At 71.5% G+C, this 87454-nt stretch carries 77 protein-coding genes and 5 pseudogenes; 40 read left to right on the top strand and 42 right to left on the bottom strand.

Annotated features, from left to right (window positions below):
* Nucleotides 1–671, top strand: a pseudogene (locus H8R17_RS10520) (Tn3 family transposase); the annotation flags it as partial.
* 59 nt (nt 672–730) lie between these two features.
* On the opposite strand, the gene H8R17_RS10515 reads toward H8R17_RS10520, so the two are convergent.
* The 5 genes from H8R17_RS10515 to H8R17_RS10495 all read right to left on the bottom strand — a co-directional run bounded on the left by H8R17_RS10515 (nt 731) and on the right by H8R17_RS10495 (nt 8175).
* Nucleotides 731–1156: a hypothetical protein gene (locus H8R17_RS10515; protein WP_187822874.1), complete on the bottom strand. Its 426-nt coding sequence runs from the start codon at nt 1154–1156 to the stop codon at nt 731–733.
* Complete coding sequence (locus H8R17_RS46570) at nt 1153–3306, bottom strand: hypothetical protein (RefSeq protein ID WP_262505164.1); 2154 nt, start codon at nt 3304–3306, stop codon at nt 1153–1155. The genes H8R17_RS10515 and H8R17_RS46570 overlap by 4 nt, the downstream gene beginning before the upstream one ends.
* The gene (locus H8R17_RS10505; protein WP_187822873.1) at nt 3303–5189 is read right to left on the bottom strand and encodes a hypothetical protein; all 1887 of its coding nucleotides are present in this window, start codon (nt 5187–5189) and stop codon (nt 3303–3305) included. Before H8R17_RS10505 ends, H8R17_RS46570 begins: the two co-directional genes overlap by 4 nt.
* On the bottom strand, nt 5186–6718 hold the full coding sequence (locus H8R17_RS45645) for an integrase (protein ID WP_223124858.1): 1533 nt from the start codon (nt 6716–6718) through the stop codon (nt 5186–5188). The genes H8R17_RS10505 and H8R17_RS45645 overlap by 4 nt, the downstream gene beginning before the upstream one ends.
* 215 nt (nt 6719–6933) lie before the next feature.
* Nucleotides 6934–8175, bottom strand: a complete 1242-nt coding sequence (locus tag H8R17_RS10495; protein ID WP_187822872.1) for an MFS transporter — start codon at nt 8173–8175, stop codon at nt 6934–6936.
* A 141-nt stretch (nt 8176–8316) separates the two neighbouring features.
* Here H8R17_RS10495 and H8R17_RS10490 point away from each other — a divergent pair, with 141 nt between their 5' ends.
* Complete coding sequence (locus H8R17_RS10490) at nt 8317–9252, top strand: LysR family transcriptional regulator (RefSeq protein WP_187822871.1); 936 nt, start codon at nt 8317–8319, stop codon at nt 9250–9252.
* A 43-nt stretch (nt 9253–9295) separates the two neighbouring features.
* Here H8R17_RS10490 and H8R17_RS10485 read toward each other — a convergent pair whose 3' ends face one another.
* On the bottom strand, nt 9296–10270 hold the full coding sequence (locus tag H8R17_RS10485; RefSeq protein WP_187822870.1) for a tyrosine-type recombinase/integrase: 975 nt from the start codon (nt 10268–10270) through the stop codon (nt 9296–9298).
* A 275-nt stretch (nt 10271–10545) separates the two neighbouring features.
* Here H8R17_RS10485 and H8R17_RS10480 point away from each other — a divergent pair, with 275 nt between their 5' ends.
* The gene (locus tag H8R17_RS10480) at nt 10546–11178 is read left to right on the top strand and encodes an N-acetyltransferase (RefSeq protein WP_187822869.1); all 633 of its coding nucleotides are present in this window, start codon (nt 10546–10548) and stop codon (nt 11176–11178) included.
* Here the strand turns inward: H8R17_RS10480 and H8R17_RS10475 are convergent, their stop codons facing one another.
* Nucleotides 11179–11775 carry a TetR/AcrR family transcriptional regulator gene (locus tag H8R17_RS10475; RefSeq protein ID WP_187822868.1) on the bottom strand — a complete coding sequence of 199 codons (597 nt, stop codon included), beginning with the start codon at nt 11773–11775 and terminating at the stop codon, nt 11179–11181.
* Nucleotides 11776–11887: 112 nt separating this feature from the next.
* On the opposite strand from H8R17_RS10475, the gene H8R17_RS10470 reads away from it, so the two are divergent.
* The 4 genes and pseudogenes from H8R17_RS10470 to H8R17_RS10455 all read left to right on the top strand — a co-directional run bounded on the left by H8R17_RS10470 (nt 11888) and on the right by H8R17_RS10455 (nt 13961).
* Nucleotides 11888–12472, top strand: coding sequence for a dihydrofolate reductase family protein (locus H8R17_RS10470; protein ID WP_187822867.1), 585 nt, complete (start codon nt 11888–11890; stop codon nt 12470–12472).
* 331 nt (nt 12473–12803) lie between these two features.
* Nucleotides 12804–13217, top strand: coding sequence for a YciI family protein (locus tag H8R17_RS10465; protein WP_187822866.1), 414 nt, complete (start codon nt 12804–12806; stop codon nt 13215–13217).
* Nucleotides 13218–13236: 19 nt separating this feature from the next.
* Nucleotides 13237–13658, top strand: a pseudogene (locus H8R17_RS10460) (RNA polymerase sigma factor); the annotation flags it as partial.
* A gap of 39 nt (nt 13659–13697) precedes the next feature.
* On the top strand, nt 13698–13961 hold the full coding sequence (locus H8R17_RS10455) for a hypothetical protein (RefSeq protein WP_187822887.1): 264 nt from the start codon (nt 13698–13700) through the stop codon (nt 13959–13961).
* A gap of 35 nt (nt 13962–13996) precedes the next feature.
* Here the strand turns inward: H8R17_RS10455 and H8R17_RS10450 are convergent, their stop codons facing one another.
* Nucleotides 13997–14737, bottom strand: coding sequence for a VOC family protein (locus H8R17_RS10450; RefSeq protein ID WP_187822865.1), 741 nt, complete (start codon nt 14735–14737; stop codon nt 13997–13999).
* A 126-nt stretch (nt 14738–14863) separates the two neighbouring features.
* Here H8R17_RS10450 and H8R17_RS10445 point away from each other — a divergent pair, with 126 nt between their 5' ends.
* From H8R17_RS10445 to ppk2, 3 genes are all read left to right on the top strand, one after another.
* Nucleotides 14864–16018, top strand: a complete 1155-nt coding sequence (locus H8R17_RS10445; protein ID WP_187822864.1) for an inorganic phosphate transporter — start codon at nt 14864–14866, stop codon at nt 16016–16018.
* 72 nt (nt 16019–16090) lie between these two features.
* The gene (locus H8R17_RS10440; RefSeq protein ID WP_187822863.1) at nt 16091–16321 is read left to right on the top strand and encodes a hypothetical protein; all 231 of its coding nucleotides are present in this window, start codon (nt 16091–16093) and stop codon (nt 16319–16321) included.
* Nucleotides 16322–16341: 20 nt separating this feature from the next.
* The gene (gene ppk2 / locus H8R17_RS10435) at nt 16342–17256 is read left to right on the top strand and encodes a polyphosphate kinase 2 (protein WP_187822862.1); all 915 of its coding nucleotides are present in this window, start codon (nt 16342–16344) and stop codon (nt 17254–17256) included.
* A gap of 1 nt (nt 17257) precedes the next feature.
* Here the strand turns inward: ppk2 and H8R17_RS10430 are convergent, their stop codons facing one another.
* Nucleotides 17258–17881, bottom strand: a complete 624-nt coding sequence (locus H8R17_RS10430) for a LysE family translocator (protein ID WP_187822861.1) — start codon at nt 17879–17881, stop codon at nt 17258–17260.
* 107 nt (nt 17882–17988) lie between these two features.
* On the opposite strand from H8R17_RS10430, the gene H8R17_RS10425 reads away from it, so the two are divergent.
* Nucleotides 17989–18492, top strand: coding sequence for a GNAT family N-acetyltransferase (locus H8R17_RS10425; RefSeq protein WP_187822860.1), 504 nt, complete (start codon nt 17989–17991; stop codon nt 18490–18492).
* A gap of 189 nt (nt 18493–18681) precedes the next feature.
* On the opposite strand, the gene H8R17_RS10420 is transcribed toward H8R17_RS10425, so the two are convergent.
* Entirely contained in the window at nt 18682–18933 is a 252-nt protein-coding gene (locus H8R17_RS10420; protein WP_262505161.1) for a hypothetical protein, read from the bottom strand.
* 5 nt (nt 18934–18938) lie between these two features.
* Between H8R17_RS10420 and H8R17_RS46560 the strand changes: the two genes are divergently transcribed.
* Complete coding sequence (locus tag H8R17_RS46560; RefSeq protein WP_262505160.1) at nt 18939–19061, top strand: hypothetical protein; 123 nt, start codon at nt 18939–18941, stop codon at nt 19059–19061.
* Nucleotides 19062–19480: 419 nt separating this feature from the next.
* Here the strand turns inward: H8R17_RS46560 and sodN are convergent, their stop codons facing one another.
* Nucleotides 19481–19876 carry a superoxide dismutase, Ni gene (sodN, locus tag H8R17_RS10410; protein ID WP_187822859.1) on the bottom strand — a complete coding sequence of 132 codons (396 nt, stop codon included), beginning with the start codon at nt 19874–19876 and terminating at the stop codon, nt 19481–19483.
* A gap of 145 nt (nt 19877–20021) precedes the next feature.
* Here sodN and sodX point away from each other — a divergent pair, with 145 nt between their 5' ends.
* Entirely contained in the window at nt 20022–20465 is a 444-nt protein-coding gene (gene sodX / locus H8R17_RS10405) for a nickel-type superoxide dismutase maturation protease (protein ID WP_187822858.1), read from the top strand.
* Here the strand turns inward: sodX and H8R17_RS10400 are convergent.
* Nucleotides 20360–20998 (bottom strand): ABATE domain-containing protein, encoded by a 639-nt coding sequence (locus H8R17_RS10400; RefSeq protein WP_187822857.1) that lies wholly within the window; start codon nt 20996–20998, stop codon nt 20360–20362. The two genes, sodX and H8R17_RS10400, sit on opposite strands and share 106 nt — an antisense overlap.
* A gap of 101 nt (nt 20999–21099) precedes the next feature.
* On the opposite strand from H8R17_RS10400, the gene H8R17_RS10395 reads away from it, so the two are divergent.
* Nucleotides 21100–21873, top strand: a complete 774-nt coding sequence (locus H8R17_RS10395) for a trans-aconitate 2-methyltransferase (RefSeq protein ID WP_187822856.1) — start codon at nt 21100–21102, stop codon at nt 21871–21873.
* A gap of 51 nt (nt 21874–21924) precedes the next feature.
* A complete protein-coding gene (locus H8R17_RS10390; protein ID WP_187822886.1) occupies nt 21925–22062 on the top strand; it encodes a hypothetical protein in 138 nt (45 codons plus the stop codon).
* A gap of 76 nt (nt 22063–22138) precedes the next feature.
* Here H8R17_RS10390 and H8R17_RS10385 read toward each other — a convergent pair whose 3' ends face one another.
* Genes H8R17_RS10385 through H8R17_RS10375 form a run of 3 tightly spaced genes read right to left on the bottom strand, consistent with a single transcriptional unit; the run spans nt 22139 to nt 24850 of the window.
* Nucleotides 22139–22936 carry an amino acid ABC transporter ATP-binding protein gene (locus H8R17_RS10385; protein ID WP_316959368.1) on the bottom strand — a complete coding sequence of 266 codons (798 nt, stop codon included), beginning with the start codon at nt 22934–22936 and terminating at the stop codon, nt 22139–22141.
* Nucleotides 22933–23859, bottom strand: a complete 927-nt coding sequence (locus H8R17_RS10380; protein WP_187822855.1) for an amino acid ABC transporter permease — start codon at nt 23857–23859, stop codon at nt 22933–22935. Before H8R17_RS10380 ends, H8R17_RS10385 begins: the two co-directional genes overlap by 4 nt.
* A gap of 28 nt (nt 23860–23887) precedes the next feature.
* A complete protein-coding gene (locus tag H8R17_RS10375; RefSeq protein ID WP_187822854.1) occupies nt 23888–24850 on the bottom strand; it encodes an ABC transporter substrate-binding protein in 963 nt (320 codons plus the stop codon).
* Between the two features lie 665 nt (nt 24851–25515).
* On the opposite strand from H8R17_RS10375, the gene H8R17_RS10370 reads away from it, so the two are divergent.
* The 4 genes and pseudogenes from H8R17_RS10370 (at nt 25516) to H8R17_RS10355 (ending at nt 28855) form a co-directional block, all read left to right on the top strand.
* The gene (locus H8R17_RS10370) at nt 25516–26748 is read left to right on the top strand and encodes an NADP-dependent malic enzyme (protein ID WP_187822853.1); all 1233 of its coding nucleotides are present in this window, start codon (nt 25516–25518) and stop codon (nt 26746–26748) included.
* A 254-nt stretch (nt 26749–27002) separates the two neighbouring features.
* Nucleotides 27003–27968, top strand: a complete 966-nt coding sequence (locus H8R17_RS10365; RefSeq protein ID WP_187822852.1) for a zinc-binding dehydrogenase — start codon at nt 27003–27005, stop codon at nt 27966–27968.
* Between the two features lie 100 nt (nt 27969–28068).
* On the top strand, nt 28069–28278 hold the full coding sequence (locus H8R17_RS10360) for a helix-turn-helix domain-containing protein (RefSeq protein WP_187822851.1): 210 nt from the start codon (nt 28069–28071) through the stop codon (nt 28276–28278).
* A pseudogene (locus tag H8R17_RS10355) lies at nt 28278–28855 on the top strand (Clp protease N-terminal domain-containing protein). The gene H8R17_RS10360 and the pseudogene H8R17_RS10355 overlap by 1 nt, the downstream one beginning before the upstream one ends.
* A gap of 518 nt (nt 28856–29373) precedes the next feature.
* Here H8R17_RS10355 and H8R17_RS10350 read toward each other — a convergent pair.
* Nucleotides 29374–30432, bottom strand: a complete 1059-nt coding sequence (locus H8R17_RS10350; protein ID WP_187822850.1) for a PadR family transcriptional regulator — start codon at nt 30430–30432, stop codon at nt 29374–29376.
* Nucleotide 30433: 1 nt separating this feature from the next.
* The gene (locus tag H8R17_RS10345) at nt 30434–31387 is read right to left on the bottom strand and encodes a DUF4097 family beta strand repeat-containing protein (RefSeq protein ID WP_187822849.1); all 954 of its coding nucleotides are present in this window, start codon (nt 31385–31387) and stop codon (nt 30434–30436) included.
* Between the two features lie 132 nt (nt 31388–31519).
* Here H8R17_RS10345 and H8R17_RS10340 point away from each other — a divergent pair, with 132 nt between their 5' ends.
* From H8R17_RS10340 to fxsT, 9 genes are all read left to right on the top strand, one after another.
* Nucleotides 31520–32398, top strand: coding sequence for a hypothetical protein (locus tag H8R17_RS10340; RefSeq protein WP_187822848.1), 879 nt, complete (start codon nt 31520–31522; stop codon nt 32396–32398).
* Nucleotides 32399–32736: 338 nt separating this feature from the next.
* On the top strand, nt 32737–32916 hold the full coding sequence (locus tag H8R17_RS10335; RefSeq protein ID WP_028420339.1) for a DUF6104 family protein: 180 nt from the start codon (nt 32737–32739) through the stop codon (nt 32914–32916).
* Between the two features lie 131 nt (nt 32917–33047).
* A complete protein-coding gene (locus H8R17_RS10330) occupies nt 33048–33458 on the top strand; it encodes a CU044_2847 family protein (RefSeq protein WP_316959367.1) in 411 nt (136 codons plus the stop codon).
* Complete coding sequence (locus H8R17_RS10325) at nt 33455–35524, top strand: trypsin-like peptidase domain-containing protein (protein WP_187822847.1); 2070 nt, start codon at nt 33455–33457, stop codon at nt 35522–35524. Before H8R17_RS10330 ends, H8R17_RS10325 begins: the two co-directional genes overlap by 4 nt.
* 156 nt (nt 35525–35680) lie before the next feature.
* On the top strand, nt 35681–36691 hold the full coding sequence (locus H8R17_RS10320) for a MoxR family ATPase (RefSeq protein ID WP_187822846.1): 1011 nt from the start codon (nt 35681–35683) through the stop codon (nt 36689–36691).
* A 7-nt stretch (nt 36692–36698) separates the two neighbouring features.
* Nucleotides 36699–40031, top strand: a complete 3333-nt coding sequence (locus H8R17_RS10315; protein WP_187822845.1) for a tetratricopeptide repeat protein — start codon at nt 36699–36701, stop codon at nt 40029–40031.
* Between the two features lie 361 nt (nt 40032–40392).
* A complete protein-coding gene (locus H8R17_RS10310) occupies nt 40393–41676 on the top strand; it encodes an aKG-HExxH-type peptide beta-hydroxylase (protein WP_316959366.1) in 1284 nt (427 codons plus the stop codon).
* 81 nt (nt 41677–41757) lie between these two features.
* Nucleotides 41758–42960: a TIR domain-containing protein gene (locus H8R17_RS48620; protein ID WP_316959365.1), complete on the top strand. Its 1203-nt coding sequence runs from the start codon at nt 41758–41760 to the stop codon at nt 42958–42960.
* 21 nt (nt 42961–42981) lie between these two features.
* A complete protein-coding gene (gene fxsT / locus H8R17_RS48615; RefSeq protein ID WP_316959370.1) occupies nt 42982–44763 on the top strand; it encodes an FxSxx-COOH system tetratricopeptide repeat protein in 1782 nt (593 codons plus the stop codon).
* A gap of 376 nt (nt 44764–45139) precedes the next feature.
* Here fxsT and H8R17_RS10300 read toward each other — a convergent pair whose 3' ends face one another.
* The 4 genes from H8R17_RS10300 to H8R17_RS10285 all read right to left on the bottom strand — a co-directional run bounded on the left by H8R17_RS10300 (nt 45140) and on the right by H8R17_RS10285 (nt 51921).
* The gene (locus tag H8R17_RS10300) at nt 45140–48952 is read right to left on the bottom strand and encodes a multifunctional oxoglutarate decarboxylase/oxoglutarate dehydrogenase thiamine pyrophosphate-binding subunit/dihydrolipoyllysine-residue succinyltransferase subunit (protein ID WP_187822844.1); all 3813 of its coding nucleotides are present in this window, start codon (nt 48950–48952) and stop codon (nt 45140–45142) included.
* A gap of 280 nt (nt 48953–49232) precedes the next feature.
* The gene (locus H8R17_RS10295) at nt 49233–50339 is read right to left on the bottom strand and encodes a cell wall metabolism sensor histidine kinase WalK (RefSeq protein WP_187822843.1); all 1107 of its coding nucleotides are present in this window, start codon (nt 50337–50339) and stop codon (nt 49233–49235) included.
* Nucleotides 50336–51076 carry a response regulator transcription factor gene (locus tag H8R17_RS10290; protein ID WP_187822842.1) on the bottom strand — a complete coding sequence of 247 codons (741 nt, stop codon included), beginning with the start codon at nt 51074–51076 and terminating at the stop codon, nt 50336–50338. Before H8R17_RS10290 ends, H8R17_RS10295 begins: the two co-directional genes overlap by 4 nt.
* Before the next feature lie 137 nt (nt 51077–51213).
* Complete coding sequence (locus tag H8R17_RS10285) at nt 51214–51921, bottom strand: spermidine synthase (protein WP_187822841.1); 708 nt, start codon at nt 51919–51921, stop codon at nt 51214–51216.
* An 89-nt stretch (nt 51922–52010) separates the two neighbouring features.
* On the opposite strand from H8R17_RS10285, the gene H8R17_RS10280 reads away from it, so the two are divergent.
* Nucleotides 52011–53057, top strand: coding sequence for a rhomboid-like protein (locus H8R17_RS10280; RefSeq protein ID WP_399476521.1), 1047 nt, complete (start codon nt 52011–52013; stop codon nt 53055–53057).
* A 102-nt stretch (nt 53058–53159) separates the two neighbouring features.
* Here the strand turns inward: H8R17_RS10280 and H8R17_RS10275 are convergent, their stop codons facing one another.
* Nucleotides 53160–53651, bottom strand: coding sequence for a MarR family winged helix-turn-helix transcriptional regulator (locus tag H8R17_RS10275; protein ID WP_187822879.1), 492 nt, complete (start codon nt 53649–53651; stop codon nt 53160–53162).
* Between the two features lie 195 nt (nt 53652–53846).
* A complete protein-coding gene (lon, locus tag H8R17_RS10270; protein ID WP_187822839.1) occupies nt 53847–56270 on the bottom strand; it encodes an endopeptidase La in 2424 nt (807 codons plus the stop codon).
* Between the two features lie 148 nt (nt 56271–56418).
* Here lon and H8R17_RS10265 point away from each other — a divergent pair, with 148 nt between their 5' ends.
* On the top strand, nt 56419–57603 hold the full coding sequence (locus tag H8R17_RS10265) for a MalY/PatB family protein (protein WP_187822838.1): 1185 nt from the start codon (nt 56419–56421) through the stop codon (nt 57601–57603).
* Between the two features lie 24 nt (nt 57604–57627).
* On the opposite strand, the gene H8R17_RS10260 is transcribed toward H8R17_RS10265, so the two are convergent.
* Together H8R17_RS10260 and H8R17_RS10255 are read right to left on the bottom strand one after the other, a co-directional pair.
* Entirely contained in the window at nt 57628–58719 is a 1092-nt protein-coding gene (locus H8R17_RS10260) for a methyltransferase domain-containing protein (RefSeq protein WP_187822837.1), read from the bottom strand.
* A gap of 131 nt (nt 58720–58850) precedes the next feature.
* A complete protein-coding gene (locus H8R17_RS10255; RefSeq protein ID WP_187822836.1) occupies nt 58851–59639 on the bottom strand; it encodes a protein phosphatase 2C domain-containing protein in 789 nt (262 codons plus the stop codon).
* Between the two features lie 364 nt (nt 59640–60003).
* Between H8R17_RS10255 and H8R17_RS10250 the strand changes: the two genes are divergently transcribed.
* The 5 genes from H8R17_RS10250 to H8R17_RS10230 are packed head-to-tail and all read left to right on the top strand — an operon-like array spanning nt 60004 to nt 65601.
* On the top strand, nt 60004–62751 hold the full coding sequence (locus tag H8R17_RS10250) for a nitrate- and nitrite sensing domain-containing protein (protein ID WP_187822835.1): 2748 nt from the start codon (nt 60004–60006) through the stop codon (nt 62749–62751).
* Nucleotides 62748–63257, top strand: a complete 510-nt coding sequence (locus H8R17_RS10245; protein WP_187822834.1) for a roadblock/LC7 domain-containing protein — start codon at nt 62748–62750, stop codon at nt 63255–63257. The genes H8R17_RS10250 and H8R17_RS10245 overlap by 4 nt, the downstream gene beginning before the upstream one ends.
* Complete coding sequence (locus tag H8R17_RS10240) at nt 63254–63673, top strand: DUF742 domain-containing protein (protein ID WP_187822833.1); 420 nt, start codon at nt 63254–63256, stop codon at nt 63671–63673. The genes H8R17_RS10245 and H8R17_RS10240 overlap by 4 nt, the downstream gene beginning before the upstream one ends.
* Nucleotides 63654–64304, top strand: a complete 651-nt coding sequence (locus tag H8R17_RS10235; protein ID WP_187822832.1) for an ATP/GTP-binding protein — start codon at nt 63654–63656, stop codon at nt 64302–64304. The genes H8R17_RS10240 and H8R17_RS10235 overlap by 20 nt, the downstream gene beginning before the upstream one ends.
* Nucleotides 64305–64347: 43 nt before the next feature.
* A complete protein-coding gene (locus tag H8R17_RS10230) occupies nt 64348–65601 on the top strand; it encodes a styrene monooxygenase/indole monooxygenase family protein (protein WP_187822831.1) in 1254 nt (417 codons plus the stop codon).
* A 240-nt stretch (nt 65602–65841) separates the two neighbouring features.
* Here H8R17_RS10230 and H8R17_RS10225 read toward each other — a convergent pair whose 3' ends face one another.
* The 5 genes from H8R17_RS10225 to H8R17_RS10205 form a co-directional block, all read right to left on the bottom strand.
* A complete protein-coding gene (locus H8R17_RS10225) occupies nt 65842–67122 on the bottom strand; it encodes an extracellular solute-binding protein (RefSeq protein ID WP_187822830.1) in 1281 nt (426 codons plus the stop codon).
* Entirely contained in the window at nt 67119–68177 is a 1059-nt protein-coding gene (locus H8R17_RS10220) for a hypothetical protein (protein ID WP_187822829.1), read from the bottom strand. Before H8R17_RS10220 ends, H8R17_RS10225 begins: the two co-directional genes overlap by 4 nt.
* The gene (locus H8R17_RS10215) at nt 68174–69571 is read right to left on the bottom strand and encodes a hypothetical protein (protein WP_187822828.1); all 1398 of its coding nucleotides are present in this window, start codon (nt 69569–69571) and stop codon (nt 68174–68176) included. Before H8R17_RS10215 ends, H8R17_RS10220 begins: the two co-directional genes overlap by 4 nt.
* Before the next feature lie 79 nt (nt 69572–69650).
* Nucleotides 69651–71957: a tetratricopeptide repeat protein gene (locus H8R17_RS10210; RefSeq protein WP_187822827.1), complete on the bottom strand. Its 2307-nt coding sequence runs from the start codon at nt 71955–71957 to the stop codon at nt 69651–69653.
* A gap of 37 nt (nt 71958–71994) precedes the next feature.
* Nucleotides 71995–73320, bottom strand: a complete 1326-nt coding sequence (locus H8R17_RS10205) for a serine protease (protein WP_187822826.1) — start codon at nt 73318–73320, stop codon at nt 71995–71997.
* A 90-nt stretch (nt 73321–73410) separates the two neighbouring features.
* Between H8R17_RS10205 and H8R17_RS45640 the strand changes: the two genes are divergently transcribed.
* A complete protein-coding gene (locus H8R17_RS45640) occupies nt 73411–73707 on the top strand; it encodes a trypco2 family protein (RefSeq protein WP_223124856.1) in 297 nt (98 codons plus the stop codon).
* Here H8R17_RS45640 and H8R17_RS10200 read toward each other — a convergent pair.
* From H8R17_RS10200 to H8R17_RS10185, 4 genes and pseudogenes are all read right to left on the bottom strand, one after another.
* Nucleotides 73655–74758, bottom strand: coding sequence for an NlpC/P60 family protein (locus H8R17_RS10200; protein WP_187822825.1), 1104 nt, complete (start codon nt 74756–74758; stop codon nt 73655–73657). The genes H8R17_RS45640 and H8R17_RS10200 overlap by 53 nt on opposite strands.
* Before the next feature lie 102 nt (nt 74759–74860).
* Nucleotides 74861–75160 (bottom strand): hypothetical protein, encoded by a 300-nt coding sequence (locus tag H8R17_RS10195; protein ID WP_316959364.1) that lies wholly within the window; start codon nt 75158–75160, stop codon nt 74861–74863.
* Nucleotides 75161–75170: 10 nt separating this feature from the next.
* Nucleotides 75171–75818 carry a TetR/AcrR family transcriptional regulator gene (locus H8R17_RS10190; RefSeq protein ID WP_187822823.1) on the bottom strand — a complete coding sequence of 216 codons (648 nt, stop codon included), beginning with the start codon at nt 75816–75818 and terminating at the stop codon, nt 75171–75173.
* Between the two features lie 156 nt (nt 75819–75974).
* A pseudogene (locus H8R17_RS10185) lies at nt 75975–76241 on the bottom strand (hypothetical protein); the annotation flags it as partial.
* Nucleotides 76242–76591: 350 nt separating this feature from the next.
* On the opposite strand from H8R17_RS10185, the gene H8R17_RS10180 reads away from it, so the two are divergent.
* A complete protein-coding gene (locus H8R17_RS10180; RefSeq protein WP_187822822.1) occupies nt 76592–77197 on the top strand; it encodes a Uma2 family endonuclease in 606 nt (201 codons plus the stop codon).
* Here H8R17_RS10180 and H8R17_RS10175 read toward each other — a convergent pair.
* From H8R17_RS10175 to H8R17_RS10150, 6 genes are all read right to left on the bottom strand, one after another.
* Nucleotides 77194–77709 carry a DUF3291 domain-containing protein gene (locus tag H8R17_RS10175; RefSeq protein ID WP_187822821.1) on the bottom strand — a complete coding sequence of 172 codons (516 nt, stop codon included), beginning with the start codon at nt 77707–77709 and terminating at the stop codon, nt 77194–77196. The genes H8R17_RS10180 and H8R17_RS10175 overlap by 4 nt on opposite strands.
* A 104-nt stretch (nt 77710–77813) precedes the next feature.
* The gene (locus H8R17_RS10170; protein WP_187822820.1) at nt 77814–79289 is read right to left on the bottom strand and encodes a penicillin-binding transpeptidase domain-containing protein; all 1476 of its coding nucleotides are present in this window, start codon (nt 79287–79289) and stop codon (nt 77814–77816) included.
* A gap of 5 nt (nt 79290–79294) precedes the next feature.
* Nucleotides 79295–80656, bottom strand: coding sequence for an FtsW/RodA/SpoVE family cell cycle protein (locus tag H8R17_RS10165; RefSeq protein ID WP_187822819.1), 1362 nt, complete (start codon nt 80654–80656; stop codon nt 79295–79297).
* 210 nt (nt 80657–80866) lie between these two features.
* On the bottom strand, nt 80867–82033 hold the full coding sequence (locus tag H8R17_RS10160) for an ATP-binding protein (protein ID WP_399476535.1): 1167 nt from the start codon (nt 82031–82033) through the stop codon (nt 80867–80869).
* Between the two features lie 122 nt (nt 82034–82155).
* The gene (locus H8R17_RS10155; RefSeq protein WP_187822817.1) at nt 82156–82956 is read right to left on the bottom strand and encodes a hypothetical protein; all 801 of its coding nucleotides are present in this window, start codon (nt 82954–82956) and stop codon (nt 82156–82158) included.
* 266 nt (nt 82957–83222) lie between these two features.
* The gene (locus H8R17_RS10150; protein WP_187822816.1) at nt 83223–83741 is read right to left on the bottom strand and encodes a dual specificity protein phosphatase family protein; all 519 of its coding nucleotides are present in this window, start codon (nt 83739–83741) and stop codon (nt 83223–83225) included.
* A 108-nt stretch (nt 83742–83849) separates the two neighbouring features.
* Between H8R17_RS10150 and H8R17_RS10145 the strand changes: the two genes are divergently transcribed.
* Nucleotides 83850–84653, top strand: a complete 804-nt coding sequence (locus H8R17_RS10145; protein ID WP_187822815.1) for a nuclease-related domain-containing protein — start codon at nt 83850–83852, stop codon at nt 84651–84653.
* A gap of 103 nt (nt 84654–84756) precedes the next feature.
* On the opposite strand, the gene ligD is transcribed toward H8R17_RS10145, so the two are convergent.
* Entirely contained in the window at nt 84757–85638 is an 882-nt protein-coding gene (ligD, locus tag H8R17_RS10140) for a non-homologous end-joining DNA ligase (RefSeq protein WP_187822814.1), read from the bottom strand.
* Nucleotides 85639–85709: 71 nt separating this feature from the next.
* On the opposite strand from ligD, the pseudogene H8R17_RS10135 reads away from it, so the two are divergent.
* Nucleotides 85710–85835 (top strand): annotated as a pseudogene (locus H8R17_RS10135) (Ku protein); the annotation flags it as partial.
* 62 nt (nt 85836–85897) lie between these two features.
* Here H8R17_RS10135 and H8R17_RS10130 read toward each other — a convergent pair.
* Nucleotides 85898–86941, bottom strand: coding sequence for a Ku protein (locus H8R17_RS10130; protein ID WP_187822813.1), 1044 nt, complete (start codon nt 86939–86941; stop codon nt 85898–85900).
* Between the two features lie 101 nt (nt 86942–87042).
* Between H8R17_RS10130 and H8R17_RS10125 the strand changes: the two genes are divergently transcribed.
* The gene (locus H8R17_RS10125; protein WP_187822812.1) at nt 87043–87234 is read left to right on the top strand and encodes a hypothetical protein; all 192 of its coding nucleotides are present in this window, start codon (nt 87043–87045) and stop codon (nt 87232–87234) included.
* The last annotated feature ends 220 nt before the right edge of the window (nt 87235–87454 follow it).

Genomic DNA, 87454 nt, shown 5'->3' with positions numbered 1-87454 from the left:
CCGAGTACCTCGCGTTCCTGAACGGGCAGGACATCCACCCGGGCTACCGCGGCTCCAAGCTGCGCCGCTACCGGGCGTTCATGGATGCGCCGCAGCTGGCGGACCTGCCGGACCAGAAGATGTGGCGCATCGACCGCGCCGCCGACTACGGCGCCTTCCAGGATGTGGCCCGCGGCCGGATCGATCTCGCCAGGATCGAACGGCACTGGGAGGACATTCTTCGGATCATCGGCTCCATCCACACCGGCGCCGTGCGCGCGTACGACGTGATCCGGATGCTGTCCCGCGACGGCCGACCCACCCCGCTCGGCGACGCGATCGCCCACTACGGGCGGATCGCCAAGACCCTGCACATCCTGCGCCTGGCCGACGAGCCCGGCTACCGGCGGCAGATCAAGAACCAGGCGAACCTCCAGGAGGGCCGCCACTCCCTCGCCCGGAAAATCTTCCATGGTCGATCCGGGCAGCTCTACCAGCGCTACCAGGACGGTATGGAAGACCAGATCGGCGCCCTGGGCCTGGTCCTCAACGCCCTCGTGCTGTTCAACACGCGGTACATGGGCGCCGCGGTGAACCAGCTGCGTGCGGATGGCTTCGACGTCCGTGATGAGGACATGGCCCGCCTCTCGCCGTTCGTCAGGCATCACATCAACATGCTCGGTTCTCTCGCTGGTTTGACCGTGTTGCTGATGATGCTGCCGGGGGTCCTCGGTGGGGTGTGGGGGAAGGCTCAGTCGGGAGCCCTTCGGCTGGGTGCCAGGGAGATGGAGCGGACGTTCCCCAGGAGCTCATCCCGCTCCGCGGTGACCCGGTCCAGCTCGGTGGAGAGTTCGTTGATGATCTGCGCGTAGAAGTCGGTCAGCTCCTGTCTCTCGGCGTCGGCCGCCTTGAGCTGGGCGTTGGCTTCCTCCAGTTCGCTGATCCTCATCTTCAGCTTCGTGACCGGGGGTGAGTCGCCGGCGAGAGCGCGGGCCCTGGCCTGGAACTGCTCGGCGAGGTCGCGGTGCTTGTGGGTCAGCATCCACCGCTTGACGCCTGCCTCGGCGGCGAGCTGGACCACGGTCAGTTCGCCGGTGGACCGCAGAGGAATGCCCTCAAGGAGCCGGTCGGCGGCGGCCCGGATCGCCTCGCGCACGGAGTCGTCGGCGGCCGTCATGCTGTCTCCGGTCGGGTGTGGTCGTGCTCGTCGATGATCTGGGTGAGCTGGGCGAGTTGGTGGCGTTCTCGTTCCCGGCGAGGTCCGGGGCTGAGCGGGTCGTCCACGAGCTCTTCCAGCTCGGCGGCCTGGTCGCGCAGGACGGCGATGTCGCGGTCGGTGCGGGCGATGTTCTGGCATCCCGGCTGGCAGTCGGTCAGGTCCGGCGTCCGGCGGATGTTCTCGCCGCTGCCGAGACGGCACTTGGCCTTGGCGGGGTCGAAGACGCAGGTCATGCCCTTTCCCTCATGAATCTGCAAGGTGGGGTTGTCGAGGAGGTCGCGGGCCTGCCGGGTGCTGGTGAGCACGCGCCCGGCGAACTGCCCGGATGCCTGGTGGACGCGCTGGGCGTAGGCGGGGGCTGCGGGGCCGCTGACGTGCTCGCCCTCGCGGAGGCGGCGTTCGGCGTCAGTGAGCTGTTCCAGCCTCAGCAGCCAGGTCTCGAAGGCGTGCTCGTCGGGGAACCCGGAGGCGTAGGTCCCGCTGTAACCGAGAGTTACTCCGACGTGGATGTGGTCGTACTGAATCGCTCCGGCGATCAGGCCGCGGGGGCGCCGGACGATGTGCCAGGCCAGCGTCCTGCGGAAGCGGACCGGGTAGATCTTGCGGCCGCTGGGGTCGGGTGGGATGCGCTCGTCGCGTCCGGTGTTCGCGCAGTAGGTGTCGATCCAGTTGATGAACGAGTCGATGTGGTTGGCGAGGACCTGGGTGGTGCGGGCCTTGCCCAGCCTGCGCCGGGCCAGTGCGTCGGCGATCCGCGTGTCGAAGAGCGTGGTGGGAAACAGCAGGTCCCGGTCGTGGAGCCGTTCCAGTACGGACACCGCGTCGGCGACCTGTTTGACCACCACCCAGGGGTCGGTGCGTTCTTCGCCCTCGGGCTTCTTGCCGCCGTGCTCGTCGACGGCACCCTTCCACTTGCGGCCGTGCATCAGCCACAAGCCCGTGGTGGCGTCGTGGCGCACGCATGCGCGACGCAGGGCGAGCGCCTCCCCTGGTCTCGCGCCAGAGAGATACGCGATCACGATGAAGCAGGCGGTCGACAGGTGACGGATCAGATCTTCGGCCTCGTCGAAGGTGATCGGCTGCTGCCTCCAGGGACGGCCATCGAGCCGGGCCATGACCGGGGTGCTCAAATATGCGGCGTCGGCGATCGGCAGGCCGCTGACGGCCAGGACTGCCGCGTTCGCTCGGCGTCCCAGCCAGTGAGTGGGGCAGTTGAGCAGGCGGGCGAGGTGCTGGCGGTCGAGGACGGGGGTTCCGTCGGGGCCGGCTTTGCCGGGCAGTGCCCGGCCGTCGCGGGACATGTTCTCCAGGAGAGTCCGCAGGTCGGCGTGGAACTGCTCGGGAGTGCGAGGGTCCTGGTGGCCGCCGTGGCGGTGCCGGGCAGTGAAACTGCGGGCGGACAGCGTCGCGTACTCGTCGCGGACGGCGAGGATGTCGTCGGCGAAGTCCTCGACGAACCGCAGGGACCACAGCAGCAGCCGGTCGACGGTGCCCGGCGGGATGCGCGGGGTGCGGTTCTCCCCGCGGCGCCGTTTGCGTCCGAGCAGAGCGTCGCTGTCCTCTCCCCGCCAGGGCGGGGTTGCCGGTAGCCGGTCTCCGGCCGGGAGCTTCTCGCGCCAGGCCCACAGACGCCGGACGGCGGTGACCCGGTCGCCGAGGGTGTCCCGGGACAGGCCACTGTCGAGCAGGTCGGACAGATAGCTGTCGAGGTCGGCGGGGCCGACGCCGGGCAACGCGGTGATGCCACGGACATCCAGCCAGACCAGGAACGAGGTCAGCGAGGGGAACCCGCTCACGACGGTGCGGACGGCCAAGCGGGTGCTGGAGAACCGCCGCAGGGCGGGCGGATCGGGGCAGTTCAGCAGCTGCCACACGTAGTTCTTGGCGGTCGGCCGCAGCGCTGCGGGGACGGGAGCGAAATTCAGGCTGGTCGCCGCGACGTGTTCCTCGAAGAGGGCCGGGGTCAGCTCCCACCGGTCGTCGCCGAACACCGACAAGACGGCGGGGTCCGTGCCGGGTCTGAGCGGACGGTTGAGCAGGACCGGGGTTCCGGCGTGGGGCTGGCCGTCGGCTGCGGCCAGGACTGCTGGGGCGTACTCGACGGTCATGAGTGGTCCAGCTCTCGGGCAAGGAAGCGCTCGGCCAGGCGGCGGTCGGCGGAGGTGGCCGTCTCGCGGGCGCAGGTGACGGCGGCCGGCGGGTGCCGGGAGATCAGATCGGCTAGTTGGGCATGCGGGAGAGCGAACCGCTGGGCCCACCGGGCCGGCGGCGTCTCGGCGCGGTGGGCCTCCAAGCCGTCCAGGACAAGGGTCTGCACCGGCAGATGCCGGGGTGTCGCGCGGGCGCACGGACAGTCCAGGCAGCGCATGAACGAGGCCCGGCAGGGCTGGCCCGGCGGCGCGTGAGGACCGCCGCGGTGGTCGGTGCAGGCCCCGAGCACGGTGTCCAACTCGCCGGCAAGCATCCGCTTCAAGACCGCGGAGTCCATCCCGTGGCGGGCGGCGACGGCTTCGGGATGTCCGCGGGCGAGTTCCGCCTCGTCCTCGGTCAGGACCGGCATCAGCGCGCTGGCCTTGGCCCGGGACACCTGCTCGTCCAGGACACGCGAGACGAGTTGCTGGTAGGCGCCGATGTTGCCGCGATCCCGTCCGAGGTACTCGTTCACCAGGACTTGGTCAGTGTGCGCGATGGCCTGCTGGCGTTGTTCCAGGACGGTCATCCGCAGCCGGGGCAGGCTCACCTCCCCGCCGCGGGGCAGGGCGGCGACTGGCGAGGAGACAGAGCCGAGTCCGGCGCGGTGGCTCCACTCGGCGATCGCCGTGCCGAGTGTTCCGGGGCTGGGAGGCCGACCGGTGCGGAAACCCTTGCGCCCGCGGACGGCCAGCAGCCGGTCGGTGCCAGTGATGCGCCGCACCGGTTCGGTCAGTTCGCGTACGAGCAGAAAGACGCCGAGCGGGGTGTGCAGTTCATCGCGCGCGCTGACGGGCTGTTCGGGCCCCTCATCGTCCTCGCCGGTACTGAGCCAGTCGGGCAGGTCCGCCAGCACGACGGGCATGTGGCTGCGGTGACCACGGCGGGGCTTGACCAGCTCCACGATGGCATTCGGGGTGCCGCCCGCGCCGCCGTCCGGGCGGTGGATCGCGGCCGGTGCGTCGATGATGGTGCTGCCGTTCTGGCCGGTCAGCCCGGCCAGCAGAACGACGAACGGCATGGCATCGCACCACGTGAGGTGGACCATGGCGATCAGATCACCGACGCTCCAGCGTTTCGCGAGGTCATGGGGTAGATAGCGGTAGCCGTTGCGGCAGAGCCTGCGGGGAACGTCACCAGCGGTCTCGACATGGTCCAGTGCCTGCCCGAGCTGCCACCGGTCCGGTTCCTTCCCGGAGTCGATGGCTCCGCACCGCCACTGGTCGAGCAGCTGCCGGTGTTCCCGGATGCGGGCGGCCGTGGCGCGGGCCTCACGGCGGGCCGCCGCCATGATGAGCCGGAACTCCTCGGGACGGTAGCTGGGGACCTTGGGCGAGCGGTCGCGGACGATCCCGCCGCCCCGGAGAGCCACGGTGAAGGCGTCGCTGACCCCGGTCACGGCCCGCAGCGTCCGCTTGACGCCGTTGACGCGCTGCGCGAGCGTGCGCTGTCCGGCGTACTTGGCGCGGAAGCCCTCCAGATGCTCCGGCCGCAGCTCAGCCGGACCCGAAGGCGGCGACGGCAGGGTGGACAGGTACTCGGTGAAGGTCCGCAGGCCGTAATAGCAACCGTTCGCGGAGCTGACGCTCTTGCAGGTGCCCGACGGGCCAGTGCGTCGGTCGAACGCCTCGGCGAGAGCGACCTGCAAGGGCCGGCCCACGGGCATCACGGTGAAGTCGAAGTCCTTGCTCACGCGCCCGTCCTCGCTGATGACCCGGACCGTGCACCGTCCCTCATCCAGCAGCACCCGGGCCGGGGCCTGGTAGCCGGCCGTCGGCAGTGCGGCCGGCCTTCCCCTCACCGCCACCCCTCGCGAAACGGCACCGGTCCGGCGGCCAAGGGGTCGGCGGCCACTTTGGGGTGCTGCCGCCAGACCTCGTCGAGGAGCGCGGCGACCGGGAGGCCGACGGTCTGCTCCAACAGCAGCTCGACGTCCAGGTGCCGGAACGGCTCCAAGTACACGTCCATCGTCGTGGTGACGCTGCGATGACCGAGCATCGTCTGCACCAGCTGCCAGGTGTCGCCGAACTGCACTCGGAAGTCGCGCAGTTCCTCGCCGTCCAGGTGGGCGAACCGTGCGTCGTAGAGGAGCTTGCCCACCGAATACCAGCGCAGAGCGAAAGAGTGGCGGAGCCGATGGGCCGAGCAAGCGAACCCGTCCAGCCCGAGATCGGTGATCCGGTCGTTGGCCGTAGTGAAGGTGTGTTGCCAGCCGTGCGGGGTGCGCGGGAGCCCGTCCTCGTTCAGCCAGACGGCCAGCGGCTCCAGACCGTACTCGCCCTCGCGGAACAGCCGCATCCGGGCCTGCGGGTCCAAGACGTCCAGCGACACCGAACTGACCGCCCCGGAGGCGTCACGAACGCTCAGCCGCCGGTTCGCGAAGACCTTCTCGACCACGAGCATGCCGGGGACCCGGGCGTACCGGCCCTGTCGCTGGGCGCGGCGGACCGCTCGGGCCCGTGGGCCCTCGGCGTAGGACAAGACCCCCACCAGGGCTGGCCGCGGCAGCCAGTAGCGGCGGCCCAGACCGCCCTTGGCGCAGGCGTCCGCCAGCCAGCGTGTGGTGAAGGAGCGATCCGGGTCGTCGTCCGGCAGCTCGATGTCCAGCACGCTGGCCCACTCGCTCAGCCGCAGTCCGGTCTCGAACAGCCCGTCGGCGAACGCGGCATCGCGTTGCTCGCCTCGCCCGCGCCAGCGCGGATCCTCCAGCCCGTCCAGGGCGAAGCCCCTCAGCCCGATATCGCGCCAGCGGCGGTAGCCGGCCGGGGTGAACCACTTCGCGTCCCGGCTGCGGATCCCGACCGGACCGGCCGCGATCTCTTCCACCGATCCGCGCGGGGCGGGCGTACGGACCTCGCGCATCTCCACCGGACTGACCACGCCGTGGTGACACGCGGCCCAGTCGTAGAAGACGTTCAGCGCCACCAAGTCGCCCTTGAGCGTCCCGGCCGCCACTCTCCGTGGGTTGGCCGGGTCCGCCATTCGCCAGAACTTGAACGCCTCGACATCGGCGGACACCGCCTGCTGCCAGCCCCGGCCCCGTACAGCCAGGAAGTTCAGCCACAGCCCGAGGGCGTACGCGTACTTGCGCCAAGTGTCACGGTCGCGCACCGTCATCGGATATGAGGCGAAGAACCCGTTCACCCGCCCGTCCGGCCTGCCGTCCGGACCGATCAGGAACGGCTGCCCCGGCCGACGGCCGTGCATACGCAGCAGCTCGGGCAGTCGTGCCGCGAACTTCCTCGCCAGCGGGTCAGCGAACGACGGCCAGCGGCGTTCGGGATCGGAGAAGCACACCCGCCATCCCCGCGAAACACTCTCGGTGAGCACCGCGACAACGTAGCGTCAGACCCCTGCTCGGCTTGCAACACGACATGCGACAACACCCGAACTGGGTAGAGAACCTGGGCCGGTACTCCTTCCAGCTTCCCGACCTGCCCGGCGGCCTGCGTCCGCTGCGCGATCCGGACGCGGCCGAAGAGGCGTGAATCTGGTGCGGGTGGCCGTCACCGCCGGGATGGTCCCGGCGGTGTCGTTTGCACCGGTCACCGGCTCGTAGCCAGTTCCGGCTCGTTCTGCGCCGTCTGGTCGCGTCGGGGAAGCAGGAGCGGTGTGGTCAGGATGAGCAGTCCAGCGGCCGTGAGAGCGGTGCGGGGGCTGGTGACGTCGGCGAGCAGCCCGGCTAGCGCCGTGAGGATCGCGATGGACGCCTGCTGGCCGATCGACCAGGCCGACAGGGTGCGGGCGACGAGATGCTTGGGGGTGTGTTCGAGCCGGTAGGTGGCGAGCACCGGGCTGTACAGGCTCATGTTGATGATGATCGCCAGCTCGACGGCCATCACGGTGACAAGGCCGACGGCGCCGGGACGGACGAAGGCCAGGCCGATCAGCCAGATGGCGCGCAGGGTTCCGACGGTCCGGAAGACCCAGTGGCGGCCGTAGCGGGCCACGACACGGCGGGCCAGCCGGGAGCCGATGAGTCCGCCGAGGCAGGGGGCGGCGAAGGCCAGGCCGTACTGCCACGGTGGGAACCCGAGCTGGCGAAGCAGGAGCACGGCCAGCAGCGGCTCGGTGGCCATGATCAGCCCGCCGACGAGCATGTTGTTGAGGTAGAGCGCCCGCAAAGCGGGATGGCTCATGATGTGTCGCCAGCCGTCGAGCAATGCGCTCGCCCGGGCCGGGCTCTTGTCGGTTGTTTGCGGCGCTTCTTCTCGGCCGCGGATCACGGTGATGCCCAGCGCGGAGAGCAGGTAGCTGAGCGCGTCGGCGACCACGGTGGTGACCGGCCCGAACAGGCCGATCGCCGCCCCGCCCAGCGGTGGCCCGACCGCGATGGAGCTCCAGTTCGTGGACTCGAACCGCGCGTTGGCCACGAGCAGGTCGTCCGGCCGCACGAGGGCCTTGAGGTAGGCGCCGCTGGCCGCGTTGAAGGCGATCTTGGCTGCGGCGACCACGGCCGAGACCACGAGCAGTTGGACGAAACTGAGCCACCCGAAGGCGTAGGCGACGGGGATCGTCGCCATGGCCGCAAACCGGGCCAAGTCCATCATGATCATGACCGGGCGCTTGCGCCGGAATTCCACCCACGGCGCGAGCGGCACCGCGATCAGCGCACCCACCGCAGGCCCCACGGCGGACAGCGCGGACACCTCAGCGGGTCCTGCATGCAGCACCAGCACGGCGATCAGCGGCAACGCTCCGAACCCCAGCCCGGACCCGTAGGCGCTCACCGCGTATGACGCCCACAGCCAGCCGAACTGCCGGCCCAACCGTCTCCTGCCCACCATGCTCAGCGCACTCCCCTTAATGGCTCCACCCGAACAACCTGACGTTGACCGATGAGAGGTAAGCGGGCAGGACAACAGCAGGTCAAACAACTGACCTGCCAGCAATCCACAACCACCAGTTGTTCACTAAGGTGGGTCGGCGTGGATCTCGAAGCAGTACGTACCTTTGTCGCCGTCGCGGAAGCGGGCCAGTTCCAGAAAGCCGCCACCGACCTGTCGATCACCCAGCAGGCCGTCTCCAAGCGCATCGCCGCGTTGGAGAGCAACCTCGGCGTGCGGTTGTTCATCCGTGCCCCACGCGGCGCCGAACTCACCATCGATGGTCAGGCGTTCCTGCCCCACGCACGCGAGCTGCTGCGCGTCGCCGAGCGTGCGGGCGCGTCCGTGCGTCCCGGCCGCCGTCCGCTGCGCGTCGACGTGATCGCCTCGCGCAGCGCGCAGTCGGGCCTGATGCGCGGCTTCCACAGCGCACACCCCGAGATCGACCTCGACGTGATGATGCTGTTCGACATCGAGACGGCCGTCACCGCCATCCGCTCCGGTGCGATCGACGCGTCCTTCCGCGCCGTCGCCGCGCCCGGTCGATCCCTGCCCGAGGACATCGCCTCCGTCCGGGTGCTCGACGAGCCGCTCCAACTCCTCACCGGCCCCGCCCACGCATTGGCGGGCGCCCGGTCGGTGACCATCGCCCAGCTCACCGGGCACCGGATCTGGATGCCCGGCATCGCCCCCGGCACCGAGTGGGGCGCTTACTACGACGACCTCGTCGCCGAGTTCGGTCTCACCATCGAGGTGACCGGCCCCAACTTCGGCTCCGACGCGCTCCTCGACACCATCTCCGACACCCCGGCCCTGGCCACCTTCATGGGCGAGCCCACCCGCCTCATCTGGCCCGCCAGCCACGGCCTGCGCCGCATCCCAGTCACCAACCCAACGCCCGTCTACCCGCACTCGCTCCTCTGGCACCGCGACAACCCCCACCCGGCGCTGGCCACCCTCCGCACCCACCTCGCCGCCACGACGGCCGGCCACGACACCGCCGGGACCTGGACACCAGGCTGGGTGATTCCGCGCTGAACGGCTCCCCGCCCGTGCGGCCGGCCCTGCCCGGCGCAGGCGGTCAACGGAGGGCGTCGCCGGGGGCGAGCAGGCTGGTCAGCTCGGCGATCGCCTCCGGGGAGGGCTTGAAGTAGCGGCGGACGTTCTCCGGCTTCTTGTGCCGGGACTTCGCCATCAGCATCAACAGCGAGGCACCCTGCTCGCCGAGATGGGTCAGGGCGGAGTGGCGGTACTCGTGCAGGTCCCAGCCCGTACCCGGCCCGCGCAGGGCGGTGTGCTCGTCGAGCAGGGCGCGGGCCTGCCCGTACGACAACCGGGCCAGCCCAGTGTCCGGGCATACATCGCGGGGGCTGACGACCTTGCCCGGCCCCGGGCGGCGATGGGTGACGAACACCGGCCCGCGGGTTCGTCCCTTGAGCAGCCGGGGCAGCAGCCGGGCGGTACCGGCATCCCAGTACACGGGCTCCAGCACGTAGTCCTCGCGTGACTGGCCCCGGCGGCGGGTCTTGGTCCGGGCACCCTTGGCCTTGACCAGGCAACGGCGCCCGGCGAGGTCCAGCTCCTCGATGTTGACGCCCAGGATCTCCTCGGACCGCCCGGCGGTCTCGTAGAGCATCCGCCACAGTGTTTTCTCCCGCAGATGTATCTCTCGCCGCGCGATCAGCCGGTCGACCGCCATCTTCGAGCGGGCCGGGGTCCCGGAGTCCGGCACCGCCAGCCGCTTCGCCCAGGCTGGAACCATCGGCCCCTCGTAGCCGCGCTCACGGCACCAGCCGAGCCAGGACAGCACCCCCGCCCGACGGGAGTTCCAGGTGTTGACCGCTGCGGTGCCCCACAGCAGTTCCAGGGCCTCGCCGATCTCGTCGTCCGCGACCGACGCCAGCGGCCGGGCCTCGCCGAGCCGTTCAGCGGTCTTGCCCACCCCGATCCCGTAGTTGCGGACCGTGTTCGGATTGCCGAGCGAGTCGAGAAACACGTCCGCCGCCGCCCGGACGGTCAGCACCTTCCCGGTCGGCAACTGTACGACGGTGGGCACCGCTCCCCCCTTGCCACAGATAACAGGGCCGCTTCACGTAGCGGCCGGAGAACATCACCGCGGGTGACGGAACACGTTACCGCAGATATTGGGGTGTTATCCGTGGGACGACTTCAGACCGGTCCGCCGGTCGACGCTCCGTCAGCCGCCCAAGAGGGGCGACGGAGGCTTAGCGCCGGTTTTCGTTCCGATGTTCCTCAACCCCCTTTCCGACCGCGCTCTCGATAGTCTCAACGGCCGTACGGCCGAAGCTGGTTGAGACGAAGGGGTGGGGCATGGGCGTGGCGATACGGACGGCCGGTGCGGGGGATCGTGAGCTGGTCGCCCGGCTGCTGGACGAGGCCTTCCAGGACGATCCGGTCAGCGGCTGGGTGTTTCCCGGCGAGGAGCACCGGCGTACGGCGCACCCAAGGCTGATGGCGGCGTTCACCGACATCGTGCTGGCCGAGGGGCGGATCGACGTCACCGAGGACGGCTCGGCGTGCGCCCTGTGGCTGTCGGTTCCCGCCGGGGAGCACGAGGACGGCGCCGAGGACGACGGTCCTGCCCGGGTGCGGGAGGCCGTCGATCCGGAGAACGAGCGCGTCGAGCTGATCGGCCGGCTGACGGCCGGTATCCATCCCGCCGGGCGCGCCCACGAGTACCTGTGGATGATCGGCGTGGTGCCGCAGCGGCAGGGCGAGGGCCTCGGCACCGCCCTCATCGAGTCCGTCCTCGACCGCTGCGACCGCGAGGGCCTGTCCGCCTACCTGGAGGCGAGCAGCGACCGCAGCCGCAGGCTGTACGAGCGCCTCGGTTTCACGCTCCTGGACCGCCCCCTCGACCTGCCGGACGGCCCGCGGATGTGGCCGATGTGGCGCGAGCCGGGAGCCAGCCGCGTCACCAACCTCTCAGGGCAATACAGCTAGCTAGGCCTGCGGTTCGGGTACGACCGTCGCCACGATCCGGTCCACCAGGTCCTCCGGCACGCTCACCCCGGGCAGGGCGCCGTCCAGGACGTCCGGCAGGGTCAGGTGTTCCAGGAGCAGGCCGAGCATGGCCAGGTAGAGCACGGCGACGGTCTCGTCGCCGCCGGGCAGCCCGGCGTCCCGGTGGAACTCCATGGCCTCCTCCAGGTCCCCGCGCACCGACTTGGTGAAGGAGGCGCGCAGCTCGGGGCGCCGGGTGGCCTCCAGGCGCATCTCCAGCAGGGCCAGATAGCCCGTGCGGTCGCGGGTCGCGCGGGCCATCAGGTCGTACATGAAGGCGGCGACCAGTGATCGGTCCTTCGGCCTGGCCATCAGCCCGGCGACCACCTCGGGGTCGGGCGCGAGCCGCACGTGCAGCCGGGCGTCGATCTGGCGCAGCAGGTCATCGCGCCCGGTGAAGTAGTTGGAGGCGGTGCCCACCGGCACCCCGGCCTCGGTGTCCACCGCGCGGAACGTCAGCCCCCGCGCCCCCTCGCGCGCGAGCACCTCGACGCCGGCGTCGACGAGCGCGGCCCGGCGCTCGGGGTTGCTGACCATGTGGAGTCTCCTCTCCCACTTTCACCAGGTACCACTTAATCTGTTGCAACCACTACAGTCGAAGTACTACAAATGGAGTCGTTGTAGAGGCAGCCTACGGAAAGAGAACCCCTTGCGAAAGCTCACCTACTTCATCGCCTGCTCGCTCGACGGGTTCATCGGGGACCCGGGCGGCGACGGTTCGTCCATGGTCCGCTTCGTCGACGACGAGTTCTTCGAGTTCCTCAAGGCGGAGTACCCGGAGACACTGCCGACCCATGGCCGCCGCCCCCTCGGCATCGACGACCTGCCGAACAAGCGGTTCGACACGATCATCCAGGGTCGGGCCAGCTACGACCTCGCCTTGCAGGAGGGCATCACCAGCCCCTACGCCCACCTGCGCGAATACGTCGCGTCCCGCACCCTGAAGGAGTCGCCCGACCCGAACGTCGAGATCATCGCCGACGACCTGCTCGGCAAGGTCCGCGAACTGAAGGCCGAGGACAGCGAGTTCGGCATCTACCTGTGCGGTGGATCCCAGCTCGCGGGCGAACTGCTGGACGAGATCGACGAGCTGGTCATCAAGTCCTATCCCATCGTGTACGGCACGGGCATGCCGATGTTCGGCTCCGGCTGCGCGATCACGGAGTTCACGCTGGAGTCGGTGCGCAGCTTCGGCAACGGCGCCGTGGTCCGTACGTACAGCAGGAAGCACTGAAGCATGTACAGCGGGAAGCGCTGAGCCCCCACCCGGCCTAGGCTGAGGACATGGACAGCGAAGGGCACGTCTGTCCCGCCTGTGGACAGCCAGTCGAGACGGTCGTCCGGCGCCACAAGACGCTGGGCGCGTGGGTCCCGGTATGGGTGGCCGGCCCGTGCCGCAACCCCAAGTGCGAGGCATACCACGACGGAGGTTCCGAGCCCGAAGAGGGGCCCGGAAAGAAGGGCGACGGGAAAAGGTCCTGAGTCCGTGTCGAGAATCCCGGCCCGGCTCCGACGTCCCCCGTGAGAACCACCCCCCGGGTGGTGCGAACCGAAGGAGCGGACTGATGAAGTACCTGGTCATGGTGCAGGGCACGCAGGCGGACTACGACGCCATGCAGGGCAAGGCCTCCGAGCATTCCCCGGCCTGGACCGAGGAGGAGATCCAGGCCATGTACGCCTACATGAGCGCCATCAACCACGACCTCTCCGAGACCGGCGAGATGATCGACGGACAGGGACTGGCCGAGCCGGCGCGCACCCGGCTGGTCACCCTGGGTGAGGACGGTAAGGCCGTGATCACCGACGGCCCGTACATCGAGACCAAGGAGTTGCTGGCCGGCTACTGGGTGCTGGAGTGCGAGAGCCTGGAGCGGGTCACGGAGATCGCCGACCGGATCACCCGCTGCCCCCAGCCCGCCGGGGCTCCCGTGTACCCGGTGGTCATCCGGCCCATCATGGACGGCTCCGGCGACATCTGAGCCGACCGTGACAAGCCCGGCCGCCGTCGAGGACCTGCTGCGCCTGCACGTGCCGCAGGTCCTCGGCGCGCTGGTCAGGCGGTACGGCCCCGTCGACGCCGCCGAGGACGCCGTACAGGAGGCGCTGCTCGCGGCGGCCCGGCAGTGGCCGTCGGACGGTGTCCTGGGCCTGTACGACTCGTCGTGGGCCTGGTGCCCGGTCCCGTCGAACGCCTCAATCGGGCCGTCGCCGTCGCCATGGTCCACGGCCCGCGCGCCGGGCTGGCCGAACTCGACGCGCTGGAGGGCGAGTTGACAGGGCGCCGGATGGCGGCGGTGCGCGGCCACCTCCTGGAGCGCGCGGGTGAGCGGGAGGCCGCCCGGGCCGCCCACGAGTCGGCGGCCGCCCGGACCCTGAGCCTGCCCGAGCAGCGCTGTCTCCCGACGCGGGCGGCCCGTTGAGAGGCCGGGCCCCGAACCCCCAGGGGCTAACCTGGGGGCATGAGCATGACGGGGGACCGCCGCCGGGTGTGGCGGTGGGCTGTGGCTGTGTGGGCGCTGCTGGTGGTCGTCGGGGGCGGGCTCACGGTGTGGCTGCAGGACTCGGCGGAGCCGCACCGGTACGGCTGGGAGCCCGCGGAGACCGCGGGCCCGACGCCCTCGCTTCCCGAGGACTGGGAGGGCCGCTGCCCGCCGCCAACTCCTCTGCCGACGCCGACCGGCGACGGCATCGTGGCGTACGCCTGCGTGTTCTCGAGCGGCTAGGGCCCCCTGGTGCCCCGGCAGGCAGCTCTGCCGTCTCACGGCCGGCCAGGCAGCCCGCCCGTCTCCGGGTCCCGCGCGGTCAGACAGTACGTGCCGCCCGCCGGGTCGCGCATCACCGTCCAGTGGGCGCCGCGGGCGACGAACGCGGCACCGAGGCGTTCGTGCCGGGCGCGGGTGGCGTCGATGTCCGCGCAGGCCAGGTCCAGGTGGGCGGAGGCCCGCCGGTCCGCGCCGAGCCGTTGCAGCAGCAGGCGGACCGGCAGCCCGGACGGCGGGGTGACCACGTGGAACTCGGGGCGCGAGCCGGGCCGCGCCTCCCAGTCGGTCAACAGGGCGCTCCAGAAGGCGACTTCGGTGTCGTAGGAGGACGGCGGGATGTCCAGGCAGACCTGGTCGAGGCGGCTGCCGTGCACCACGGGCGGCCGCAGCGACGCCCCGCGCCACGGCTCCGCGCAGAACAGTTGACCGGCTGGGGACCGCAGGACGGCCAGCGTGCCGAGGTCGGCGACCACACGGGCGCCGAGCCGGGCCGCCAACGCGGCGAAGGCCGATACGTCCTCGACGCAGAAGTCGGGGTGCGCGCCGCCGTCCCCCGACAGCACGCCCTGCACCTTCACGCACGCGTCGGCGCGGTCCGGCAGCAGGGTGACGAACTCGCCGTGCTCGCCGCGCGGTTCGGACAGCCGGGTGCCCGTGACCGCCGTCCAGAAGTCGCAGGCGGCGGCGAGACGGCCGTACGGCCGGTCGATGAGGGCGTACGTCCAGCGGATGCTCATGACGAGCGATCGTAGGCCGGTCGATACGCCGGCATCGCATGATCTTTACCAGCCGCGCGCGTGAACCTGGAACGTCCTTTGCCCTCGATTCGCCGCGCATTGTCCTGGGCCTGTTTGCATTCAGGAATGGACCACATCACGTTCCTCGTGGCGGTCGTCATCGTCACAGCTCTTGCCTTCGACTTCACCAACGGTTTCCACGACACGGCCAACGCGATGGCGACCTCGATTGCCACCGGCGCGCTCGCACCGAGGACGGCGGTCCTGATCAGCGGGGTCCTCAACGTGGTCGGCGCCTTCCTGTCCACCGAGGTCGCCAAGACGATCTCGGGCGGCATCGTGGACGACGCTCTCGTCACGCCCGGGATGATCTTCGCCGGTCTCGTCGGCGCGATCCTGTGGAATCTGCTGACCTGGCTGGTCGGGCTTCCGTCGAGCTCCTCGCACGCCCTGTTCGGCGGGCTGATCGGCGCGGTGTGGGTCGGGGCGGGCAGCCATGGCGTGCACTTCGGCAAGGTGGTCGAGAAGGTGCTGGTACCGGCGGTGGCCTCGCCGATCGTGGCGGGCGTGGCGGCGCTGATCGCCACGTACTTCGCCTACCGGCTCACCGCCCGGGGCCGCGAGAAGTCGGTGACCAAGGGCTTCCGCATCGGCCAGATCGCCTCGGCGTCCCTGGTGTCCCTCGCGCACGGCACCAACGACGCGCAGAAGACCATGGGCGTCATCACTCTGACCCTGATCTCGGCGGGCGCACTCGGCCACAACGCCGATGTGCCGCTGTGGGTGATCGCGTCGGCCGGCCTGGCGATCGGGCTCGGCACGTATCTCGGCGGCTGGCGGATCATCCGCACGATGGGCAAGGGCCTCACCGAGATCCAGTCGCCGCAGGGCTTCGCCGCCGAGACGGCGTCCACGACCGTGATCCTCACCTCCGCCCACCTGGGCTTCGCCCTGTCGACCACCCAGGTGTGCTCCGGCAGCATCCTCGGCGCGGGGCTGGGCCGGCGGCTCGCGGAGGTCCGGTGGGGCGTGGCGGGCCGGATGGTGGTCGCCTGGCTGGTCACGCTGCCCGCCGCCGCGCTGGTCGGCGGTCTGGCGGCGAGCGTGGTGCAGCACGGCGGGAACACCGGTACGGCGGTCGTCGCGCTGGTCGGCGTGGCCCTCGCCTCGGGCATCGTGGTCATCTCGCGCCGCAACCCGGTGGACGCGCACAACGTCAACGACACCCATGAGGTCGCCATCCACACCGAGGCGCCGGCCAAGGTCGGGACAGTCGCCTGAACAGATCGGTCGCCTGAACACATCGGTCGCCTGAACACATGGGTCGCTTGAAGACAGGGGAGTTGAACTTCGATGAGCCTTGACTGGACCGCGCTCGGCCAGGTCACCGCGGTGAGCCTGGGCGTCACTGTCGCCGTGGTCGTCGTCTTCGCCCTCGGCGTGCTGGGCCTCGCCCGCTACGAGGGGGCGTGCGAGGAGGGCGGCACGTCGGGCGTGGGCGTCGCCCAGGCCGGGCTGTGCTTCCTGGCCTGCGCGGCGGTGGTGGCGTACGGGATCTATCTGATCGTGCCGCAGTTCCACTGAGCACCGTAAGGAGCGACGGGATGACGGCGGAGGGGATCACCACGCCCCTGCTGACCGACCTGACGGTCGACTACAGCGACTACGACGACCCCGTGCTGATCCGGCCGGACGGCACGCCGATCGACACCTGGCGGGAGAACTACCCGTACTCCGCGCGCATGGAGCGCAAGGAGTACGAGGGCCACAAGCGGCTCCAGCAGATCGAGCTGCTGAAGCTGCAGAGCTGGATCAAGGAGACCGGCCGCCGGCTCGTCATCGTCTTCGAGGGGCGGGACGCGGCCGGGAAGGGCGGTACGATCAAGCGCTTCACCGAGCATCTCAACCCGCGCGGGGCCCGGGTCGTGGCGCTGGAGAGGCCGACCGAGCGCGAGCGCGGGCAGTGGTACTTCCAGCGGTACGCCGAGCATCTGCCCACCGCGGGCGAGATCGTGCTGTTCGACCGGTCCTGGTACAACCGGGCCGGCGTCGAGCGGGTCATGGGCTTCTGCACGGACGACGAGTACCGGCGCTTCATGCGCCAGGCCCCGCTGTTCGAGCGGATGCTCGTCGACGACGGCGTCGACCTGGTCAAGTTCTGGTTCTCGGTGTCGCAGGGCGAGCAGCGCACCCGCTTCACCATCCGCCAGGTCGACCCCGTACGGCAGTGGAAGCTCAGCCCCATGGACCTGGCCTCCCTGGACCGCTGGGACGACTACACGGCGGCGAAGGTCGCCATGTTCCGCGAGACGGACACCGCCCACGCGCCCTGGACGGTGGTGAAGAGCAACGACAAGAAGCGGGCCCGCGTCGAGGCCATGCGCAGCGTCCTGGCCCGCTTCGGCTACACCGACAAGGACGAGGAGGTCGTCGGCAGCCCCGACCCCCGCATCGTGGGCGCGGCAGCGGGGCTCCTGGAGGCGGGGGAGGCCGACCACTCGGGCGGCGCCACGGCCTGAGCTACGACTCCGTGGCCAGCCGCACGCCCAGCCCGACCAGTACGGCCCCCGCGACCTGTTCCATACGGCGGCGGACGGCTTCCCGGCGCAGTACCCCGCCCACCCGGCCGGCCAGCCAGACCAGTGGCATGTACCAGATCAGGTCGACCAGGGCCCAGAGCGCCGCGAAGGCGAGCAGAAACGGCAGGACGGGGGCGCCCTGCGGCACGAACTGCGGCAGGAAGGAGACGGCGAAGACACCGGCCTTGGGGTTGGCGAAGTTGGTGACGAGGCCTTGCGAGAAGGCTCGTCGCAGCGACACCGCGGTTGTGCCCTCGGGCTCCTCCTCCGGCCGGCCGATCCGCCGCGCCTGCCACAGCGCCCGCGCCCCCATCCACACCAGCACCGCCGCACCGGCGATCCGGATGAGGTCGTAGGCGACCTGTGAGGCCAGCAGCAGGGCCGAGAGGCCGAAGGCGGCGGCGAGGCCCCACAGCAGCACGCCGCACTCGTTGCCCAGGACCGTGGCCATGCCGGTTCTCCGGCCGTTCACCACCGCCCGGCGCAGGATCACGACCGTGCTCGGCCCCGGAACCATGGCGATCAGGAAGGCCGCGCCGAGGAACGCGACGACGGAAGTCAGCATGAGAGGCAGCATCGCCAAGGCCGTTGAGGCCCACAAGGCATTTCCCGGCTCGGCCTGCCGCGGAACGGGATGGACACGGCTCGGCGCGGTGCAGCATGATCTCCGGCATGATCAGGGCCGCCACTGTGCACGACATCGCCGAGATCCGGGCGATGATCCGCGAACTCGCCGACTACGAAAGGGCCGTCGAGCAGGCCCGGGCCACCGAGGAGCAACTGCGCGAGGCGCTCTTCGGCGAGCACCCCGCGGCGTACGCGCTGATCGCCGAGGACGACGACAATGGCCGGACGGTGGGCTTCGCCCTGTGGTTCCCGCGCTTCTCGACCTGGACCGGCACCCGCGGCATGCACCTGGAGGACCTGTACGTCCGCCCCGACGCCCGCGGCGCCGGTCACGGCAAGAACCTGCTCGCCTCCCTCGCCGCGCTGTGCCTGAAGAACGGCTACGAGCGCTTCGAGTGGTGGGTCCTGGCCTGGAACGAGCCGACGATCGCCTTCTACAAGTCGCTCGGAGTGGAACTCCTGGACGAGTGGAAGGTGTGCCGGCTGAGCGGGGACCCCCTCGGCGAACTCGCCGCCCAGGCACCGGATTCCGGCGCCTCCGCCGCGTAGGTCACGACATGGCGTTGCTGCACATCGCTGCGGGCAACCGTGCGCTTGTGGACGGGAACGAGCGTCTGGCGCTGGCCGCGACGATCGCGTTTCTCGGTGTCAACGGGAAGCGGCCGGCCTTCTCCAACGACGAAACCAGTGGCCGTGGCGACGGGGCACACCGCTCCGCCAACAGGCCGGGCTGCCGGACTACCGGCCGACCGCAGGCGAACCCGGACGCTGCGGTGCCCCGGGCACGGCCGGCGCGGCAGGCCGGTTGCGTGCCAGCATGATCGCGGGCACCGCGGCGAGGACGAAGAGCACTCCCGCCATCGCGACGTAGAGGTACACGCCGGTCGCCGTGCTCAGCGGGGCACCGTCGGCCAAGGTCCCGGAAATTCGGGTCGCTTTGAGCACCTCGCCCCCGGCGAAGCTGAAGACGACCGAGCCGAGGGCGAGCACGACCGATGATCTCCGGCCCGGTGCACCTCATCGTCAACCGCGGCATGCGCCCGTTCACCCGCACGGACGCGGAGCGCATCGTCGGCGTGGTGCTCGCCGGCATCCGGGCCACGGCACCGCACGTCTGAGCAATCGCCCTGGCCGCACCGTTCAGGCCGAAGGCCGGAGCGCCCGTCATGTCCACGCCCCCCGTCATCGCACCTGGATGAGCTCGGCCGGGCCGTGGCCCAGCACCCGGGTGTTTCGGGAGTGAGCCAGGTCGGTGCCTTGACACGGAAGCGGATGACTTCGCCCGCCGAGCACAATGACCGGCACGGGGCCTTCAAGGTCAGGTGCCCGGGTGGCATCCTCGTCTGCCGCCGCTGAGAGGCAGCGCTCTGGCCGCCGTCTGGTAGAAGAGATCTCCCAGGACGCTCCGCCGGCCTCCGAGGCGGACCCTGCGGTGAAGCAAGGAAGGGCCCGGCCGATGGTCCGGCCGGGCCCCTCAGGATGCCCATGGTCCGCGATGGTGCACCGATCGCCGACCGCGGTGGCAGGCGACTGGTCGTCAGGCCTTCTTCGTCTCCCAGAAGATCTTGTCGACCTGGGCGATGTAGTCGAGCGCCTTCTGGCCCGTCGCCGGGTCGGTGGAGCCCTTGGCGGCCGAGAGGGCCTTCAGGGTGTCGTTGACCAGCTGGTGCAGCTCCGGGTACTTCTCGAAGTGCGGGGGCTTGAAGTAGTCGCTCCAGAGCACGGACACGTGGTGCTTCGCGAGCTCCGCGCGCTGCTCCTTGATGGTGGTGGCACGCGCCTGGAAGTGCGGGTCGTCGTTGCCGGCCATCTTCTCCTGGATGGCCTTCACCGACTCCGCCTCGATGCGGGCCTGGGCAGGGTCGTACACGCCACAGGGCAGGTCGCAGTGCGCGCTGACGCTGACCTTGGGGGCAAACAGGCGGGAAAGCATGAAGCATTCCTTCCTCGTGATCGTCTTCTCAGGGGGGACATTACTCCCTGGGCGATGGGTTTTCGCGAGTGCCCCCGGGGGCTTAGGACAAAAGTCCGGGGTGAGACTGAGACTGGTGGAGGAAGAACCGGGGAGGTGCCGGGTGATGCCGGAGCTGTCGCAGGATACCGAGCGCGCGAGGGCGCTGCTGCCGTTCGGGCCGGCCGAGGTGACGGGGCCGTCCATGGTGCCCACGCTGTACCACGGGGACCGGCTCCTGGTGCAGTGGGGCGCCAGGATCAGGCCCGGTGACGTGATCGTGCTGCGGCATCCCTTCCAGCAGGACCTGCTGGTCGTCAAGCGGGCGGCGGAGCGGCGCGAGGGCGGCTGGTGGGTGCTGGGCGACAACGCGTACGCCGGTGGCGACAGCACCGACTACGGCACCGTGCCCGAGGAACTCGTCCTCGGCAAGGTCCGCTTCCGGTACCGGCCGCTGCGGCCCGGTCAGCGCTCGCCGTTCGCGGTGGTGCGCTGGGCCCTGTCGGCGGCCAGGCCGGTCTTCGCGGGCAAGTCGGGCCGGGCCCCCTCCAGGCGCTTGCGGGCGCGGTAGGCGGCCACGTTGGCGCGGGTCGCGCAGCGGTCGGAGCAGTAGCGCCGGGAGCGGTTCGTGGACGTGTCCAGGTAGGCGTTGCGGCATGGGGCCGCCTCGCACAGGCCCAGGCGGTCCACGCCGTACTCGGTCAGGTGGAAGGCCAGGCCCATCGCCGCGATCGCCGCGTAGCCGGCGGTCGCGTTGGACGGGTGGTCCGCCAGGTGCATGTGCCACAGGGGGCGGCCGTCGTCGTCCCGGAAGTCGTGGCCGGAGATCTGCGGGCTCACCGGGAACTCCAGGAGCAGGGAGTTCAGCAGGTCCACGGCGAGGGTCTCGTCGCCGCCGTCCGCTGCCTCGAAGACCGCGCGCAGTCGGGCCCGGACGGAGCGGAACCGCGTCACGTCCGCGTCGGTGGCGCGGCGGGCCGCCGACTGGTTGACGCCGAACAGGTCACGGACGGACTCCACCGAGGTCAGCGCGTCCTTGCTCCGGGCCGGTTCCTCCGTGTTGACGAGACGCACGGCGTAATCCGAGTAATAGGCCAGTTCCACTTGTAGTCCTTACGAAGGGGCTTTAGGGTCGTGCCTGCGGTCAGGTAATGACTGATCGTGCTTCCAGGGTATTACGTGACGTGCGTTAGGGAGAGAGCTCGATGACGGACGCGGACACCACCACGACGGCCACGACCGACTGGCACGCCTGGCAGACGAGCTGGGACCGCCAGCAGGAGTGGTACATGCCGGACCGCGAGGAACGCTTCCGGATCATGCTGGACATGGTCGAGGCCCTGGTGGGCCGGGCACCGCGCGTGCTCGACCTGGCGTGCGGCACGGGCAGTGTCACGGCCCGGCTGTTCGCCCGGTTCCCGGAGGCCACCAGCACCGGCGTCGACCTCGACCCGGCGCTCCTGGCCATCGCCGAGGGCACCTTCGTGGGCGACGATCGGGTCACCTTCGTCACCGCCGACCTCAAGGATCCCGACTGGCCGGCGAAGCTGCCGCACGAGTCGTACGACGCCGTCCTGACGGCCACCGCTCTGCACTGGCTGCACAGTGAACCCCTCGCGGTTCTCTACGGCCAGATCGCGGGGCTGGTCCGCGACGGCGGTGTCTTCATGAACGCGGACCACATGATCGACGACGCGACGCCGCGGATCAACGAAGCCGAGCGCGCCCTGCGGCACGCGCGTATGGATCGGGCCAAGCGGGGCGGTGTGCTGGACTGGGCCGAGTGGTGGCAGCTCGCCGCCCAGGACCCGGTGCTGGCGGAGCCGACCGCCCGCCGTTTCGAGATCTACGGCGAGCACGCCGACGGCGACCAGCCGTCCGCGGCGTGGCACGCGCGCGTGCTGCGGGAGAAGGGATTCGGGGAGGCACGGCCGGTGTGGTGCTCGCCGTCGGACACCTTGTTGCTGGCGTTGAAATAGTTCTCTGCGGGATCGACCGGGGCGGCGCTCGCAACTCGCGCCGCCTCATTCGTGTCCGGAGTGAAGTACGGGGCGACGCTCTCCGGGACCGGCTGCAGCACGGCCAAGTGCCACCCGGACGACAAGATCGAGAAGCGCGGGCACCAGGTGAAGGTGCCGGGCCAGGGCTGGACGACGTACTCGCACTGAGCGCGGTGTACGAGAACGCCGATGCGGCGGGGGAACTCCCTGCCGCATCGGCGTTTCCCTACGCCGGACGTTCCCTTCAGAGGACCTTGGAGAGGAAGGACTTCGTCCGATCGTGCTGGGGGTTCGTCAGGACCTCGCGCGGATGGCCGGACTCGACGACCACGCCGTCGTCCATGAACACCAGCGAGTCGCCGACCTCGCGGGCGAAGCCCATCTCGTGGGTGACGACGATCATCGTCATGCCGTCCTCCGCGAGGTCCCGCATGACGTCGAGGACCTCGCCGACGAGCTCCGGGTCGAGCGCCGAGGTCGGCTCGTCGAAGAGCATCAGCTTGGGCTCCATCGCCAGCGCACGGGCGATGGCGACACGCTGCTGCTGACCGCCGGAGAGCCGGGCCGGGTAGTGGCTGACCTTGTCGCCCAGCCCCACCCGGTCCAGCAGCCGCTGCGCCCGTTCCCGGGCGACGGCCTTGGACTCGCGCTTGACCTGGACGGGGGCCTCCATGACGTTCTCCAGCGCCGTCATGTGCGGGAAGAGGTTGAAGCGCTGGAACACCATGCCGATGTCCCGTCGCTGCGCCGCGACCTCCTTCTCCTTCAACTCGTAGAGCTTGTCGCCCTTCTGCCGGTAGCCGACCAGCTCGCCGTCGACGGAGAGCCGCCCGGCGCTGATCTTCTCCAGGTGGTTGATGCACCGCAGGAAGGTCGACTTGCCCGACCCGGACGGGCCGATCAGGCAGAACACCTCGCGCGATCTCACTTCCAGGTCGATGCCCTTGAGGATGTGCGCGAGCCCGAAGGACTTGTGCACGCCCTCGGCCTTGACCATCGGGCCGCCGGTGCCTTTCGCGATGCCCTTGCCGGGACTGCTCATCGGGCCACCTCCGGGCGGCGGAACGTACCGAACAGGCGGAGGTTCTTCTTCAGGCGCTGCAACGGGGTCGGCGGCAGGTTGCGCGTCGAGCCCCGGGCATAGCGGCGCTCCAGGTAGTACTGGCCGATGCTGAACACGCTGGTGAGGATCAGGTACCAGATCGACGCGACGAAGTACATCTCCACGACCGCGAGCGAGGTGCTGGAGATGTCCGTGGACCGCTTGATCAGTTCGTTGAACTGCACCGCGTACGCCAGGGACGACGTCTTGAGCATGTTGATGTACTCGTTGCCGGTCGGCGGCACGATCACCCGCATCGCCTGCGGGAGGACCACGCGCCGCAGGGTCTTGCCCCGGGTCATGCCCAGTGCGTGCGAGGCCTCCGTCTGGCCTTCGTCGACCGACTGGATGCCGGCCCGGACGATCTCCGACATGTAGGCGGCTTCGTTCAGGCCGAGCCCCAGAAGAGCCGCCAGGAACGGCGTCATCACCTGGTTCATCTCGTCCTTGTAGAACCCCAGGTTGAGGATGGGGAACACGAGCGAGATGTTGTACCAGATGAGCAGCTGGACCAGGACCGGAGTGCCGCGGAAGAACCAGACGTAGAACCAGGCGACCGTGCTGGTCACCGGGTTCGACGACATCCGCATCACGGCGATGACCACACCCAGTACGAGGCCGAGCACCATGGCGAGCACGGAGATGTACAGCGTGTGCCAGGCGCCGGACAGGATGGTCCCGTCCATGAGGTAGTCGGGGATGATGCTGTAGTTGATCTTCGCGTTGGAGAAGGCGATCCCGATCAGCACCAGCACGGCGATGACCACCGCACCTGCCACCCAGCGGCCGTAGTGGCGCACCGGGATCGCCTTGATCTGCTCCGGCGGCACTGACGCCGGAGACTTCTCGACCGTGTCAGTCACAGAGACTGCCCTTCAGTGTTGCCGAGGTTCAGGAGCCGCCGTTGATCTTCGCCTCGGTCACCGCGCCGTCCGTGACGTTCCACTTCTTGAGGATCTTCTCGTACTCGCCGTTCTTGATGATCGCGTTCATGGCCGCCTGGAGCGCGTCGCGCAGCTCGGTGTTCGCCTTGCTGACGCCTATGCCGTACGGACCGGCCTCGATCTGCTCACCGACCACCTCGAAGTCGTTCCCGCCGCCCGAGGTCTTGGCGTTGTAGGCCGCGACCGGAAAGTCGTTCAGGTCGGCGACGGACGCGCCCTGCTTGAGCCGGAGCAGAGCCTCCGGGTCGGTGTCGAAGCGCTGCAGTGTGATGGCTTTCTTGCCGTCCTGCGTGCACTTCTTGCTCTGCTCCTTGGCGATCCCTTCGGACGTGGTGCCGCGCTGCAGGGCCACGACCTGGCCGCACAGGTCGTCCAGCGACTTGATCCCCTTGGGGTTGCCCTTCTGGACGAGGATCGAGGTGCCGGCGGTGAAGTAGTCGACGAAGTCGATGCCGTCGCCGACCTTCTTGCCGGTGTCGGAGTCGATGCCGTTCTGGCGGTCCTTCGTGTCGCTCATCGCGGACATGATCACGTTGAACCGCTTGGACTGCAGACCGACGATGAGCTGGTCGAACTTACCGTTCTGGAACTGGAACTTCACCCCCAGCTGCTTGCCGAGGGCTTCCGCGAGGTCCGGGTCGATGCCCACGGCCTTGCCGCTCTGCATGTACTCGACCGGCGGGTACGCGATGTCGGAGCCCACCTTGATGACGCCCGCCTTGCGGATGTCCTCGGGGAGCTTGTCGGCGAGCGGGGCGGTCGCGGTCGCATCCGCGGTGCCGCTGCCGCTGCCCTTGTCTGTCTGGTCACCGCACCCGGTGAGAAGCAGAGCGCCTGCGACCGCGATCGCACCGACCGCTGCTAGCCGGGAGTGCGCGGCGGTCGGACGACGGTTGGTGCTTGCGGTCATGGTGGTTCCTCCGGCGGATGGGTGGAGTTGCCGATGGGCAGGCCGCTGCCGATGGCTCCGGCAGCGCCGTGGGCGTGTGGGTCGATGGGAGCACGCGTCTTCGAGTGTCGCGACCTCGTGTGATTACGGCATCTTGCCATTCGGACGGCGCCATTCAGGGCGCCAGCCATGTCAAAATCGGGTAACGGGTGATCCTCGAACCGCACCAGGTCGGTACATCCCCACCGAACTCTTTCGGGAATCTGTCGTTCCGGCCGGAAAATCTTCGGTGAATCTCAGGATGCGGACGATGCTTCGGCGGTGCGCGGCGTCTTTTGAGTGCTGGTCGTGGGTTTGTCAATGACCCGTCCGGATATTCAGCTACGAGCCGCTTCACCGACATGTGACCTTCGGGTGGCCTTCGGATCCCGGGTGTGATCTTGCGCTGAGTCATGGGCCCAGCGCGTTATGGACTCGTCGGCGGAGCGGTCCGTCCGGTAAGAAGGTTCTTTACACCCCTCATCCGGGGCTCAGGGCGCGTGTGCGGCGCGCCCGTCGTGTACGTGCCCAAAGGTGCCCGTACGTCATCCCGTACGCGTCACCGACCCGGGCCGTACGCGGTGCCCGCCCACCCCTCACCAGGAGTGGACACCCTCAAACCATGAAGACTTAAGGGGTAAAACGAAGTGGCAGCGGAGATTGTCAATCCTCGCAGCGAGAGCACGGCGGACCATACCGGACAGGAGGGCGGTGCGGAGCCCCTCGATTCCTTCGATCCGGCGTTCGCGCTGCACCGCGGCGGCAAGATGACCGTGCAGGCCACCGTGCCGGTCCGTGACAAGGACGATCTGTCCCTGGCGTACACGCCCGGCGTCGCGAAGGTGTGCAGCGCGATCGCCGAGCAGCCGGAGCTGGTGCACGACTACACGTGGAAGTCGTCGGTGGTTGCCGTCGTGACGGACGGTACGGCCGTGCTGGGGCTCGGGGACATCGGGCCGCAGGCCTCCCTTCCGGTGATGGAGGGCAAGGCGATCCTGTTCAAGCAGTTCGGCGGCGTCGACGCCGTGCCGATCGCGCTGGACTGCACGGACGTGGACGAGATCGTCGAGACGGTGGTGCGACTGGCGCCCTCCTTCGGGGGGGTGAACCTGGAGGACATCTCGGCACCGCGGTGCTTCGAGATCGAGCGGCGGCTTCAGGAGCGGCTGGACATTCCGGTCTTCCATGACGACCAGCACGGTACGGCGGTCGTGACCCTGGCGGCGCTGCGGAACGCCGCGCGGCTGAGCGGGCGGGAGTTCGGGGAGCTGCGGGCCGTGATCTCCGGGGCGGGGGCGGCGGGTGTCGCCATCGCGAAGATGCTGGTCGAGGCCGGGATCGGGGATGTCGCGGTGGCCGACCGCAAGGGTGTCGTGTCGGCCGACCGGTACGATCTGACGCCGGTGAAGCGGGAGCTGGCCGGGTTCACGAACAAGGCCGGGGTGACCGGGTCGCTGGAGGCGGCGCTCGCGGGTGCCGACGTCTTCATCGGGGTGTCCGGCGGTACGGTGCCGGAGGCCGCGGTGGCGTCGATGGCGGAGGGGGCCTTCGTCTTCGCCATGGCCAACCCGAACCCCGAGGTGCACCCGGATGTCGCCCACAAGTACGCGGCGGTCGTCGCGACCGGGCGGTCGGACTTCCCGAACCAGATCAACAACGTGCTGGCGTTTCCGGGGATCTTCGCCGGGGCCTTGCAGGTGCGGGCGTCTCAGATCACCGAGGCGATGAAGCTGGCGGCGGCGGAGGCGCTGGCGGGGGTCGTCGGTGACGACCTCGCCGCAGACTACGTCATTCCGTCGCCCTTCGACGAGCGGGTCGCTCCGGCGGTGACCGCGGCGGTGGCCGCGGCCGCCCGAGCGGAGGGCGTCGCTCGCCGGTGAGGTGAACGGACGCGTTGAGGTGGCCCCGCCGGTGGTGGCGGGGTCACTTCTTTGCCTGGGGGTGGGCTGTTCGGGTGGATCTGACATAGGGATGCGTGCCTCCCTCAGTGCCTTGAGGGGTCCTTGCACTGTGAGCGCCCGACGGTCACCGGGCGGACGGCCGGCCAGCCGGCCGTACCGCCCGGTGACAAGAGGGCATGTGTCACAGGGGGCGTCGGTTCCTTACTGGTCGTGGGGAACCTATCGTCGAGGCCATGTTCGCTGTCTACGCCGCCCGAATCGACCGCGACCAGCCGCTCTCCGGCCTGGAGTTGGGGGAGCGCCCCGCCCCCGAGGCCCGGCCCGGCTGGAGCACGGTCAACGTCAGGGCCGCCTCCCTCAACCACCACGACCTGTGGTCCCTGCGCGGTGTCGGCCTCGCAGAGGACAAGCTCCCGATGATCCTCGGCTGCGATGCCGCCGGCTTCGACGAGGACGGCAACGAGGTCGTCCTGCACTCCGTCATCGGCCAGAGCGGCCACGGGGTCGGCCCGAAGGAACCCCGTTCCATCCTCACCGAGCGCTACCAGGGCACCTTCGCCGAGCAGGTCGCCGTACCGACCTGGAACGTCCTGCCCAAGCCGAAGGAGCTGTCGTTCGAGGAGGCCGCCTGTCTGCCGACCGCCTGGCTGACGGCGTACCGGATGCTGTTCACCAACGCGGGCGTCCGGCCCGGCGACTCCGTGCTTGTCCAGGGCGCCGGCGGCGGTGTCGCCACGGCCGCCATCGTGCTCGGGAAGGCTGCGGGGCTGCGCGTCTTCGCGACCAGCCGGGACGAGGCCAGGCGCAAGCGTGCCGTACAGCTGGGGGCCGTGGAGGCGGTGGAGCCGGGTGCGCGGCTGCCGCAGCGGGTGGACGCGGTCATCGAGACCGTCGGGGCCGCCACGTGGTCCCACTCGGTGAAGTCCCTGCGGCCCGGCGGCACGCTCGTCATCTCCGGTGCCACGAGCGGTGACCGGCCCTCGAACGCCGAGCTCACCCGGGTCTTCTTCCTGGAGCTCAGGATCGTCGGTTCCACGATGGGCACCAAGGACGAGCTGGAGGATCTGCTGTCCTTCTGTTCCGCGACCGGTGTGCGTCCGGTCATCGACGAGGTGCTGCCTCTCGACCGGGCCCGTGAGGCCTTCGAGCGGATGGAGTCCGGCGAGCAGTTCGGGAAGATCGTGCTGACCACTCCCTGACGAGGAGGGTCCTGTCTGGCGGCCGGTCCGGGTCTCCGGGCCGGCCGTTCGTCTGTCAACTGTGGTTGACGTACCGGGTTTGTCAATGTACGTTGACGGCATGAGTGAAGCAACCGAGCTCGCCGAGCGTGCGGGCGACCGTGATCCGCGGATCGGGCTGCGGGCCGTCGCGGCGCTGCGCAGGCTGCTGGAGCCGCTGGAGGCCGTACAGGTGCGCAGCGCGCGCAATCAGGGCTGGTCGTGGCAGGAGATCGCCGCGGAACTCGGAGTGAGCAGGCAGGCCGTGCACAAGAAGTACGGGAGGCGCTGATGTTCGAGCGGTTCACCAAAGATGCCCGTGCCGTGGTCAAGGGCGCGGTCGAACAGGCCGAAAAGGCGGTGCGCAGAGCGTCGACGCCGAGCATCTGCTGCTCGCGTTGCTCGACCGCGAGGCCAGCCGCGGCTCGTTCGCACTGAGCGCGCTGGGGCTCGCCGTGCGGCGGGAGTCGGTACGGCGGGCGCTGGGCGAGGCCCGGCGGCGGGCCGGGCTGTCCCGGGCCGAGGCCGATGCGCTGGCCGGGCTGGGGATCGACGTCTCCGAGATCGTCGCCCGCGTGGAGGAGGTGCACGGCACCGGCGCGATGTCCGGTGACCGGAGGGACCGGGGCTGGTGGTCGGGGCGCCGTGCCGCCGGCCGTCCCTCCTTCGCCCGGGGCGCCAAGGACGTCCTGGAGCAGTCCCTGCGTATCGCCCTCGCCCATCGCGACCGGCACGTCGGCGACGAGCACATCCTGCTGTCCCTGACCGCCCGCCCCGGCGTCCCGGCCGAGGTCCTCGCCGACCACGGGGTGACGCACGAATCCCTGACCCGTCTCCTCTACGGCGAGGGCCAGGCGAAGGCCGGCTGAGCACGTCGACGACAGCGGCTCCGGCGCCGGCGCGGGAGTGCCGAGCGGTGGTCGTGCTCCTGTCCGGGGCTCGGTTCGAAGGGTGGGCCCTGCCCCCCGGGGGGTGATCGGTCCGGCTTCGGTCGCGCGTCTGGCTGGGCCAGCGGGCGATGTCTGCACGGCGGGGATGCTGCGGCCGACGGTGCTTCCACTCCGGCGGCCCGGTACCGGCGGGGCCCGGCCTGGGTGGCGGCAAGGTCTCGGTGGGCGCGCCCACCTGGGCCGTCCGGCTCTGACCGCCTGGGCCGTCCGGCTCCGGCGATCTGGCACCGGCCGCCTGTCACCGGCCACCCGTGCCCGGCGATGCCGCCCCGGCGAGCACACCCGCCCGGGCACTCCGACCCCGGTCACCCCGCGTCCGCCCCGTCCCGGCGGTGCGCCTCCGCTCAAGGGCCCGCGCACCGCCGTACCCGACTGCCCTAGCGCCTCCGCCCAAGGGCCCGCGCGCCGTACCCGACTGCCCTACCCGACCGCCGTACTCAGTTCCTCTGGCGCAGTATCGCCCCGATATGGGCCGCCGCCGTCGACAGGTGGCGGCGGGCGTCGCGGAGTTGGCCGGGGGTGATGCCGTGGTCCCTGGCCGCGTCGCGGATGTCGTCGCGGAAGCGGTCGAGGAGGCGGTCCAGGTCGCGGGCCGGGTCGCCGGTGGAGTCCGCGGTGTCCTCGTGGGCCCAGGACGGTGCGTACTCGGCCGGGAAGTCCTCCGGGGTCTCGGAGTACTCCGGTGCCGGGCGGCCGGCGGTGGTCCGGCCGAAGCCGAAGTCCTTGCCGAACTCCCTGCCGTAGTCCCTCCCGAAGTCGCCGAACTCCTTGGCCAGTTCGGTCAGGCCCTCGCGCACCCCGGTCGGCCAGTCGCCCCGCGAGAAGTGGTCCTGGACCTGCTCCTGGACGCGGCGCGCGATGCGCTGCACCTCCTCCTGCGCCTGCGCCCGGGCCCGCTCCTGCGCCTCCTTGGCCTGGCGCCGGGCCCGCTGGGCCTCCTCGCGGGCGCGGCGGCTCTCGTCCTTGGCGCGCCGGGCCTGCTCCTTCCACTCCTGCTTCACGCGCCGCATCTCCTCCTTGGCGGCGCGCCAGGCCTCGGTGTCGGCGTGGCCCGTGAAGTCCCCGAAGGTGCCGTCCTGTTCGACGCCTCCCCTGGTCCCGGCGCCCCGGCGGGCCTCGCTGGCCGCCGCCTGCATCTCGCGGCGCAGGTCGCCCGCGGCACCGCGCACATCGGCCCGGATCTCGGCGGCCAGCTCCGCGACCGACTCCCGGATCTCCAGCTCCAGGTCGGCCAGCTCACCGCTGCGGTCGGCCAGTTCGGCGCGGCCCGCGTCCGTGATCGCGTACACCTTGCGGCCGCCCTCGGTGGTGTGCGTGACCAGCCCCTCGGCCGCCAGCTTGGCCAGGCGCGGATAGACGGTGCCTGCCGACGGCGCGTACAGCCCCTGGAAGCGCTCCTCCAGGAGCCGGATCACCTCGTACCCGTGGCGCGGGGCCTCGTCGAGCAGTTTGAGGAGGTACAGGCGCAGGCGGCCGTGGGCGAAGACGGGAGGCATGTCAGAGCACCTTCTTGTCGGTCGTGCCGTCGGCCGGGTCGCTGGTGGCGTCACCGCCCCGGCCGGAAACGGAATTGTCCCCCGAGGTGTTCTGCGGGTCGGTCACCGGTCCCGTTTCCCGCGGCTCCGCCTCCCATGGCTCGTCCTCGGCCGGGGGGCGGCGCAGCAGGGCGATGGAGCCGGAGACGGTGGTCGCCTTCAGCCGGCCGCTGCCCGCGCCGAGCCGGCCGGTGATCCGCTTGGCGCCCCACTGGCCGGTCACCCTGAGGTCCTCGAAGGCGCTGGAGACCGAGCCGCTCGCGGTGTTGGCCTCCACCTCCGTGTCCCCCGGATGGGGCAGCCGGATGGCGATCTCGCCCGAGACGCTGGTCAGGTTGACGTCGGTGGCACGCCCCGGCGGATCCAGGTCGACGATCATCGAACCGCTCACGGAGTCCGCCCGCACCGAGGGCCCGGCACCGTCCACCACGGTCAGGTCCCCGGAGACCGAATTGAAGCGCAGGTTGCCGCTGAGGGCCTGCGCCTCCAGGTTTCCCGACACCGTGTCCGCGCGCACCGGCCCGCCCAGCGCCACGAGTGTCGTGTCCCCGGAGACGCCCTTGACCTCGGCGCTCCCGTCGATGCCCGAGACCATGGCCAGGGCGCTGACCACGCCCACCTCCACGCGGGTGCCCGCCGGGACGGCCAGGGAGACGACGGCGCTGCGCCGCCAGCCCTTGCGGTCGAGCCATTTCAGGAAGCCCTTCCAGGGTAGGTCCTCGTACGCCACCGTCAGCGTGCCGCCCTGCTGGGTGACCAGCAGTGGCGGCCCTTCGATCTCGGAGACCTCCAGTCGGGCGGAACCCTCGTCCGTGCCCACGACGTTCACCGCTCCGTTGACGATGCGCACGTGGAGCTCGCGCACGGGCTCGTCGAAAGTAAGCTTCTTCGGCTCCGCGACGGACCACTCGGACATGCTGCAGACCTCCTCGACACGCCATATCGCGTCTTCCAAGAAACACGATATATCGCGCCCTCCGGAAGTCAAGACACTCGTTCTGGTGATCAACGGGCGCCCGGAGATGACGGACCCGCCTAGCGTGTGAACATGTCGACGGATAAGCCCCGGGCCGGTCGCCGGACCGCCCCCGCCCCGGGTGCCCTGCTGCTGTGCCTTGCGGAACCCGGCTCCGTCGCCCCTGTCGCCCAGCTGCTGCGCGAGCGCATGCTGCTCACCGGCGCCGGTGAGCGGTGGAGCGTCCTCGTGCCCGAGGGCAAGCCCTGGCAGCACGGCGACGATCCGGTCGAGCGCGTCCTCACCGGCTGGGCCACCGCACTCGCCGTCGGTGCCCCCTGGCCCGTCCTCGCCCTGTGGTGGGACGCCGACCGCGCCGGCTACACCCTCGCCGCCGGCTTCCGCCGCCCCGTCGGCTACGTCTGGCTCGCCAACGGCACCCCGGCGGGCGAGGACGAGGCCATGCGCACCTTCGCCGCCCGCCTCGGCCTCGACCCGGTCCTGGACGTGCCGGTCCTCGACCGGCTCACCAGGCCCGACCCCGCGGCCGACGCCTGCGCCCGCCTGCGCGCCCTGCTCGGCGTCCTCACGCGCGCGGGAGTCACCCTGGCGCCCGGCCTCACCCCCGGCGAACCGGCCGACCGCCTCCGCGAGGTGGCCCGCGTCCAGTCCGACGCCCAGCCCGTCGAGGCGACGGGTCGGCCCCGTACGGTCCGCGCCGAACCCGACACCGCGGAGCACGGCCGTACCGGAAGCCGCATCCGCCGTACCGCACACCGCGTCGGCCCCTGGCTGCCCCACACGGGCGACCCCCGGGCCCGCACCCTCGCCCTCGCCCAGCTGGCGGCCGGCCTCCCGCTCACGGCCTGGGCCCTGCGCCGCCGCAGCGCCGGCTGGACCGCGGCGGGCGTCCTGCTGCTGGCGCACGGCGCGCTGGGACTGGCCTACGACCTGGCCCGCCCCCGCGACTGAGACGTCCCGCCTCCGCGACTGAGACGCCCCGCCTCCGCGACTGAGACGTCCCGCCCGGGCTCCGGACAGTGCCCAAGGCGCCCCGGACGCCCTGCACGACCAGACTGCCCGGCCACATTCCAGCGGCGGCCCGACTCGGTGCCTTCCGCGGCCGAAGCCCGCGTTCCGGGGTGGCGCACACCCGCCCGGGACCGGGCGGTGCACAGGCCCGCGCAGCCGTGCCCGCGCTCCCGCATCCGACGCATGTGCCCGCGCTCGGTGCGCGGGCCGTGCGCGGCGGCCCGTTGCATAGGCTGTGTCCAGAAGCGGAACACGGACGCACGCAGGAGAGCAGCCCCATGTACTTCACCGACCGCGGCATCGAGGAACTGGAGAAGCGGCGCGGCGAGGAGGAGATCACCTTCGAGTGGCTGGCCGAGCAACTGCGGACGTTCGTGGACCTCAACCCGGACTTCGAGGTGCCGGTGGAGCGGCTGGCCACCTGGCTGGCGCGACTGGACGACGAGGACGACGAATAGGTCGCACGGCGGGCGTGGCCGGATTGGTGCCCCTCGCACTGGGCTTCATCCGGAGTTAGCCTTCTTCTCCCATTGCGACAGGGGGTGTTCCCTGTCAGGCGGGGAGCCGAGGGCGATCGAGCGGGGGCACTGTGAGCGGAGGGATCGAACGGATACGGCTCGACGACGGAACCGTCGTATGGGCCAGAATCGGCGGGGCAGACGAGGCCGCGCTGGAAGGGGACGGCTACCGGGACACCGGGGTGGGGGATCGCGTCATCGGTATGGCGGGCGGTCTCGCCGACACGGTCGGTGGTGTCGTGCGCTCCCTGCGCGCCGGTCTGGACACCACGGCGCAGGTCGAGGTCGCCGTCAGCTTCGGCATCGAACTGTCGGCGCAGGCGGGCCGGATCGTGAGCGCCATCGCGGGGGCCGGCGGACAGGCTTCTCTGTCGGTGTCCCTGACCTGGACCGAGCCCGCCCGGGAGGGCGACGGGCCGGAGCCGGATCCGGAAGCGGGCCGTACCGCCCCTGCCGGACCGTCGGCTTCCGGCGCCGTATGAGCGCCCTGGAAGAAATGGTGCGCCCCTCGCTGGCGCGCATCGTGGCACCGGGTCACGGGTATGCACCGGACCGTGACGAGTACTGGGGATCGGGTTTCTTCATCGCCCCGGGCTGGTTGCTGACCTGCGCCCATGTAGTGGGAAAGGGGGGTGCGGCGGTGTGGCGGACGGAGGGAGCCGTGGGCGTCACCTGGCAGGGCGGCACCACCACCGGCGACGTCGTGCTCGCCAAGCCCCGGCCCGACACGGCTGACGAGGCCGGCGGCCGCTGGAACTTCCCGGACATCGCGCTGGTCCGGGTGCACGGCGCCGAGGACGCGCGGTGCGTCTGGCTCAGCGACCGGGCGCCGTCCATCCCCGCCCCCATCAGCCTGCACGGCTGGTCCCGGACAACCGGCACCCTCGGCATGCGGCACGGCGTCGGCGAGGCCCGGGCCCTGGACGCCAGGGCGCTGCTGCTCACCGGCAGCCTGCCGGTCGAGGGCGTCTCGGGCGGCCCCGTGGTCGACCTGCGGTACGGCGCCGTCATCGCCATGAACAAGGGGGTCGGCCGGCACGAGGGCGCCGCCGCCCCGATCACCGCGCTGCACGAGCTGTACGACCTGCGCGGCGGCGGCATCCTGCACACCGTCATGCGCGAGCACGACCTGCACCACCTCGCGCGCTTCACCGCGCCCGGCACGGAACCGGCCTGGACCCGCACCCAGGCGCGGATGCGCGCCCCCGGAGCGACCGGGCTCGCCCCCGCACTGCGCGTCCACCTCTACGGCCACTTCGCCCACCTTCCGCCGCCGGACGGACCCGGCGAGGTCATCGACCTGGTCCACCAGGTCAAGTCCCGGGTGGTCCAGGAGGACTACCGCTCGCCGATCGTGCACGACCCGCGCACCTGGCGTGAGGGCGCGGGACTCCTGCACGGACTGCGCGGCCTCGGCGAGCGGGGCGGCAGACCCGAACTCGACCTCGACGCGGTCCTGCTGTACGCGGCGAAGGTGGCCCGGCAGACCGCCCGGGACCACCCCGCAGACGTGGACCGGGAGCGGCTGCGCACCCTCGCCCGGTGGATCGGCGAGCAGGCCACCCTCTACGCCCACCCGGCGATCCGCGAGGACATCGACGCCCTCCTGGACGGCCTGACCGCGACGTCTCCGCCACGGCCCGCACCGCCGGTCCAGGCGCGAGAGGTGTCGCCCCGGGCCGGCGCCGACGTCCTCGTCGACATAGGCGAGCCCGTCTACGGCGAGCGCTACCCGCTGAGCGTCCGGCTCCTCTACGACGGCCGGGACGTGACCCCGGTCTACAGCAACGACCTCGGCGTGCGCCGCCACGAACTGCGCCAGTGCCTGAAGGAGCCGCTGGCCGAGGCCCTGCGCCTGGGCGACCACGGCGTACACCTGGCCACGGTCGAGGCCTTCCTGCCGCGCGCGCTGTTCGACGAGCCGCTCGACGAATGGCAGCTCACCTCCGACGGCACCGAGGACGACGAACTCGACGAACAGGCCCTTCCGCTCGGGCTGCGCCGCCCCGTCCTCATCCGCGACCGGCGGCGCAACTCCCGGCCGCCCAGCCCCGAATGGCGCCGGCGCTGGAAGGGCGTCGCCCGCGGTCCGCTGCCCGGCATACCTCTGCGCGGCGAGGCGACCGCGCACGGCCACCCGCCCGGCGCGCTCAGAGAGGGCAAGTACGCCGTCCTGGGCCGGCTGTCGGCGGCGGACGACGGATGCGTACCCGTCTTCTGCGGCCCCGTCGGCAGCGGTGCGGGACTGGAGGGGATGGCCGCCGCCCTCACCGCCGGGCACCCCTTGGTGCTGTGGCGCCGGGACTGCCACGATCACGAGGAGTGCTCCGCGTTCCACCGCCAGGCCACTGCTTTGCTGGGGCTCGCGAACCGCGCCGAGGAGCTGCATCACCATGTGCGCCAACTGCGCCTGCGCCTCTGGGACTCCGAGACCGCCCGGGCCGAGGGCCTCACGGGCCGGATCGCCGTCATGTGCGATCCGCCGGACCGGCCGCCCCGTGGGACCGAGACCATTCAGCCACCCCTCCCGGCCGGACCGGACACCTGATGCCTTGTCAACCCTTCTTCCCAGGACGGGCGTTCGTCGGCCGGAAGCGATGCCGGGCGCCCTTGAAACTCGGCAGGCCCGGCTGCCGGGAGGTAACGTCGTACGTCGAACGGCCCGGGCCCGCTGCATGATCACCAGAGCCGGGAGGAGCCCAAGGTGAACGACTGGCGGATCTACCGCGGAGTGGGTCAGCCGCACGACGGTGTCCGGCGGTTACCCGCGCCGCCGCCCTGGCGGGACTTCGCGGCGGCACAGGATCGCCCGGAGATCGGGCCGGAGGATCCCAGCAGCGCCCGCCGGCTCGGTGTCCGGCGCCGCCTCGTGGAGAACTACGCGCCCCGGCCCGCCGAGGTCGACGCCGTCAACGCCGCTCTCTACCTGCGCCGCCCGCTCCTCGTCACCGGCAACCCGGGCACCGGGAAGTCCACCCTCGCTTACGCGGTCGCCCACGAGCTGGGTCTCGGCCGGGTGCTGCGCTGGCCGATCGTCAGCCGGACCACGCTGCAGGACGGCCTGTACCGCTACGACGCCATCGGCCGCCTCCAGGACGTCCAGCTGGAGCGGGCCCAGGGTGCCGAGCCGGGCGCCGCGGCCGGCATCGGGGCGTACGTCCGGCTGGGGCCGCTCGGCACCGCGCTGCTGCCCGCACGGACACCCCGCGTCCTGCTGATCGACGAACTCGACAAGAGCGACCTGGATCTGCCCAACGACCTGCTGAACACCCTGGAGGAAGGCGAGTTCGGCATCCCGGAGCTGGAGCGCGTCGCCGACCGCGAGCCCGTCGTCGAGGTGCTCACCCACGACGGAGGGCGGGTCGCCGTGCACGGCGGACGCGTCGCCTGCACCAGCTTCCCTGTGATCGTCCTGACGTCCAACGGCGAACGCGACTTCCCCGCTCCCCTCCTCAGGCGCTGTATTCAGCTGGAACTGGAACCGCCCGGCGAGGACCAGCTCACCGCCATGGCCGAGGCGCACCTCGGCGCTGAGGGGGTCGAAGCGGGCCGCGATCTGATCGCCCGGTTCCTCGACCGGGAACCGGGCGAGGTCGTCGCCGCCGACCAGCTCCTCAACGCGCTCTTCCTCACCCAGCACGCCCCCCACGCGGAACGCCTCACCCGGGAGCGGATCGCGGACATGCTCATGCAGCCGCTCGACCGGCCGAGGTGAGGACCGGATGCGAGGCAGGCAGCTGGACGAACTGGTCCGCAGGCTGGGCCGGGCCGGCCTCGACCTCACCGCCGAGGAGTTGGCGGACGCGGTCTGGCTCGCCCTGCGGATTGGCCCGGCACGGCCGCACCAGGCCCCTGGCCGGCCCGGGCCCGCCCCGGCAGCGCCGCCCGGGCAGCCGTCCGACGCCCGGCCGAAGCCCCCGGTCGAGCGGGGCACGGACAGCGCGCCGCAGCCGGTCGCGGGCCCTCCCGCCGGCGCCGTACCCCTGCACATTCCGGGCGGCACCGGTCACCCGCACAGCGACGGCGGCAACGCCGCCTTTCCGGTGCGGGCCCCCGCCGCCACCGCACTGCCCGGCCTGCTTGGCCTGGAGAAGGCCCTGCGCATGCTGGGCCGCTACCGGGTCACCGCCACGGCGCCACCGGACGACCGGATCGACGAGGAGGCGACCGCCGAGCGGGCCGCCGCGAGCGGGATCGTCCTGCCCGTTCCGGGCGCCGGCCGCCGCCACCGCTGCGACATCCAGCTGCTGATGGACACCGGCCCGGCCATGGCCGTATGGGGCCAGATGGTCGAGGAACTGCGGCAGGCCTGCCAGCAGTCGGGCGCGTTCGCCAGTGTCCGGGTCCACCACCTGTACGCCGACGCGTCGGGCGCCCCCGTCGTCGGCACGACCGCCGGGCCCGGCCGGCGCACCCGGCGGCGCCCGCCCCACGAACTGCACGACCCGTCGGGGCGCTGCCTCACCTTCGTGATCAGCGACTGCGTGGGGCCTCTGTGGCAGAGCGGCGCCGCCCAGCGGCTGTTGCACGACTGGCCACGCGCCTCGCCCCTGGCCGTGGTCCAGCCCCTGCCGCCCCGCCTGTGGGGCCGTACGGCGCTGCCCGCCGAGCCCGGACTGCTCGTGCGGCCGGCCGAACTGGGCGGCCGCGTCGGCTTCCTGCCCGACGAGGAGCCCTGGGACGGACGGGCGACCGGCGCCCGCCCCGTGCCCGTGCTCCAGCCGACCCCGGAGGCAATCGAGACCTGGGCACGCCTGCTGTCCGGGACGGGCCCGACCAGCGAGCGGGCCTGGGCCGCCTGGACGGTGCCCGGCGCCGCACCCCTCAACCCCGCGCCTGCCGCCGCGGCCCCGCGCCTCGACGACGACCTGCTGCGAGCCTTCCGCGCGACCGCCTCGCCCGGCGCGCTCCGCCTTGCCGTGTACCTCGCGGCAGCCCCGCTGACCCTGCCCGTCATGCAGCTCGTGCAGCGCGCCATGCTCCCGGACACCGGCCCCATGGAGCTGGCCGAGGTGCTGCTCGGCGGCCTCCTGCGGCAACTGCCCGGCACGGACGAGCAGCCCTGCTTCGCCTACCCCGGCCGGGTGCAGGACCTGCTGCTCAGCTCCCTCGACCAGGACACCGCCGGGCTGGTCCTCAAGCACTGCTCCGCCTATGTCGAACGCCGGTTCGGCAAGAGCACCCGCAACTTCGCCGCGCTCGCCGCCGCCCGCCTCGCCGACCACGACCCCGCCTCCGGTCCCGGACCGGTCACCGACGACACCGGCCCGCAGGGCGCCGGCGGTGTCGAGACCGAACTCTTCGCCCGCATCCCCGCCCGGGTCCTGCGCTTCTACCTGCCCGACCTCGTGACGCCCGAGCCCCTCGCGGAGGCGGAGCGGCTGCTCGGCCAGTGGCAGAGCCTGGCCGATCCGGAGGTGCTGCACCGGGCGCGGCAACAGGCCGAGGCCGCCGTGCGCGGCCGAGCACCGGCCGAGGACGACGGCGTACGGGCCCACCTCGTGCTCGGCCGGGTGCTGCGCGCCGAGGCGGGTACTGCGTCGGCCCGCGCCGGCGGCCGCCGTGCGCACCTGCTGCTGGCCGCCGTCGAGGCACTCGCCGCGGCCCACCGCGCGGCACCGGACGACACCGTCGAGCAGGCGGCGGCGGCGCTCGAACTGGCCGCCGCCCGGCACGAGGTGTGGCGGCTGACCGGTGACCGGGACCAGCTGACGGCCGCGCTCGACGTCCTGGCCCCCGGCACGCCGCCCTGGCCGGCCGTCACTGGCCGGGAGGCGTACGGGCCAGGGGCCTACGGGGAACGGCAGGGCGGTATCGAGGGCGATGCCCGGCCTGGCGAGCGGCACGGCGGCGGCACCGGGGGCGAGGTCCCCCGGCACGGCGGACACGGCAGCGGGCAGGACGGCGGCGCCCGAGGCCAGGACGACGGCGGCCAGGACAGGGCCCACCGTGACGCGGACCGGACGGGGGAGCTCTGGGCCACCGCCCACCGCTCGCGGCTGCTGCGCCGCGGCCGGCTCCTGCTCGACCTGGGCCGCCCGGGCGAGTCGGTTCCCGAACTGCGGGAAGCCTGCGCGCTGTTGGACGCCTCCAACACCTCCGACGCCATACGCAGCCCGGCATTCCTGGACCTGGCGCGGGCGCTGCGCGGTGCCGGAGCGGACGGGGCGGAGACCCGCGAGGCGCTCCTGCGGGCGGAGCGGGCCGCGGGCGACGATCCGGACCTGAGACTGCCCTGCCTCGCCGCCCGGGCGGCCTTCCACGACGCGACGGGCGAGCCCCGGGAGGCCGACGAGGCGTACGAGACGGCCGCCATGCTCGCCCCGGCCGACAGCCTCCGGCGCTGCGACCTCCTCATCGCCTGGGGCGAGTCCCTGCTCAGGCGCGCCTCACGGCGGGACGGCGCGCGGATGGTCGACCGGGCCGAGAACGTCCTGCGCGAAGCCCTGAAGGCCCTGCCCGCACGGTCCGCGCAGCGGGGCAGGCTGCAGGGGCTCGTCGGCAGCGCGCTGGCGCAGCGCTTCCGGCACGTGGGCTTTCTGCCGGACCTGTTCGAGAGCCGGCACCTGCTGGGCCAGGCGGTGCGCGCGGCGGCGGACGCCGGGGTGCGGGCCGAGGCGTGGCTGCAGCTGGGACGGGTACGGCTGGAGGGGTGGCACCGGGCGGGCGCGCCGGTGCTCGGCGAGGCGCTCCAGGCCTACGAGAGCGCCGAGCGCGAGGCCCGGGAGGCGTACGGTGACGAGCCGGGGTCGGTGACGGCGGCACGGGCGCGGCACGGGTGCGGCGCGGTGTTCGTTCTCCTGGGGCGGCCCAGCGCGGCCCGCGCGAGCTACCGAGCAGCCCAGGACCAGTGGCAGCGGCTCGGCGGTGCGCTGCGGGAGGTGGACTGGCAGGACGTCGAGCTGACGCGGCGCCGGGTGGCGGAACTCGACGCCGAACCGGCTTCGCCGCCCGCCGGGAGCGGGCTGCCGGAGGAGGCGTGGAGGCGGATGGCGCCGCCTTGGTACGCGTGGGCGCAGAGTTGGCCCGACTTGGTCGATGTTGACCTGAGTTGATCTGGTCGGGTTTCTGTTTCCGGGCTCTCGGGAAGAACTGGGCAGCCGTTGCGGCTGTGCGGGGCAGGCGTAGGCAGGGAGGAGCCGAGGTGGCGGAGCAGCGGAACTGGGGGTCCGGGCCTGGCGAGCACGCCGGACGGACTGCGCCCCTGCCCGACCTCGCCGACGTCGACCTGCGGACATTGCGTGCCATGGACGACCCGGCACTCATCGCGGCGGTGGAGCGGACACTGGCGGAGGCCGACGGGCTGCGGAAGGTCTGGTACGGGCCCTCCGAGCCCGACGACTCGAAGGGAGGGCGCTCGAGGCATGCGTTTTCGGCCGGTCGTGGAGGATCCTTACGGGGTCAGGGCTCCGGCAGGTGACCGCCGTACCCGTCTCCACCGAGGTGTTCACGGAACTGGCCCGCACCCGGCCACTGCCCGCGGCCACCACGGCACTGCGGGCCGCGCTCCACACCCGCAGGCTGCTGCTGCTCAAGTCCCTGCTCGTCCGGGTCGAACGGCGGCGCACCGCCCTGCAGTCCGTGGTGCGCCGCCGCTTCGAGGCGGACTGGACTCTGCTGGAGCGGGCGGAACACACCGACGCCGCCGTGGTCCGGGACGTCGTCGACTACCCGATGACGGGCGCCTGGCTGGCCGAGGCCCTTGCCGCGCCCGACGGCCCGCTCTTCGAAGAGCACCTCGCCCGGCTGGGCGGCGTGGCCGTCGCCGCCGCCGTCCGCGCGGGCTGCCGGTTCGACATCACGAGCACGCTGCCGTCGGACACCCTGTCCCTGCCCGGCCTCGGTCTGCTGCGCTGCCCCGCGCGCCGGATCCGGCTGAGCGGGGACACCAGGGCCGTACGGATCACGGACGACGCGGGCGGCAGTGTCGCGCTGGCCCGTGCGATGCCTGAGGGGGCCGACCCGCGAAACCGACCGCACGGCTCCCTGTCCTGGACGGGACTGCGGGCGCTGTCCGGCGGGGGAGCCGTCCTCGACGACCTGGATCCCCACCGGGTGCCGCCGGGCGGGATCGGCCCGGCGGCCCTGCCCGCGGCCGAGCGCACGCACTCCGGCCACCCCGCCTGGGCCGCGCGGTGGCGTACGGCTCAGGCCCTCCTGGCGGTGGCCGATCCCGGCCGCGCCGCCGAGACCACGGCGCTGGTGCGCGCCGTCGTGCCGCTGGCGTCCCCGGTACACATCGGCGTACCGACCAGTGCCACGCTGCGGACCGCCCCCGGCGCCGTGCTGGCCCAGCTGCCCGCCGACCCGCGGGACCTGGCGGAGCTGCTGGTGCACGAGACACAGCACACCAAGCTGGCCGCTTTCGACGAGATGGCCCCGCTGTGCCGGCCCGGCGGCGGCACCCTGCACCCGGTGGCGTGGCGGCGCGATCCACGCCCCGTCCCCGGAGTGCTGCAAGGGGCGTACGCGCATCTGGCGCTGCTGGACCTGTGGCGGCGGGCCAGGGTCGCTCCCGCCTCTTCGCCGGCCTGGCGGCGGCGTGCCGAGGAGCGTTTCGAGGCCCACTGGGAGGGAGTCGGGGAGGCCTTGTCGATCCTGCGCGAATCCGATGAACTGACCTCTGCTGGAAGGGAGTTCGTCCATAACATGGCCACTTACCACAGAAGTCTCGGCGGTGCGGCCTGCCAGGTGGGGTAACTCTCCGCGGATGACCAATTGCGTTACGTTGTGTTTTGTGGCTGTCCGGCAGGGAGACAGCCGCGGGAACTGGGAGCGGCGATGGCGGAACAGCGCAGGCCGGCCGGCGGCGGAGCGGCGGTGTCCGAGCACTTCCTCGTGGTCTTCCCGGGGTATCATCGCTCGTGGGCGGCATGGATCGCCCACTGCCTGGAGCGCCAAGGCCACCGGGCCACCCTGCAGCGCTGGGATCCGCCCCGCGAGGTGTCGCTGGAGGACTCGCTCGGCGACCTGCTGCTGGCCAGCGGGAGAGTGCTCCTCGTTCTCAACGACTGGTTCTTCGAACTGGGTCCGCGCCCGGCGGGCGAATGGAACGACGTGCTGCGCGGCTTCGTCGCCGCGCACGCCGACCGCTTCACCGCCGTCAACCTCACCAACCGGCCGTTGCTCCCGGCCACCGCCGTCCTCGAACCGGCCAGCCTGTGGGGAGTGAACGAGGAGGCCGCCGAGGAGCGGCTGCTGAGCCGGCTCGGGCTGGAGCGCCTGAGGAATCCACGGGCCGTGCCGGGCCGGGTCCGTTACCCCGACACCCGCTGTGAGATCTGGGGCGAGGTGCCGCGCCGCAACCCGCGCTTCACGGGACGCGACGACCTGCTCAACGTCATCCACCAGCGCCTTGCCGACGCCGAGCGCGGAGCCGCCGCCTGCACGCTCGTCGGCATGTCCGGCATCGGCAAGACGCAGCTGGCCGCCGAGTACGCGCACCGCTTCAGCACCGACTACGACCTGGTGTGGTGGGTCAACAGCGACGACCGCAACATCCAGCGCGACCGTCTCGGCGAACTCGCCGCGGAACTCGGCCTCCGCATCGGCAACGAGCCGGGCGAACGCATCCGCGCCGTGCGCAACGCTCTGCGGCGCGCTGAGCCGTACGCCAACTGGCTGATCGTCTTCGATGGCTGGGACGATACCGAGGGCGCTGCGGCGCTGCTCCCACAGGGCCCCGGACACGTGCTGATCACCTCCCGGAACCGGGGCTGGAGCGAGCACACCGACGTCCTTGAGGTCCCGTCCTTCCTCCGCCCGGAGTCCACCGGCTACCTGATGCGCCGCGCCTCGCACATCACCGCACAGGAAGCCGACGAGGTGGCCGCCGAGTTCGGGGACGTCCCGCTGCCGCTGGTGCAGGCCGCCTCCTGGCTCGGTGAATCGGGCATGGAGGTGTCCGAGTATCTGCAGATGGTGCGCGAGGGCAAGCTGACCACCGTCGACGAGCCCGCCACCACCGGCGAGGGCTTCCCGTAGTCGTCCCTCACTTCCTGGTCGATACTGCTCAACCGGCTCCGCCGCACTCAGCCGCAGGCCATCGACATCCTGAGCCTGTGCACCTCGTTCGCGCCCGGGCGCATCCCGCTCGGCCTCATCCGCGCCTACCCGCGGGCCGAGCTGCCGCAGGAGCTGCGGTGGATGGCCACGGACCTGCCCGCCTGGACCCGTGCCCTGGACACGCTGGTCAACTACTCGGTGCTCAGCCGCGAGTCCCGCGGGCCGCTCGCTGCCGAGACGGGACCGCACCAGGAGTCGGTGCAGATGCACCGGCTCGTCCACGACATCGTCTCCAAGCTGACCAGCGAAGACGGCCGTGCCCTGCACCGCAGGGCGGTCCGCACTCTCCTCGCGGAGGCCGACCCCGGCAATCCTGTCGACAGCAGGACCTGGCCGACGTACGCCGAGCTGCTGCCCCACCTGGAGCCCTCCGGGGCGTTGGAGAGCCGGCAGCCCCGGGTCCAGGCACTGGTCGTGAACTGCCTGCGGTACTGCGTCCGCAGCGGGGAGTACAACAGCGGTCTCGAGCTGGCCCGGCGGGTCCGCGACCGCTGGGCCCGGTTCATGGAGCCCGTGGACCAGCCCATGCTCGACCTGGCCACGCACGAGGGCAACATGATGCGGGCCAGCGGCAGGTTCCGCGAGGCCTACGAACTGCACCGCGGCATCCTGGACAGACTGCGGGCGGCGCCCGGGAGCAACCCGCTCGCCGAGCTGGTGAGCATGAGCGCCATCGCGGCCGGCCTGCGGCACCTCGGGCGGTACGAGGAGTCGTGCGACCTGCAGCGCGAGGTGGTCGAGGGCAACGAACAGCTGCTCGGGCCGGAGGAGCCCCAGACCCTGGTCGCCCGGCACAATCTCGGCGTCGTCCTGCGGCTGCTGGGCAGGTACGCGGAGGCGCTGGAGCTCGACCTGGAAACCCTCGCCCGGCGCGAGAGCGTGCAGCGTGCCCGGCACATCTCCACGCTCAACTCGGGCAACGCCGTCGCGCACAGCCTGCGCCTGCTGGGCCGTTACCGGGACGCGCTCGCCCGGCAGGAGCCGGTGGTGCGGCTGCATGTGCAGGTGCTCGGGCCGCAGCATCCGCAGACCCTGGCGGCACGGGCCGAGCTGGCCATGTGCCGCCGTCGCGAGAGCGGTCCCGCGCCGGAGGTGGGGCCGTCGATGGCCAGCCTCCTGGACCAGCTCGTCCAACTGCACGGCCGCGAGCATTACTACACGCTGTCGTTCCTCACCAACTACGGCAACTTCCTCCGCGAACACGGCGAGCTCGCCCAAGCCCGGGACCTCATCGGCGAGGCCGAGGCCGGCTACCGCGCCCTGCTCGGTCCCGCCCACCCCGTCGCCACCGGCATGCTCTCCAACACCGGCCTCGTCATGCAGGCCGCCGGTGAGCGCGCCGAGGCGCTGTCGATGTTCGAGTCCGCGCTGGCCGGCCTCACCGCCACGCTCGGCCCGGACCACCCCTGGGTGCTGGGCTGTGCCCTCAACGCGGCCAGCGGACGGAACTTCAACGGCCGTATCGCCGACGCCGTCGAGCTGAGCCGGGACACGCTGCGCCGGGCCCGGCACGTGCTGGGCGACGAGCATCCGCTCACGCTGTCCTGCCAGGTGGCGCTGGCCGCGGATCTGCGGGCCGCGCGGGAGCAGGAGGAGGCCGGGAAGCTGGAGGAGGACGGGCTGCTGGCCCTCACCCGTACCCTCGGCGCCCAGCACCCGCACACCATCTCGGCCCGTCAGCGCACCCGCCCCTACTGGGACTTCGAACCCTACCTGGGCTAAGGGGTCCTTGCACTATGCCCGCCCGGGTCGCGCGGCCTGGCACCGCACCTCGCCGCGTTGCCGGAGAGCCCTAGTAGCTCCTCCCCCACTCTCGGCTCCGCTCGAGCGGGCACCCCCATCGAGGGCTCTCCGGCGCCTTGCGATGCACGGCACCAGACCACGCGACCTCATCGGGCGCTCATAGTGCAAGGACCCCTAAAGCGCCCCAAAGGGGCGCGGGGCCGTATCGATATGCGGCTCCGCCGCGTGGGCGCGAGCAACCACGGACGGCTCGCAGCCGCGCACGATCGAAACCAACCCACCGGGTAGGCGAAGGGCCCGGTACCGAGCAAGAACTCGGTACCGGGCCCCTGTGTCCGGCTGACCGCCGGAGGCACTACGCCTCGAACACCTCACGCACCAGCTGCTCCTGCTCGGCCTGGTGCCGCTTGGCGGAACCGACGGCCGGGGACGAGCTGTGCGGGCGCGAGATGCGGCGCAGGCGCTCGCCGTGCGGGACGTCGGCGCCGACGGCCAGGTCCAGGTGGTCGATCAGGTTGAGGGCGATGAACGGCCAGGCGCCCTGGTTGGCCGGCTCCTCCTGAGCCCACAGGTACTTCTCGGCGTTCGGGTACTTCTTGATCTCCGCCTGGAGCTCGGCACCCGGCAGCGGGTACAGGCGCTCGATGCGGACGATCGCCGTCTCGGCGGCCGCAGGGTCCGTCGCGCCGCGCTTCTGCCGCTCGGCGGCGAGGTCGTAGTAGACCTTGCCGGCGCAGAAGACGACCTTCTTGACGGCGGCCGGGTCGACCGAGTCGTCGCCGATGACCGGGCGGAAGCCGCCCGTGGTGAACTCCTCCGCCTTCGAGGCCGCCGCCTTCAGCCGCAGCATCGACTTCGGGGTGAAGACGACCAGCGGCTTGTGGTGCGGGTTGTGCACCTGCCAGCGCAGGAGGTGGAAGTAGTTCGACGGGAGCGTGGGCATGGCCACCGTCATGTTGTTCTGGGCGCACAGCTGGAGGAAGCGCTCCGGGCGGGCGGACGAGTGGTCCGGGCCCTGGCCCTCGTAGCCGTGCGGGAGGAGCAGGGTGACGCCGGAGGTCTGGCCCCACTTCTGCTCCGCCGACGAGATGAACTCGTCCACGACCGTCTGGGCGCCGTTGACGAAGTCGCCGAACTGCGCCTCCCACATCACGAGTGCGTCGGGGCGGGCCAGCGAGTAGCCGTACTCGAAGCCCATCACCGCGTACTCGGACAGCAGGGAGTTGTAGACGTTGTAGCGGGCCTGGTCCTCGGACAGGTAGAGCAGCGGGGTGCGCTCCTCGCCGGTCTCGCGGTCGATGATCACCGCGTGCCGCTGGCCGAACGTGCCGCGCTGGGAGTCCTGGCCGGACAGCCGGACCGGGATGCCCTCCAGCAGCAGCGAGCCGACCGCGAGGGTCTCGCCCATGCCCCAGTCGATCGTGCCGTCCTCGACCATCGACGCCCGGCGCTGCAGCTGCGGCAGCAGCCGCGGGTGGACGCTGATGTGGTCGGGGATGTTGACCTGGGACTCGGCGATCCGCTTGACGACCTCCGTGGAGACCGCCGTGGTGACCGCGACCGGGAACTCGGCCTGCGGGTCGGACGGCTCCGCCGACGCCGGATGCGCGGTGGCCTCGCGGACCTCCGTGAAGACCTTCTCCAGCTGGCCCTGGTAGTCCTGCAGGGCCTGCTCGGCCTCCTCCAGGGTGATGTCGCCCCGGCCGATCAGCGACTCGGTGTACAGCTTGCGCACCGAGCGCTTCTTGTCGATCAGGTCGTACATCAGCGGCTGCGTGAAGGCCGGGTTGTCGGTCTCGTTGTGGCCGCGGCGGCGGTAGCAGATGAGGTCGATCACCACGTCCTTGTTGAAGGCCTGGCGGAACTCGAAGGCGAGCCGCGCCACGCGGACGCAGGCCTCCGGGTCGTCGCCGTTCACGTGGAAGATCGGGGCCTCGATCATGCGGGCCACGTCCGTGGCGTACATCGAGGAGCGCGAGGACTCCGGGGCGGCGGTGAAGCCGACCTGGTTGTTGATGACGACGTGGACCGTGCCGCCGGTGCGGTAGCCGCGCAGCTGCGACATGTTCAGGGTCTCGGCCACCACACCCTGGCCGGCGAAGGCCGCGTCGCCGTGGATCGCGATCGGCAGAACCGTGAAGTCCGTGCCGCCCTTGCCGATGATGTCCTGCTTGGCGCGTGCGACGCCCTCCAGGACCGGGTCCACGGCCTCCAGGTGGGACGGGTTCGCGACCAGGTTGACCTTGATCTGCTCGCCGTCCAGGCCGGTGAAGGTGCCCTCGGCGCCCAGGTGGTACTTAACGTCGCCGGAGCCGTGCATCGACTTCGGGTCGAGGTTGCCCTCGAACTCGCGGAAGATCTGCGCGTACGACTTGCCGACGATGTTCGCCAGCACGTTCAGCCGGCCGCGGTGGGCCATGCCGATGACGACCTCGTCCAGGCGGGACTCGGCGGCCGAGTCCAGCACGGCGTCGAGCAGCGGGATGACGGCCTCGCCGCCCTCCAGGGAGAAGCGCTTCTGGCCGACGTACTTCGTCTGCAGGAAGGTCTCGAAGGCCTCGGCCGAGTTCAGGCGGCGCAGGATGCGCAGCTGCTCCTCGCGCTCCACGCGGGAGTGCGGGCGCTCTACCCGGTCCTGGATCCACTTGCGCTGCTTGGGGTCCTGGATGTGCATGAACTCGATGCCGGTGGTGCGGCAGTACGAGTCACGCAGCACGCCGAGGATGTCGCGCAGCTTCATCATCGACTTGCCGCCGAAGCCGCCGACGGCGAACTCGCGCTCCAGGTCCCACAGCGTGAGGCCGTGCTCGTTGACGTCCAGGTCGGGGTGCTTGCGCTGCTGGTACTCCAGCGGGTCGGTGTCGGCCATGACGTGGCCGCGGACCCGGTAGGAGTGGATCAGCTCGAAGACGCGGGCGGCCTTGGTGACGTCGTCGTCGTGGCTGGCGTCGATGTCCTTGAGCCAGCGGACCGGCTCGTAGGGGATGCGCAGCGCCTCGAAGATCTCGTCGTAGAAGTTCTGCTCGCCGAGCAGGAGGTTCGCGACCGCGCGCAGGAACTCGCCGGAGGCGGCGCCCTGGATCACCCGGTGGTCATACGTCGACGTGAGCGTCATGACCTTGGAGATGCCGAGCTTGTTCAGCGTGTCCTGGCTCGTGCCCTGGAACTCGGCCGGGTAGTCCATGGAGCCGACGCCCATGATCACCGACTGGCCGGGCATCAGACGCGGAACGGAGTGCACGGTGCCCAGGCCGCCCGGGTTGGTCAGGGAGACCGTGACGCCGGTGAAGTCGTCCATCGTCAGCTTGTTGTCGCGGGCGCGACGGACGATGTCCTCGTAGGCCTGCCAGAACTCGAAGAAGTTCAGCGTCTCGGCCTTCTTGATCGCCGCGACGACCAGCTGGCGGTCGCCGTTCGGCTTGACCAGGTCGATGGCGAGGCCGAGGTTGACGTGCTCCGGCTTGACCAGGATCGGCTTGCCGTCCTTCTCGCCGTACGACCAGTTCATCGACGGCATGGCCTTGATGGCCTGCACCATCGCGTACCCGATGATGTGCGTGAAGGAGATCTTCCCGCCGCGGGCGCGCTTGAGGTGGTTGTTGATGACGATGCGGTTGTCGAACAGCAGCTTCACCGGGACCGCGCGCACGGAGGTGGCCGTGGGCAGCTCCAGGGAGGCGTTCATGTTCTTCGCGACGGCGGCGGCGGGGCCGCGCAGGGGCACCTGCTCGGCACCGGCCGGCGCGGCGGGCTCGGCCTTCGGCTTGGCCGCCTGCGCGGGCTTTGCGGCCTGAGCGGCCGGCGTCGCGGGCTTGGCGGGGGCTGCAGCGGCGGCCGGCTTCGGGGCCGCGGGCGCCGCATCGGCGGGCTTCGCCGGAGCCGCGGGGGCGTGCGCGGCCGGGGCCGCCTGGGCCTGGGCGGACTGAGCCGTGGTGGTCCCCGCGGCCCCCGCGGCCGCGGTACGCGCCGGAGCCGGGGCGGACGCGCCCGGCTTGTAGTCGGCGAAGAAGTCCCACCAGGCGCGGTCTACCGAATTCGGGTCCTGGAGGTACTGCTGATAGATCTCGTCGACGAGCCACTCATTGGGACCGAACGCGGCAGCGGGGTTCTTGCCCGCTTGGTCGTCGGTCGAGATGCTCGATGCGTTACTGGGGGACTGTGGCGACACGGCGGCAACCGCCCTCTTCCGCTTCACAAGGTGATGGACAGCGGGAATTAAGGCTACGCCTCCAAGAGCGAGAAGGTCAGGCCGGGCCCGTTCATCGTCGTGTAAGTCACATCTCAGAGGGTGTTTCGGGGCTGGAAATGGCGGGAAACAAGCCAGGTTCCGCTTCATCAGGGAAAGGCCGACCGTGACCCGGCACGCCGAAGGCGCGGGCCTGTGCCTGATCACACTGTCCGTCAGCGCGGACGCACATGGATCTTGTGGCTTCGCTTCGAACTTTACGTCAACTTGGCACAGAAGACAGTCCCGGAAGCGTGACGAGAATCCGGCAACCCCGCTCGGATTCGGCCACTCCGATCCGGCCGCCATGCAGATCCACCGCCCAGCGGGCGATCGCCAGGCCCAGTCCGGTGCCGCCGTCGCTGTCCGGACCGTGCGGCCGGGTGACGGCACCGCGGTTGAACCGCTCGAACACCTTGTGCCACTCCGAGCGCGGAATGCCCGGACCCTCGTCCAGGACCTCCAGCTCCAGCGACTCAGGCCGAGGCCCGCGCCGCGCCTTGACCGTCACCCGGCCGTGCGGCGGGCTGTGCTTGACCGCGTTGTCGATCAGGTTGGCGACCACCTGGTGGATGCGCTCCGGGTCGGCGTGCGCGGTCAGCTCCGGCGGGGAGACGTCCAGGTGCAGATGGACGTCCGTACGGGTGTGGATGCCGGAGCCCGAGGCGATCCCGCCGCGCGCCGAGGCGACCATGTTGGCCTCCTTCAGCACCCCCGACAGGTACGGCCACACCTCGAACCGCCGCTGCTTCAGTGGTATGACCCCGTTGTCCAGGCGCGACAGGTCCAGCAGGGTCTCCACCAGCCGGCCCAGCCGCTCGGTCTGCTTCAGGGCCGTGCGCATCGTCTCCTGGTCGGCCTGGGTGACACCGTCGACGATGTTCTCCAGCACCGCGCGCAGGCCGGCGATGGGGGTGCGCAGCTCGTGTGAGACGTTGGCCACCAGCTCCTTGCGCTGGCGGTCCTGCGCCTCCAGCTCGTCGGCCATGACGTTGATCGTCTGGGCCAGGTCGCCCAGCTCGTCCCGGCGGTTCTCACGCACCCGGCGGGTGTAGTCACCGTGCGAGATCGACCGGGCGACCGCGTTCATGTCGTCCAGCGGCGCGGTGAGCGAGTGCGCCACGAACTGCGTAATGAGCAGGGTGGCGATCATCGAGAAGACCGTGATGAAGCGCAGCTCCGTCTTGGTCTGCACCGCGATCATCGACAGGCCCGTCGTGATCAGTACCGAGATGACGACGAGCGCGCCCAGCTTGGTCTTGATCGAGAACGGGCGCACCGAGCCCCAGGGTTCCCCGGGGCCTCTCCGTGGGGCCGGCCCCGAACTCATGGCGTCGGCGTCTCCAGCGCGTAGCCGACCCCGTGCACCGTACGGATCCGCTCGGCGCCGATCTTCCGGCGCAGCGCCTTGATGTGGCTGTCGACCGTGCGGGTGCCGGAGGCGTCCGCCCAGTCCCACACCTCGGCGAGCAGCTGCTCGCGTGAGAGCACCGCGCGCGGCGTGTTCGCCAGGCACACGAGCAGGTCGAACTCGGTCGGCGTGAGGTGCACGTCCTCGCTGCGCACCCGGACCCGCCGCTGCGCGTGGTCGATCTCCAGCTCGCCGAGCCTCAGGATGCCCGAGCGGGGCGTGGCCGCGGCCAGCGCCGCGCGCTCCACGCGGCGCAGCAGCACGTGGACGCGTGCCGCCAGCTCCCGCATCGAGAACGGCTTGGTCATGTAGTCGTCGGCGCCGACGCCGAGGCCGACCAGCATGTCGGTCTCGTCGTCGCGTGCGGTCAGCATGAGCACCGGCACCGGCCGCTGGGCCTGCACGCGCCGGCAGACCTCCAGACCGTCGAAGCCGGGCAGCATGATGTCGAGGATCAGCAGGTCGGGCTGCCAGGCCTCGGCCGTGTCGACCGCCGCCGGACCGTCGCCCGCCGTTTGCACGAGGAATCCCTCGGCTCGCAGGCGGGTCGCGATGGCGTCCACGATCGTCGGGTCGTCCTCGACCACCAGGACCCGGCGCTGTGCGCCCGGGGTAGCCGTCGCCGTGCCGTTGTGGGAGGTGTGTGTCTGCTCCATCGCCCGCCCCTGAAGGTGTGCTTTCCGGAATCAGTGGGGTGATCCGGTTGACTGGCACATGCCTGCGCATGCTTTGCGATTGACGCTTGAATGAGCCGCGTCAGGGATGCAGCGTACGGGGAGTCACCGCGCCTTTGCTATCCAGGTCGGACGGCGAGATGAACGACGTCGGGAACGCCTCGGGCAACCGGGATCTCTTCGGTACGCACCTGTTGGAACCCGGCATTCCATACGGTTTGTTCGAATTCCGGAGAGGGCTGGGCCGACCAGAGGGCCAGAACGCCGCCCGGTCGCAACACGCGCGCGCAGGCTGCCAGTCCGGCCGGTGCGTACAGACCGTCGTTGTTCTCGGTGACAGTCCAGCCGGGGCCGTTGTCGATGTCGAGGCACAGGGCGTCATACGTGTCGGATGTCTCACGGATGTGTGCGATCAGGTCGTATTCGACGATCTCGGTGCGTGGGTCGTTTATCGCCCGGGCGGAAAACACGGACAGCGGGCCGTCGAGATGCCAGTCGATGACGGCCCGTTCGCGTTCTACGACCGTGATGTGGCCCCAGTGCGGGTTCTGGGCGGCGTGCGCGAGGGAGAAGCCGACGCCGAGGCCGCCGAGGAGCAGGCGGGGGCGGGTGTGACCGGTGGGCGGGGGCAGGGTCCTGCCGGTCGGGTTCAGGGCCGCGAGGGCCGCGTCGACGAGGCGGCGTTCGGAGCGGCCGTCGGAGGTGTCCATCAGGAAGCAGCCGTTCGCGATGATCTGCAGCAACGTTCCGTGCCGGCGCAGTACGACCTCGCCGTGCGGGCCCTCCCGACGGTCCAGGACTTCGGGGGTGTCGTACGAGGCTGCCATCCGGTCATCTTGGCAGGTGGGCGGGGGAAGGCCGAGCGAATTTCCGGGGGCGCGGGGAGTTTGAGAGGTTGCTGAGAATCGGGTCTTGCGTGGCGCCGGTCACAGACAGGGGTCTGCGGGGGCGCGAAGGGTGGGGCGGAACGGAAGGAGCGCCCACCGTGGAGCAAAGCACCGCGCCGCCCGACGAAACGGTTCCGTCGACGTCCCTCTCCGATGTCCCGGACCTGTTGGACGGGGTGCCGCGGCAGCGGGATGCCGGTGAGCCGGGGGCCAAGCGCTCCGGCGCAGCTGCGGGCAGTCGTGCCGCTGGGGCGATGGGGGTCCCCCCGCGCGAACTCGTTCGAGCGTGGGGAAGGGTGGGCGCAGCGGCACCCCGCAGCGCCCGCCCGCGCACCCGACCCCCGGTCCGCACCGGCTTGCGGCAGGGCCGGGCGCCGTTGCCGGGTGCGGCTCGGTGGAGGCGGGACGTACCGGCTCGCTGTGGGGTTCGGGTCCGGCGGTTGTTGCCCACGCCCGCCGGGACGCCGTTCACCTTCGGCTTTGCGGTGGTGCTTGTCGGGACCTCGTTGGTGGCCGAGTTCGGTGCGCCGGGGCTGGTACATGCGTTGCTGCAGGGGTCAAGTACCGATGTGGCGCATCTCGTGCGGATGCCGGTGACGGTGCTGGTGGCCAGTGCGTTGTGGGTCGCGGGTGTGACCTCGCCGTATACGGTCGGGTTTCTGCTGGTGATGACCGCGTTGGAGCGGCGGGTCGGCGGGGTGCGGGCGGCCGGGGTGTTTCTGCTCGGGCATGTGCTGGCGACGCTCGCGACCGAGGGGCTCGTGGGGATCGGGGTGCTGGTCGGAGATCTGCCGGACAGTTCGCTGCACCGGCTCGACTACGGCATCAGCTTCGGCGTGGCCGCCAGTACCGGCGCGCTGGCCGGGCTGCTCACGCCATTGCTGCGCTGGCCGGTGCTGGCCGGGTTCGGCGCGCTGCTCGTCGAGGACCTGCTCGCGTTCACGGACCCGATGACGAACTGGGGCCACCTGATCGCCCTGGCCATCGGCGTCGCCACCTGGCCGGTGGTCCGGCGCTGGCATCGAGTGCGGGCGCGGCAGTCGCCGGATACGGCACGGGCGGCCGTACCGGCGTAGGGCTACTTCTCCAGGCCGGCGTGGGGCTGCTTCACCCATGCCTGGCGTGGGGCGGCCCTTCCGTGCCCGGCGCAGGGCTACCTCTCCGTGCCGGGCGTAACGCTACTTCTCCATGCCCCGGTTCAGCTGGTGCAGCAGCCGGGCCAGTTCCGTGACCTCGTCGGGGTTCCAGTCGGCGAGGCGGCGGGCGTAGCGGGCGCGGCGGGCCTCGCGGACCTTGCGGACCCGGTCCTGGCCCTCCTGGGTGAGGGCGACGAGCCAGGCGCGGCCGTCGGCGGGGTCGGGCTCGCGGGCGATGAGCCCGAGGTGCTCCAGGGCGCGCAGCTGGCGGGACATCGTCGCCTTGCCGACGCCGATGTAGGCGGCGAGCTCGGTGGCGCGCTGCCGGCCGTACTCGTCCAGCCGTACCAGCAGGCCGTACGCGGACGGTTCGAGGTCCGGGTGGACCTCCCGGGCCATCTCGCCCTGGTTGGCCCGGGCGCGGCGCAGCAGCACGGTCAGCTCCCGCTCCAGCGCCAGGAACCCGGGCTGGTCCACGCCGCGTCCCGGCTCCCCGGCGTCGTCCGGACGCCCGTCGTTTCCGCCCTCGTGCACGTCAGCCCCTGCCTCGGTTCTTTGCTTCACCATTGCGCCGCAGCTCCGCAAGTATTCCGCAGGCCCAGACCAGCGGCAGCCTGCGGACCCCGGCACGGCCGTACGGCACGGAGAAGGCCCGGGCCTCCCTCACGAAAACCGGGGCCTTCCCTTCATCCGGTGCCCGCGGGCGGAGCCCGCTGATGGACTACGCCGTCACGCCGCCACCGGAACCTCCGGTGCCGCGCCGTTCGTGGCCGGCGACAGCGCCAGTTCCAGGACCTGGCGGACGTCGGTCACGGTGTGGACGTCGAGCCTTTCCAGCACCTCGGCCGGGACGTCGTCCAGGTCGGGCTCGTTGCGCTTGGGGATGACGACGGTGGTGACCCCGGCGCGGTGCGCGGCGAGCAGCTTCTGCTTCACGCCGCCGATCGGGAGGACCCGGCCGGTCAGCGAGACCTCGCCGGTCATCGCCACGTCCGTGCGGACCAGGCGGCCCGACAGCAGCGAGGCGAGGGCCGTTGTCATCGTGATGCCGGCGCTCGGGCCGTCCTTGGGCACCGCGCCCGCCGGGAAGTGGATGTGCACGCCCCGGTCCTTCAGGCCGGCCACCGGGAGTTCCAGCTCGGCGCCGTGGGAGCGCAGGAAGCTCAGGGCGATCTGCGCGGACTCCTTCATCACGTCGCCCAGCTGGCCGGTGAGTGTCAGACCCGCCGCGCCCGTCTCCGGGTCGGCCAGCGACGCCTCGACGTACAGCACGTCACCGCCCGCACCGGTGACCGCGAGGCCGGTCGCCACGCCGGGCACGGCCGTGCGGCGCTCGGCCGGGTCCTGGGCCGACTCGGGCACGTGGTGGGGCCGGCCGATCAGGCCGCGCAGGTCCTCGTCCCGGACGGTGAACGGCAGCTCCCGCTCGCCCAGTTCGTGCTGGGCCGCGACCTTGCGCAGCAGCCGCGCGATGGACCGCTCCAGGTTCCGCACGCCCGCCTCGCGCGTGTACTCGCCGGACAGCTTGCGCAGCGCGCTCTCGTCGAGGGTCACCTCGCCCGCGTCGAGACCGGCCCGCTCCAGCTGGCGCGGGAGCAGGTGGTCACGGGTGATGACGACCTTCTCGTCCTCGGTGTAGCCGTCGAGGCGGACCAGTTCCATGCGATCGAGCAGCGCCTCCGGGATGGCCTCCAGGACGTTGGCGGTGGCGAGGAAGACCACGTCCGACAGGTCCAGCTCCACCTCCAGGTAGTGGTCCCGGAAGGTGTGGTTCTGCGCCGGGTCCAGGACCTCCAGCAGCGCGGCCGCCGGGTCGCCCCGGAAGTCCGAGCCGACCTTGTCGATCTCGTCGAGGAGGACCACCGGGTTCATGGACCCCGCCTCCTTGATCGCGCGCACGATCCGGCCGGGCAGCGCACCGACGTACGTACGGCGGTGGCCGCGGATCTCGGCCTCGTCGCGCACGCCGCCGAGGGCGACGCGGACGAACTTGCGGCCCATGGCGTGGGCGACGGACTCGCCGAGCGACGTCTTGCCGACACCGGGCGGTCCGACGAGGGCCAGTACGGCACCGCCGCGCCGCCCGCCGATCACGCCGAGGCCGCGGTCGGTACGGCGCTTGCGCACGGCCAGGTACTCGGTGATGCGCTCCTTCACGTCCTCGAGACCGGAGTGCTCGGCGTCGAGGATCGCCTTGGCGCCCTGGATGTCGTACTGGTCCTCGGTCCGCTCGTTCCAGGGGAGCTCCAGGACCGTGTCCAGCCAGGTCCGGATCCAGGAGCCCTCGGGCGACTGGTCGGAGGAGCGCTCCAGTTTATCGACCTCCTTGAGGGCGGCCTCGCGGACCTTCTCCGGCAGCTCGGCGGCCTCGACGCGGGCGCGGTAGTCGTCGGACTCCTCGCCGTCGGACTCGCCGTCCAGCTCGCGCAGCTCCTTGCGGACGGCCTCCAGCTGGCGGCGCAGCAGGAACTCACGCTGCTGCTTGTCGACGCCCGCCTGGACGTCCTTGGCGATGGACTCGGCCACGTCCTGCTCGGCGAGGTGGTCGCGCAGCTGCTGCGTGGCGAGCTTCAGGCGGGCGACCGGGTCGGCGGTCTCCAGCAGCCCGACCTTCTGCTCGGTGGTCAGGAAGGGCGAGTAGCCGGAGTTGTCGGCGAGCGCGGACACGCCGTCGATGGCCTGCACACGGTCCACGACCTGCCAGGCGCCGCGCTTGCGCAGCCAGGCGGTGGCCAGCGCCTTGTACTCCTTGACGAGTTCGGTCACGTGTCCCGGCAGCGGGTCCGGCACGCTCTCGTCGACGCGCGTGCCCTCGACCCACAGCGCCGCACCCGGCCCGGTCGTCCCGGCGCCGATCTTCACCCGGCCCAGGCCGCGGATCAGGGCGCCCGGGTCACCGTCGGCGAGCCGGCCGACCTGCTCGACCGTGCCGAGGACGCCGGTGCTCGCGTACGTCCCGTCGATCCGCGGAACCAGCAGCACCCTGGGCTTTCCCGGCTTGGAACGGGCGGCAGCCTGGGCGGCCTCCACCGCCGCGCGCACATCCGTGTCGTTCAGGTCGAGAGGGACCACCATCCCGGGCAGCACGACCTCGTCGTCGAGCGGCAGCACGGGCAGGGTGAGCGGTGTGAACGCTGTGGACTCAGCAGCCATGATCTCCCCTTCGGCAGTCAAGTTGAGTTATGCCGACTCAATGCACGACGGCGGTCGAATGTTCCCCAGGGGATGTTCGCTCTGAGCGATCCAGGCGGTGGGCCGAAGGGACCAACGGGCTGCAGCCGGGGCCGTTTACCTTGTGCCGATGGACACCATGCCGCGCGACACCTCCGCATCCCCCGGCGCCAACCCCCTGTCCCAGCTGTCCCTGGAGCAGCTCCGGCGCCGTACGAGCATGAAGTGGCGGACCTACCCCGAGGATGTGCTGCCGCTGTGGGTGGCCGAGATGGACGTCCCGCTGGCCGAGCCCGTGGCGCGGGCGGTCACCGACGCGGTGGCGCTCGGCGACACCGGCTACCCGGCCGGGACGGCGTACGCCGAGGCGCTGGCCGGGTTCACCCGCGCGCGGTGGGGCTGGGACGGGCTCGCCGTGGAGCGCACGGCGATCGTGCCCGACGTGATGCTGGGCGTCGTCGAGATGCTGAAGCTGGTCTCCGGGGCCGGCGACCCCGTCGTCATGAACTGCCCGGTGTACCCGCCCTTCTACCAGTTCGTCGGGAACCTGGGCCGCCCCATAGCCGAGGCGCCGCTGGGCGCCGACGGGCGGATCGACCTCGCCGTGCTGGAGGATGCGTTCCGGCAGGTCACCCGGCGTGCCGGGCGGCCGGTGTACCTGCTGTGCAGCCCGCACAACCCGACCGGAACCGTGCACACCGCCGCCGAGCTGACGGACATCGCGCGGCTGGCCCGGACGTACGGCGTACGCGTCGTGGCCGACGAGATCCACGCCCCGCTCGTCGCCGCGGGCGTCTCCTTCGTGCCGTACCTGAGCGTGCCCGGCGGGGAGAACGGGCTGTCCCTGATGTCGGCTTCCAAGGCGTGGAACCTGGCCGGGCTCAAGGCCGCCCTCGCCATCGCCGGGCCCGACGCGGCCGAGGACCTGGCCCGCCTTCCCGAGGAGGTCAGCCACGGCCCCAGCCACGTCGGCATCCTCGCCCACACCGCGGCCCTGCGGGACGGCGGCGACTGGCTCGACGCCCTGCTGTCCGGCCTCGACGCCAACCGGCGGCTGCTGACCGGTCTGCTGGCCGAGCACCTGCCCGCCGTCCGGCACACGCCCGCCCAGGGCACCTACCTGGCCTGGGTGGACTGCCGGGACCTGGGCCTCGGCGACGCACCGGCCGACGTGTTCCTCGAGCGCGGCCGGGTCGCCCTGAACTGCGGGACGCACTTCGGCACCGGCGGGGCGGGCTTCGTCCGGATGAACCTGGCCACCTCGCCGGAGCTGATCACCGAGGCGGTCCGCCGGATGGCCGCGGCGCTGGACTGAGCGTGTGGTTCCGCACGGCTCCGGTCACGACGAGCCGCCCTTGGTGGCGATGTAGTAGGCGTTGATCGGGTCGCCCTCCACCGACTTGACCTCGACCTGGCCGAAACCCGCCTCGGTGAGCATCCGCAGGGCGGTCTCCCGGCCCCACGCGGTGCCGAGGCCGGCTCCGCCGGTGCTCAGCGAGGTCGTCATGCAGTAGAACACGGAGAAGCCGTAGAGCGCGGGCCCGAAGGGATGCCCGATGTTCTGCTCCAGCCTGCTGGAGGCGGCGATGTCGCCCATGAGGAACGTGCCGCCGTCGCGCAGCGCCCCGGCGATCGCCGACAGCGTCTCGGCCGGCCGTGCCAGGTCGTGGATCACGTCGAAGGCGGTGATCAGGTCGTACGTGCCGGTGATCGCGGTCGAGTCCGCCGCGGTGTAGCGCACGTTGCCGAGCCCGGCGCGGTCCGCCTCGGCGCGCGCGGCCGTGATGCCGTCCTCCGACTGGTCCAGGCCGTGGAACCGGCTCGCCGGGAAGGCCCGCGCCAGCACGAGCGGGGCGTGCCCCTGCCCCGTCCCCACGTCGAGGGCGTCGATGCCGTCCCGCAGCCGCTCGGCAAGGCCTGGTACGAGCGGCACGATCGTGCTCACCAGCACCCGGTCGTAGACCCGCGCGGTCTCCTGGGCCTGGAGCGCCTGGAAGCGCGGATAGGCCGAGTACGGCACGCCTCCGCCCTCGTGGAAGCAGCGCACGATCTGCTGCTCGACCTCACCCATCAGCGCGATGTACTGCATCATCCCGGCGAGGTTGTCCGGTCCGGCCGCGCTGGTCAGCGAGGCGGCGTGCTCGGGCGGCAGCCGGTAGGTCCGCTCGTCCGGGTCGTACACCACGAACCCGCCGACCACCATGCCGCCCAGCCACTCGCGTACGTAGCGTTCGTCGAGGTCCGCCGCCTTGGCGAGGCCGGCGCTGGTCGACGGCGGAAGGGCGGCCAGGGTGTCGAACAGCCCGCACTGGTGGCCGACGCTGGTGAGCAGGGCGAGCGCGGCCTTGTTGAGCACGTCCGTCACTTCGCCCGCGAACGCCTCCTGCCGTGCGGGATCCAGCGGTGTCTGCTGTGTTCCGGGACTCGACATGATCACTCCTTCCGGCGCGGCGGCCGTGGCATACCGATCGGCATTGGCGCGTATTCGTCACGTTACGCCCGGATTGTCATCGTGGGCCTTACGGAGCGGGAACGGCTTGCGAAGTCGGAGGGCCCCGCCGTTCACAGCTCGACGTGCACCACCGTCGCGTCGTCGTGCGTCTTGCCCCGCCCCAGGTGCGCCCGTTCCTCCCGGTCGGCCCGCTCCAGGTCCCGTACGCGGTCCACCAGTGCCCGCGCGCCCCCCTTCCCCACGAGCCGGAAGCAGTCGCTCCAGTCGCCCTCCCGGAACGTCTCCACCCACCGGGTCGCCCCGTCGGTCAGGGCGGCCAGAGCGCGCACCTCGCGGCGCGGCAGGGCGCCGGTCACCGCGCGTGCCGCCGCCGACGGGTCCGCGGCGGCCGTGAAGAAGCCGCCCTCCTTGTTGCGGACCGTGGCGTCGACCAGGGTGTGCGTGGCCAGGGCGGAGCGGGGGACGCGGGACAGGCGGTCGTCGAGGAGCGCCGTGACCGATCCGTCCGTGGCCTGAACCAGCAGGGCCGAGTCGGACAGGACCAGGTACTCGACCGTGTCGGCGGACCAGCGGGCCAGGACCACAGTTGCCTGTGGGGTGCGAGGGTGAGAAAGGTCACAGGTTGCGCGATGAGCTTCGGCGGTACGCGCGATGGCGCGGGACAGGGCTTCGGCGAGGGGGACATCGGGGAGTGAAACGGTCAGTTCGGTCAGGGCTCCGCCGAGCCGTGCGGTGAACCAGGGGACGGAATGCAGGCAGCCCGCTCCGCTCGCCGGCGGCGTCACCCCGTCCAGCACGACGAGCGCACCGCCCTGTCCGCAGGCCGGAACTCCGACGCTCGCGAAGTCCTCGTTGGGGCGGCCCGGATCGCCGGGTTCCGAGACGAGTTCCGTGCGCATCCAGCCAGTCTGCACGAGCCCATCACAAGGTTCGCGAGAGGCTGGCATCCGTTGCCGGTTCGGCGCCGCCCCGCAGGTCAGGAGCCAGGTTTGCGGTGGAATGATCCGTTCCGGGCATACGTGGTGGCGAATACTGTCACCACCCGCCGCGGACGTCCAACCCGCGCGCCGGGCAAGGCGGATGCACACGCCAGGGGAACTTGCCCCCCAACTCCTGTCCGATGTTCACTCCTTCGGGTGGCGGGTCGGATGATGCGCGCCCCCTGCCCACCGGCACTGGGAGGGTCGGGAGCTGTACGGAGCGTGCGTCTGTCGGCCCCCGTTGACGGAGCGCCACCCGGGCCCATGGGTACACGAGTCAGGAATGCGAGCACCGGTGCAGAAGATGCGGCCTCGTCGCTCAGGCAAGCAGACGCCCCCCACGGGGGGCGCGGAGCACACGCCCCTCACCGGCAAGGGCCGCCCGACCCACGTACGCAATCGGCTGATCATCGCTGTCGCCGTGGTGGCCGCCGCCGTCGCCGCGGCCGGTACTCCCTCCGTCGTCGCAGCCTCCGGCCAACTCAGCGACTCCCAGGACCTGGTGACGCTCGCCCAGCAGACCGAGGAAGCGCTCACCCTGTCCCACGCGCTCGCCGACGAGCGCGACGAGGTGACGTCGTACATCGCGGCCGGCCGTCCCAAGTCCAAGGCGCCCTCCGAACAGCACAGCGCCCGCGTCGACCGGCAGGTCCGGGAGCTGCGCGCCGACTCGGACACGCCCCCCGCCCTGCGCGGCGACCTCGATGACATCGCAGCCATCCGGCGGGCGGCGCTCACCGGCCGGAGCAGTGCTCTCGAAGCGCACCAGGCCTACTCCACCGCGATCACGGAACTGCACCGGCTCGCCGAGCAGCTGGCCCAGCAGTCGCCGCCCCGCGCGGGCTCCGGCGCGTACGCCCTGGCCGAGCTGGACTCCGCCGTGCAGCAGGCGGCCGCCGCCCGCGGCCTGCTGCTCGCCGCGCTCAACGTGCCGTCCCGCACCGAGACGGTCATCGACCCCGTCACCGGCCTGGCGACCGAGACCGTCACCTCCTCCTCGGCCGACACCAAGCAGCGCGACGCCCTGAGCGCCGCCGCCCAGCAGGCCCGGCTGCGCTCCGACGCCGCGCTCGCCGACTTCCGCGACACCGCGTCCAAGACGGCCCGCACGAGCTACGACTCCACGGTCACCGGCCCCGAGGTCAACTCCGCCGACCAGTACCTCGCCACCCTCACCGACGAGCCGACGCTCTCCGACCGCGACCTCGCCACCAGCACCGGCAAGCTGGCGAACGCGCTCTCCGCCCGCGTCGACCGGATGCGCGGCGCCGAGTCCGCGCTGTACGACCGCCGCACCAAGTCCCTGGAGTCCCTGCGCGACGACGACGTCACCGCGCTGGAGATCCGTATCGCCCTGCTCGGCGCCCTCGTGCTGCTCGCCGTCGGCATCGCCACGGCCCTGGCCCGCACGCTCACCCGCCCGCTGTCCGTGCTGCGCCGGGGCACGGCCCGGCTGGCCGACGCCGCGGACCCGGTCGCCGAGGCGCCGGTCACCTTCACCGGCCGCAACGACGAGTTCGCCCAGGTCGTGCGCTCCGTCAACGCCCTGCACACGCACGCCGTCGCCCTCGCCGAGCGGGTCACCACCCTGGAGGACGACCGCAAGCACCTCGTCGGGCAGCGGCAGAAGATGGCCGACGCACGCGAGCAGCTGCGCGCCGAACTCGCCGAGTCCCTGACACAGATGGAGCGGCTGCGCACCACCATCGGCCACACCTTCGTGAACCTGTCGCTGCGCACCCTCGGCCTGGTGGAGCGTCAGCTCACCGTCATCGAGGGCCTGGAGGCGCGCGAACAGGACCCCGAGCGCCTCTCGACTCTCTTCAAACTCGACCACTTCGCCACGGTCATGCGCCGGCACAGCGAGAACCTCCTCGTCCTCGCCGGCACCGAGCAAGTCCAGCACCACGCGGGACCGGTCCCGCTCGTCGACGTCGTGCGCGCCGCGGTCAGCGAGATCGAGCGGTACGAGCGCGTCCGCATCGCCGCCCTGCCCCCGCACGCGCACGTGGCGGGCTTCGCTGCGGACGACCTCTCCCACCTCCTGGCCGAACTCATGGAGAACGCCACCTCGTTCTCCCCGCCCGACCTGCCCGTCGAGGTCTCCGGCTGGCTGCTGGAGAACGGCGAGGTCATGCTCTCCGTCCACGACGAGGGCATCGGCATGGCCGCCGACCGCATGAGCCGGCTCAACACCCGCCTCGCCGAGTTCGACCCGGAGACCCCCTTCGAGCAGGAGGGCGAGGACGGCCTGGGCCTCGGCCTGTACGTCGTGGCCCGCCTCGCCCACCGCCACGGCGCCCGCGTCCGGCTGCGCCAGCAGAAGCAGGGCGGCGTAGCGGCGGTGGTGGTCCTCCCCACCACCTTGCTGGTCCCCGCCCCACCCTCCGCGATCCCCACCTCGACGACCCGCGTCTCCCACACCGACACGATGACCCTCCCCGGCGCCGACGCCGAGGCCAACTCCAACGTCCTCCACGGCCGCTCGGAGTCGGCCGACCCCCTGGTCACCCTGGCGGAGAAGGCGGTGCGCCGCGCGGCGGAGCCGGCAACACCCGAGGACGACCCCGAAACCACGATGGCACTCCTGCTCCCGTCCCAGAGGGACGACTCCCCGGAGCGGGAGAAGGCCCCCGCACCCGCCGACGGCGCTTTCGCACCGCAGGGACCACCACCCGCACCCGCCGATGCTGCTTTTGCCCCACAGGGGCCACCCGCACCCGCCGACGATGCCCGCACGGGTGGTGCGAGTGGGAACGAGAATCCCGCCGAAGGCGAAGCCGAGGCGGAACACCAGCGCACCCCGGACGAGGAGCAGCTCACAGCCAAGGGCCTCCCCAAGCGCACGCCGAAAATCACTGAACCCACCCAGACGGCCCCGCGCCAGCGGACCTCCGTCGACGCCGAAGCCCTGCGCAAGCGCCTCGGCGGCTTCCGCAGCGGCGCGCAGGCCGGCTACCGCGACGCAGAAGCAGAGATCGCTGAATCCGAAGAAGCCACGGGGGGCACAGTCGAGGAGGCAAGCAGTTGACCGCGCCCAGTACCTTCGGACTGAGCAGTGAAGCCCGCAACCTGCACTGGCTGCTGACCAACCTCGTCGAGGAGGTGCCGGGCATCCAGTCGGTCGCGGTGGTCTCCTCCGACGGCCTGCTCCTGCTCTCCTCCGACGCCTCGCGCCACGCGGAGGCCCGCGAGGCGGCCGGCACGGCAAAGCCCACCGGCCCCCGCGGCTCCTCCGCCGACCTCGCCACCATCGTCTCCGGCATCGGCAGCCTCACCGTCGGCGCCGCCAAGCTGATGGAGTTCGGCAAGGCCAAACACACCATGGTCGCCATGGACGAGGGCAGCCTGTTCATCATGTCGATCAGCGACGGCTCGCTGCTCGGCGTGCACGGCGCCGCGGACTGCGACATGAGCGTCGTGGCGTACCACATGGCCCTGTTCGTGGGCCGCGCCGGCCACGTCCTGACGCCCGAACTCCGCAACGAGCTCCGTAAATCCCTGGAGGATTCCGAGTCGACGGGGAGCGTCCGATGAGCAGCGCACCGAACAACAAAACGCATCTCTCGGTCCGCGGCGGCGACCGCAAGCCCGCCCGCGTACGCCCCTACTCGCTCACCGGTGGCCGTACCCGCTTCGGCCACGTCCTCCTCGTGGAGACCTTCGTGGCGGCGCTGGACGCCCCGGAGGAGCGCAGGGAACTGACGAACGGTGCGCTGAAGTCGGCGGTCATGCCGGAGATGCGGGCCATCGTCGAACTGTGCCGCCGCATGCGTACGGTGGCTGAGATCGCCGCGCTGCTGAACATGCCGCTCGGCGTGGTCCGCGTCCTCCTGAGCGACCTCGCGGACCAGGGAAAGATCCGTGTGTACGGCACCGGGACCGGTCACGGCACCGGCCGTCCGGACCGCGCTCTGCTGGAAAGGGTGCTGAGTGGACTCCGTCGTCTCTGATGCCGCTCGTCGTGGCGTCTCCCCGCTCGTCGCTGCCGCCGAGCCCGACGAGGACCTGAAATCGTGGCAGACGGACCGCACCCGCGCCCCGATCGCCACGAAGATCGTCGTCGCCGGCGGCTTCGGCGTGGGCAAGACCACGCTGGTCGGCGCCGTCTCGGAGATCACGCCCCTGCAGACCGAGGCGCTGATGACCGAGGCGAGCGAGGGCACCGACGACCTCACCGCCACGCCCGGCAAGCTCACCACCACCGTGGCCATGGACTACGGCCGCATCACGCTCGACGACGACCTGGTGCTGTACCTGTTCGGCACGCCGGGCCAGCAGCGGTTCTGGTTCATGTGGGACGACCTGGTGCGCGGCGCGATCGGCGCGGTCGTCCTGGCGGACACGCGCCGTCTGAAGGACTGCTTCCCGGCGCTGGACTACTTCGAGAGCTGCGGGCTGCCGTACGTCGTCGGGGTCAACCACTTCGACGGCAGCGAGCTGTACGAGCCGGAGGACGTGCGCGAGGCCCTCACGATTCCCGCACACATACCTGTCATGATCATGGACGCGCGGCGCCGGATCTCGGTGATCGAAACCCTCCTGGCCCTCGTGGCCCACGCGCTGGAGGAAACTCCCGAATAGGCACGCCGTAGTCCGGAAAACCAGAACAGGGGAGACAGCCCGTATGCGGAAGATACTCGTCGTCGGGGCCGGCCAGTCCGGCCTCCAGATAGCCCTCGGCCTCCAGTCGCACGGGTACGAGGTAACCCTGATGTCCAACCGGACCGCGGACGAGATCCGTACCGGCCGGGTGATGTCGACGCAGTGCATGTTCCACACCGCCCTCCAGCACGAGCGCGATCTCCAGCTGAACTTCTGGGAGTCCCAGGCCCCGAAGATCGAAGGACTCGGCGTCTCGGTCGCCGCCCCCGGCTCCTGGGCCGAGGGCCCCGCGGCGCGCGCGATCGACTGGGTGGGCACGCTCGACGGGCACGCGCAGTCGGTCGACCAGCGGGTGAAGATGGCCGGCTGGATGGAGACCTTCGCCCAGCGCGGCGGCCAGCTGGTCATCCACGGTGCGGCGGTCGGCGACCTCGACTACTTCTCCCGTACGTACGACCTCGTCCTGGTGTCGGCCGGCAAGGGCGAGCTGGTGCAGATGTTCGGGCGCGACGCGTCGAGGTCGCCGTACAGCGAGCCGCAGCGGGCGCTGGCCGTGTCGTACGTGCACGGGCTCGGGCCCCGGCCGGAGCACCCGGACATGGAGGCCGTGCGGTGCAATCTGGTGCCGGGCGTCGGTGAGCTGTTCGTGATGCCGTGCCTGACCACGTCCGGGCGGGCCGACATCCTGTTCTGGGAGGGCATACCTGGCGGTCCGCTCGATGTCTTCAACGGTGTGAAGGACCAGGCGGAGCACCTCTCCCTGACCCTGGAACTCATGGAACGGTTCACTCCGTGGGAGTACGCGCGGGCCACGAAGGCGGAGCTGACCGACGCGGGGGGTGTGCTGTCCGGGCGGTACGCCCCGACCGTGCGGAATCCTGTCGGGCGGCTGCCGGGCGGCGGTCTGGTCCTCGGTGTCGCCGACGTGGTGGTGGCCAACGACCCGATCACCGGGCAGGGGTCCAACTCGGCGTCGAAGTGTGCGGCGGCGTATCTCGCGTCGATTCTCGAGCACGGGGACAAGCCGTTCGACGAGGAGTGGATGCGGGGGACGTTCGAGCGGTACTGGGAGACCGCGCAGCATGTGACGAAGTGGACCAACGCGATGCTGGCTCCGCCGCCGGAGCATGTGCTGAACCTTGTGGGGGCGGCGGGAGAGCTTCAGCCGGTGGCTGATCGTTTCGCCAATGGGTTCAATGATCCGGCGGATTTTGAGGAGTACTTCTACGAGCCCTCCAGGACCGAGGCGTATCTGGGGTCGGTTATGGGGGCCTAGTGGCCCGGCAGGCACGTTCGCCCCGTCGCGACGCCCGGCACGCCCTCTCGCCGCACCGGCCGAAAGCCCAAGTGCGTCCAGTACGAGGGCTTCCGGCCGGCACGCCGAGAGCACGCACCGGACGCCGCTCCTTGACGCGCAAACGTTGCCTGTCGTGGCACTAGTCGCCGTAGGGGCGCGGGGGCGCTGGCGGCTGCGGGTTGTCTGTGGCTTGTCGCGCCCACGCGGCGGAGCCGCATATCAGGCAGAGCCCCGCGCCCCTTTCGAGGCGCTGCTGCATACCGTTCGCAGGGATGCGCTGTTGGTGGGCTGGGATCTCTTTATGTTCTGGAGGTCTGCCAGGAGGTGGGGGATGTCGGGGTCCTCTCCGGCGGCGATTCTGGCCATGGTCAGAAGGGTGGCCTCGTAGAAGGCGTCCCGTAGGGCGGGGGGCATCACGTCCGAGGCGTCCAGGCAGCGGGGGCCCCTGCCGGTGAGGCGGGCGGCGATCGCGTCGCCGATCCGGCCGCTCTTCGGCTGTACCAGGCGGTTGGCCGAGAAGACGTCCGGGAACTCGGCCCACTTGCGTTGGCCCTCCGCGGAGGCGAGCTTCTCGATCAGCTTGCGGGCCGGGGCGCGGTCGCTGAACAGCGCGGCGAAGTCGCCGGTCACCTCGTGGGCGCGGACCTGGTAAGGGCCCCCGGGAAGCAGCGGTGCGGAGTCGGCCAGGCCCACGGGATGCTCGTTGTAGAAGGCTGGTGCGAAGGAGCCCTGGTGCTCCAGGGTGCACCCGCCCCGGCCCGAGAACAGCAGCCCGTTCCTGTCCTCGTCGGGGTCGCCGCGGCGATCGGTGCGCAGGGCGTGCCCGGTCGCCTTCCGGTTCTGCCGGAGCAGACCGGCCCACGCCTCCCAGGCAGTGCGCACCGCATCCCCGGTCCACGGCACCCTTTCGTCGCCCAGCGCCCACTTCCCGTAGATGTCCGGGCCCTCCCGTTGCAGCACGAGGTCCTCGATCCAGTCGCTGCCGGGCCAGCCGGAGGCGCCGGCGTCCCCCATGCCGATGCACCAGCTCTCCATCGGTGCCGGTGCGGCGGCGGGCTTGTTGCCCGGTCGGTACCAGACGATGCTCTTCAGGTCCGCCTTGACCGGGACCCAGTACACGTAGTCGGACGTTCTGCTCACCGACTGCCAGGGGGAGCCGTACTCGTCCTCGTCGACCAGGTCGTCCAGCGGCTGGAGGAGCCGTTGGCCGGCGTACTCGGCGAGTTCGCCGACGCCCGGCATGATCGCGATGTCCGGGGGCTCGCCCGCCTGCACCTTGGAGAGCAGCACCTCGCGCTGGGCCGCCGTGCCCTGGTAGTCGAAGGGGATGCCCAGCTCGCGCAGCACGGCCTCGAAATGCTCCTCCTCGGTGTCCGTCCAGGGCCCGAGGATGGTCACCGGGTTCTCGTCGTCGCGCTGCGCCCAGACCGCGACCAGGCTGCCGCCCGAGACCAGCAGCAGCACCACGAGGAACACCAGCAGCTTGAACGGCCGGGTCACCGTCGCCTCCAGTAGTCGTTGTCGAGCCGGAGACCGAGCCCCACCGCGGGCAGGACGACGAGCAGCAGGCCGCCGATCAGCGTGCCCTGGTACGCCCTGTCGGCCCAGCTGCCATCGGCCAGCTCCTGCCGGATGTGCTCGGACTTCGCCGTGACCTTCCGCTGTGCCTCGGTCAGCGCCGTGACCATCTTCCGCGGCTCGACCGACTCCGCGTCGCAGCAGCGCTGTTCGGAGATCGTGGTGATCTGCTGCAGATCCGCGCGCACGCCGGCGAGGTCGTGCTGCGCGGAGGACGCCGTCAGCAGCGGGACGACCGCGAGCAGCACGGTGAGGGCGAAGGCCGCGAGCAGGTACGGGTTCCAGTCGCGGCCGCAGCGGTCGCGCAGCACGAACAGCGCGGAGAGCAGGGTCAGCGCCAGGGCTGCCAGCGCGAGTTCGGCGAGCCACCAGCCGCCGCGCTGCACCCACCCCATGCCGGCGACGTCCCCGGCCCGCCGCATCTGCTCCCGCTGGAGCTGGTCGAGCCGGGGTACGAGTCCGACGCCCGGGCGGATGAGCAGCGAGTCCGCCTCGGCGAGCTTCTGCTCCCGCATGAGCGGCTGGTCGCGGTACATGGCCGTGCCGAGGGTGAGCAAGTGGCTGTAGGAGGCGAGCAGGCCGTTGACGGTGCCGAGGTCCTGGTCCGTGCGGTCCGCGATCCGGGACAGCCCCTGGTCGGCCGCGGAGAGCTGTGCCCGGTAGTTCTCGCCCGAGCCCGCGACGTCGGCGAGCTCCAGGTCCACCAGGACCGTGGCCTCCCAGCGGGCACGCAGCACCGCGAGCCGGGCCGCGGCCAGACCCTGCACGGCGGGCGCCTCCCGCGAGGTGAGGTCCCGGGCGCTCTGCTGGGTGTGGCGGGAGGACAGGAGCAGCGCACTCACCGCGACGGCCGCGCACAGTGCCAGGACCAGCAGGTGCACCTCCAGCAGCCGGCGGGTCCGCAAGCGGCTCAGGCGTCTGCGCCAGAGAGCGGCCGGGGAGTACGTGCGCCAGGAGACGGCGCGTCGGGTCGTCACAGCAGCCTCTTCCCGCAGCGGATGCCGATGCAGTAACGGGCCTCGCTCCCGGCCGGGGTTCCGCAGTGCCTGCAGCGCGGGCCGGGAGACGGGTAGGCGATGTCGGTGAGGGGTCCGCCCGGACGGGATCCGGCGCGCAGGATCATCGAGCCGAGCGTGTCGGTGTTGACACCGGTGTGCACCCGGACCAGTCCCGCGGCCGCGTCCACGATCTCGGCGACCTCGCCGATCTCCTCCAGCACCCACTCCGCGCCGAGCCGGGCCGCCAGCATCGCGGCCTGACCCAGGTAGCGTTCGGCGGTGTCCCACTGCTGCTCCTGCAGCGCGACGAGTCCCCTGCGCAGGGCCTCCCGCATCACGGTGGTGGTCTTCAGGGTGGGCACGGTGCAACTGCCTGCCGAGGCGCGTGGCGGCGACTGCTCGGGTCGGTGCCAGCGGGCGGTGACCGGCGCGTGGACGTCGCCGACGGAGACCATGGCGAACTGCAGCTCGGTCTCCAGCGGGTCGGCGTCGGCGTCGGCGACGAGCGTGAGCAGGTAGTCGCGGCTGCCCTGCTCCCACTGGTAGGTGGGGAAGCTCCAGCGGTTCGGCAGGCGGGGCTGGGGCAGCCCGCCGAGGCGGTGCGGCCGGGGCGCCTTCTCGTGCAGCGCGATCTGCCGCACGGAGGGCCGCACGGTCACCTCGATCGGCAGCTGGGGAGTGTGCGCGCGGCGCAGCCGCTGGATGGCGGCGGTGATCGCCCGGCCGAGGCCGTCGTCCACGAACTCGGCGGTGCCGTGCAGCCGTTCGGCGAGGGTCAGCAGGGGATCGGGAGTAAAGTCCGCGCCCACGGCGAACACATCGCAGGTGAACTGCCCGGTGCAGGCCTCCAGTTCCTCCTCCAGCCCGCTCTCGCCCGGGGTGCTGCTGCCGTCGGTGATCAGCAGCAGATGCCGTACGGACAGCGGGCGGCCGGCGAGCAGGGCACGTGAGCCGGCCGCCCAGGCGGCGTACCCGGCGGGGCGGGGGCCGTCCCGGTGCAGCGGGATCGCGCCCGCGGCGAAGGCGGCCCGGCGCTTCTCGTGCTGGTCGGCGACGGCCCATTCCTGCGCGCCCCGCGGATAGCACCGGACCGGCTCCGGGCCGCTGCCGAGCACGGTGAAGGAGATGTCGTCGGGCAGGGCGCGCAGCGCGGACGGCAGGGCGTGCCGGACCGCCGCCCGGTGGCGCTCGGCCACGTCCACCGCGATGATCACGGCGAGTTCGACCGCGGGCAGTTCGGCGGGGGCGCCGGTGGCGGCGACATCGACCCGCAGATGTGCCTCGATCTTCGCGCTGCGGTGCGGGCGCAGGTCGCCGTCGAGGTCGACGTGCAACCGGATGCCGGGCTGCGGCTGCCGGGTACGGCTGCTCATGGCGTACGTCACCGCTCCTTCCCCTTCGTCGCCGGGCGGACGGCGTTGGGCCGCCGTCCGGTCTGTCGTCGCCGTGCGGTCAGACAAAGGTCTGCGGCCGCACCGCGTGCGAGAGGTCCACGAGGTACTCGTGGGTGGCCGACCCCCGGTGGCGTGCGGCCAGTTGCCGGTAGTGCGACTCCATCTGGGCGCGCAGCTCCCGCTCCTGCGCGCTCAGGCGCCGCAGACTGCGGGCGTCGAGCCGCCTGGCACCCCCTTCCGGGAGGCCGGGCCGGTCGCTGCGGCTGTGCAGCGCGTCCAGCTTCCACTCGTGCAGTTCGGTGCTCAGGCGCAGCGCCTCGTCCTCGGACAGGCTCGGCTCGCCGGCGCCCGGTTTCTGGCGGACCAGGCCGTGCAGTTCGGCCAGCGCCGCGTCGACCTCGGCGGGCGCGGGCAGCGCGTCGCCGTTCCCGGGCAGCCGGGCCGCGCGGATGCGCAGCGAGGCGATGCGCGCGACGGTGTGGTCCAGGGTGCCGGGGCGGACCCGCTCGAGCACCGTGAGGGCCGCCCGGCGGTCGCCCGCGCACAGCGCCAGCCGGGCCAGGCCGAGGGCGGCACCGCCGTGCGCGGGGTTGCGTGCGAACACGGCCTCGTACAGCTCCTTGGCGGTGGGCCCCGTCGGGTCGTCGCCGAGCCGCTCCCCGCAGTAGGCGAGGGCCAGCTTGGGCGCGTACTCACCGGGCAGGTCGAGCATGACCTCCTTGAAGTGGCCCTTGGCCCGGGCGACATGGCGCGGGTCGGCGTCGAGGCCGGCGCGGCGCAGCGCGACCAGTGCGCGGTGCCAGTCCAGCCGCCACCGGCGCACGGCCCGCGGACCGGGAATGGCGTCTGCGGTGTCGAGCTCCTCCTGGGCCAGCTCCAGGTCCTCCCGCGTGTTCCGGTCCAGCAGGACACGCACGTTGTGCAGGCAGATCTCCACCGAGGGCGGCTTCTCGTCGTCCTGGGCGAGGAGCTGGCCCGGGTCGTAGCCGCTGCTCACCTCGAACCGCGCGGTCTGCGGATCCTTCGGATAGCGCTTCGGGACCGGCAGACAGCGGGCGATCTCGGTGGGCGTGGGGGAGCCGAGATCGAGGGCGGGGGCCACGGGCGGGTCGTACCGGTCGCGGCGGGGGCGGCCGAGCCAGTGCTCGATGCCCGGCACCGTGCCGAGCCGGGCGCCGAGCAGCTGCGGGGACGGCCAGAAGTAGTCGGACGGCTCGGGCGGGTCGGTCTTGCCGCGCAGGGCACGGATCTCCCGCAGGGCGCCCCGCAGCTGGCTCGCCGTCTCCCGGGCGTCGGCGAAGCGCCGGCCCGGGGCGGGCCGGGTGGCGCGCTCGACGACCCACCAGAAGGAGGCGGTGCCGAGGCCGGGCACCCGGTCGACGGCCCAGCCGGCGAGTTCGCGCAGGGTGACGCCGACGGTGTGCAGGTCGTGGGCGACGGTGAGCACGCCGGAAAACTCGGTCTCGGGCGCCATGTAGCCGGGCGTGACATGGGCGGGCGGCTCCGTCTGGCCCTCCTCGCGCATGCCGCCCAGGTCGATGACCTTGACGCCGTCCCCGTGGTGCACGACGTTCGAGGGCTTCATGTCCCCGTACAGGTAGACCTCCTTGCCGCCGGCGTGCAGATGGCCGAGGGCTTCGAGGATCTCGCAGCCGTACGCCGCGACGTGCTCGATGTCGAGGTCGAACTGCCCGCGCCGGGTCTCCTCGACGACCTTCTTCAGCGTGCCGTCGCCGACGTCGTCCATGACGATGTGGCCGCCGGTGACCCGGCCGCTGTCGTCGCGCCGCGCCACGAAGTCGCGGATCTGGACGATGCGGGGGTGGCGGATGCCGACGAGGTTCTGGCGCTCGACGTCGGCGAGCCGGGCACCGTCCCGCTTGTAGCGGTCCAGCAGCCCCTTGACGGCGACGATGTCACCGAGGTGGGTGTCCTCGGCGAGATAGACCCAGCCCTGGCCGCCGTGCGCGACCGGCCCCATGATCCGGTACTGGTCGCGCAGCACGTCGCCCTTGGCGAGGTCGGGCCGGTACGAGTAGGGCTCGCCGCAGGCCGGGCAGTGCCCCTCTACCGGCACCGGGCCCTCGGTGTAGGGCGGGGCGAACGTGATGCCGCACTCGGGGGACGAGCAGCCCATGCGGATGCGCAGCGGCGCATCGGGAGGGATGAGACGTGTCCGGGCGGCGCGCGGTTCGCGCTTGGGCAGCGTGAGGAGCTCCTGAGGGCCGAGGTCCCGTGGGTCGTCGGGCAGTGGGCGCAGCCCGGGGGCCTTCTCGTGGCGGCCGCACTCGGCGCAGTAGCCGGTGGGCAGGACGGTGCCGCCACAGGGGGCTCCGGTGAAGCGCCGGTGCGGGCAGGTCGTCATCCGCTCGTCGTCCTCCTCCCTTGCCCGGCCGGGCGTCTCATGCCCGGCCTCTGTTGCGCCGCAGGTCGCAGCGGAGCGTGGCGATCAGCTCACGCAGCTGGATGAGTTGCTGCTGCGGGTCGGTCAGATCGCCGATCAGGCGCCGCTCGGCCTGGCGCCGGTCGGCCGTCTCGGTCGCGGTGCCGAGTGACTCGCTGCCGACGATGCCGAGGCGGACCGCGCGGTCGAACTCCGCGCGCTGTAGACGCTCGAGCAGCGTGTCCGCGTGGCTGCGGAGCGCAGGCCGCAGGAGCCTGTCGTAGGCGGCGTTCCAGCCGGTGCCGCCCGCGTGCCGGAAGACGAGCAGCAGCCGCAAGCCGCACTCCCGCAGCCGGGCGAGGAGGTCGATGAGGGGATCGGGATCGGGTTCCGCGTCGAGGCCGTCGACGAGGACCGTGGGCGGGCTGCCCGGCGCGAGGGCGGAGACCTGCCGGGGGCGGTGCTTGATGCCGCGCAGCCAGTCCCAGTACGCCAGGAACTGGCCGGGAGGGAACGCGATGTGCTCCAGGGCGTGGCCGGTGAGATCCGGCAGACTGGCGCCGCCGCGGTGGACGACGTGGGCGCGGTGCAGCCGGTGGCGCAGCGAGCGGTCCCGGCCGCTGTCCGAGGGCACTACGGTGATCTTGACCGGGTCTTCGTCCGGGTCCTCGAACCATCGGTCGAGCCGCCTCTCGAAGCCGTGATCCCAGGCGTCGGGGCTGCTCAGCTCCATGATGACCGGGGAGAGTTCGGCGATGCGGTCGACGGGGATCAGATACGAGAAGGCGAGCCGGTTGGTCTCGGGCAGCAGCTCGCCCATGTCGCCGCGCCAGCTGACGACGAGGCCGACCACGCGGGCGGGACGTCCCTCGTCCGGCCGGGTGCACACGGCGGCTCCGCTGAAGCCCTTGCGCACCACCTCCGCCTTGGTCGCGGCGTCGAGCTGCACCCGCTCGCCACTGGCCCCGCTGATCCGGCCCCACAGAGTCATGCCGGTGTCGAAGCCCTCCGCGTAGCCGGTCGCGGACACCTCCATGCCGCCCCACAGCCTGGGCTCCAGCGGGGCGGGGCGGGCCTGCGGGCGCGGGCTGTCCAGGCGCAGTACGGCGACGTCCTCGCCGCCGTGGGCGTCCTGCAGCCAGCCGCCGGGCAGGACGCGTGCGGCCACCGGTTGGAGCTCGCGGTTCTCCGCGAACTCCAGCCACATGACGGCGTCCGGGTCGCGCACCACGTGGGCGCAGGTCAGTGCCGTGTGCTGGTCGACGAGCACGCCGGCGCCGCAGACCGGGCCGGATGCGTCGCCGCGCCGCAGCCTGAGTCTCCAGTCTGCACGTAGCTCCCCCATGGCTCATCAGACTACGCGGGTAGCGGGTGGGTCCCTAGACTCAGTACCAGATTGGATCGGCCAATCGGATGAATTCGGTGGTGAGTTGGCATGGGGGATACGGAACCGGTCGGTCTTGCGGAGGCCATCGGCACGGTGCGGGCGGAGTTGGCTCGCGCGCAGGCCGAGGGGGCGGCGAGTGACTGGCGGTTCAGTGTGGAGCAGGTCAGCCTGGAGTTCTCGGTGCAGTTTCATCGGGCCGGGGATGGCGGGGCGGGGCTGAGGCTGGGTGTCGTCGAGGCGCGCTTGGGTGGCTCGGTGAGCCGGGACTCCACGCATCGGATTCAGGTCGATCTCAAGCCGTTGCCGCGGGCCGACGGGCGGGAGCATGAGGTGGGGCGAGGGTAAGGGGCCCGCTCTTTGGGGCGCGCTGGTCCGGGCGCACGGCGCCAAGTACCGGGTTTGATGCGATGGGGGAGCGCTTGACCTTCTCTCCCGGGCGGGGGGCGTGGATGACTCTGCCCTCACCTGCGTAGATCGCTACGTGGGTGGCGTCGGGAAAGTAGATGACCAGGTCGCCCGGGCGTAGGTCGGTCAGGGGAATGCGGGGGAGCTGGGCCCACTGGGTCTGGCTGGTGCGGGGGATGGGGGTGCCGGCGTGGGACCAGGCCTCGGAGGTCAGGCCGGAGCAGTCGTACGACTTCGGGCCCTCGGCGCCCCACTCGTACGGTTTGCCCAGCTGCCGCAGGGCGTAGCGCACCGCGCGGTCGCCCTGGCGGGACGGCCGGGCGGTGCTGCTGAGGGCGCCGGAGGCCATGAACTTCTTCTGGGACTCGGCGATGTCGTTCTGCTCGGTCTCGGCGAGTGCGGTGAGCTGGTCGGCGGTGAGGGCGGCGAGGAGTTCCTCGACATCGTGGAGTCTCTTGCGGACGTCGTCGCGGTTCTTCTTGCGGCGCTCGGTGAGGGCGAGTTGGGCGTCGAGGGCCTTGCGGGCCTTGCGGGCCAGGTCGTCGGCCCTGCGTTCGGTGCCGGTCAGGCGGCCGACCGTCGCGGCCCGCTCCCGCGCCAACCGGCCGATCACATGGCCCTGGTCGAGGGCGTGCTGCGGGTCGCGGGCGAGCAGGAGGCGTACGTACGGGGAGATGTCGGTGCTGTTCTGGTACTGCTGGCGGGCCAGCCGGGCGGCGGCGGCGCGGCTGTCGAGCAGGGAGAGGCGGGCGCGGGCGAGGGCGCGCTCGAGGCGGGCGGTCTCGGCGCGCTGTCTCCGCAGCTTCTCCTCGGTGGCGTTGTAGGCCTCGGTGGCCCGCTCGGCTTGCCGGTACAGCCGCTGAAGGTCCGTCAGCAGCTCAGCCACGGTTCGCTCACCGGGCTCAGGTACGGCGGTCGCGGGCGTCTGGGCGAGGGCGGTGCCGGCCGCCATCGCCGCCGTACAGACCAGGCGCAGAACCCTTCCTGACACGTCATCACCTCCGGTAGCGGGCGGCTCCTCCGCTCCGCACCGCGAGCATCAGACGTGCTCGCGCGGGGCGCGCGCCGGGTGTGCGCGGTTCGGCGCAATCGGTCACACGTCGGTGTCGTCCGGCTTGCCGGGCGGCGTGGCGTCTGGCTTCGACCAGGGCCACTTGAGTCGGCTGCCGTGCTTGCCTTCGGGGTCGTACTCGTACTTCCACTGCCGGGTGAGGCCGAGCTTGCCCTGCCCCCTCGGGACGCGGCGGTAGACGAGGACGGTGGGCGGGCCGCCGTCGGGGTCCGGGACCGGGATGCGGTACGTCTTGGGCGGGTGGCCGGTCGGGCCCAGCAGGAGGGGCAGGACCCGGCCGTCCATGGGGCCGCCCTCGAACGGGGTGTCTTCGCTCTTCACCGCACCAGTGTCAGACATCTTCCGCGAGGACCCGGACCAGCTCGTCGGTCTGCGGGTCGCGGCGTGCGGTGACCGAGAGGACGGCCACGAACTGCTCGACGAGCCAGTCGCGCAGTTCGATGGCGGGGGGCTGCTTGTCCTCGTCGAGCCAGATGAGGGAGGCCGCCTCGACGGCCGTGATCCACATGCGGACGGTCATGCGGAGGCGGGGGCCGGGGCTGGTCACCTCGAGATGGCTGAGGATGTTGTCGGCTGCCGCCCGGCGTACGCCGTCCACGATGGCGGTCGTACGGGAGGTCTCCACGACGCTGCCGCCCTGGAGGAGGGCGCTGAAACCGGCGTCGTGCTGGTCGACGAAGGCGAGGTAGCGGTCCAGGGCGCTGGAGAAGCGGCGCAGGAGGGGGCCCTCGTGAGGTTCCTCGAAGCACTGCTGGAGCTCTTCGGCGGCGGACCTGAGGGCGGCCTCGTACAACTGCTGCTTGCCGCCCGGGAAGTACCGGTAGACGAGGGGGCGGGAGACACCGGCCTGCTCCGCCACGTCGTCCAGGGAGACGTCCTCGGGGGTGCGGTGAGCGAAGAGGGCGAGCGCGGCGTCGAGCAGCTGCCTGCGGCGTTCCTCGACGCTGAGGCGACGGTAGGCGGGGGTGGCGGAGCTCATGCCGGGCAGGGTAGCGGCTGGGGGCGGGGGGACCGCGTCGGCTGGGCCGCTTGCCGGGTGCCCGGTGTTGTGGCTGGGCGGGGTTGGTGCGCGCTTGCCCCACTGGCGGGGTGCTGCGCCCACCCGTGCCGCCCTGAAGGAATGTCCCAGGCCCGCTCACGGTGGGCTCGCATGGTGCCGTTCCGCCCAGCCCGTCGCGGACGTCACCTCGCGGGCGATGTCCGGGACCGTTCTCCCGTCCGTCATCACGCGCACGGTGTCCGCGGGAGCCCGCTGGTCCAGCAAGCGTGCCTTGCGGGTACTGCTCTCCCATTCCCGCTCCAGCTCGGAGCCGAGTTCCCGGCGTCGGAGGCGCTGCCGCGTCGTGGCGTCCGTGGCTGTGAGAAGGACGCGGACGATGCGCACGCCGCTCCAGTACGTCCTCGTTGTTGCTGGTCAGCGGGGGTGCAGCCTGGTACGGGAGGGCCCCAACCTCGCGGGGCGAGAGTCGGGGCCCTGGGCCTGCCCGTATCACCTCGGCCTCCAGCGCCTATGGCTCGATGCCGAGCGCATCGCGCAGCCCGCCGAGCGCGTCGGCTTCGGTGAGGGTTGTCATGGCCCTTTATGAGACTGCGTGTCAGTAAGCCCGTCAATCCCTCGCGCACCACTTGTTGACCCCGGCGATCGAGGAAGGTCAATGCCTCGCGGGTTGATCACTCGATCGTCGGGCGAATCGGCGTATTCCCCCGGGTAGGCTGACTGTGCCAGGCAGACTCCGTCACATGGGAGCAATCATGAGCGCCGCACGCGACCACGGGCTGGACCTGGACGAGGACTATGAGTGGGTCCGTCCGCCGGAGGGTGGCTGGACGGCGGACGACCTCGACGAGCTTCCCAACCTTCCTCCGCACACGGAGCTGATCGACGGGAGTCTCGTCTTCGTGAGTCCGCAGACCTTCTTCCACGCACGTGCCATGCTCCTGCTGGCGTACGCCCTTCTGGAGCAGGTGCCGGAAGGGCTGAAGGTCATCCACGAGATGACCGTCAAGCTGAACAAGCGCAATCGGCCGGAGCCCGATGTCCTGGTGCTCCGTGCGAGCGCCGACACCGATTCGCAGCGGACTTGGTGTCGGCCGGAGGACGTGGTCATCGCTGTCGAGGTCGTCTCGGCGGACTCGGAGGACCGAGACCGGGAGGTGAAACCACGGAAGTACGCACAGGCGGGGATTCCGCATTACTGGCGCGTCGAAGAAAACCAGGGTCTCCCGGTGGTGTACGTCTACGAAATCGACCCGGCGACAGAGTCCTACGGCCTCACCGGCATCTTTCATGACAAGCTCAGGCTGACCGTCCCGTTCCCCATCGAGATCGATCTCACCGCTGTCAACCGCTTCGGCTAGACCGAGCAGCCCAGCCCCTCCGGCACCTCGCCGAGCACCGGCTCCGACGCGCCCGGCGGGAACGACGTCCGCAGCGTGAACGCGTACGGCGTCGGCCCGTGCGCCCGCAGGTGCAGCAGCCGTGCCTCCGCCTCCGCGACCGTCGGGCGGTGGCCCGCGGGGACCCACCACAGGGCGGTCACCGCCTCCTGGAGCTTCTCGAACCACTCCCTGCGGCGGGCCAGCATCTCCCGGTGCCGTCCCTGGTACATGTACGCCGTCAGGGCGTCGGTGTCCCGCCACACCGTCAGGTTGACGATCAGCCAGTCGTCCCCGAGCACGGGGACGTCCGTCGCGTTGCCGGAGTCCTCCTTGAGTCGCCAGACGAAGCCGTCGGCGGCGTCCGCGTCGGCGTTGACGGGGTCGAGGTTGTCGACGAAGTCCTTCAACTGCGGGGAGTCCAGCGGGGCCTTGAGGCGGGCGATGTTGACCTGGGCGAGTTCGAAGGCGGCCGTGGCGGCTGATGTCGTCATGGACCGAACGATAGGTCGGGCGGGACGGGGCTCCCAGACCCCGTCTCAGTACGTGGGCACATGGACGCCTGTCACAGCCGGACCCGCGGCCCGCATGGCCATCGTCAACGACCGCTGGCCGCCGATGACTTCAACACCGCCTTCATCACCGCCCGCGCGACCGGCGCCGCCACCCCGCCCCCGGTGATGTGGCCGCGGTCCGGCGCCGCGTCCTCCACCACCACGGCCACGGCCACCTTGGGCTCCACGTCGTTCTCGCCCTGCGCCCAGGAGACGAACCAGGCGTACGGCGTGCCCTCGTTGCCGATGCCGTGCTGGGCGGTGCCGGTCTTGCCGCCGACCGTCGCGCCGGGGATCGCGGCGTTCCGCCCGGTGCCCTTCTCCACCACGTCCCGCATCAGCTCCCTCATGTGCACGGCGGTCGAGGGATGCATCGCCCGGCGCAGAGGACGGGACCCGGCGGTCGCCAGGGTGGCACCGCCCGCCCGCTTCGTACGCTCCACCAGATACGGCGTGCGCACCTGGCCGCCGTTCGCGACCGCCGCCGCGACCATCGCCATCTGCAGCGGCGTCGCCCGCGTGTTGTACTGCCCGATGGACGACAGCGCCAGCTGCGCCCGGTCGACCGACGTGTCGAAGGTGCTCCGCGCGACCGCGAACGGGATCCGCACCCGCGTGTCGTTGAAGCCGAACGCCCGCGCGGTGGCCGCCATGTCCCGCACGCCCACGTCCGCGCCCAGCTTGGCGAACACCGTGTTGCAGGACCAGGTGAACGCCTCCCGCAGCGAGGCGTCCTCGCATCCGCCGGACTCGTTGCGCAGCGAGGTCGTCGTGCCCGGCAGGCGGTAGGGGTCCGGGGAGCGGGTGTGCGCGTCCAGGTCGGTGACCACGCCCGCGTCCAGCGCCGCCGCCGCGGTCACCACCTTGAACGTCGACCCCGGCGGATACGTCCGCCGCACCGCCCGGTTGAGCATCGGACGGTCCGCGTCCGCGTTCAGCCGCGCCCAGGACCGGGCGGCCGCGGCCCCGTTCCCGGACAGCGCCTGCGGGTCGTACGACGGGGCGGACACCAGCGCCAGGATGCGCCCGGTCGACGGCTCCACCGCCGCCACCGCGCCCTTGCGCCCGCGCAGCCCCTCGAACGCCGCCCGCTGCGCGCCCGGATGCAGCGTGGTCACCACGTCCCCGCCCGGGTTCCGGGCGCGCGTGAAGTCGTTCCACAGCGGAAACGGCGCGAGCATCGGGTCCGTGCCGGACAGCACGCCGTCCTCGGCGTGCTCCAGCAGCGACGTGCCGTACAGCTGCGAGGCGAAGCCGGTGACCGGCGCGTACAGCGGGCCGTCGGCGTACGTCCGCTCGTAGCGCAGCTGCTCGCCGCTGTCCCGGGAGCCGGTCACCGGCCGGCCGCCGACCAGGATGTCGCCGCGCGGCTGGAGGTAACGGGCGATGTCCTCGCGGCGGTTGGCGGGGTTGTCCTCGTACGCCCCCGCCCGGAAGACCTGGACGCGGGTGGCGTTCATCAGCAGCGCGACCAGCAGCAGGGCGCAGAACACCGCGGCGTGCCGGATGTGCCGGGTCATGGCGCTCATACGGCGGCCCGCGGCTCGCCCTGGCGCCGGGCCGAGTCGCTCAGCCGGGTCAGCAGCGCCACGATCGCCCAGTTGGTCACCACCGACGAGCCGCCCTGCGCCAGGAACGGCATCGCCATGCCGGTCAGCGGGATCAGGCCGGTCACCCCGCCCGCGATCACGAACACCTGGAGCGCGATGATCGAGGCGAGGCCGACCGCGAGCAGCCGGCCGAAGGGGTCGCGCAGCGCGAGCCCGGCCCGGTAGCCGCGCTCCACCAGCAGGCCGTACAGCAGGAAGATCGCGGACAGCCCGGCCAGGCCCAGCTCCTCCCCGGCCGTCGCCAGGATGAAGTCCGACTTGGCCGCGAAGCCGATCAGGACCGAGTGCCCGAGCCCGAGCCCGGCGCCCAGCATCCCGCCCGCCGCGAAGGCGAACAGCGACTGCGCGAGCTGCCCCGGCCCCTGGCCCGCCTCGATCGACGCGAACGGGTGCAGCCAGTCCTCCACCCGGCCGTGCACATGCGGTTCGAGCCGGGCGACGGCCACCGCGCCGAGCACCGCCAGCAGCAGCCCGACGGCGATCCAGCCGGTACGGCCGGTGGCGACGTACAACAGGACGACGAAGAGCCCGAAGAACAGCAGAGACGTCCCGAGGTCCCGCTCCAGGACCAGCACACCCACACTCACCAGCCACACGGCGAGGATCGGCCCCAGCACCCGGCCCGTGGGCAGCTGCACGAACCACACCCGGCGGCCCGTGTACGCCAGCGCGTTGCGGTTGGCGGCCAGATACGCGGCGAAGAACACCGCCAGCAGCACCTTCGCGAACTCGCCCGGCTGGAAGGAGAGGCCGGCGACCCGGATCCAGATGCGGGCGCCGTTCACGGCCGGGAAGAGGATCGGCAGCGTGAGCAGCCCGAGCGCGGCGACCACGCAGACATACGTGTACCGCTGGAGCACCCGGTGATCGCGCAGCAGCAGAACCACCACGATGAACAGCGCGACGCCCAGCGTGGACCACACGAGCTGTGCGGGCGCCGCACTGTCGCCCGGCGTCTGCAGGTCCAGCCGGTAGATGAGCACGAGCCCGAGGCCGTTGAGCAGCACCCCGATCGGCAGCAGCAGCGGATCGGCGTACGACGCCCGCAGCCGCACCGCGAGATGCGCCAGCAGCGCGAGCACGCCGAGCCCGGCGCCGTAACCGGCGGCGCCGGGCGGGACGGTGCCGTTCCTGGCCAGGCCCACGGCGCAGTAGCCGTACACGGACAGCAGAACGGCCAGCACGATGAGGGCGAGTTCGATGCCACGGCGCCGGGGAAGGCGGACGGCGGGCGGGGGCGGGTCCGCGGTCGCCAGGGTGATTCCGGCCTTGCTCATGTCCGGAACTTAACCAAATGGGGCTGCTTGTTCGCTTCTGCCGTCAGCACCAGCGTGGCGCGGGCCCGATGTTGTCGACGATATCGCCCTTGTGGGCGAATGACGCGAGCCCCGGTTCCTGAAGGGAAGCGCCCCAGAGTGGCGCAGGGAACCGCGCGACCAGCCACCAACAACAACCCGCACCCGGCAACACGCCACAACCCCCCGAGCTCATAGCCGCAAAACAGCCACCGCTCCACCGTCCACCGCATTGGCGAACGACAACCGCGCCCCCAACACCTCCGCCTGCCCCAACGCGATGGTCAACCCAAGCCCATGCCCCTTCGCACCCCCCTCCGTACGAAACCGCTGCGGCCCATGCGCCAGCAGATACTCCGGATACCCGTCCCCGTGATCCCGCACGGTGACAACCGGACCGACGACGGTCAGCCGCACGGGCCCCCGCCCATGCCGATGTGCGTTCGCGACAAGATTCCCCAGCACCCGCTCCAGCCGCCGCCGATCCGTCTCCACAACGGCGTCCCGTACGACGACGACCTCCGTGTCCGTCCCCGACGCCCGCACCACCCGCTCCGCCAGCGCCCCCAGCCGCTCGACGTCCGGCTCCACCCGCTCCCGCCCGGTCTCCAGCCGGGAGATCTCCAGCAGATCCTCGGTCAGCGTGCGCAACGCCGCCACCCGGTCCCGCACCAGCTCGGTCGGCCGTCCCGGCGGCAGCAGCTCCGCCGCCGCGTGCAACCCGGTCAACGGTGTGCGCAGCTCATGCGCCACGTCCGCGGTGAACCGCTGCTCGGCCAGCAGCTTGCTCTGCAGCGAGGACGCCATGGTGTCCAGCGCGACGGCGACCGCGGCCACCTCGTCCTGCGGCCGGCTCGGATCCTCCGTACGCGGATCGTCGACGCGCGCGTCCAGGTCGCCCGCGCTGATCCGCCGGGCCACCAGCGCCGTGGCGTGCAGCCGCCGCGTCACCCGCGTCACCGCGAACGCGCCCACCAGCAGCGTCGCCCCGATGGCCAGGCCCGACGACCACAGGATCGCCCGGTCGAGCCCCTCGATGGTGCGCGCCTGCTGCGAGTAGTCGACCTGCACGGCCAGCGCCCGGTTCCCGTCCGCCGGGCCCGCCGCCCACATCGTGGGGCGCCCCCGGCGCTCGCCGACCATCGTGCCGCGGTCCCCGGCGACCGCCAGCGTCCGCAGCGGCCCGGGCAGCTCCGGCGGATCCAGGCGCGCGCCCGGCCGCAGCGGGTCCCCGGCCTCGAACGCCGCCGTCGCCTCGGTCAGCCGCTGCAGCGCCTGGTCACGGGCCTGGCCGACGGTCTGGTTCGTCACCTGGACGTGCACGAGGATGCCGAGCAGCGCGGCGAGGGCGCAGCACATCACAGTGATGAACACGGCGGCCTTCACGGCGAGCGCGCCGGCCCACTGCGGGGCGAGCCCGAGGACGCGGCGCGTGGTGATGCCGGGGGACCGCCGTCCTGAGGGCGTGCGTCTGAGCGGGCTCATCCGGTGCTCGCCGAAGAGGGGGCTGGGGAAGAGGGGGCTGAGGGGGAGGCCGACGGGGACGCGGAGGGCTGCGCGGGGGACTTCGAAGAGCGGGGCGCGTGCGAGTGCCCGCGCGGCCCGGTGCGCAGCATCTCGTCGTGGGTGAGGAGCATCGCGCGCTGGTCCGGGTCCCAGGTCCACTGCAGGCGGTACTCGTAGCCCGCGACCTCGGACGGCGAGCGCAGGATCACCGACCGCCCGGCCAGCTCGACGCCGCTGAGCGCGTCCTCCCAGGACATGACCTCCATGAGCCGGTGCTTCTCGACGGTGTACACGCGTACGGCGGTCAGGCCCTCCGGCAGCAGCCGGAAGCCCAGCGTCAGATCGTCCCGCCCGTCGCCGGTCACATCCCGGTAGTACGGCCGGAGCACCGGGCACGCGCCGCGGCCGGCGCCCTCGCCGCAGTCGGCCATCCGGCGGGCCGTGTCGCGGTACGGCGCCTTGGCGCCGTCGTAGTCGCCCGGACTCGCGGCGATCTCGGCGCGGACGATGCCGACCGGGTTCACCCTGCGGATGTCGTCGCCGGGGACGGCGACCCCTTTCACCGCGTGCGTCTTCACCTCGCCGACATCGAAGGCCGGACTGGACGCCGGCGGCAGCTCGGGCCACAGCCGCGCCGGGCTGACCGCGGTCGGCGTCGCCCCCGCGCCCTGGAGCCCGCCGGCGTCACCGCAGCCGACGGCGGCCGCCAGCAGCACGGCGACGGCGGCGGCCGTACGGGCGGCGCGGGCTGCGCGGCGGGGGCGGGGCGCGGGCACGGGGCTCCAGGGGGCGGGGTACGGGTGGTGGCCGCGTACACCTTATTCGTAGGGAAGTCCTTTTTGCGTACCGGGTGGGTCCGGGCAGCGTTATCCGCGGCGACGGGGAGAGGTGGCGCTCTGCTCGGCGATCCGCCCGGCGGCCCCCTGCCCCGCCGTCCAGTCGGCGCTTAGGGCGTGCAGAGGATTGACTTGCCTTCGAACACCGAGCCTGAGCTGCGGTGTCAAGAGCGCCGCCACGCAACTTATTGTCCTGCAAGGACCCCTTACTCGGCGGCCTCCTCGGCGAGGTCCTCCAGCAGTCGGGCCGTGTGCAGCCCTGCCCGCAGGTAGGCGACGAACAGCTCGTTGTGCAGCGCCCAGGGCGAGCGGCGGGAGCGGACCAGCCGGATCGCCTCCTCGGCCGAGCTGCCCAGCCGTATCAGCGCGTGGGCGACGACCAGACCGGAGCGGTTGTACCCGTGGTAACAGCGCACGAGGACCCTGCGGCCCCCGTCCAGCGCCTCGCACGCCGCATCGGCCAGCCGGATCACCCCCGCGAGCTGTGTCCCGTCGAGCGGGCCGTCCGGGATCGGCCACACATGGTGCTCGACGCCCGGATCCGGCCCGTGTCCGGGCAGCCGCAGCAGCGTCTGGACGAGATCGAACTCGTCCCGCACGACCGCCAACTCCAGATGCCCGGACCGCCCTCTGAACTCGTGCCCGCCCATCCACAGACCGGGAACGATCTCGCTCCACGAGCTGTCCGGAGCCGGTACGTCGGGTTCCATCCCGCGCGTCCGCAACGGCGCCTCCCCACCATCCCCACCATCTCGACCCAACTCCTCTCAAGGTAACCGGCTTCTTGCCCCCGCAGCACCCCGCCTGTTCCCATGGTCGTGGGGTGATGGTGCATGAGCGGACTGCGCGTCATACCGACCTGGCGGCACGGCCAGGATCGGCTGTATGTCTGCCTCCCGGACGGCAGGAACATCGCCTGGTACGACCGTGAGGCCGCCCGTGTCAACCTGCTCAGCGACGACCGCAGGGACGAGGTCCTGCAGGCCCTGGGCCCGTTCCTGACGGGCCCGGTGGCGGTGGGCCCGCCCCCCGTGCCCACCCCTGCTGAGCTGGCCCGCCTCTCCCTCCACCCGGACGACGACCTGGCCCCCAACCGCCCCGGCGAGGCGCTGCTGGTGGCCCTCGACCGCGATGCCGGCCCGGCCCACCGCCTGCGCCCCGACCCGCGCCGCCGGGCCCTGGCGGCGGAGCAGACGGTGGGGGAGGCCCTGGACCGGCTGGACGGCGCGGGCTGGCACACCCTGCACTCCCTCCCCCTGCCCGGCGGCGACCGCGTCCACCACCTGGTGATCGGCCCCGGGGGCCTGTTCGCCGTGTACTCCCTGTACGCCCATAAGCGGCGCGTGACGGTCGCCGACCCCATGGTCACGCTGGGCCGCCGCGAGGCCCGCCCGCTGCTGCGCCGGGTCCGCGCCGACGCCGACCGGGCCTCCTATGCCCTGACCGCCGAGGTCCGCCCGGTCCTGGCCCTGGCCGGCGCGGCGGACGTGACGGTCACGACCGAGCCGCGCGAGGTCCGCGTCCTGACGGACACCGGGATCGAGGGCCTGGCGCGGCTGGGCGGCGTGCTGAAACCGGCGGACGTGGAGGCCCTGCACGCGATGGCGCGGGACCGCCAGACGTGGATGCGGGTGTGATCTGCCGCAGCGGCCGGACGCAGTGTGCGTACGCGGCGTCCGGCCGGGGCCGTGACGCCGGGAAGACGGACAGTGCGGACGGTACGGCGGGACGCCGGTGCGTTCAGGGCAGCGGTCCGGCGCGGTCCGGGTCCAGGACCGGGGCCAGCAGGTCGCCGTAGTCCTGGACGCGCGGTGCGATGTCCTGGGCGCGGAACGCCAGCTGCGGGGCCGCCCCGCACTGCTCGACCTCGTCCCAGGTCACCGGTGCCGACACGGTCGGCTCGGGCCGTGCCCGCAGGGTGTAGGGGGTTGCTGTGGTCTTGCGTGCGGCGTTCTGGCTCCAGTCGACGAAGACCTTGCCGGGCCTGAGGCTCTTGGTCATCCGGTGGACGACGAGCCGGGGCAGTGCATTCTCCGCCTCGACGGCCAGCTCCTTGGCGTACTCCGACACCCGCTCGGAGGAGGCCGGGCGTACGGCCGCGACCAGGTGCAGGCCCTTGGAGCCGGACGTCTTGGCGTACGCCTCGATGCCGTCCGCGGCCAGCCGCTCGCGCAGCCACAGGGCGACCTCGCAGCAGTGCACGACGGAGGCGGGGGCGCCGGGGTCGAGGTCGAAGACCAGCCGGTCGGCGCTGCCGGGGTCGTCGATGAGCCACTGCGGGGTATGGAACTCGGTGACGAGGTTGGCCGCCCACATCAGGGAGGCCAAGTCCTGCACCAGCACCATCCGGGCCGGTCCCTCGACGCGCGGCACCTCGGCGGTGGTGACCCACCCGGGCGTACCCGGCGGGACGTTCTTGGTGAAGAACACCTGGCCGTCCGGCCCGTCCGGATAGCGCAGGAAGGACACCGGCCGATCCCGCAGATGGGGCAGCAGCACCTCGGCGACGGTCGCGTAGTAGTGCAGCACCTCACCCTTGGTGAACCCGGCCGCCGGATACAGCACCTTCTGGAGATTGCTGAGCGCGATCCGTCGCCCCTCCACCTCTGTGATCGGCGTCATACGATGAGAATCTCAGATATTTCCGCAGAAATGCGAAGAGGTATGGCAAACCGATCGAAAGGGTGCTGCTCATGAGATCCATATGGAACGGTGCCATCTCGTTCGGCCTGGTCAGTATCCCCATCAAGCCGGTGAACGCCACCGAGAGCCACTCGATCTCCTTCCGTCAGATCCACACCGAGGACGGCGGTTCTCTGGGGTTGTGAGGCGGCCCGCCTCCTCTTTGCCATCGAGCGGGACGGCTCCTGGCGTGCCGATTTCAGGAGGCTCGTGCTTTGCGTCGACCGCTCTTGCCGGTGAGCGCTTTGATCAACTCCGTGCGGGTCATTGATGAACGACCAGGGACGTCGGCTTCGGATGCGCGCCGGTAGAGTTCTGCCTTGCTCAGCTCTTCCAGCTCGGAGATCTTCGCGGACTTCTCTGCCCTTCCTGGCGTACGGCTGGCGCGTCGTTCGGTCGTTTTCGACCGTGCCGGGGGGCGGCCACCCGCAGCTTCGTGTGCTTCCTCTTCGCTGCTCTTCCTCGTGGTTTTGGCTTGCTCGACGCTGGCCCGCAACGCGTCCATGAGATCGATGACGTTGGTGGAGCGTGGTGGCGGCTCGCCCTTCTCCACGGTCTGGCCGGTGCGCTTGGCTTCGACGAGCTGGAGCACCTTCTCCTGGTAGGTGTCGTGGTACTCCTCCGGATTCCAGTCGATGCTCAGCGCCTCGACCAACTGCACCGCCGTCTGCAGCTCCTTCTCGGCGACCTGTGTCTCCTCCGGGAGACTCCCGATCTCCCGGTGAGGGTCGCGGACCTCGTCCGCCCAGTGCATGGTGTGCATCGCCAGGACGTCACCCTCTGCCTTCACGGCGACCAGGTACTCGCGGTTGCGCATGACGACGGTGGCGATACCGACTTTGTTCGCCTGAGCCAGGGCGCTGTGGAGTAGGGCGTAGACCTTGGCGTACTCCTTGCCCTTGGGGGCCACGTAGTAGGTCTTGTCGAAGAAGACCGGCTCGACCTGCTCCAGGTCGACGAACCCCGTGATCTCCATCGACTTGGATTGGCCAGGGGCGATCTCGTCCAGCTCGTCCGGCTCGACGACCACGTATTCGTCCCCCATGTCGAAGCCCTTGACGATCTCCTCCATGGGGACTTCCTCACCGGTGCGCTCGTTGACTCGCCTGTTGCGCACTCGGTCGGACGTTCCGCGTTGGAGCTGGTTGAAGCGGATCGTGTGGCTTTCCGTCGCCGTGAACAGCTGCACCGGCAGGGCGACGAGCCCGAATGAGAGAGCACCACTCCAGACCGCTCGGGCCATGGCCTTCCCACCTCCTGTTTTTCCATGGCACATCCCCTGGCCGCTGATCGCATCCCGGCATGCGCCACCTGGACGGTTCGGAGGGAGAGGTGTGGTCAGCGGTGGGTCTGGTTGAGGGTTCGGGTCAGCTCTCGGTTGGCTGCACGCGCGGCCTGCAGTTCCTCGGCGCGGTCTTCGAGGCAAGACGACCCGCGCGGCTCTTCAAACAGACCGGCGGCAAGAAGACCACGGCAGCGAGGACGGCCGCGAAGAAGGGGACGACGAAGAAGACGCCCCGCAAGCGCACGGCCTGATCAGTGAGGCCGTAGCGGGGTCACCGCGGCGCGGGACATTAGCCTGGCCGAAGGTGTCCGGCCGGATCTACGACGCTACGTCGGCGTACGAGCCCGCAGTTCCCGTGCAGGACTTGACCTGTCCCGCGTTCGCAAGCGCACTCCTTCCCCGCTCTTTTTCTTCGCCGTAACGGTGCTCAACCACGACGGCGTAGCCGGCGGTGCCGAACCGGCCGGAAGC

The sequence above is a fragment of the Streptomyces sp. TRM68367 genome, assembly GCF_014495685.1.
Taxonomy (GTDB): Bacteria; Actinomycetota; Actinomycetes; order Streptomycetales; family Streptomycetaceae; genus Streptomyces.
Note: the sequence above shows the minus strand (reverse complement) of the source record. Positions and strands in the feature narration are given on the sequence as shown.

Excerpts from the sequence above, each read along its gene's own strand:
- H8R17_RS10515 (WP_187822874.1), bottom strand. The coding sequence starts at position 1,156 with ATGACGGCCGCCGACGACTCCGTGCGCGAGGCGATCCGGGCCGCCGCC.
- H8R17_RS46570 (WP_262505164.1), bottom strand. The coding sequence starts at position 3,306 with ATGACCGTCGAGTACGCCCCAGCAGTCCTGGCCGCAGCCGACGGCCAG.
- H8R17_RS10495 (WP_187822872.1), bottom strand. The coding sequence starts at position 8,175 with ATGGTGGGCAGGAGACGGTTGGGCCGGCAGTTCGGCTGGCTGTGGGCG.
- H8R17_RS10480 (WP_187822869.1), top strand. The coding sequence starts at position 10,546 with ATGGGCGTGGCGATACGGACGGCCGGTGCGGGGGATCGTGAGCTGGTC.
- H8R17_RS10475 (WP_187822868.1), bottom strand. The coding sequence starts at position 11,775 with ATGGTCAGCAACCCCGAGCGCCGGGCCGCGCTCGTCGACGCCGGCGTC.
- H8R17_RS10465 (WP_187822866.1), top strand. The coding sequence starts at position 12,804 with ATGAAGTACCTGGTCATGGTGCAGGGCACGCAGGCGGACTACGACGCC.
- H8R17_RS10455 (WP_187822887.1), top strand. The coding sequence starts at position 13,698 with ATGAGCATGACGGGGGACCGCCGCCGGGTGTGGCGGTGGGCTGTGGCT.
- H8R17_RS10450 (WP_187822865.1), bottom strand. The coding sequence starts at position 14,737 with ATGAGCATCCGCTGGACGTACGCCCTCATCGACCGGCCGTACGGCCGT.
- H8R17_RS10445 (WP_187822864.1), top strand. The coding sequence starts at position 14,864 with ATGGACCACATCACGTTCCTCGTGGCGGTCGTCATCGTCACAGCTCTT.
- H8R17_RS10440 (WP_187822863.1), top strand. The coding sequence starts at position 16,091 with ATGAGCCTTGACTGGACCGCGCTCGGCCAGGTCACCGCGGTGAGCCTG.
- ppk2 (WP_187822862.1), top strand. The coding sequence starts at position 16,342 with ATGACGGCGGAGGGGATCACCACGCCCCTGCTGACCGACCTGACGGTC.
- H8R17_RS10430 (WP_187822861.1), bottom strand. The coding sequence starts at position 17,881 with ATGCTGACTTCCGTCGTCGCGTTCCTCGGCGCGGCCTTCCTGATCGCC.
- H8R17_RS10425 (WP_187822860.1), top strand. The coding sequence starts at position 17,989 with ATGATCAGGGCCGCCACTGTGCACGACATCGCCGAGATCCGGGCGATG.
- H8R17_RS46560 (WP_262505160.1), top strand. The coding sequence starts at position 18,939 with ATGATCTCCGGCCCGGTGCACCTCATCGTCAACCGCGGCATGCGCCCG.
- sodN (WP_187822859.1), bottom strand. The coding sequence starts at position 19,876 with ATGCTTTCCCGCCTGTTTGCCCCCAAGGTCAGCGTCAGCGCGCACTGC.
- sodX (WP_187822858.1), top strand. The coding sequence starts at position 20,022 with ATGCCGGAGCTGTCGCAGGATACCGAGCGCGCGAGGGCGCTGCTGCCG.
- H8R17_RS10395 (WP_187822856.1), top strand. The coding sequence starts at position 21,100 with ATGACGGACGCGGACACCACCACGACGGCCACGACCGACTGGCACGCC.
- H8R17_RS10385 (WP_316959368.1), bottom strand. The coding sequence starts at position 22,936 with ATGAGCAGTCCCGGCAAGGGCATCGCGAAAGGCACCGGCGGCCCGATG.
- H8R17_RS10375 (WP_187822854.1), bottom strand. The coding sequence starts at position 24,850 with ATGACCGCAAGCACCAACCGTCGTCCGACCGCCGCGCACTCCCGGCTA.
- H8R17_RS10365 (WP_187822852.1), top strand. The coding sequence starts at position 27,003 with ATGTTCGCTGTCTACGCCGCCCGAATCGACCGCGACCAGCCGCTCTCC.
- H8R17_RS10360 (WP_187822851.1), top strand. The coding sequence starts at position 28,069 with ATGAGTGAAGCAACCGAGCTCGCCGAGCGTGCGGGCGACCGTGATCCG.
- H8R17_RS10350 (WP_187822850.1), bottom strand. The coding sequence starts at position 30,432 with ATGCCTCCCGTCTTCGCCCACGGCCGCCTGCGCCTGTACCTCCTCAAA.
- H8R17_RS10345 (WP_187822849.1), bottom strand. The coding sequence starts at position 31,387 with ATGTCCGAGTGGTCCGTCGCGGAGCCGAAGAAGCTTACTTTCGACGAG.
- H8R17_RS10340 (WP_187822848.1), top strand. The coding sequence starts at position 31,520 with ATGTCGACGGATAAGCCCCGGGCCGGTCGCCGGACCGCCCCCGCCCCG.
- H8R17_RS10335 (WP_028420339.1), top strand. The coding sequence starts at position 32,737 with ATGTACTTCACCGACCGCGGCATCGAGGAACTGGAGAAGCGGCGCGGC.
- H8R17_RS10325 (WP_187822847.1), top strand. The coding sequence starts at position 33,455 with ATGAGCGCCCTGGAAGAAATGGTGCGCCCCTCGCTGGCGCGCATCGTG.
- H8R17_RS10315 (WP_187822845.1), top strand. The coding sequence starts at position 36,699 with ATGCGAGGCAGGCAGCTGGACGAACTGGTCCGCAGGCTGGGCCGGGCC.
- H8R17_RS48620 (WP_316959365.1), top strand. The coding sequence starts at position 41,758 with ATGGCGGAACAGCGCAGGCCGGCCGGCGGCGGAGCGGCGGTGTCCGAG.
- H8R17_RS10295 (WP_187822843.1), bottom strand. The coding sequence starts at position 50,339 with ATGAGTTCGGGGCCGGCCCCACGGAGAGGCCCCGGGGAACCCTGGGGC.
- H8R17_RS10290 (WP_187822842.1), bottom strand. The coding sequence starts at position 51,076 with ATGGAGCAGACACACACCTCCCACAACGGCACGGCGACGGCTACCCCG.
- H8R17_RS10285 (WP_187822841.1), bottom strand. The coding sequence starts at position 51,921 with ATGGCAGCCTCGTACGACACCCCCGAAGTCCTGGACCGTCGGGAGGGC.
- lon (WP_187822839.1), bottom strand. The coding sequence starts at position 56,270 with ATGGCTGCTGAGTCCACAGCGTTCACACCGCTCACCCTGCCCGTGCTG.
- H8R17_RS10265 (WP_187822838.1), top strand. The coding sequence starts at position 56,419 with ATGGACACCATGCCGCGCGACACCTCCGCATCCCCCGGCGCCAACCCC.
- H8R17_RS10260 (WP_187822837.1), bottom strand. The coding sequence starts at position 58,719 with ATGTCGAGTCCCGGAACACAGCAGACACCGCTGGATCCCGCACGGCAG.
- H8R17_RS10255 (WP_187822836.1), bottom strand. The coding sequence starts at position 59,639 with ATGCGCACGGAACTCGTCTCGGAACCCGGCGATCCGGGCCGCCCCAAC.
- H8R17_RS10250 (WP_187822835.1), top strand. The coding sequence starts at position 60,004 with ATGCGAGCACCGGTGCAGAAGATGCGGCCTCGTCGCTCAGGCAAGCAG.
- H8R17_RS10240 (WP_187822833.1), top strand. The coding sequence starts at position 63,254 with ATGAGCAGCGCACCGAACAACAAAACGCATCTCTCGGTCCGCGGCGGC.
- H8R17_RS10230 (WP_187822831.1), top strand. The coding sequence starts at position 64,348 with ATGCGGAAGATACTCGTCGTCGGGGCCGGCCAGTCCGGCCTCCAGATA.
- H8R17_RS10215 (WP_187822828.1), bottom strand. The coding sequence starts at position 69,571 with ATGAGCAGCCGTACCCGGCAGCCGCAGCCCGGCATCCGGTTGCACGTC.
- H8R17_RS10210 (WP_187822827.1), bottom strand. The coding sequence starts at position 71,957 with ATGACGACCTGCCCGCACCGGCGCTTCACCGGAGCCCCCTGTGGCGGC.
- H8R17_RS10205 (WP_187822826.1), bottom strand. The coding sequence starts at position 73,320 with ATGGGGGAGCTACGTGCAGACTGGAGACTCAGGCTGCGGCGCGGCGAC.
- H8R17_RS45640 (WP_223124856.1), top strand. The coding sequence starts at position 73,411 with ATGGGGGATACGGAACCGGTCGGTCTTGCGGAGGCCATCGGCACGGTG.
- H8R17_RS10190 (WP_187822823.1), bottom strand. The coding sequence starts at position 75,818 with ATGAGCTCCGCCACCCCCGCCTACCGTCGCCTCAGCGTCGAGGAACGC.
- H8R17_RS10180 (WP_187822822.1), top strand. The coding sequence starts at position 76,592 with ATGAGCGCCGCACGCGACCACGGGCTGGACCTGGACGAGGACTATGAG.
- H8R17_RS10175 (WP_187822821.1), bottom strand. The coding sequence starts at position 77,709 with ATGACGACATCAGCCGCCACGGCCGCCTTCGAACTCGCCCAGGTCAAC.
- H8R17_RS10170 (WP_187822820.1), bottom strand. The coding sequence starts at position 79,289 with ATGACCCGGCACATCCGGCACGCCGCGGTGTTCTGCGCCCTGCTGCTG.
- H8R17_RS10165 (WP_187822819.1), bottom strand. The coding sequence starts at position 80,656 with ATGAGCAAGGCCGGAATCACCCTGGCGACCGCGGACCCGCCCCCGCCC.
- H8R17_RS10160 (WP_399476535.1), bottom strand. The coding sequence starts at position 82,033 with ATGTGCTGCGCCCTCGCCGCGCTGCTCGGCATCCTCGTGCACGTCCAG.
- H8R17_RS10145 (WP_187822815.1), top strand. The coding sequence starts at position 83,850 with ATGAGCGGACTGCGCGTCATACCGACCTGGCGGCACGGCCAGGATCGG.
- ligD (WP_187822814.1), bottom strand. The coding sequence starts at position 85,638 with ATGACGCCGATCACAGAGGTGGAGGGGCGACGGATCGCGCTCAGCAAT.
- H8R17_RS10130 (WP_187822813.1), bottom strand. The coding sequence starts at position 86,941 with ATGGCCCGAGCGGTCTGGAGTGGTGCTCTCTCATTCGGGCTCGTCGCC.